At 67.3% G+C, this 111,464-nt stretch carries 100 protein-coding genes and 5 pseudogenes (2 of these 105 only partly in view); 46 read left to right on the forward strand and 59 right to left on the reverse strand.

What is annotated here, in order from left to right; genetic code table 11:
• Positions 1-372, reverse strand: the beginning of a protein-coding gene (locus AC07PA_RS24065) for a heavy metal sensor histidine kinase (RefSeq protein ID WP_494608997.1). 1,032 nt of this gene lie to the left of the window's left edge; the window shows 372 of its 1,404 coding nt (coding positions 1-372); its start codon is at positions 370-372; the stop codon falls past the left edge of the window.
• A complete protein-coding gene (locus AC07PA_RS24070) occupies positions 372-1,067 on the reverse strand; it encodes a heavy metal response regulator transcription factor (protein ID WP_494608996.1) in 696 nt (231 codons plus the stop codon). Before AC07PA_RS24070 ends, AC07PA_RS24065 begins: the two co-directional genes overlap by 1 nt.
• Before the next feature lie 133 nt (positions 1,068-1,200).
• On the opposite strand from AC07PA_RS24070, the gene AC07PA_RS24075 reads away from it, so the two are divergent.
• Positions 1,201-1,710, forward strand: coding sequence for a hypothetical protein (locus tag AC07PA_RS24075; RefSeq protein WP_494608995.1), 510 nt, complete (start codon positions 1,201-1,203; stop codon positions 1,708-1,710).
• A gap of 9 nt (positions 1,711-1,719) precedes the next feature.
• On the opposite strand, the gene AC07PA_RS24080 is transcribed toward AC07PA_RS24075, so the two are convergent.
• The 4 genes from AC07PA_RS24080 to AC07PA_RS24095 are packed head-to-tail and all read right to left on the reverse strand — an operon-like array spanning position 1,720 to position 6,185.
• Complete coding sequence (locus AC07PA_RS24080) at positions 1,720-2,004, reverse strand: DUF3325 domain-containing protein (RefSeq protein ID WP_494608994.1); 285 nt, start codon at positions 2,002-2,004, stop codon at positions 1,720-1,722.
• Positions 2,004-3,656, reverse strand: coding sequence for a PepSY-associated TM helix domain-containing protein (locus AC07PA_RS24085; RefSeq protein ID WP_494608993.1), 1,653 nt, complete (start codon positions 3,654-3,656; stop codon positions 2,004-2,006). The genes AC07PA_RS24080 and AC07PA_RS24085 overlap by 1 nt, the downstream gene beginning before the upstream one ends.
• Positions 3,653-3,955, reverse strand: a complete 303-nt coding sequence (locus tag AC07PA_RS24090) for a DUF3649 domain-containing protein (protein WP_494609027.1) — start codon at positions 3,953-3,955, stop codon at positions 3,653-3,655. The genes AC07PA_RS24085 and AC07PA_RS24090 overlap by 4 nt, the downstream gene beginning before the upstream one ends.
• A gap of 58 nt (positions 3,956-4,013) precedes the next feature.
• The gene (locus tag AC07PA_RS24095; RefSeq protein WP_494608992.1) at positions 4,014-6,185 is read right to left on the reverse strand and encodes a TonB-dependent receptor; all 2,172 of its coding nucleotides are present in this window, start codon (positions 6,183-6,185) and stop codon (positions 4,014-4,016) included.
• Positions 6,186-6,684: 499 nt separating this feature from the next.
• On the opposite strand from AC07PA_RS24095, the gene AC07PA_RS24100 reads away from it, so the two are divergent.
• Both AC07PA_RS24100 and AC07PA_RS24105 read left to right on the forward strand, forming a co-directional pair.
• A complete protein-coding gene (locus tag AC07PA_RS24100; RefSeq protein ID WP_494608991.1) occupies positions 6,685-7,212 on the forward strand; it encodes a DUF3016 domain-containing protein in 528 nt (175 codons plus the stop codon).
• 73 nt (positions 7,213-7,285) lie between these two features.
• The gene (locus AC07PA_RS24105) at positions 7,286-7,924 is read left to right on the forward strand and encodes an MBL fold metallo-hydrolase (RefSeq protein ID WP_007859808.1); all 639 of its coding nucleotides are present in this window, start codon (positions 7,286-7,288) and stop codon (positions 7,922-7,924) included.
• 9 nt (positions 7,925-7,933) lie between these two features.
• Here AC07PA_RS24105 and fes read toward each other — a convergent pair whose 3' ends face one another.
• The 3 genes from fes to AC07PA_RS24120 form a co-directional block, all read right to left on the reverse strand.
• Entirely contained in the window at positions 7,934-9,508 is a 1,575-nt protein-coding gene (gene fes, locus AC07PA_RS24110) for an enterochelin esterase (RefSeq protein WP_494608990.1), read from the reverse strand.
• A 63-nt stretch (positions 9,509-9,571) separates the two neighbouring features.
• Positions 9,572-11,746, reverse strand: a complete 2,175-nt coding sequence (locus AC07PA_RS24115; RefSeq protein ID WP_494608989.1) for a TonB-dependent receptor — start codon at positions 11,744-11,746, stop codon at positions 9,572-9,574.
• Positions 11,747-11,971: 225 nt separating this feature from the next.
• Complete coding sequence (locus AC07PA_RS24120; protein ID WP_494608988.1) at positions 11,972-12,982, reverse strand: helix-turn-helix transcriptional regulator; 1,011 nt, start codon at positions 12,980-12,982, stop codon at positions 11,972-11,974.
• Between the two features lie 202 nt (positions 12,983-13,184).
• Here AC07PA_RS24120 and AC07PA_RS24125 point away from each other — a divergent pair, with 202 nt between their 5' ends.
• From AC07PA_RS24125 to AC07PA_RS24150, 6 genes are all read left to right on the forward strand, one after another.
• Positions 13,185-14,354, forward strand: coding sequence for an ABC transporter substrate-binding protein (locus AC07PA_RS24125; RefSeq protein WP_494608987.1), 1,170 nt, complete (start codon positions 13,185-13,187; stop codon positions 14,352-14,354).
• Positions 14,354-15,301, forward strand: a complete 948-nt coding sequence (locus AC07PA_RS24130; RefSeq protein WP_494608986.1) for an alpha/beta hydrolase — start codon at positions 14,354-14,356, stop codon at positions 15,299-15,301. The genes AC07PA_RS24125 and AC07PA_RS24130 overlap by 1 nt, the downstream gene beginning before the upstream one ends.
• Before the next feature lie 42 nt (positions 15,302-15,343).
• Positions 15,344-16,396 carry a FecCD family ABC transporter permease gene (locus tag AC07PA_RS24135; protein WP_494608985.1) on the forward strand — a complete coding sequence of 351 codons (1,053 nt, stop codon included), beginning with the start codon at positions 15,344-15,346 and terminating at the stop codon, positions 16,394-16,396.
• Positions 16,393-17,214 carry an ABC transporter ATP-binding protein gene (locus tag AC07PA_RS24140; protein ID WP_494608984.1) on the forward strand — a complete coding sequence of 274 codons (822 nt, stop codon included), beginning with the start codon at positions 16,393-16,395 and terminating at the stop codon, positions 17,212-17,214. The genes AC07PA_RS24135 and AC07PA_RS24140 overlap by 4 nt, the downstream gene beginning before the upstream one ends.
• On the forward strand, positions 17,211-17,504 hold the full coding sequence (locus tag AC07PA_RS24145; protein WP_007859817.1) for a DUF2218 domain-containing protein: 294 nt from the start codon (positions 17,211-17,213) through the stop codon (positions 17,502-17,504). The genes AC07PA_RS24140 and AC07PA_RS24145 overlap by 4 nt, the downstream gene beginning before the upstream one ends.
• 167 nt (positions 17,505-17,671) lie before the next feature.
• A complete protein-coding gene (locus AC07PA_RS24150) occupies positions 17,672-18,757 on the forward strand; it encodes a GGDEF domain-containing protein (protein WP_494608983.1) in 1,086 nt (361 codons plus the stop codon).
• Positions 18,758-18,771: 14 nt separating this feature from the next.
• Here AC07PA_RS24150 and AC07PA_RS24155 read toward each other — a convergent pair whose 3' ends face one another.
• Positions 18,772-19,614: a M48 family metallopeptidase gene (locus tag AC07PA_RS24155; protein WP_494608982.1), complete on the reverse strand. Its 843-nt coding sequence runs from the start codon at positions 19,612-19,614 to the stop codon at positions 18,772-18,774.
• A gap of 37 nt (positions 19,615-19,651) precedes the next feature.
• On the opposite strand from AC07PA_RS24155, the gene AC07PA_RS24160 reads away from it, so the two are divergent.
• The 3 genes from AC07PA_RS24160 to AC07PA_RS24170 all read left to right on the forward strand — a co-directional run bounded on the left by AC07PA_RS24160 (position 19,652) and on the right by AC07PA_RS24170 (position 23,118).
• On the forward strand, positions 19,652-21,016 hold the full coding sequence (locus AC07PA_RS24160) for an AmpG family muropeptide MFS transporter (protein ID WP_494608981.1): 1,365 nt from the start codon (positions 19,652-19,654) through the stop codon (positions 21,014-21,016).
• A 134-nt stretch (positions 21,017-21,150) separates the two neighbouring features.
• Positions 21,151-21,867 (forward strand): response regulator, encoded by a 717-nt coding sequence (locus AC07PA_RS24165; RefSeq protein ID WP_494608980.1) that lies wholly within the window; start codon positions 21,151-21,153, stop codon positions 21,865-21,867.
• Between the two features lie 6 nt (positions 21,868-21,873).
• Positions 21,874-23,118 carry a HAMP domain-containing sensor histidine kinase gene (locus AC07PA_RS24170; RefSeq protein WP_494608979.1) on the forward strand — a complete coding sequence of 415 codons (1,245 nt, stop codon included), beginning with the start codon at positions 21,874-21,876 and terminating at the stop codon, positions 23,116-23,118.
• Here the strand turns inward: AC07PA_RS24170 and AC07PA_RS24175 are convergent.
• Positions 23,093-24,346, reverse strand: coding sequence for a YbfB/YjiJ family MFS transporter (locus AC07PA_RS24175; RefSeq protein WP_494608978.1), 1,254 nt, complete (start codon positions 24,344-24,346; stop codon positions 23,093-23,095). The two genes, AC07PA_RS24170 and AC07PA_RS24175, sit on opposite strands and share 26 nt — an antisense overlap.
• A 114-nt stretch (positions 24,347-24,460) precedes the next feature.
• Between AC07PA_RS24175 and AC07PA_RS24180 the strand changes: the two genes are divergently transcribed.
• Both AC07PA_RS24180 and AC07PA_RS24185 read left to right on the forward strand, forming a co-directional pair.
• Positions 24,461-25,312, forward strand: coding sequence for a LysR substrate-binding domain-containing protein (locus AC07PA_RS24180; RefSeq protein WP_035206128.1), 852 nt, complete (start codon positions 24,461-24,463; stop codon positions 25,310-25,312).
• Positions 25,313-25,346: 34 nt separating this feature from the next.
• Complete coding sequence (locus tag AC07PA_RS24185; RefSeq protein ID WP_494608977.1) at positions 25,347-26,426, forward strand: NAD(P)H-dependent flavin oxidoreductase; 1,080 nt, start codon at positions 25,347-25,349, stop codon at positions 26,424-26,426.
• Between the two features lie 10 nt (positions 26,427-26,436).
• On the opposite strand, the gene AC07PA_RS24190 is transcribed toward AC07PA_RS24185, so the two are convergent.
• The 6 genes from AC07PA_RS24190 to AC07PA_RS24215 are packed head-to-tail and all read right to left on the reverse strand — an operon-like array spanning position 26,437 to position 31,137.
• Positions 26,437-27,411 (reverse strand): glycosyltransferase, encoded by a 975-nt coding sequence (locus AC07PA_RS24190; RefSeq protein ID WP_494608975.1) that lies wholly within the window; start codon positions 27,409-27,411, stop codon positions 26,437-26,439.
• A gap of 13 nt (positions 27,412-27,424) precedes the next feature.
• The gene (locus AC07PA_RS24195; RefSeq protein ID WP_007859835.1) at positions 27,425-28,684 is read right to left on the reverse strand and encodes an O-antigen ligase family protein; all 1,260 of its coding nucleotides are present in this window, start codon (positions 28,682-28,684) and stop codon (positions 27,425-27,427) included.
• Positions 28,681-29,496, reverse strand: a complete 816-nt coding sequence (locus AC07PA_RS24200) for a glycosyltransferase family 2 protein (protein ID WP_007859837.1) — start codon at positions 29,494-29,496, stop codon at positions 28,681-28,683. The genes AC07PA_RS24195 and AC07PA_RS24200 overlap by 4 nt, the downstream gene beginning before the upstream one ends.
• A gap of 3 nt (positions 29,497-29,499) precedes the next feature.
• Positions 29,500-29,706, reverse strand: coding sequence for a zinc-finger domain-containing protein (locus AC07PA_RS24205; protein ID WP_007859839.1), 207 nt, complete (start codon positions 29,704-29,706; stop codon positions 29,500-29,502).
• Between the two features lie 5 nt (positions 29,707-29,711).
• The gene (locus tag AC07PA_RS24210) at positions 29,712-30,650 is read right to left on the reverse strand and encodes a branched-chain amino acid transaminase (protein ID WP_145694373.1); all 939 of its coding nucleotides are present in this window, start codon (positions 30,648-30,650) and stop codon (positions 29,712-29,714) included.
• A gap of 40 nt (positions 30,651-30,690) precedes the next feature.
• A complete protein-coding gene (locus tag AC07PA_RS24215) occupies positions 30,691-31,137 on the reverse strand; it encodes a hypothetical protein (protein WP_007859842.1) in 447 nt (148 codons plus the stop codon).
• A 249-nt stretch (positions 31,138-31,386) separates the two neighbouring features.
• Between AC07PA_RS24215 and AC07PA_RS24220 the strand changes: the two genes are divergently transcribed.
• Positions 31,387-33,159 carry a methyl-accepting chemotaxis protein gene (locus AC07PA_RS24220; protein WP_494608974.1) on the forward strand — a complete coding sequence of 591 codons (1,773 nt, stop codon included), beginning with the start codon at positions 31,387-31,389 and terminating at the stop codon, positions 33,157-33,159.
• Positions 33,160-33,211: 52 nt separating this feature from the next.
• Here AC07PA_RS24220 and AC07PA_RS24225 read toward each other — a convergent pair whose 3' ends face one another.
• From AC07PA_RS24225 to radA, 3 genes are all read right to left on the reverse strand, one after another.
• Positions 33,212-34,429, reverse strand: a complete 1,218-nt coding sequence (locus AC07PA_RS24225; RefSeq protein WP_494608973.1) for an EAL domain-containing response regulator — start codon at positions 34,427-34,429, stop codon at positions 33,212-33,214.
• On the reverse strand, positions 34,426-37,317 hold the full coding sequence (locus AC07PA_RS24230; protein ID WP_494608972.1) for an MASE4 domain-containing protein: 2,892 nt from the start codon (positions 37,315-37,317) through the stop codon (positions 34,426-34,428). Before AC07PA_RS24230 ends, AC07PA_RS24225 begins: the two co-directional genes overlap by 4 nt.
• 324 nt (positions 37,318-37,641) lie before the next feature.
• On the reverse strand, positions 37,642-39,021 hold the full coding sequence (gene radA / locus AC07PA_RS24235; protein WP_007862014.1) for a DNA repair protein RadA: 1,380 nt from the start codon (positions 39,019-39,021) through the stop codon (positions 37,642-37,644).
• A gap of 123 nt (positions 39,022-39,144) precedes the next feature.
• Here radA and AC07PA_RS24240 point away from each other — a divergent pair, with 123 nt between their 5' ends.
• Genes AC07PA_RS24240 through AC07PA_RS24250 form a run of 3 tightly spaced genes read left to right on the forward strand, consistent with a single transcriptional unit; the run spans position 39,145 to position 41,609 of the window.
• Positions 39,145-39,975 carry an aldolase/citrate lyase family protein gene (locus tag AC07PA_RS24240; protein WP_494608971.1) on the forward strand — a complete coding sequence of 277 codons (831 nt, stop codon included), beginning with the start codon at positions 39,145-39,147 and terminating at the stop codon, positions 39,973-39,975.
• Between the two features lie 25 nt (positions 39,976-40,000).
• The gene (locus tag AC07PA_RS24245; protein WP_494608970.1) at positions 40,001-40,978 is read left to right on the forward strand and encodes a 2-dehydropantoate 2-reductase; all 978 of its coding nucleotides are present in this window, start codon (positions 40,001-40,003) and stop codon (positions 40,976-40,978) included.
• 22 nt (positions 40,979-41,000) lie between these two features.
• Positions 41,001-41,609 carry a glutathione S-transferase family protein gene (locus tag AC07PA_RS24250; protein WP_494608969.1) on the forward strand — a complete coding sequence of 203 codons (609 nt, stop codon included), beginning with the start codon at positions 41,001-41,003 and terminating at the stop codon, positions 41,607-41,609.
• A 103-nt stretch (positions 41,610-41,712) separates the two neighbouring features.
• On the opposite strand, the gene AC07PA_RS24255 is transcribed toward AC07PA_RS24250, so the two are convergent.
• The gene (locus AC07PA_RS24255; protein ID WP_494608968.1) at positions 41,713-43,293 is read right to left on the reverse strand and encodes an ABC transporter substrate-binding protein; all 1,581 of its coding nucleotides are present in this window, start codon (positions 43,291-43,293) and stop codon (positions 41,713-41,715) included.
• Between the two features lie 121 nt (positions 43,294-43,414).
• Positions 43,415-44,029 carry a LysE/ArgO family amino acid transporter gene (locus AC07PA_RS24260; protein ID WP_494608967.1) on the reverse strand — a complete coding sequence of 205 codons (615 nt, stop codon included), beginning with the start codon at positions 44,027-44,029 and terminating at the stop codon, positions 43,415-43,417.
• Between the two features lie 69 nt (positions 44,030-44,098).
• Here AC07PA_RS24260 and AC07PA_RS24265 point away from each other — a divergent pair, with 69 nt between their 5' ends.
• Positions 44,099-45,007, forward strand: a complete 909-nt coding sequence (locus tag AC07PA_RS24265) for a LysR family transcriptional regulator ArgP (RefSeq protein ID WP_494608966.1) — start codon at positions 44,099-44,101, stop codon at positions 45,005-45,007.
• A 5-nt stretch (positions 45,008-45,012) separates the two neighbouring features.
• Here AC07PA_RS24265 and AC07PA_RS24270 read toward each other — a convergent pair whose 3' ends face one another.
• Complete coding sequence (locus AC07PA_RS24270; protein ID WP_494608965.1) at positions 45,013-45,819, reverse strand: siderophore-interacting protein; 807 nt, start codon at positions 45,817-45,819, stop codon at positions 45,013-45,015.
• A 75-nt stretch (positions 45,820-45,894) separates the two neighbouring features.
• On the opposite strand from AC07PA_RS24270, the gene AC07PA_RS24275 reads away from it, so the two are divergent.
• The 8 genes and pseudogenes from AC07PA_RS24275 to AC07PA_RS24310 all read left to right on the forward strand — a co-directional run.
• Entirely contained in the window at positions 45,895-46,356 is a 462-nt protein-coding gene (locus AC07PA_RS24275) for a MarR family winged helix-turn-helix transcriptional regulator (protein WP_494608964.1), read from the forward strand.
• 235 nt (positions 46,357-46,591) lie between these two features.
• Positions 46,592-47,113, forward strand: a complete 522-nt coding sequence (locus tag AC07PA_RS24280; RefSeq protein WP_494608963.1) for a GNAT family N-acetyltransferase — start codon at positions 46,592-46,594, stop codon at positions 47,111-47,113.
• 21 nt (positions 47,114-47,134) lie between these two features.
• Positions 47,135-48,421 (forward strand): ABC transporter substrate-binding protein, encoded by a 1,287-nt coding sequence (locus AC07PA_RS24285; protein ID WP_494608962.1) that lies wholly within the window; start codon positions 47,135-47,137, stop codon positions 48,419-48,421.
• A gap of 53 nt (positions 48,422-48,474) precedes the next feature.
• A pseudogene (locus AC07PA_RS24290) lies at positions 48,475-48,621 on the forward strand (phage tail protein); the annotation flags it as partial.
• Positions 48,622-48,720: 99 nt separating this feature from the next.
• Positions 48,721-48,963, forward strand: coding sequence for a phage tail protein (locus AC07PA_RS24295; RefSeq protein ID WP_494609029.1), 243 nt, complete (start codon positions 48,721-48,723; stop codon positions 48,961-48,963).
• A 14-nt stretch (positions 48,964-48,977) separates the two neighbouring features.
• A complete protein-coding gene (locus AC07PA_RS24300; protein WP_494608960.1) occupies positions 48,978-49,502 on the forward strand; it encodes a phage tail protein in 525 nt (174 codons plus the stop codon).
• A 33-nt stretch (positions 49,503-49,535) separates the two neighbouring features.
• Positions 49,536-50,051 carry a phage tail protein gene (locus tag AC07PA_RS24305; protein ID WP_494608959.1) on the forward strand — a complete coding sequence of 172 codons (516 nt, stop codon included), beginning with the start codon at positions 49,536-49,538 and terminating at the stop codon, positions 50,049-50,051.
• Positions 50,052-50,560: 509 nt separating this feature from the next.
• Positions 50,561-52,957 (forward strand): annotated as a pseudogene (locus AC07PA_RS24310) (beta strand repeat-containing protein); the annotation flags it as partial.
• A 1,624-nt stretch (positions 52,958-54,581) separates the two neighbouring features.
• Here AC07PA_RS24310 and AC07PA_RS24315 read toward each other — a convergent pair.
• Both AC07PA_RS24315 and alr read right to left on the reverse strand, forming a co-directional pair.
• Entirely contained in the window at positions 54,582-55,469 is an 888-nt protein-coding gene (locus AC07PA_RS24315; protein ID WP_494608958.1) for a hypothetical protein, read from the reverse strand.
• Positions 55,470-55,592: 123 nt separating this feature from the next.
• The gene (gene alr / locus AC07PA_RS24320) at positions 55,593-56,699 is read right to left on the reverse strand and encodes an alanine racemase (protein WP_494608957.1); all 1,107 of its coding nucleotides are present in this window, start codon (positions 56,697-56,699) and stop codon (positions 55,593-55,595) included.
• Positions 56,700-56,833: 134 nt separating this feature from the next.
• On the opposite strand from alr, the gene lplT reads away from it, so the two are divergent.
• A complete protein-coding gene (gene lplT / locus AC07PA_RS24325; RefSeq protein ID WP_007850546.1) occupies positions 56,834-58,138 on the forward strand; it encodes a lysophospholipid transporter LplT in 1,305 nt (434 codons plus the stop codon).
• 300 nt (positions 58,139-58,438) lie between these two features.
• Positions 58,439-58,924, forward strand: a complete 486-nt coding sequence (locus tag AC07PA_RS24330) for a glutathione peroxidase (RefSeq protein ID WP_494608956.1) — start codon at positions 58,439-58,441, stop codon at positions 58,922-58,924.
• Positions 58,925-58,933: 9 nt separating this feature from the next.
• Here AC07PA_RS24330 and AC07PA_RS24335 read toward each other — a convergent pair whose 3' ends face one another.
• Entirely contained in the window at positions 58,934-59,422 is a 489-nt protein-coding gene (locus tag AC07PA_RS24335) for a GNAT family N-acetyltransferase (RefSeq protein WP_494608955.1), read from the reverse strand.
• 35 nt (positions 59,423-59,457) lie between these two features.
• Positions 59,458-60,672 (reverse strand): acyltransferase family protein, encoded by a 1,215-nt coding sequence (locus tag AC07PA_RS24340; protein ID WP_494608954.1) that lies wholly within the window; start codon positions 60,670-60,672, stop codon positions 59,458-59,460.
• Between the two features lie 131 nt (positions 60,673-60,803).
• Here AC07PA_RS24340 and AC07PA_RS24345 point away from each other — a divergent pair, with 131 nt between their 5' ends.
• Positions 60,804-61,736 carry a LytTR family DNA-binding domain-containing protein gene (locus AC07PA_RS24345; RefSeq protein WP_494608953.1) on the forward strand — a complete coding sequence of 311 codons (933 nt, stop codon included), beginning with the start codon at positions 60,804-60,806 and terminating at the stop codon, positions 61,734-61,736.
• Here AC07PA_RS24345 and AC07PA_RS24350 read toward each other — a convergent pair whose 3' ends face one another.
• From AC07PA_RS24350 to AC07PA_RS24395, 10 genes are all read right to left on the reverse strand, one after another.
• Positions 61,737-62,297, reverse strand: a complete 561-nt coding sequence (locus tag AC07PA_RS24350) for a dihydrofolate reductase family protein (RefSeq protein ID WP_494608952.1) — start codon at positions 62,295-62,297, stop codon at positions 61,737-61,739.
• Complete coding sequence (locus AC07PA_RS24355; RefSeq protein ID WP_007850560.1) at positions 62,294-63,019, reverse strand: helix-turn-helix transcriptional regulator; 726 nt, start codon at positions 63,017-63,019, stop codon at positions 62,294-62,296. The genes AC07PA_RS24350 and AC07PA_RS24355 overlap by 4 nt, the downstream gene beginning before the upstream one ends.
• 50 nt (positions 63,020-63,069) lie before the next feature.
• Positions 63,070-63,591: an MGMT family protein gene (locus AC07PA_RS24360; RefSeq protein ID WP_494608951.1), complete on the reverse strand. Its 522-nt coding sequence runs from the start codon at positions 63,589-63,591 to the stop codon at positions 63,070-63,072.
• A gap of 20 nt (positions 63,592-63,611) precedes the next feature.
• A complete protein-coding gene (locus AC07PA_RS24365; protein ID WP_494608950.1) occupies positions 63,612-64,076 on the reverse strand; it encodes a GyrI-like domain-containing protein in 465 nt (154 codons plus the stop codon).
• 211 nt (positions 64,077-64,287) lie between these two features.
• Positions 64,288-65,214, reverse strand: coding sequence for a ProQ/FINO family protein (locus AC07PA_RS24370; protein WP_494608949.1), 927 nt, complete (start codon positions 65,212-65,214; stop codon positions 64,288-64,290).
• 111 nt (positions 65,215-65,325) lie between these two features.
• Complete coding sequence (glcF, locus tag AC07PA_RS24375; protein ID WP_494608948.1) at positions 65,326-66,585, reverse strand: glycolate oxidase subunit GlcF; 1,260 nt, start codon at positions 66,583-66,585, stop codon at positions 65,326-65,328.
• Between the two features lie 54 nt (positions 66,586-66,639).
• The gene (glcE, locus tag AC07PA_RS24380; RefSeq protein WP_494608946.1) at positions 66,640-67,752 is read right to left on the reverse strand and encodes a glycolate oxidase subunit GlcE; all 1,113 of its coding nucleotides are present in this window, start codon (positions 67,750-67,752) and stop codon (positions 66,640-66,642) included.
• Positions 67,753-68,026: 274 nt separating this feature from the next.
• Positions 68,027-69,457, reverse strand: coding sequence for an ammonium transporter (locus AC07PA_RS24385; protein ID WP_494608945.1), 1,431 nt, complete (start codon positions 69,455-69,457; stop codon positions 68,027-68,029).
• Positions 69,458-69,492: 35 nt separating this feature from the next.
• On the reverse strand, positions 69,493-69,831 hold the full coding sequence (glnK, locus tag AC07PA_RS24390; RefSeq protein ID WP_007851823.1) for a P-II family nitrogen regulator: 339 nt from the start codon (positions 69,829-69,831) through the stop codon (positions 69,493-69,495).
• 45 nt (positions 69,832-69,876) lie between these two features.
• Positions 69,877-70,587 (reverse strand): TorF family putative porin, encoded by a 711-nt coding sequence (locus tag AC07PA_RS24395; RefSeq protein WP_494608944.1) that lies wholly within the window; start codon positions 70,585-70,587, stop codon positions 69,877-69,879.
• A 214-nt stretch (positions 70,588-70,801) separates the two neighbouring features.
• Here AC07PA_RS24395 and AC07PA_RS24400 point away from each other — a divergent pair.
• Together AC07PA_RS24400 and AC07PA_RS24405 are read left to right on the forward strand one after the other, a co-directional pair.
• Positions 70,802-71,166: pseudogene (locus AC07PA_RS24400) on the forward strand (magnesium chelatase domain-containing protein); the annotation flags it as partial.
• Positions 71,167-71,247: 81 nt separating this feature from the next.
• Complete coding sequence (locus AC07PA_RS24405; RefSeq protein WP_494608943.1) at positions 71,248-72,132, forward strand: hypothetical protein; 885 nt, start codon at positions 71,248-71,250, stop codon at positions 72,130-72,132.
• 372 nt (positions 72,133-72,504) lie between these two features.
• Here AC07PA_RS24405 and AC07PA_RS24410 read toward each other — a convergent pair whose 3' ends face one another.
• The 4 genes from AC07PA_RS24410 to AC07PA_RS24425 form a co-directional block, all read right to left on the reverse strand.
• Positions 72,505-73,179, reverse strand: a complete 675-nt coding sequence (locus AC07PA_RS24410) for a hypothetical protein (RefSeq protein ID WP_494608942.1) — start codon at positions 73,177-73,179, stop codon at positions 72,505-72,507.
• Entirely contained in the window at positions 73,176-74,120 is a 945-nt protein-coding gene (locus tag AC07PA_RS24415; protein ID WP_494608941.1) for a DNA-processing protein DprA, read from the reverse strand. The genes AC07PA_RS24410 and AC07PA_RS24415 overlap by 4 nt, the downstream gene beginning before the upstream one ends.
• 495 nt (positions 74,121-74,615) lie before the next feature.
• Positions 74,616-75,188, reverse strand: a complete 573-nt coding sequence (locus tag AC07PA_RS24420; RefSeq protein ID WP_494608940.1) for a hypothetical protein — start codon at positions 75,186-75,188, stop codon at positions 74,616-74,618.
• Positions 75,181-75,738 (reverse strand): N-acetylmuramoyl-L-alanine amidase family protein, encoded by a 558-nt coding sequence (locus AC07PA_RS24425; protein ID WP_494608939.1) that lies wholly within the window; start codon positions 75,736-75,738, stop codon positions 75,181-75,183. The genes AC07PA_RS24420 and AC07PA_RS24425 overlap by 8 nt, the downstream gene beginning before the upstream one ends.
• Positions 75,739-75,920: 182 nt before the next feature.
• On the opposite strand from AC07PA_RS24425, the pseudogene AC07PA_RS24430 reads away from it, so the two are divergent.
• Positions 75,921-76,321, forward strand: a pseudogene (locus tag AC07PA_RS24430) (ATP-binding protein); the annotation flags it as partial.
• A gap of 438 nt (positions 76,322-76,759) precedes the next feature.
• On the opposite strand, the gene AC07PA_RS24435 reads toward AC07PA_RS24430, so the two are convergent.
• A complete protein-coding gene (locus AC07PA_RS24435; RefSeq protein ID WP_494608937.1) occupies positions 76,760-78,505 on the reverse strand; it encodes an ATP-dependent nuclease in 1,746 nt (581 codons plus the stop codon).
• A complete protein-coding gene (locus tag AC07PA_RS24440) occupies positions 78,506-79,054 on the reverse strand; it encodes an SHOCT domain-containing protein (RefSeq protein ID WP_494608936.1) in 549 nt (182 codons plus the stop codon).
• 433 nt (positions 79,055-79,487) lie between these two features.
• Here AC07PA_RS24440 and AC07PA_RS24445 point away from each other — a divergent pair.
• Both AC07PA_RS24445 and AC07PA_RS24450 read left to right on the forward strand, forming a co-directional pair.
• A pseudogene (locus AC07PA_RS24445) lies at positions 79,488-79,895 on the forward strand (magnesium chelatase subunit ChlI family protein); the annotation flags it as partial.
• A 36-nt stretch (positions 79,896-79,931) separates the two neighbouring features.
• On the forward strand, positions 79,932-80,399 hold the full coding sequence (locus AC07PA_RS24450; protein WP_007849356.1) for a MarR family winged helix-turn-helix transcriptional regulator: 468 nt from the start codon (positions 79,932-79,934) through the stop codon (positions 80,397-80,399).
• Between the two features lie 9 nt (positions 80,400-80,408).
• Here AC07PA_RS24450 and AC07PA_RS24455 read toward each other — a convergent pair whose 3' ends face one another.
• Entirely contained in the window at positions 80,409-81,299 is an 891-nt protein-coding gene (locus tag AC07PA_RS24455) for a 4-hydroxyphenyl-beta-ketoacyl-CoA hydrolase (RefSeq protein ID WP_007849358.1), read from the reverse strand.
• Between the two features lie 158 nt (positions 81,300-81,457).
• Between AC07PA_RS24455 and AC07PA_RS24460 the strand changes: the two genes are divergently transcribed.
• From AC07PA_RS24460 to AC07PA_RS24490, 7 genes are all read left to right on the forward strand, one after another.
• On the forward strand, positions 81,458-82,240 hold the full coding sequence (locus AC07PA_RS24460; protein WP_007849359.1) for a crotonase/enoyl-CoA hydratase family protein: 783 nt from the start codon (positions 81,458-81,460) through the stop codon (positions 82,238-82,240).
• A gap of 34 nt (positions 82,241-82,274) precedes the next feature.
• The gene (locus tag AC07PA_RS24465) at positions 82,275-84,152 is read left to right on the forward strand and encodes a feruloyl-CoA synthase (protein ID WP_494608935.1); all 1,878 of its coding nucleotides are present in this window, start codon (positions 82,275-82,277) and stop codon (positions 84,150-84,152) included.
• 24 nt (positions 84,153-84,176) lie between these two features.
• Positions 84,177-84,962 carry an SDR family NAD(P)-dependent oxidoreductase gene (locus AC07PA_RS24470; RefSeq protein ID WP_494608934.1) on the forward strand — a complete coding sequence of 262 codons (786 nt, stop codon included), beginning with the start codon at positions 84,177-84,179 and terminating at the stop codon, positions 84,960-84,962.
• Between the two features lie 49 nt (positions 84,963-85,011).
• A complete protein-coding gene (locus AC07PA_RS24475) occupies positions 85,012-86,004 on the forward strand; it encodes a Bug family tripartite tricarboxylate transporter substrate binding protein (RefSeq protein ID WP_145694337.1) in 993 nt (330 codons plus the stop codon).
• A gap of 104 nt (positions 86,005-86,108) precedes the next feature.
• A complete protein-coding gene (locus tag AC07PA_RS24480; RefSeq protein WP_494608933.1) occupies positions 86,109-87,848 on the forward strand; it encodes an acyl-CoA dehydrogenase family protein in 1,740 nt (579 codons plus the stop codon).
• A gap of 107 nt (positions 87,849-87,955) precedes the next feature.
• Positions 87,956-89,707, forward strand: coding sequence for a tannase/feruloyl esterase family alpha/beta hydrolase (locus tag AC07PA_RS24485; RefSeq protein WP_494608932.1), 1,752 nt, complete (start codon positions 87,956-87,958; stop codon positions 89,705-89,707).
• 136 nt (positions 89,708-89,843) lie between these two features.
• Positions 89,844-90,272 (forward strand): VOC family protein, encoded by a 429-nt coding sequence (locus AC07PA_RS24490; RefSeq protein WP_494608931.1) that lies wholly within the window; start codon positions 89,844-89,846, stop codon positions 90,270-90,272.
• Here the strand turns inward: AC07PA_RS24490 and AC07PA_RS24495 are convergent.
• From AC07PA_RS24495 to pcaB, 3 genes are read right to left on the reverse strand one after another with little or no spacing between them, the layout of a single operon-like run.
• On the reverse strand, positions 90,262-91,761 hold the full coding sequence (locus AC07PA_RS24495) for a fumarate hydratase (RefSeq protein WP_494608930.1): 1,500 nt from the start codon (positions 91,759-91,761) through the stop codon (positions 90,262-90,264). The genes AC07PA_RS24490 and AC07PA_RS24495 overlap by 11 nt on opposite strands.
• A 16-nt stretch (positions 91,762-91,777) precedes the next feature.
• Positions 91,778-92,761 (reverse strand): tripartite tricarboxylate transporter substrate-binding protein, encoded by a 984-nt coding sequence (locus tag AC07PA_RS24500; protein ID WP_007849375.1) that lies wholly within the window; start codon positions 92,759-92,761, stop codon positions 91,778-91,780.
• Positions 92,762-92,820: 59 nt separating this feature from the next.
• Positions 92,821-94,197, reverse strand: a complete 1,377-nt coding sequence (pcaB, locus tag AC07PA_RS24505; RefSeq protein ID WP_494608929.1) for a 3-carboxy-cis,cis-muconate cycloisomerase — start codon at positions 94,195-94,197, stop codon at positions 92,821-92,823.
• 116 nt (positions 94,198-94,313) lie between these two features.
• On the opposite strand from pcaB, the gene AC07PA_RS24510 reads away from it, so the two are divergent.
• The 3 genes from AC07PA_RS24510 (at position 94,314) to AC07PA_RS24520 (ending at position 96,016) form a co-directional block, all read left to right on the forward strand.
• On the forward strand, positions 94,314-95,048 hold the full coding sequence (locus AC07PA_RS24510) for a GntR family transcriptional regulator (RefSeq protein ID WP_494608928.1): 735 nt from the start codon (positions 94,314-94,316) through the stop codon (positions 95,046-95,048).
• Between the two features lie 85 nt (positions 95,049-95,133).
• Positions 95,134-95,514 (forward strand): VOC family protein, encoded by a 381-nt coding sequence (locus AC07PA_RS24515; protein WP_494608927.1) that lies wholly within the window; start codon positions 95,134-95,136, stop codon positions 95,512-95,514.
• The gene (locus tag AC07PA_RS24520; RefSeq protein WP_494608926.1) at positions 95,471-96,016 is read left to right on the forward strand and encodes an EVE domain-containing protein; all 546 of its coding nucleotides are present in this window, start codon (positions 95,471-95,473) and stop codon (positions 96,014-96,016) included. The genes AC07PA_RS24515 and AC07PA_RS24520 overlap by 44 nt, the downstream gene beginning before the upstream one ends.
• 2 nt (positions 96,017-96,018) lie before the next feature.
• On the opposite strand, the gene AC07PA_RS24525 is transcribed toward AC07PA_RS24520, so the two are convergent.
• The 12 genes from AC07PA_RS24525 to AC07PA_RS24580 all read right to left on the reverse strand — a co-directional run bounded on the left by AC07PA_RS24525 (position 96,019) and on the right by AC07PA_RS24580 (position 111,251).
• Positions 96,019-99,750, reverse strand: a complete 3,732-nt coding sequence (locus AC07PA_RS24525; RefSeq protein WP_494608925.1) for a molybdopterin cofactor-binding domain-containing protein — start codon at positions 99,748-99,750, stop codon at positions 96,019-96,021.
• Positions 99,747-100,265 carry a (2Fe-2S)-binding protein gene (locus AC07PA_RS24530; protein ID WP_494608924.1) on the reverse strand — a complete coding sequence of 173 codons (519 nt, stop codon included), beginning with the start codon at positions 100,263-100,265 and terminating at the stop codon, positions 99,747-99,749. Before AC07PA_RS24530 ends, AC07PA_RS24525 begins: the two co-directional genes overlap by 4 nt.
• An 18-nt stretch (positions 100,266-100,283) precedes the next feature.
• A complete protein-coding gene (locus AC07PA_RS24535) occupies positions 100,284-101,462 on the reverse strand; it encodes an ABC transporter substrate-binding protein (protein ID WP_494608922.1) in 1,179 nt (392 codons plus the stop codon).
• Positions 101,463-101,721: 259 nt separating this feature from the next.
• Positions 101,722-102,447 (reverse strand): bifunctional nicotinamidase/pyrazinamidase, encoded by a 726-nt coding sequence (pncA, locus tag AC07PA_RS24540; protein ID WP_494609026.1) that lies wholly within the window; start codon positions 102,445-102,447, stop codon positions 101,722-101,724.
• Positions 102,448-102,526: 79 nt separating this feature from the next.
• Positions 102,527-103,282 carry an ABC transporter ATP-binding protein gene (locus AC07PA_RS24545; protein ID WP_494608921.1) on the reverse strand — a complete coding sequence of 252 codons (756 nt, stop codon included), beginning with the start codon at positions 103,280-103,282 and terminating at the stop codon, positions 102,527-102,529.
• Positions 103,279-104,079 carry an ABC transporter ATP-binding protein gene (locus AC07PA_RS24550; protein WP_007849396.1) on the reverse strand — a complete coding sequence of 267 codons (801 nt, stop codon included), beginning with the start codon at positions 104,077-104,079 and terminating at the stop codon, positions 103,279-103,281. The genes AC07PA_RS24545 and AC07PA_RS24550 overlap by 4 nt, the downstream gene beginning before the upstream one ends.
• Positions 104,076-105,971, reverse strand: a complete 1,896-nt coding sequence (locus AC07PA_RS24555; protein WP_494608920.1) for an ABC transporter permease — start codon at positions 105,969-105,971, stop codon at positions 104,076-104,078. Before AC07PA_RS24555 ends, AC07PA_RS24550 begins: the two co-directional genes overlap by 4 nt.
• A gap of 135 nt (positions 105,972-106,106) precedes the next feature.
• Entirely contained in the window at positions 106,107-107,306 is a 1,200-nt protein-coding gene (locus AC07PA_RS24560; protein ID WP_085947265.1) for an ABC transporter substrate-binding protein, read from the reverse strand.
• Between the two features lie 94 nt (positions 107,307-107,400).
• Positions 107,401-107,985, reverse strand: coding sequence for an amino acid synthesis family protein (locus tag AC07PA_RS24565; protein WP_007849399.1), 585 nt, complete (start codon positions 107,983-107,985; stop codon positions 107,401-107,403).
• A 43-nt stretch (positions 107,986-108,028) separates the two neighbouring features.
• Positions 108,029-108,670 carry an amino acid synthesis family protein gene (locus AC07PA_RS24570; RefSeq protein WP_007849400.1) on the reverse strand — a complete coding sequence of 214 codons (642 nt, stop codon included), beginning with the start codon at positions 108,668-108,670 and terminating at the stop codon, positions 108,029-108,031.
• Positions 108,671-108,690: 20 nt separating this feature from the next.
• Entirely contained in the window at positions 108,691-109,614 is a 924-nt protein-coding gene (locus tag AC07PA_RS24575; RefSeq protein ID WP_494608919.1) for a UPF0280 family protein, read from the reverse strand.
• Between the two features lie 14 nt (positions 109,615-109,628).
• Positions 109,629-111,251, reverse strand: coding sequence for a 6-hydroxynicotinate reductase (locus AC07PA_RS24580; protein ID WP_494608917.1), 1,623 nt, complete (start codon positions 111,249-111,251; stop codon positions 109,629-109,631).
• 175 nt (positions 111,252-111,426) lie between these two features.
• On the opposite strand from AC07PA_RS24580, the gene fdxA reads away from it, so the two are divergent.
• Positions 111,427-111,464: the 5' end (the start) of a ferredoxin FdxA gene (gene fdxA, locus AC07PA_RS24585; RefSeq protein WP_145694322.1), read on the forward strand. 292 nt of this gene lie beyond the right edge of the window; the window shows 38 of its 330 coding nt (coding positions 1-38); the start codon lies at positions 111,427-111,429; its stop codon lies off the right edge, out of view.

Below are 111,464 nucleotides of genomic sequence, written 5' to 3' on the forward strand. Positions count from 1 at the left end.
ATCGGCCCGCGCCAGCGGCCTGTCGGCGGCGGCGGGTACGGCACAGGCCGGCGGCGCCACCTGGCCCGGGTTGACTTCGACCAGCGGCCCCTCGCCCGTGCGGCGCAGGACGAAGACATCGCCCGAACTGCCCGACAGGGCCTCGAGCAGCATCGCCTGGTCGCGCAGCTCCTGCACGCTGCGCGCATCGCCGAGCAGGCGGCGCAACCGCTCCACCCGCATGATCAGCTGCTCGTCGGCATGGGCGAGGATGGCGCTGCGTGCGGCAAAGAAGTAGTTGCCGCCCAGCATGCCGGTGACCGACACCGCGATCAAGCCGCACAGCAGGGTCACGCGCACGGCCAGCGAGCGGGGTAACCAGCGCGCCACCATCAATCACCACTCCCGGTCGGGTCCGAGGGCAGGTCGCCAAAGGCATAGCCGACATGGCGCACGGTGTGGATCAGCGGCGCGGCAAACGGCTTGTCGACCTTGGCACGCAGGCGCTTGACCGCAACGTCGACGACATTGGTGTCGCTGTCGAAATTCATGTTCCACACCTCGGAGGCGATCAGCGTGCGCGGCAGCGCCTCGCCCTGCCGCTTCACGAGCAGGTGCAGCAGCAGAAACTCCTTGTTCGAGAGGGCGATCTCCGCCCCTTCGCGGGTCACCTTGCGCCGCAGCACGTCCAGGCGCAGGCCCGCCACCTCGTACACATCGGCTTCGCGGGCCGGCCCCCGCCGCAGCAGGGTGCGGATGCGCAGCACCAGCTCGGTGAACGAGAACGGTTTCACGAGGTAGTCGTCGGCGCCGAGTTCCAGCCCGCGAATGCGGTCGCTCAGCTGGTCGCGCGCCGTGAGGAACAGCACACGCAGCTCACCCTTCTCGCGCAGCGCCGGCATGATCTGCCAGCCATCGATGCCCGGCAGGCTGACATCCAGCACCACCAGGTCGTAGGCATGGGCCAGCGCCATGCGCAGGCCGTCGGTACCCGTGCGCGCCAGGTCCACGCTGTAGCCGCTCTCGCGCAGGCCCTTCTTCAGGTAGCCCCCCGTCTTGGGGTCGTCCTCGATGACCAGGATCTTCATGCCATCGATTCTCGGGCAAAGCCACGCGGTGGGCGGCGCATGACAGCTTTGTCATGCACTTGTCACCCCTGCCCGGGGCGCGCAATCCTAGACTGCCCCATCACCAGAGAACCCCACCACGAGACCCTTTTCCATGCCCAATCCCCTCTCCCTCCTTGGCATCGCCCACACCGCCATCAGCCTCGTGCCGCTGGGCGCGGCGCTCTACAGCTTTGCCCGCTTCGGCGGCATCGATCCAGCGACCCGCCCCGGCCGCGTGTACCTGGTGGGCCTGGTGCTCTCGGTGCTCACGGCCTTCGGCCTGTCGAGCACCGGGGGGTTCAACGCCGGGCATGCGCTGGGCATCCTGGCGCTGCTCGCAGTCTTCGGCGCCTGGCTGGCACCGAAACTGTCGTTCCTCGGGCGGGCCAGCGCCTATCTGGCAACCTTGGGATGGTCGTTCAGCGTCTTTCTGCTGCTGGTGCCCGGCATCAACGAGACGCTGACGCGCCTGCCGCCCGCCCAGCCGCTGGCATCCGGACCGGACTCCCCCCTCGTGCGCGGCGCGCTGCTCGCATGGCTCGGGGTCTTTGCCATCGGCTACATAGCCCAGGCGCTTATGCTGCGCGCGCGCCGGCGTGCCGAAACGGCGGTGCGCCGCTGAACGGTCCCCTCAGCGCCGGCCGCGCCTGCGGCTGTGCACGATCAACGCACCCAGCACGATGCCGGCCGCCAGGCTGGTGTGGCCGCTGTAGCTCACCAGCCCCATGCCCCAGCCCTGGGCCTGCACGATGATGGCCAGCGCCAGGACCAGCGCGCCCCAGCCCAGCAGGCGCCACAGCCGGGTAGCGCGCACGGGCAGTGGCTGGCCGAACAGGTCGTCCTGCTGGCGTTCGGTGCCCAGCGCCAGCGCCGCGAACGCGACGAGGCAGACCAGGAAGGTGGCTGCGTGGGCCATCAGGCACCTTCCTTGGCCATGGCTGCGCTGGCGGGCACGTTGGACGCCGCGGGCGCGCGCGCCGCACGGCGCTTGGGCCCCTGGTGGCGCGCCGTGCGCACCGCCAGCCACACATGCAGGCCGGCCAGCACCCAGAGCATGAGCTCGAAGCCGGCGAACACCCAGTCCCCCTGGGCCAGGCTGCGCCACAGCGGCCGCTCGGTGGTCAGTGCGCTGACCACGGGCAGCAGCGCCAGCGCCGCTGCGCCGACCCAGAACTGCTCGATCCAGGCGCGGCGCGAAGGGCGCAGCATGGCGTGCGCCAGCGTCAGCGCCCAGACGATGAAGAACACGTGTACCTCCCAGGCGGTGCGCTCGGCCATGCCCTGCGGCAACAGGCGGTTGCCCCAGAGGAAGCCGGCCATCGCGATGGACAGGCCCGCGATGCTGGCGATGTTGAGCTTCTCCACCAGGCGGAAGCCGAAATGCGGCCGCTCCGGGTTGCCCAGCTTCTGGCGGCGCTTGACGGTCCACATCACCAGGCCCGTGCCCACCATGGCCGTTCCGGCCAGGCTCACGATGAAGTACAACCAGCGCATGTGCAGGTCGGAAAAGCGCCCCAGGTGCAGCGAGTACAGCACGCCGCGCGTTTCGGCCGCGGGGCCCACGCCCTCCTTGACCTCCAGCAGCTTGCCGCTCACGCCGTCGAACAGCATGTACTGCGGGCTCATGGAGACCCGGCCTTCCTCGCCACGCGTGACGCTCACGCGCGCGGCAGCGTCGCCCGCATTGGTGGCGGTGACGCGGCCCACGTTGCCCTCGCCCCAGCGGGCCTGGGCCTGGCGCACCATCTCGTCCACCGGCGCCAGCGCTGCCGGTTGGCCCGTGGCCTTGCCGGGCTGGATGAAAGCGCTGAGCTGGGAGGTCATTTCCTGCTTCTGCGCCGGTGTCTTGTACACCGCCTGCTCGCCGAACGGCATGTACAACGCCATCAGCGTGACCAGGCCGGTGTAGGTGATCATGAAGTGGAACGGCAGCCCGAACACCGACAGCGCGTTGTGCGCATCCAGCCACGAGCGCTGGCCCTTGCCCCAGCGGAAGGTGAAGAAGTCGGTGAAGATCTTCTTGTGCGTGATGACCCCGCTGACGATGGCCACCAGCATGAACATGGCGCAGAAGCCCGCGAGCCAGCGGCCCCAGAGGACGGGCATGTAGTGGAACTGGAAGTGGAAGCGGTAGAAGAACTCCCCACCCACGGTTTCGCGCGAAGCCACCTTCTCACCGGTCAGCGGGTCGAAATTGGCGCTGCCGAAGTTGCGCCCATTCGCCGCCGGGCCATGGCCGCGCGGCAGGCGCCAGAAGCTGTCCACCGTGGTGTAGCGCTCGTCGGGCAGGCGCATGCTCCACTGCGGCGCATTGGGCACCAGCGCGATGAGCTGGTTGGCGATGCGCTGGGCCGACTCGGCCGCATCGGGCACCACCGCACGGTGCGGCAGTTCGGGCCGCATCCACTGCGAGATCTCGTCCTTGAAGTAGCTCACAGTACCCGTGAGGAACATCGCATACAGGAACCAGCCGCACAGCAGGCCGGCCCAGGTATGCAGGTCCGACATGGTCTGGCGGATGCCCGGTGCCTTGGGCTCGTCATCCGGTACGTCGTTGTGGGTCGTCATCGGGAAGCTCCTGCAGAGGACCACACGGTCCATGCGGCCAGCAGCAGCGGCAATGCCACCACCACCAGCCCGGCCCAGGCGCGCCAGGCGCTGCGCACGGCAAACACCCAGATCACCGCGCATGTGTAGATCGCGAAGCTGGCCAGCATGCCCGTGATCACGGCCTGGGGCCGGGCCATGGGCAGGGCCAGCACGGCCACGCTGAACAGCGCCGCCAGCACATAGCCGCCGCCGATGGCCGCCACGATGCGCGACACCAGCGGCCCGGCGCGCCAGATACCGCGCAGCACGGCCATCATGGGGCGCACTGCAGCGCCCCGGACAGTGTGGACTTGCGTCATGTCAGGGTTCGGTGCCTCAGAAGTCCACAGCGGCCGACAGCATCAGCGTGCGGGGCGCGCCCACGGTCACGTAGTTGCTGATGACCCAGTAGTTCTTGTCGGACACGTTCTCCAGGTTGGCGCGCAGCACCAGGGGCTTGCCAGCCACGTTGGTGGCGTAGCGGGCACCGATGTCCAGGCGCGTCCAGGCGGGCACGCGCAGGCGGTTGGTGGCGTCGGCGTACATGCCGGAGGTGTTGATCACCCGGCCGTTCACGCTCAGGCCCTGCAGCGGCGTGTCCCAGTCCAGGCCCAGGTTGAAGGTGCGGTCGGGCACGCCGGCCGCATCGTTGCCCTGGTTCACGCCACCGGCAGTGCGCGTGAGCTTGGCATTGTTGAACGAGGCGCTGGCCATGGCACGCAGGCCGCGCTGCACTTCGCCGTAGGCTGTCAGTTCCAGGCCGCGGTTGCGCTGCTCGCCGCCAAAGCTGTAGCGGTTGGTGGCCGGGTCGGTCAGGGCGCTCGGGCGCTTGATCTGGTAGACGGCGGCCTGGGTGGTCAGCTGGCCCCAGTCGACCTTCACGCCGATTTCGTTCTGCTTGGACTTCTGCGGTGCGAAGGTCTCGCCCGCGTTGGCCGTGCCCGGGCCGGCCGTGCCGCCACGGGTCAGGCCAGCGGTGTAGTTGGTGTAGACCGAGATGTTCTTCGTCGGCTTGATCACCAGGCCCGCCAGCGGCGTCACGGCGCTGGCCTTGTAGTAGCTGGTGCCCGCGCCGGTGTTGACGTTGAAGCTGCCCTGCTCGATGGTCTGGTCACGCACGCCCAGCGTCAGCAGGTAGCGGCCGCTGTCGAAGGACATGGTGTCGGCCAGCGCCAGGCTGTGCTGCTTGAGCTCGCTGCTCTTGCTGGGGTTGCCACGCGGGAAGTTGATGGTCGGCAGCGGCGCGGGGTTGTAGATGTTGGACGGGGCGTAGGTGCTGGTCAGCTGGTAGAAGTAGCCGATCTCCTGGTCCAGGTAGTTCGTGGCCAGGGCCACGGTGTGGCCGATGCCGCCGGTCTGGAACTTGGTGCGCAGGCCCACGTCGGCCGAAGACGTCTTGTTGTAGGCGTCGTAGTAGCCGTTGGCCACCGTGAAGTTGCCCAGGCCGTCGACGCGCAGCCCGGCGGTCGGGAAATGCTGCTCGTTGGTGTTGTGGGTGTAGCCCACGCCACCGTACACGGTGGTGCTGTCGTTGAGGTCGTACTCCAGGCGCGACATCACGGTGCGCATGTCGTCCGTGAGGTCGGCGCCGGGGTAGATGCTGGTGCGGTTGTCCGGTGCCGCAGGCATTTGCGTGACACCGGCGCGGAAGGCCGTCTGGGGGCGGAACTGCCGGGTCCTGCCCTCGGTGGCGAAGGCGTCCAGCGACCAGCGCAGGCGGCCGCCGGCATAGTCCACGCCCAGCGCTGCCACGTCGGCGCGCTGGCGGCCTCCATCCACATTGCCTTCGCCATTGCGCACCAGCGCGTTGGCACGCACGCCCCACTGGTTGTCCTCGCCGAAGCGGCGGCCCACGTCCACGTGCGCGCCGAACTGGGCCTTGCCCATGTAGGTGGTGGTCAGGCGGGTCAGCGGCGTATCGGCCGCGCGCTTGGTCACCAGGTTGATGCTGCCGCCCACGCTGCCGCCGGGGCCCACGCCGTTGGTCAGGGCGCCAGGGCCCTTGAGCACTTCCACGCGCTCGATCATTTCCAGCGGAATGCGGGTGGATGGGCTCAGGCCGAACAGGCCGTTCAGGCTCACATCGGTGTTGGACACCGTGAGGCCGCGCACCTGGAAGTCATCGCCATAGCCGCCACGCGCCTGCAGCGAGCGCACCGATGCGTCGTTCATCACCACGTCGGCCACCGTCAGCGCCTGCTGGTTCTGGATCAGCTCGTTGGTGTAGTTGGTGGTGCTGAACGGCACGTTCATCTGGTCGGTCTTGCCCAGGATGCCCAGGTCGCCACCGCGCGCGAACTGGCCGCCGTGGTAGGTCTTCTGCAGGCCGCCGATGGCCTCGGCCTGCTCGCGCACCTTGACTTCGTCCAGCGTGGTGCCGGAGGTGCTGGTCTGCGCCGCCACGCCCACAGCGGCCACGGTCAGGCCGGCGCCCAGGCATTGGCGCACCAGCAGGGCCAGGGGATGGGGGGTGAAGCGCTGGGACGCTCGGGGGGTCGTGGATTGCATGGTGTGGGCCGAGATAGAGAAATACAGGAAAAGACGAGCGAAAGCCCGGCCGTGGCCGGGTCGGTTTCATGGGGGGAAGTCGTACAACCGGGGGCACCGCGAGGGCCAGCCGGTCGCATTCGCTGAAACAAATCAGAACGACAACTATTCGCATTTTAATTTAGCACCCTCCGGACGGCTAGGTTCGACTCTGTAAAGCCCATCAGCGGCCCCTCTTCACCGGGCCGGGAAAACCCGAATCGGCCGCAAGGCGCGAACGGTTGCTACAAAATTCGCAGCAAAGTAGTTATCAATCTGTTGCATCACTGCAACGAAAACGGGCCTTCCAGGGCACACGCCGCCCCGCAATTGCGCACCTTCCCATCCTCAGCCGGGTCCCCCATCCGCCGCTTTCCAGCCGGATGTCGGAGGACCGGCGCCCCCACCCCCTCCCCTATTCCCCCGCGGGGAACCCAGGTCTCCATCCGTCGTCATACTCACCACGATGGAGGAACCCACCATGCTGCTGCAGCACCGACAACGCCCTTCCCGCCTGCTGATGCTGGCCGCCTGCTGCATCGCCGCCGGCACGGCCACCGCCCCCGCGTTCGCGGGCACCGCCAGCGTCGCCTTCATCGCGCCGGAAAAGTACACCGATGCCAGCTACGCCCCCCCCGTGGCCAATGAATCCGACCGCGCCCAGGTGCTGCGTGACCTGGAGCAGCACCTGCAGCGACTGGCCACTCGGGGCCTGGCGCCCACCGACACCCTCAAGGTCGAGGTGCTGGACATCGACCTGGCCGGCCACTTCCCGCCCTTGGGCGTGGGCGGCTCCGACCTGCGCGTGGTCACCGACATCACGGGGCCGCGCATCAGGCTGCGCTACAGCCTGGTGCGCGATGGCAGCGCGCCTGTTTCCGGCGGCGAAGAGGTGCTCAGCGACCTGAACTTCATGGTGCCCAGCAACCGCTATTCGAGCGGGGACCGGTTGCGGTACGAGAAGGCGCTGCTGGACCGGTGGTTCGAGAAGCGGTTTGGCAAGCTGTAGCCGCCAAGGCGTGCGCGGCAGGCACTGGCCGGAGCGTGGTCGATGTCTAATACCGACCAAAGAAATCCCACCCATGCTCCACTACCTCACCGTTCCCGTCACCGCCTTCCAGCAGAACAGCTCCATCCTCTGGTGCGACGCCACGCACAAAGCCACCATCGTCGACCCCGGCGGTGACCTCGACCTGCTGCTGGCCGAGGTGGAGCGCCTGGGCCTCACGCTCGACCAGATCTGGCTGACCCACGCCCACATCGACCATGCGGGCGGCACGGGCGAGCTGGCCGAGCGGCTGTCGCTGCCCATCGTGGGGCCGCACCCCGGCGACCAGTTCTGGATCGATGCGCTGCCGCAGCAAAGCGCGATGTTCGGCTTTCCGCCGGCGCAGCATTTCACGCCCACGCGCTGGCTGGCCGATGGCGACACCGTGCAGATCGGCAACGAGACCCTGCACGTGCGCCACTGCCCGGGGCACACGCCCGGCCACGTGGTGTTCCATGCGCCGCAGATCGACCGCGCCTTCGTGGGCGACGTGCTGTTCGCGGGCAGCATCGGGCGCACGGATTTCCCGCAGGGCAACCACCAGGACCTGATCGACAGCATCACCGGGCGCCTGTGGCCCATGGGCGACCAGACGGTGTTCATTCCCGGCCACGGGCCCGAGAGCACCTTCGGCCGCGAACGCAAGAGCAACCCCTACGTGGGTGGAACCTGATCGAGACCGCTACTCGGCGGCCGCCTTGCCCAGCAGTGCGGTGAGCCCGGTGGCCAGGGTGCCGCGCCAGTGCAGGTAGTCGTGCCCGGCTGCGTATTCGCGGTGCTGCACGCGGTAGCCCTTGGCACGCAGCACGTCGCGCAGGTGGCGCGTGGATTCGAGGATGCCGACCTGGCCCGTGCGGCCGCCCTCGAACAGGCCGGCCTCCAGGTAGAAGCGAACGGGCTTCACGGGAGCCTGCACGTAGTCGCGCGTGAGCGATGAGGGTTCCTGCCCCGGCGCATTCCACCAGAACGAGCCGGACTGGCTGTACACGTTGCCGAACCACTCGGGGTGCTGCAGCCCCAGGTAGGCAGCCGCCAGCCCGCCGTAGCTGGCGCCTGCGACCACGGTGCGCGCGGGCCCGGCAGCCACGCCCTGGCTGCGGGCCCAGGGCATGAGCTCGGTGGCCAGGAAGCGGGCGAACGCCGGGTTGGGCGGCAGTTCGTCACCGCGCGCCTGGCGACTGGGGTTGCTGATGAGGATGGCGGCCATGGGCGGCAGCTCGCCGGCCGCGATCAGGTTGTCGAGGATGGTGGGGGTGGGCACCTCTTTCTGGTAGGTGTCGCCATCGAACAGCACCAGCAGCGCATTGCCGCTCGCACCCGGTTGCCAGCCCGCAGGGCGGTACAGCGCGACATCGCGGGTATTGCCCAGGGCCTGGCTGGTGATGCGGTGCGCCTGGACCGTGCCCTTGGGCACGCCGGGCCGCTCGGCCACCCAGGGCTGGGGTGGCGCGTCGGGCAATTCGAACACGGATTCGCCCGCGAAGGTGTCGATAGGCCGGTCCGGGAAGCTGCGCGCATTGAACGGGTCGCGCTGGGCCGTGGCCAGGATGGCGCGGCGGCGCACCATGGGCGAGGCATTGAGCTCGGGCACGTCGGGCGCGAGCTTGTAGCCCAGGCGCGTGCCGGCCGGCACGCGGTAGCTGCGGTACCAGACGTCCGATGTGCCCAGGCGCGAGAGCTGCTCGTGGTTGCCCGAGGGCGCGCCGAACAGCCAGGCATTGCGCTGCGCGCCACGCCATACGAAGGTGACGCGCACCGAGCCGTCCTTGGCGGGCTCGGCGTCGGCCTCCACCAGGGGCGCGCCGCGCCCCTGCACCTCGGCCCAGAAAGCATCGGTGCTGCCGCCTGCCGCCAGGGACTGCTGCAGCGCGCGGATGCGCGGGCTGTCGATGCCCTCGGGCGGGGGCACCTGCTGGGCGCGGGTGACAACCTCGGTCACGCGCAGGCCATAGCTGCCGGCCACGGGCGCGCGCACCTCCAGGGCATAGGGCGGTTTGGTTCCGGCGACGAAGACGAACTCCTGCAGCTCCCCCACGCCCGTGGCCAGCACACGCTCGCGCTTGCCCTCGGCGTTGGTGAGCACCAGGCGCATGCTGGCGCCGGTGAGGCTGCCACGCACCATGTCGCCGGGCTGGGCCGTGATGCCATGGGCGCGCGTGGTCATGGCGGCGAGCGAGCCCTGCACCTGCCCGCCGGGGCCGAGCGGCGCGTCCGCCGACGCGTACGCAGCGACTGGAACCGTCAGCAACGCGCCCACCAGGACACACGCCGCTGCCTCCCCCCTAGCCCAGAAAAATCGCCCCATGCAAAGACTCCTCTTTTAAAAATCGAACGCTGCCGACAGGCGCACCGCGCGCGGTGCACCCACGTTCACGCGGCCTGCGCCCCAGATGCTGTCGTAGTAGGCCTTGTTGGCCACATTGGTGACCGTGGCGCGCAGCACCACGGGCTGGGCGCCGACGCGCAGGGCATAGCGGGCGCCCACGTCCAGCGTGGTCCAGCCCGGCAGCTTGACGCTGTTGTCGCCCGTGAGCCATTGGGCACCCGTGTGGTTCACGCGGCCCGAGACAGCCAGGCCCTGCACGCCGGGGATGGCCCAGTCGGCGCCCAGGTTCAGCGTGAGCTTGGGCACGCCGAACTGGGCCAGGCCCTGGTTCACGCCCCGGGTGGTCTTGGTCTGCTTGGCTTCGGTGTAGGCCACGCCACCCAGCAGGCTCAGGCCCTGGGCCACCTGGCCGAAGATGTTCCACTCCACGCCGCGGTTGCGCTGTTCGCCGTCGAGCAGCTGGCGGTTGTTGGCTTCGAGCAGTGCGGGCTTGCTGATCTGGAACAGGCTCACGGTCTGCGTGATGCCGCCCGTGATCCACTTCACGCCCACCTCCATCTGTTGGGTCTTGTAGGGCTTGAAGGTCTCGCCCTCGTTGGCGTAGGGCGCCTTCACCGTGGTGCCGGCGCTCAGGCCTTCCACGTAGTTGCCGTACAGCGAGACGTTCTCGCCCCAGGGCTTGGCGACCACGCCCACCAGCGGGGTCACGGCGGTTTCGTTGTACCGGGCGAGCTTCTGGTTCACCTGCTGGGCGCGCAGGCCCAGGGTGAGCTGCAGCTTGTCCTCGGCGAACGACAGGGTGTCCACCAGGCTCAGGCCGGTGAGCACATCGTCGTTGTACTTGGTGAAGGTGGACGCGGCGGCCCCCGCAGGCATGGTGATGGGCGTGGGGTTGAAGATGTTGCTGGTGATGTTGGCCGTGCCGTTGCCGCGGCTGCCGCCCTCGTAGTCGAGCACATTGGCCGCCAGCGTGAGCTTGTGCGCCACGGCGCCGGTGTTGAATTGGCCGCGCAGGCCCAGCTCGGCCGTGGTGGTCTCGTACTCGCCCCAGGAGTTGTAGGCCGTGCCCGTGACATTGCCGGTAGCGGCGTTGGCCATGGTCCACACGGGGCGGGTGCCGAAGATGAAGCCGTCGTATGAATGGTTGGCCCGGCCGGCGGAGGCAAAGGCCGTCCACCCGACGTTGAGCTGTGCTTGGCCGCGCACGATCAGGCCCTGGGTCTCGGTGTTGCTGAACACGCCTTCGCCGTAGAAGAAGTTGGTGGAGCCATCGGGTGCGCGCGGCACCGTGGTCCAGCCGGTGATGATGGGCTGCATGGTCACGCCCTTGCGCACCTTGTTGGCCAGCGAGTAGGCGTCGGCCTCCACGCTCCAGCCAGGGCCCTGGTAGTCCAGCGCCAGGTGGCCGATCTCGCGTTTCTTGGTCTGGTGGTCGAGCCAGGTCTCGCCGCCCGAGAGCACGCCGTTGACGCGCACGCCCAGGCGCTGCTCGGGGCCGAAGCGGCGCGCCACGTCGGCATGCACGCCCACGTTGGATTGGGTGGAGTACGTGGTGGTCACGCGGGTCAGCGGGTCCTTGCCGGCGCGCTTGGGCACCAGGTTGATGGCGCCGCCCACATCGCCTGCGGGCGGCAGGCCCATCATCATGGCGCCGGGGCCCTTGAGCACTTCCACGCGCTCGAACATTTCGGTGGGGGTGTTCTGCTCGGGTGCCAGGCCGTACACGCCGTTGATGGCCAGGGAGTTGGCCGACACGCCGAAGCCGCGGATGATGAAGTTCTCCACCACGTGGCCTTCATTGGTCGTCATGCGCACGGAAGGGTCGTTCTTGAGCACCGCGCCAATGGTCTGGGCTTGCTGGTCGGCAATGCCTTCGGCCGTGTAGGCGGTGGTGTTGAACGGCGTGTCCATCACGCCCACATTGCCCAGGATCCCCAGGCGCGCACCCTTGGCGACCTGGCCGCCGGGCGCTGCGGCAGGCAGGCTCTCCGGGGATTCAGGGGCGGCGTTCACGGTCACCTCCTTGAGCGAGGGCGCCGTGGTGGCCTGCTGGGCCATGGCCGCACCGCTGCCCGCGAGCAGGGTCCACGCGCAGGCCTGGGCGATCTGGCGCAGGGCAAAGGGCTGGGCTTGGAAAGTGCCCCGGGTCGGGCGGCGTGTGGTGTGCATTGGTGGTCCTGGAAAGAAGCATGGAAGACGAAGAACCAGGCCCCACCGGAGGCCGAGAGAAAGCGGAATGATTGCGATTCACCCCCTGGGCCGCACCGGCGCACTGGGGGCGCGGCGGCCGTGGAATCCGGCAGGCAACCTGGTTGCAAGTTGTGCCGACGATGATTCCACGCGGCCTGCACGCCCGTGTTTGCGCGGGCAACAAAGATGTTTGCCGCAGCGCCCTCAAACCCGGCCACGCGCGAGCTTGGGCGGCATGCCGAAACGCTTGCGGTAGGCCGTGGCAAAGTTGGCTGCGCTGTTGTAGCCCGCCACCAGGGCCGCCTGCGCGACCGAGAATCCATCGCGCTCCAGCGCCTGGCGCGCGCGCTGCAGGCGCGATTCGCGCACGAAGTCGAACACCGTGGTGCCGTACACCGCCTTGAAGTGCCGCTGCAGGGTGTTGGCATTGGTGCCGGCCTGGCGCGCCAGCGCATCGAGCGACAGGTCCATGGCGCCTTCGGTCTGCAAAAAGGCGTGCAGGTCGCGCATGCGCCGGTGTTCGTGCGGCAGCAGGCGCAGGGCCGGGGGCATGGGCGCCGGGGCCGGCACGGGGGCCGGTGCCGGGCCGCTGGCATGCTGGTCCAGGCTGCCCAAGGCCTCGCCCACCAGCTCCAGCGCCCGGCTTTCCAGGTACAGGTGCAACAGCAGCGGGCTCAGGTCGGGCGCGCGGGTGATCTGCTCGGCCAGCGCGGTGATGCGCGCCGAGGGCTGCCAGTGGTGCATGGCCAGGTGCTGGCGGCGAAAGTCGTCGATGGCGTCGGACGCCGATGGCCCGGCCACCTGCTCCAGCCACTCGGCCCCCAGGCCTACGCTCACCCGCCGGGCATAGGAGCCACCGCGCGCACGGCGCTCGAAGCGCTCGGGCTGCGCCACCGACACCATCAGGGCGCGCGGCAGGCCGGGACCCGGCGCGCGTGCGCGCTGCGGCACGGCGTAGTCGGCCAGGCTGGACAAGGCCACCCGGCGCGGGCCATAGCTCACGTCGACCGAGCCTTCGAGCAGCACGACGATGCGCAGGCCGGCCTCCATGTCGCCGCTGGCGCGGAAGTCCTGCGCGTCGGCCACGTCATCGGCGTGCAGGTGCAGGCCCGGACGCAGCACGTGCAGGCGCTTCAGATGGCGCTGCAGCGATGCCTGCATGCCTGCGGACGCAGGCGCCGCAGACGTGACGTTCAACGGGCTGACAACGGACATGGGCGGTCGGGTGAAAAAGAAGGGGGGACAGGGGCGCGGACGCGGGCCGCTGGCGCAAAGGTTTTTCTTTGCGGGGCAAACACGGCGGGCCCGCGGGCATGGGATGCTAGCAAGCTGTCACAATAAATGCAAATGATTCTCAATAGTGAAGTTTCTCATCCTGGGACATTTCTGCCACGTTTGCACTGACTGACCGCCGACCATGCCCCTCCTCTTCCTGCGCGCCGCGGCGCTGTTCGCCTTTTCCGGCCTTTTCTCGCTGCTGGTGCTGTGGTGCCCGCCCCTGCACGCGCAGCCAGCCGCTGGCGCCACCCAGACCGTGACCGACCTGGCCGGCCGCAGCGTCAAGCTGCCGGCCAAGGTGGAGCGCATCCTGCTGGGTGAAGGCCGCTTGCTGCCCGCCCTGGCCGTGTTCGAGCGCGACGACCCGGCCCGCCGCCTGGTGGGAATGATGGGCGACTACGAGAGCCTGGACGAGGCCGGCTACGCACAGTGGCGCAGCCGCTTTCCGCAGATCGACAAGGTGCCGCGCGTGGGCCGCAACAGCAGCGGCAGCTTCAGCGACGAGCAGGCCATCGCGCTGCGCCCGCAGGTCGCCATCCTGGGCCTGGCGGGCGGCCACGGCCCGAGCAAGAACGACCGCGAGACCCTGGCACGGCTGGAAGCCGCCGGCGTGGCCGTGGTGTTCATCGACTTCCGCCACGACCCGCTCAAGAACACGGTGCGCAGCATGGAGCTCTTGGGCGCGGTGCTGGGCAAGCGCAAGGAGGCCGACGAGTTCGTGGCCTTCTGGCGCGCCCAGCTCGAGCGCGTGGAGTCGCGCCTGCGCAATGCGCCGGCCAGCACCCGCCACCCCACGGTGTTCCTGGAGAACCGCGTGGGCCTGTCCGACGAGTGCTGCGCCACCATGGTGGGCCTGGTCGGCCTGCTCATGGATGCGGGCGGCGCGAACAATGTGGCGCGCGGCCTGATCCCCGGCGAGCACGGCACGCTGAACCCCGAGTTCCTGATCGCCACGCAGCCGCAGCTGTACATCGGCACGGGCATCGGCAGCATGGCCACGGTGCAGAAGTCGCCGCTGCGCATCGTGCTCGGCGCCGACGCCACGCCCGAGGCCGCGCGCGCCTCGCTGGTGCGCGCCACGCAGCGCCGCGGCATCGCCCAGTTGCAGGCCGTGCAGCAGCCGGGCCGCGCCCACGCCATCTGGCACCACTACTACAACTCGCCCTTCAACGTGGTCGCAGTGCAGGTGTTCGCCAAGTGGCAGCACCCCGAGCTGTTCGCCGACCTGGACCCGCGCGAGACGCTGCAGGCGATGTTCCAGCGCTTCCAGCCCATCCCGCTGACCGGCGTGTACTGGACCAGCCTCTGATGGTGGGCGCCGATCCCCTGCACTGCAGCGCCCGCCGCGCGCTGCTGGCCACGGGCGCCAGCCTGTGGCTGGCCGGCTGCACCACCGCGCCACCGCAGCCCGGCCAGCTGCTGCAGGCGCCCGCCGTGCAATTGCCCGGCACGCACCAGATGGACCTGCGCGACCCCGTGAGCGGCCACACCTGGCGCATCTGGGTGCAGCGCCCTGCCGGGCCGGCCCCGGCCACGGGCCACCCGGTGTTGTACCTGCTGGACGGCAATGCCTCGTTCGCGCTGGCCGCGCAGCTGGCGCGCAATGGCGCGGGCCGGCCCGGCGAGCTGCGCACCGACGCGGCCATCGTGGTCGGCATTGGCCACCCGGGCGATGCGACCATCCACCCCGCCGAGCGCCAGCGCGACTACACGCCGCCCGCGCCCGGCGGCAGTGCCACGGCCCAGGCGGGCGGGGCCGAGGTACTGCTCGATTTCATCGCGCGCGAGCTGCAGCCGCGCGTGGCGGCCGCCCTGCCGGTGGACCCGCAGCGTCAGACGCTCAGCGGACACTCGTTCGGCGGCCTGCTGGTGCTGCATGCGCTGTTCACGCGGCCCACCCAGTTCACCCGCTATGCGGCGACGAGCCCCTCGGTGTGGTGGAACAACGGCCAGGTGATGGGCACGGCCGAGCGCTTCGTGCAGGCCCATGCCGGCGCGCCGCGCCCCTTCCGTGCGCAGTTGCAGTTGCGCATCGGCAGCCTGGAGACGGCCGAGGCCGCCGCCACCCCGGCCCGCGCCGCGGTGCAGCGCGAGCGGCGCATGCTGGAACGCACGCAGGCGCTGGCTGCGCAGCTCAGGGCGCTGCAGTGGCCCGAGCTCGCGGTGCAGATGGAAGTGCTGGCCGGCGAGGACCATGGCAGCGTGATGGCGCCCGCGTTGATCGACGCGCTGGCCCTGGCCCAGCAACCGCGCTGAGCCCCCTTGGCGTTCGACCCCCTCCAAACAGTGAATCCACCCGTGCCTTCCTCTCCCTCCGACACGCTGGCCCAGCGCTACCGGCAGTTCGTGCGCCTGCGGCTGGTGCTGCTAGGCGCGCTGCTCGCGGCGCTGTGCGCGAGCGTGGTAGCCGACATCGCCATCGGTCCCTCGACCTTCGCCTTTGCCGACGTGCTGCGCGGCCTGTTTGCGCCGGCCAGCCTGCCGCAGGCGCAGCAGGTCATTCTTTGGGAAGTGCGCCTGCCTTATGCAGTGATGGCGGTGCTGGTCGGCGCCAGCCTGGGCCTGGCCGGCGCCGAGATGCAGACGGCGCTCAACAACCCGCTGGCCAGCCCGTTCACGCTGGGCGTGTCGGCCGCGGCGGCGGTGGGCGCATCGGCCGCTGTGGTCAGCGGCTTCACGCTGCTGGCCTTTGGCGAAAACCTGGCCGTGCCGCTGTGCGCCTTTGCGGGCGCGGCCTGCGCCACCGCCTTGATCCAGCTGCTGGCCTGGCGCCAGGGCGCGACGGTGGACACGGTGGTGCTGTTCGGCATTGCGCTGCTGTTCAGCTTCGAGGCCCTGCTGTGGCTGCTGCAGTTCATCGCCGACAGCAATGCGCTGCAGCAGATCGTGTTCTGGACCATGGGCAGCCTGGTCCGCTCCACCTGGACCAAGATCGCCATCGTCGGCACCGTGCTCGGCGCCTGCATGCTCTGGTCGGCCAGCCAGGCCTGGGCGCTCACGGCCCTGCGCGCGGGCGAGGACCAGGCGCGCAGCGTCGGCATCCCCGTGGAGCGGCTGCGGCTGGTGACGCTGCTGCGCGTGAGCCTGATGGCCGCCACGGCCCTGTCGTTCACGGGCACCATCGGCTTCGTCGGCCTGGTGGGACCGCACATCGCGCGCATGCTGCTCGGCGAAGACCACCGCTACTACCTGCCGGGCAGCGCGCTCGCAGGGGCACTGATGCTCTCGCTCGCCTCCATCCTGAGCAAGGCGCTGATTCCCGGCGTGGTGCTGCCCATCGGCATCATCACGGCGCTGGTCGGCGTGCCGCTGTTCATGGCCTTGGTGCTGCGCCAACGGAGGCTGGCATGACGGCGGGCTTTGCGCTCGAAGGCCTGTCCGCCGGCTATCCGGGGCGGCCCGTTCTGCAAGGCGTGGCTGTGGACGGCATCCCCCCCGGCACGCTGGTGGCCGTGGTGGGCCCCAATGCCGTGGGCAAGTCCACCCTGCTCAAGGCGATTGCGGGCCTGCGCCCGGCGCAGGGGCGGGTGCTGCTGGAGGGCGCCGACCTTGCGGGCCTGGTCCCGCGCGAGCGCCTGCGCCGCGTGGGCTACCTGCCGCAGGCCCTGCCACAGAGCACCTCGCTCGTGGCCTACGAAACCTGGCAAAGCGCCTTGCGCGCCGGCCGCAGCGAGTGGAGCGCCGCACGGCGCGAGGCGGCCATCGAGTCGGTCGTGGCATCGCTGGGCCTGCAGGCGCTGGCGCTGCGCCGGCTCGACGAACTCTCGGGCGGGCAGCGGCAGATGGTGGGCCTGGCCCAGGTCATCGTGCGCGAGCCCCGGCTGTTGCTGCTGGACGAGCCCACCAGCGCGCTCGACCTGCGCTGGCAACTGCAGGTGCTGCAGGCGGTGCGCGCCCTGGTGCAGCAGCAGGGCGCCATCGGCCTCGTGGCGGTGCACGACCTGAACCTCGCGCTGCGCTTTTGCCAGCAGGTGCTGGTGTTGGGCGGCGGTGGCGTGCTGGCTGCGGGCGACCCCGCCCAGGTGCTCACGCCCGCGCTGCTGCAGCGCGCCTACGGCGTGCAGGCCCGGGTGGAGCGCTGCTCCCTGGGCAACCTGCTGGTGCTGGCCGATACCGCGCTGCCCCTCGACCACCCGCTTTCCATCCCAACGACGACCACGACCCCATGATGCGACGCCAGGGCCATGTGCCCACGCCCGAAGCCAGCCGCTACCTGCAGCGCCTGTGCTACCACTTCACGCGCAAGATCAGCGTCACCTACGACGAGCACCAGGGCCAGGCCCACTTCCCCTGGGGGCTGTGCGTGCTGCGGGCCGACGACGCGGCCCTGCATTTCGACTGCAGCGCCGAGGACGACGCCAGCCTGGCGCGCGTGCAGTTCGCCATCGACTCGCATGTGGAGCTGTTCTCGCGCAAGAGCCCCGTGGCGGTGGACTGGCAGCCCGTTCAGGCCGGGTAGCCGGGGCGCGCCGCCGGTGATGCGCCGTGGGGCCCTGCACCGTGTTGTGACAACTGGCATACTTTCCCCGGCCTGATCCGCCGATCCACGAACCGCCAGCTTCCTAGGATGTGACATTCTGTTAACAATCCCGGCGGTCGGAGGCGCGTGCCGGGCATCGTCCTGCCATGGCATCCCCCGCAAGCACCGTTTCCACCGCCCATCCCCCCCGCCCGTTCGCCATTCCACAGCGCGGCTCCAGTGTCGCCGGCAAGGCCTACTGGGCCATGGCGCAGCGGGTGGCCTTGACGGCCGCAGCCATCGATTGCGGCTACATCCTGCTCTTTCTCTGGCTGGGCTCGGTGCCGCTGGCGCTGGTCAACCTGGTCAGCATCGGCATGTACCTGGGCGCCTACCAGCTCATCCAGCGGCGCCGCAACACGGCCGGCATCCTGCTGATCTGGCTGGAGGTGATCGTCCACTCGGCGCTGGGCTCGCTGCTGGTGGGCTGGGACAGCGGCTTCCACTACTACCTGTGGCTGTTCATCCCGGCCATCGTGATCGCCAACTCGGGCCGCTACGCCATACCGATGGTGCTGGCACTGCTGGCCTATTACCTGGGCCTGCGCTTCGCGTGCGACCACTGGGGCGCCCTGGCGCCCCTGGCCGGCAAGGGCCAGCAGGTGGTCAACACCATCCATGTGTGCATCGTGTTCGGCATGTTCGCGGCCCTGGCGGCGTTCTACCGCCGCACCATCCTCATCGCCGAGAACCGGCTGCTCAAGCAGGCCACGCTCGATGCGCTGACCGGGTTGAACAACCGCGCCCATTTCCACACCCTCGCGGGGCACACGCTGACGCGTATCCAGCGCACCGGTGAACCGGTGGCGCTGCTGCTGTGCGACATCGACCATTTCAAGCAGGTCAACGACCGCCACGGCCACGCCATGGGGGACCGCGTACTGGTCACGGTGGCCAGCGTGCTCGCGCGCAACCTGCGCGAGAGCGACGTGATCGCGCGCTGGGGCGGCGAGGAGTTCCTGGCGCTGATGCCCGCCAGCCCCCTGTCGTCGGCCCTGGAGGTGGCCGAGCGCATCCGCGTGGCGATGGAGCAGATCGAGATGGACTGCCAGGGCCAGGCGGTGCCTTTGAGCATGTCCTTCGGGGTGGCGCAGGTGGCCCATGGCGACGACCTGCAGGCGGCCATCGCGCGGGCCGACCAGGCGCTCTACCAGAGCAAGAACAACGGCCGCAACCGCGTGACGGCCGGGTAGATCGATCCGGACCGTCAGCCCTTGCGCGCGGCCTCGTACAGCTTCTGCACCTTGGGAACGTTGGCCTGCAACTGCTCGATGCGCGCCGGGCCCGAGGGGTGGGTGGACAGGAAGGCCAGACCGCCCTGCTTGTTGCCCGTGGCATTGCCCATCTTCTTCCACAGGCTCACCGAAGCCTCGGGCTGGTAGCCGGCGCGCGCGGCCAGCTCCAGGCCCACCAGGTCGGCATCGCTCTCGTCCGAACGGCTGAACTGCAGCGTGAGCAACTGGCCGCCGAGGCTGGCCGCGGCATTGCCCAGGTCTCCAAGGCCCAGCAGCTGCGAGCCCAGGCGCAGGCCGATGTTGGTGGCCTGGGTCTTGGCCAGGCGCTCGCGCGCATGCTCGCGCAGCGCATGGGCCATTTCGTGGCCCATGATCATCGCCGCCTCGTCGTCGGTGAGCTTGAGCTGGTCGAGGATGCCGGTGTAGAAGGCGATCTTGCCGCCGGGCATGCAGAAGGCATTGATCTGCTTGCTGCCGATCAGGTTCACCTCCCAGCGCCACTGGCCTGCCCGCTCGTTCCAGGGCTTGGTGTGCGGGATCAGCCGCTGCGCGATGGCGCGCAGGCGCTGCAGCTGCGGAAAATCGTCGGGCGCCAGCGCGCGCTTGCTGCGGGCCTGTTCCATCATCTGCTGGTACTGCTGCGCGGCGGACCGCTCCAGCGTCTCGGCCGGTATCAGCTTGCGCAGGGTGGAGGAGGTGCCCACATCCACCTGGGCGATGGCCGGGGCCATGGCGCCCGCCCCCGCAGCCAGAAGAAACGCGCGGCGCGCCGACCACATCGATGACGGCGCGGCAATGGGAGAGGGGCAGAGCATGCACATGCAGGAATAATAGACAAAAACCCAGGCACCCATGTCAGACACCTCCCCCACCACCGGCATTCCCCCGGCCCCGCGCCCCTCCTGGCTGCAGACCCTGCGCATCTACCTGGAGCCCGCCAGCCTGCGCATGCTCACGCTGGGCTTCTCGGCCGGCCTGCCGCTGCTGCTGGTACTGGGCACGCTCTCGTTTCGCCTGCGCGAGGCGGGCATCGACCGCAGCACCATCGGCTACCTGAGCTGGGTGGGCCTGGCCTATGGCTTCAAATGGGTCTGGGCACCGCTGGTGGACCGCATGCCCCTGCCCCTGCTCACGCGCTGGCTGGGCCGGCGGCGCAGCTGGCTGCTGCTGTCGCAACTGGTGGTGGTGGCGGGCCTCGTGGGCATGGCCATGGCGGACCCGCGCGAAATGCTGGGGCCCATCGTATGGTGCGCGCTGGCCGTGGCCTTCGGCTCGGCCACGCAGGACATCGCGCTCGACGCCTTTCGCATCGAATCGGCCGATGCGCGCTACCAGGCAGCGCTGGCGGCCTCCTACCAGACGGGCTACCGCCTGGCCATGATCTGGGCCGGCGCGGGCGTGCTGTGGATCGCCGCACGCGCCGAGGTGGCGCCCGCCGTGGGTCAGGCCGTGGCCGGGTACCAGAACGGCGCCTGGCAGGCCGCCTACCTGGCCATGGCCGCGTCGATGGCCGTGGGCATCGTCACCGTGCTGTTCTCGCGCGAGCCCGCACAGCTCGCACTGCCCCCCGCCAGGAATGCCGCCGAGTGGATCAAGGGCGCGGTGATCGACCCGTTCGCCGACTTCCTCTCGCGCTATGGCTGGCACGCGGCGCTGATCCTGGCGCTGATCGCCGTCTACCGCATCAGCGACGTGGTGATGGGCATCATGGCCAACCCCTTCTATGTGGACATGGGCTACACCAAGGACGAGGTGGCGGCCGTGACCAAGATCTACGGCGTGGTGATGACGCTGGTCGGTGCCTTCGTGGGCGGCGTGCTGTCCATGCGCTTCGGCGTCATGCGCATCCTGATGCTGGGCGCCCTGCTCAGCGCGGGCAGCAACCTGCTGTTCGCCTGGCTGGCCGGGCACGGGCATGACGTGACGGCGCTGATCGCCGTGGTCTCGGCCGACAACCTGGCCAGCGGCATCGCCTCGGCGGCCTTCATCGCCTACCTGTCGAGCCTGACCAATATGAGCTATTCGGCCACGCAGTACGCGCTGTTCAGCTCGCTGATGCTGCTGCTGCCCAAGTTCCTCGCAGGCTTCTCGGGGCGCTATGTGGACCTGTTCGGCTATGCCCACTTCTTCACGGCCACCGCGCTGCTGGGCGTGCCCGTGCTGGCCATAGTGTGGCTGGCCTCCCGGGTCAAAATCGCCGATATCACGCGCGAATGAAGGATCCGATGCTATGCATTGCATAGCTGGCCAGCGGCCCGGGCAGGATCCAGGTTTACGGGAGCTTTACAGGGGCTTCAACACGGCGTGACGCCTTTGGACGAGCATCGGGGTGTACCCAATACACTGAACCCATGAGCTCCCAACTGCTGATGATCGAAGACGATGCCCGCCTCGCCGAGATGGTGGGCGAGTACCTGGGCCAGTCCGGCCTGGCGGTGACGCACCGCGCCGACGGCAAGAGCGGCCTGGCCGAGCTGCAGGGCCCCGACGCGGCCGCCCTGCCCGACCTGGTGATCCTGGACCTGATGCTGCCCGACATGGACGGCCTGGAGGTGTGCCGCCGCATCCGCTCGCTGCAGGGCCCGGCCGCGCAGGTGCCGGTGCTGATGCTCACGGCCAAGGGCGACCCCATGGACCGCATCATCGGCCTGGAACTCGGCGCCGACGACTACCTGCCCAAACCCTTCGAGCCGCGCGAGCTGCTGGCGCGCATCCGCGCCATCCTGCGCCGCCGCACCGATGGCGGTACGCCCGCGGCCCAGGCCCTGCGCTTCGGCACGCTGGAGATCGACCGCGATGCGCGCACCGTGACCGTGGGCGGCCAGCCGGCGGACCTGACCTCCTACCAGTTCGACCTGCTCGTGGCATTGGCAGAGCGCGCGGGCCGCGTGCTCACGCGCGACCAGATCATGGAGGCCGTGCGCGGCCGCGAGCTCGAAGCCTTCGACCGCTCCATCGACGTGCACATGGGCCGCATCCGCGCGGCCATCGAGGTGGACGCCAAGAACCCGCGCCGCATCCTGACCGTGCGCGGCGTGGGCTATGTGTTCGCCAAGCAGCAGGACTGACGCCCTGTGAGCCTTTCCAACCCCTTCGCCCGGCGCCTGTACCTGCGCATCTGGCTGGCCGTGGTCGGCGGCATCGCCGTGCTTACGCTGGTCGTGGGCTGGGCCTGGCGCATCGCCGAGGAGCAGAAGGCGAGCAACAACCAGCCCTTCGTGCCGCCCTCGCGCGAGATGGTGCTGCGCGATGCCAAGGGCGAGGTCGTGTTTCGCGGACCCGCGGCGCGGCAGCCGTCGGAACCCGGCGAGAACGTGGAATTCCACATCGAATCCGACACCGGGCAGACCTTCGTGCTGCAGATGGCGCCGCGCCCGCAGAACCGCGGCGGCCGCCCGGGCGGCGGTGATGCCGCGTTCTGGACCCGCCCCCCCTTCGGCTTCCTGTGGCTGCTGGGCATCGTGGGCCTGGCCGTGGCGGTGGGCGTATACCCCATCATCCGGCGCCTGACCCTGCGGCTGGAGGCGCTGCAGCGCAGCGTCAAGCATTTCGGCGAAGGCGACCTGTCGGTGCGCGTGCCCGAGCAGGGCCAGGACGAAGTGGCCGACCTGGCGCGCCAGTTCAATGCCGCTGCCGCACGGGTGGAGACCCTGGTCAAGTCGCACAAGTCGCTGCTGGCCAACGCCTCGCACGAACTGCGCTCGCCGCTCACGCGCATCCGCATGGGCATGGAGCTCATGGGCGGGCAACAGCCCTCGCCCGCCTTTCGCGCCGAGATCCTGCGCAACATCGCCGAGCTGGACCAGTTGGTCGACGAGATCCTGCTGGCCAGCCGGCTGGACGCACGCGAGGCCGATGTGGGCACGGTGGAGACGGTGGACCTGGTGGGCCTGGCCGCCGAGGAATGCGCGCGCGTGGATGCCGACCTGGACGTCGGCGCCAGCCCCGATGCGGTGGACGTGCGCGGCGTCTCCAAGCTGCTGCGCCGGGCCATCCGCAACCTGCTCGAGAACGCCCGGCGCTACAGCACGGGCGAGATCAGCGTGGTCGTGCACCGCAGCCAGGGCCATGCCGAGGTTCGCGTGTGCGACCAGGGTCCGGGCGTGCCCAGCAGCCAGCGCGAGCGCATCTTCGAGCCCTTCTACCGCCTGCCGGGTGCCAGCGAGCGCGCGGGCGGCGTCGGCCTGGGCCTGTCGCTCGTGCGATCGATCGCCGGGCGCCACAACGGCGTGGTGTTCTGCGAGGACCGGCCCGACGGCAGCAACGGTGCCTGTTTCGTGCTGCGGCTGCCGGTCACTTCGGCCAGCGCCGCGCCATGAAGGCGTAGAGCCCGGCGCCCAACACCAGCACCGAGCCCGCCACGGCGAGCGCCCAGTCGAAACCCTGCGCCCGTGAACCGGCCTGCGCGAGCAGCGCAGCCGCCATGGGCGGCCCGGCGATCTGGCCGATGCCATAGAGCGCGGTAAGCAGCCCGGTGAAGCCCGCGCCGGCCTGCGGCCACTGGTGCCGCGCCTCCTGCAGGGCAAAGAAGGTGATGGCCGTGAACGGCAGGCCCAGCAGCAGGCTGCCGAGCGCAAAACCTGCCGGCCCAGGCCACAACACGCCCAGTGCAATGCCGCCCGCCTGCAGCAGGTAGGCGCCGGCCAGCAACCAGCGGCGGTCGCGGTGCGGTGCGATGCGTGTCGACAGCCAGGCACCCAGTGCCACCCCGGCGCCGAACACGGGCCAGAACAGGTCGGGCCATGCCGAGCCGGCCGGCAAAGCGGCGCGCGCGATCACGGGCAGGAAGGTCGCCGTGACGATGTAGCCCAGGCCCGCCAGGCCATAGGCCAGCGCATGCAGGGCCCGCTGCGCCACGGGATGCGCGGCAGGCAGGGCCTGGACGGCGGCGGGCCCGCCGGCCGCTGCGCCGGGCGCCTCGCCAGCGCGCAAGACCTGCCAGACCACCGCGCACAGCACGGCCGCCAGCGCGGCAAACGTGGCCCAACCGGCCGCCGCGCTCCAGCCCGCCGCGACCATGGCCCCGGTCGGCAGGCCCGTGGCCACGATGCCCAGGCCCGGTCCGCAGAAGATCAGGCCGGCAAGCTGGGGCTGCCCCAGTCGGGTGAACTGGCCCATGCACCAGTTGGCCGTGCCCAGGAACACCAGGGCACTCGCAACGCCCGCGAGAAAGCGCAGCAACGGCCACGACGCGGGCCAGGGAAACGCCAGCACCCCGGTCAGCAGCACCGTGGCCACCAGCCCGCCGCGCGCCAATGCCGCGTTGCTCGGGACGGTGGTGCCCAGGCGGCGGCCGATCCAGGGCAGGGCCATGTACAGCAGCGCTCCGGCAAGGTAGCCGGCATAGTTGGCCGTGGCCAGCCAGCTGCCGTTGGCGATGTCGACCACGCCGTCGTGCAGCATCATGGGCAGCAGCGGGGTGAAGGCGAAGCGGCCGATGCCCATGGCCACCGCCAGGGCGACCATGCCGGCCAGGGCGACCTGCAAGGGCGCCACCCCGGCAGCTTGCACGCGGGCGGGGGAAGGGGACGAAGACACCTGGTCCATGCGGGGATACCAAAGAGGGTTGCCACGGCGGATGCCGCTGCGTATCATCTTATCAAGAGATTGAATTTTTGTAATTCATACTATTTCAAGATGGTTGAATCTTCTGCATCCTTGCTGGACCTTGCGGCCCTGGACATCTTTCGCACCGTGGCGGCCGAAGGCAGCGTCACGCGCGCGGCCGAGCGGCTGGGTCGCGTGCAGTCGAATGTGACCACCCGGGTGCGCCAGCTGGAGGCGGACCTGGGCACCCCGCTGTTCCTGCGCGAAGGCAAGCGCATGGCGCTCACGCCCGAGGGGCAGGTGCTGCTGGGCTATACCGACCGGCTGCTGGCGCTGGCCGAAGAGGCGCGCCAGGCGGTGCGCCCGGGCCAGCCAGGCGGCCGGTTGCGCCTGGGCTCGATGGAAAGCACGGCCGCGAGCCGCCTGCCGGTACCACTGGCGCGCCTGCACGGCCAATGGCCGGGCGTGGCGCTGGAGCTGTCGACCGCCCCCACCCGCGAACTGGTGGAACGGCTGCGCGCCCATGCGCTCGACGCGGTGCTGGTGGCCTGGCCCCCGGGCCAGGCCCCGGATGCGGCACTCGAGACCCGGCCCGTGTTCACCGAAGACCTGCTGCTGGTGCTGCCCGCCGGCCACCCTGCCGTGGCCGGGCCCGAGGACGTACAGCCCGGCACGCTCGCGGTCTTCGAGCCGGGCTGCACCTACCGCCGCATCGGTCAGGACTGGTTCGCTCCCCGGTCGCAGCCCATGCAGGTGCTGGAACTGGGCTCCTACCATGCCATCCTGGCCTGCGTGGCCGCCGGCAGTTGCGCGGGCATCGTGCCGCGCTCGGTGCTGGCCATGACGCCCCACGCCGGGATGTTGAGCCACCAGCCCATCACCCGCATCGACACCCTGCTCACCTGGCGCAAGGGCTACCGCTCCAGCGCGCTCGATGCCCTGCAGCAGGCACTGTCTGCCGCCTGACCGTTTTCTCTTTCCCCCGTTCCAGGAGTCCGCCATGACCGACCGCAGCCTTCGCACCGCCCTTTCGCTTCGCCTGCCCATCGTCCAGGGCCCGATGACCGGTTCCGACACGCCGGCCCTGGCCGCTGCCGTCTCCGCTGCAGGCGGGCTGGGCTCTCTGGGCTGCGGCATGCGCTCGCCCGCCGCCATGATCGAGGCGGCCGCCGAGGTACGCCGGCGCACCGACCAGCCGTTCTGCATGAACCTCTTCGTGCAGGACACGCCCGCGCCCGACGCCACCACCGTGGACGCCGCCGTGGCGCGGCTCGCCCCGCTGTATGCCGAGTTCGGCCAGCAGCCGGCCGTGCCCGCACGCTGGTGCGAGGACTTCGCGGCGCAGTTCGACGCGCTGATCGCCGCGCGCCCGGCGGTGGCCAGCTTCACCTTCGGCATCCTGTCTGCCGCACAGGTGGAGCGCCTGCATGCCGCGGGCTGCTATGTGATCGGCACGGCCACCACGGTGGCCGAGGCCGTGGCCTGGGCCGACGTGGGGGCCGACGGGGTCTGTGCCTCGGGCATGGAGTCGGGCGGGCACCGGGGCACCTTCCTCGGCGATTTCGCCTCCTCGATGATCGGCACCATGGCCCTGGTGCCGCGCTGCGTGGACGTGCTGCAGCCGCGCGGCGTGGCCGTGGTCGCGGCCGGCGGCATCATGGACGGGCGCGGCATCGCCGCGGCCCAGGCCCTGGGGGCCGAGGCGGTGCAGATGGGCACGGCCTTTTTGTCCTGCGACGAATCGGGCATCGGCGCCCCCTACCGCCAGGCGCTGGCGAGTGCCAAGGGCACCGACACGCGCACCACGCGGGCCCTCACCGGGCGCCACGCGCGCGGCATCGTCAACGCGCTGATGGACCGGCTGCAGGCCGATGAGGCCGCCGTGCCGCCCTACCCCGTGCAGAACGCCTTCACGGGCGCGCTGCGCAAGGCCTCGAACGAGGCCGGCCGGGCCGACTACCTGTCGCTCTGGGCTGGCCAGGGCGTAGAGGCCGTGCGGCCCATGTCCGCCAGTGCCCTGGTGGCGCTGCTGGAAGAGGAGTGGAAGCAGGCCAGCGCGCGCGTGGGCGCTGCGCGCTGAAGCACGCCGCTCAGCGCGTCCAGGGCAGGTCGCGCGCTGTACCCTGGATGACCGGGTGTTCGCGGTGCAGCACCTCGCCGGCCAGCACGCGCTCGTAGTAGCGCAGGTAGCCGCGTGCCATGGCCTCGGCGCTGAAATGTTGCTGCACATGGGCATGGCAGGCGCGCGGGTCGGCCTTGTGGGTGCGCACGGCCTCGGCCAGGGCGCTGGCGCTGGCCGACAGGCTGCCGCACTCGGCGGGCACCAGTTCGGGCAACGCACCGTAGGGCGTGCTGAACACCGGGCAGCCGAAGTACAGGCTCTCGATCACGGCCAGGCCGAAGGGCTCGTGCCAGCGCACGGGAAAGATCAGGCCGCGCGAGGCGTTGAGCAGCTCGTTCTTGCGCGTGCCGCCGACCATGCCGAAGAAGTGGATCTTGCGCGACAGCGTCCAGCGAAAGCCGCGCTTGAAGTTGATGCGGTCACCGCCCAGCACGTCGAGTTCCACGCCCGCCAGCTTGGCCACCTTGATGGCGCCGGCCACGTTCTTCACGCCCCAGGCCGCCTTGCCCAGGAAGTGGTAGTGGTCGCGCGGGCGCTCGAAGTCCACCGGGCCATAGGCCGACCAATCGAGGCCGTTGTAGACGAACTCGGTCGAGCCATAGCGCGCCGCATGGTTGCGCGAGAGGAACACGGTGTTCAGCGGCAGCGGCTTGGGCTTGCGCGCGTTGCCGTGCTCGGTGACCAGGTAGGGGCGCGAAGGCTCGCTGCGCGGGTTGAACTGGAAGTGGGTGATGTCCACGTCGGCCGGAATCTGGCCGTCCCAGGGCTCGTCGGGCTTGATCGGCAACACCTGGGCAAAGTCGCAGCTGCTGCCTTCGGGCACGAGGTAGCTCACGCGGTGGCCCAATTGCACCAGGGTCTTGCCCAGGTCCCAGATCACGCGCTCGGTACCGCCGTAGCCGTACACCGGGATGGGGGAGTTGTTGACCAGCAGGATATGCATCTGGGAAGCCTGTTCAGAAAGGACGGCCGCAGCCGATGCGCGCACGCCGCTCATGCAGGGCCGCCAGCACCAGCGGGCACATGAAGAGGTAGAACATGTTGCCGCTGTTGTGCGCCAGGAAGACCTGGGTCAGGCCGAAGCCGATGTAGGACAGCGGCAGCATCACGCCGACCAGGCACAGCGAGAGCGATTCGCGGTCCATCTTGCCCGCACCGTCGCGGATGCGCCGGGCCGTGGGCCAGAACATCACCAGCGGAATGCCGTAGAAGGCCAGCAGCAGGAACACACCGGGCAGGCCACGCTTGGCAAACAGGTCCAGTACCTCGTTGTGGGCATGGCCGAATTCGAGCACCACGGGGTGCGCCAGGCCGGCGGCCACGCGGCGCGCCTTTTCCTGCTCGTAGCCGGCCCGGCCCCAGCCGGTGAGCGGCCGGTCCCAGCCCATTTGCCAGGCCAGCTGCCAGTGGGCCAGGCGCTGGCCCACCGAGCTGCGGCCATCACCGCGCTGCTGGTAGATCTGCATTTCCTGGCGCGCCTCGTCCACGCGCTGCTCCACGGCTGGCACCTGGGACAGCGCCGCCGCCGCGATGGCCAGCACGCACAGGCCCCAGTACACGCGCCGTTGCCCGGTGGTGCGCACCAGCAGCCAGGCGCACACCGGCAGCAGCAGCACCAGGGCCAGCCAACCGCCGCGCGACTGCGACAGCACCGAGCCCACGGCGCCCAGCAGGATGGCGGCCACCAACAGCAACCGTTGCCAGGCCACCCAGCGCCGCCACTGCACAACCAGCAACAGGCCGCTGAGCACGGCCAGCAGCATGCTCAGGTTGCCGTACTGGATGGCATTGGTAAAACCGCTGGCACGCGGCAGTTGCTGCACGCCAATCTGGTAGATGCCCACCAGGCCGCTGCCCACCGCCCCCACCGCCACGCCCATCCATAGCCAGGAGGCCCGGGGCTCGAAGGTCATGAGGTAGAAGATGCAGGGCAGTGCCAGCAGGTACTTGACCGGGCGATCCATACTGCCCCAGCCCCAGGTGGCGCCCACGTCGAGCAGCCACAGCGCGGCCATGCACGAGAAGGCCGCCGTGAGCCACCAGGCGGCACGCGGCGCCGGGCGCCGCCACCACACCGGAGCACTGGCCAACGCAGCCAGCAATAGCAGAGCCGCACCATAGGAGTAGCCCGAGGGCAGCCACAGCGCCAGGCCGGGCACCATGAAGGCGCCCACACTGGCACAGCGCCCGAACCAGCGGTAGGTCCGGACCGTCACCGGATCACCCGGCCGGTCAGGCTGTCGCGGTCGTAATGCAGCGCGGCATAGCGGAAGAAGCCCTCCAGCGCCACGAACAGGCAGTACAGAAAACCGGCCCCCCCGCACAGGAAGCCCAGGCGAAACAGGTACAGGCGCAGGAACATCGAGCCGCCCGAGGCCAGGCCGCGCAGCACGCCGCCGCGCTTGCCCAGTTCGGCGCGCTTGGCAGCGCCCAGCATCACGTACTGGGTGAGTTTCTCGAGGCTGGTGCGCACGGAGTTGCGCGTGTAGTGCAGCAGGCGGGCGCGCACCAGGTGCCGCGGCACGGCAGCGCCACCGGGCTCGGGGTGCAGCTGCGCCTGCTCGTGCACCACGCCCGTGAACTCACGGACCATGGAGCGCACGAACAGCCGCTCGATGCGCGACTGCGACAGAAAGTAGCGCAGCTCCTGGCCAAAGGCCACCATGCGCCAGCGGATGGTCCACACGCCGCGCGCGCCGGAGCGCACGATGGCCTGCACTTCTTGCTGGAAGGCGGGCGTCATGACCTCGTCGGCGTCGAGGAAGAACACGTAGTCGCCGCGCGCATGGGCCAAGAGCCGGTTGCGCTGCACGGCAAAGCCCTGCCAGTCGGGGTAGGAATGGACCTCCGCACCCAGCCCCTGGGCCAGGGCGACGGTGCTGTCCGTGCTGCCGCTGTCGACGACCAAGACCTGGTCGGCGAAGGCGGCACTGCGCAGGCAGGCTTCGATACGGTGGGCTTCGTTGTGCGTGAGCACCGCCACCGTGAGCGTGGGCGACGGCTTTGCGTCGCCAGCGGCCGCCGACATCCGTCAGTGGCCGGCGTGTACGTGCTCGCCCGCCTTGAGGCGGTACACCGTGCCGCAGTAGGGGCACTTGGCCTCACCGCTGCGGGCCACGTCCAGATAGACCTTGGGATGGCTGTTCCACAGCTTCATGTCCGCCTTGGGGCTGGGGCAGAAGACCCCGCCCTGGGCGTTCAGGTCCTTGGCCAGCAGTTCGATCACAGCTTGGGACATGGTGTTCAGACCTTTGCGAGCCAGTGGGCGTATTTCGGGTTGCGGCCGTTGACGATGTCAAAGAACGCGCTCTGGATCTTTTCGGTGATCGGACCGCGACTGCCGCTGCCGAGCTCGATGCGGTCGAGCTCGCGGATCGGCGTCACTTCGGCCGCCGTGCCGGTGAAGAAGGCTTCGTCGGCGATGTAGACCTCGTCGCGCGTGATGCGCTTTTGCACGATCTCCAGGCCCAGGTCCTTGGCGATGTGGAACACGGTGTTGCGGGTGATGCCGTTCAGGGCACCGGCCGACAGGTCGGGCGTGTAGATCACGCCGTTCTTGATCACGAAGATGTTCTCGCCCGCGCCTTCGCTCACAAAACCGCTGCTGTCGAGCAGCAGGGCTTCGTCGTAGCCGTCATCCAGCGCTTCCATGTTGGCCAGGATGGAGTTGGTGTAGTTGCTCACCGCCTTGGCCTGCGTCATCGTGATGTTCACGTGGTGGCGCGTGTAGCTGCTGGTTTTGACGCGGATGCCGCGCTGCATGCCCTCTTCGCCCAGGTAGGCACCCCAGGCCCAGGCCGCCACCATCAGGTGGATCTGGTTGCCCTTGGGCGAAACGCCGAGCTTTTGCGAGCCGATCCAGGTCAATGGGCGCAGATAGCACGATTCGAGCTTGTTTTCGCGCACCACGGCCTTCTGTGCCTCGTTCACTTCTTCCTTGCTGAAGGGGATCTTCATGCGCAGGATCTTGGCGCTGTTGAACAGGCGGTCGGTGTGCTCTTCCAGGCGGAAGATGGCCGTGCCATCGGCGGTCTTGTACGCGCGCACGCCTTCGAACGCGCCGCAGCCGTAGTGCAGGGTGTGGGTCAGCACGTGGATCTTGGCGTCGCGCCAATCAACCATCTGGCCGTCCATCCAGATCTTGCCGTCACGGTCGGCCATTGAGGGAACTACGGGGCTCATGGGTGTCCTTTGGGTTGCTGTAGGTCGCAAAAGAGCGATTTTACGGGGCTGGCGGCAGCTCGGCCACCGGAGCCGGTGCCTGTGGCGCCTCGTCCTCCTGGGCAGGGCGCACCAGCTCCCACTTCACGAGCTTGCCGTTCTTGAACTCGCAGGTCACGAACGACTGCGATCCGTCCGTCCAGCGGTACAGCTCGGGCTGGGCGCCATCGTCGGACAGCAGCTGCCCCAGCGACCGCGTCATGGCCACCACATGCATGAGGTTCACCCCGGGACGCAGCTTGGCATTGAGCATGACGGCACTGCCCACGTGCCCAATGGGCCGGTCTGCTGCTTTTTTCAGCACTGTCATGAGGCGCGTGAAATGCAGCAGCGCCCACATCATGAGCCCCCCACCCACGGCCGCCACGCCCGGCCAACCATAGGACACATAGCCAAACACCAGGCCACCCACCGCCGCGAGCGGCACAACGATATTGCGAAAATTCATGGGCCGTATTGTCATATGGCCGGCGCGCGCGGCCATCCGTGGAGACCACAGACCTTCCAGACCCTCCTGGTCACCGCCCCCCAAACCCGCGCAGGCCGCACCAGGATGGCATGGACCGCCATTTCGTTGTGCAAACGCTACATCAAATGCAGGCGGGCGTCCCGCGTATGGCGCAACGCTGCGCCGCGGTTTACGCTCGCCAGTTGATACAACCTGATACGCCGGGTGATGCCTGCGGGAACACAAGCCATGAAACTGGACAACATACGCCTTTCCCCCAAGCTGTGGGGTTCCATCGTGGGTCTGCTGGGCGCCATGCTGCTGGTGTCCCTCTGGGCCCAGGCCCGGACCGACAGCGTCGTGGGCGACGCCATGGCCTCGCTGCAGTCCTACGACCAGCGCATCACCCTGGCCCTGCAGTGGAAGGGCGCCACCGAAACCACGGGCGAGCGCGTGCTGGCCAGCAACGCCACCCTCGACGCGGACCTGACCACCCTGTTCGATGGCCGCGTGAAGGCCGGCGTGACCGGCATCTCGGCCATCCAGGCCAAGGTGGTGGAGCTGGCCACCAGCCCGGCCGACAAGGCAGCGCTGGAGCGCGTGGCGTCGGAGCGCACCAAGATCCTGGCCCTGAACAAGCAGGCCCGCGAGATCAAGCAGGGTGGCGATACCGCGGCCTTCAAGACCTTCGTGGAGAGCCAGTACCTCGCGGCCATCGGCAGCTATGTGGACTCGCTCGAGGCCTTCGTGCAGCTGCAGCAGTCGCAGCGCGACGCCGCCAAGCAGGAGGCCGGCGCGGCCCTGGGCCGCGCGCGGGTGCTGGCCTGGGGTATCCAGGGCCTGGTGTTCATCCTCGGCCTGGTGCTGTCCTTCCTGCTGGTGCGCTCCATCAGCCGGCCACTGGACCGCGCGGTGGAGCTGGCCGACGCGATTGCCGGCGGCGACCTCACGGTGCAGGCCATGGACGACCGCCAGGACGAATTCGGCCACCTGCTGCGCACGGTGTCGCAGATGGCCGAGCGCCTGCGCGCGCTCGTGTCCGAAGTGCGCACCGGCGTGGATTCGATGTCCAACGCCTCGGTGGAGATCGCCACCGGCAACCACGACCTGTCGTCGCGCACGGAGCAGACCGCAGCCAACCTGGAGGAAACCGCCGCCAGCATGGAGGAGTTGACCGCCACTGTGACCCAGTCAGCCGACACCGCCCGCCAGGCCAACCAGCTGGCATCCACCGCGGCCCAGGCCGCCGGTCGAGGCGGCGAGGTGGTGGCCCAGGTGGTGACCAGCATGCAGACCATCACCCACAGCTCGCGCAAGATCGCCGACATCATCGGCACCATCGACGGCATTGCCTTCCAGACGAATATCCTGGCACTGAATGCCGCCGTGGAAGCCGCGCGTGCCGGTGAACAGGGCCGCGGCTTTGCCGTGGTGGCCAGCGAGGTGCGCGGCCTGGCGCAGCGCAGCGCCGAGGCCGCCAAGGAGATCAAGGGCCTGATCACGGCCTCGGTGGAATCGGTGGAGACCGGCTCCGAGCAGGTCACCCAGGCCGGCCAGGCCATGGACGAGATCGTCAGCAGCGTGCGCCGCGTGTCGGACCTGATCGGCGAGATCACCGCCTCCTCGTCCGAACAGCGCGACGGCATTGCCCAGGTGAACGTGGCCGTGACCCAGCTTGACCAGATGACGCAGCAGAACGCCGCGCTGGTGGAGGAATCCGCCGCGGCCGCCTCGTCGCTGCGCGACCAGGCCCAGCGCCTGGCCGAGGTGGTGTCGGTGTTCAATGTGGGCTACCAGCCGGCGGCCGCGCCAGCGCCGCGGCCGGCAGCGGCCCGAGCCCCGGCCTCGCGCCCGGCGGCGGCGCCTGCCGGCAAGGTCACGGCGTCCACCAGTGCACCCCGCAAGCTGCAGGCCCCCAAGCCGGCGCCAGCCGTCACCCGGGCACCGGCGCCGCCTGCCAAGGCCCCCGCAGCGGCTCCGACCAGGACCAAGGGCTCGGACGACGACTGGGAAGCCTTCTGACCGGAGAGGCTGCAGGCAGGCGAGGCATGCGCAACCTGGCCTGGCATGCACTTCATCCGGGGGAATGCTCCGCAGCCCAGCGCGCCCGCCAACCCGCGGCCCACTCCAGAACCTTGTCGGCGGGCATGGGCCGCGCAATGAAGTAGCCCTGGGCCAGGTCGCAGCCCGACTTCTGCAGGAAATCCCAGTCGTCGGCGTCTTCCACGCCTTCGGCCACCACCTCCATGCCCAGTTCCTTGGCCAGTCCCAGACTGGCAAAGAAAATGGCGCGCAAGGTTTCGTTGTGGTGGGCACCGTGCACGAAGCTCTGGTCGATCTTGAGCTCGTCGAACGGGACATCGCGCAGTTGCACCAGGGAGGAATGGCCGGTACCGAAATCGTCGATGGACAGCTTGAACCGGCGCAAGCGCAGGCGCGTGAGAATTTCCAGCGGCGCGCGCAGGTCCTTCATCAGCTGGCTCTCCGTCACCTCCAGGACGATGGACTGCGGCTTGACCCCGGCAGCGGCGGCTGCGGCCGTGATCCTTTCGGGGAATTCCAGCGCATGGAGGTTGTCCATGGACACGTTGACGGCCACCTTGAGCGCCAGGCCCTCCCGCGCCCATATGGCGCTGTCTTGAAGCGCCTGTGCCAGTACCACCTCGGTGAGCGCGTCGATCAGGCCATGGGCCTCGGCCATGCCGATGAACTGGTCCGGATACACCAGGCCGTCCTCCGGATGGCGCCACCGCACCAAGGTCTCCATGCCGACGACCTCTCCGCTCGAGACCGAGACCTTGGGCTGGTAGTGGTTGACCAGTTCTCCGGTCTGGATGGCCTGCGCCAGGCGTTCGACGACATAGCCCTTGCCCTGCAGGCTCTGGGCCAGTTGCGCCGAGGGCACCCACCGCTCCACCAGCTGGAACAGCGCCTGCGGCGGCACGGGCTTTTGCAGGCTGCCCAGCACTTCGATGTGGTGGGCCTGCACCAGCCTGCGCGCAGAGTGCAGAGTGCGTTCGTCCTCGCCGCTGACCAGTATCAGGCTGCCCGCATACCCGTGCTCCACCAGCTTGCGTACGAACTCCATGCCGTCCATGCCGGGCATGTTGAGGTCGCACAGGATGAGCTGCGGTGCCAGCACGGGATCGTCCACCCGTTCGAGTGCCGTCTGGCCGTTGTCGCAGGTATCGACCTGGGTGAAACCCAGGTTGGCCAGTTGCCGGGCCAGCAGCATGAGCATGAAAGGCTCGTCATCAAGCACCAGGATGCGGATGTCGGATCGTGCACTCATCGCGCGCCGTCCCGCTGGTCGCTGGCCAGTATCTCGGCCAGATGCCGGTCGACGGTGGCCATCTCCAGCTTGAAGTGCTCGAATGCCAGGGACAGCGCGTCGATCTGCCCTGCCGCACCCACCTGCTCCATGTCGGCACACAGGTCACCCAGCGCCATGGCGCCCACCGAGCGTGCGGCCGACTTGAGCTTGTGCACGGCGGCCACGGTCTTGGCGGCGCTACCGGCGCAGTAGGCCTGCTCCACTTCCTGCGCAATGCGCGCCGCGCTGGTGCGAAACGCCTGCAGGAACTCGCGGATGAGTTGGGGGTCGTCTCCCACCAGGCTGCGCAGCACTTGAACGTCCACCGGCCCTTCGGGCAAAGGGGACCCGTCGATGCCCTGCGCCCCCGGGGCCAGCGCTGCGGCGGCGGCCCTGGGCAACCAGCGCTCCAGCAGGTCCTGCAGGCCCGCCAGCGGAGCAGGCTTGCTCATGTAGTCGTCCATGCCGGCATCCTTGCAGCGCTGGGCCTCCGTCTTGAGGGCATTGGCGGTCAGCGCCAGGATGCGCACCGGCGGCTCGGCCGCCTCGCCGGCATGGATGCGTGCGTTGGCGCGCTCCTGTTCCTCGGCACGCACCACCGAGGCCAGCTGGTAGCCGTCCATGCCGGGCATGTGCAGGTCGGTCACGATCAGGGCATAGTCACCGCTGCGCCAGCGTATCAGCGCCTGCAGGCCGTCGCTGGTCAGGTCGGCGGTCAGGCCCAGCAGCGCCAGCTGCTGCATGATTACCTTCTGGTTGATCTCGTTGTCCTCCACCACCAGGATCAGCCGACGTTGCCGGCGCGCTTCCTCGCGCGACAGCGCCGCCGGCCCCGGTGCATGGCGCGCAGGCAGCAGCGCACCTTGCTCGTCCTCGTAGGGAACCCGCCCGGCGGCAACGGCCACCGCGCGCAGCAGGGCGCTGCGGGTCAGCACATTGCCGTCCACGGACACCCGGTCTGCGTCGAACTGCGGTGGATAACGGTGCGGGCCGTGGCCGATGACCACGAAGTGGTGCGTCAGCCCCGGATTGGTGCGTGCAACGGCACGCAGGCGGTCCAGCGAGACCGGGCTGTCGGCATCGGTGTTGACCACCCAGACCCAGGGGCCGGGCGCCAGGCTGGGCGCCAGTTGGCGGGCCGCCTCCAGGCTCACTACGTGCCGGGTGTGCGCCCCCGCATTGGCCAGGTAGGTCACCAGGTCGCCGGACAGCGTCTTCCCATTGCCAATGATGAGACAGGAGAGGCCCGCAACCAGCGAGGGCGACGGCAGTGCCTCGTCTTGGGCGGGTGCGGCACAGGCCAGCGGCAGCCGCAGTGTGAAGGTGGAACCGGCGCCCGGCGCACTGACCACGGAAATGCGGCCCCCCATGCGCTGCGCCAGGCTGCCGGAAATGGCCAGGCCCAGGCCGGTGCCGCCAAAGCGCCGGGTGGTGGACACATCGGCCTGGGCGAAGGCCGTGAACAGGGTGGCCAGTGTGGCCTCGCCCATGCCGATCCCGTTGTCGATGACCTGGAACTCCAGGGTGACGCTCTGCGCGCCTTTTTCCACCAGCACCGCGCGCACGGCCACCCGTCCGGCGACCGGTCCGCCCGCAGAAAACTTGATGGCGTTGTTGACCAGGTTGATCAGCACCTGGCGCAGGCGCAGGGCGTCGCCCAGCACGACGGGGGGAATCTCGGGGTCGGTGAACAATGTCAGTTCAACGCCTTGCTTCTCTGCCAGGCGGTTAAGCATCACGCAGACCTTCTCGACCACCTCCCCCACGGCCATGGGCTCGGTTTCCACGTCAAGGTGGCCGGCCTCGATCTTGGAGAAGTCCAGGATGTCCTCGATGATGCTCAGGAGCGAGAACGCGGACTCCCGGATCAGGTCCACCATCGCCACCTGGGGGTTTTTCAGGCTGGAGCGCGCCAGCACGTCGATCATGCCGATGACGCCGTTCATGGGGGTGCGGATTTCATGGCTCATCGCCGCCAGAAAGTTGGACTTGGCCTGGGCCGCTGCGTTGGCGGCATTGCGCGCCACCTCGAGTTCTGCGCTGCGCTGGCGTTCGCGCGCATGGGCGGTTGCCAGGTCGCCGTACAGGCGGCTGTTTTCCAGCAGCAGGACGACCAGCACGAACGACGATGCCAGCAACCCATAGACGCGCCCGCCATAGAAGCCCAGGTCAAAGCGCGCCCCGTTCAGCACCGACGCCAGCGCAATGTCCAGCAGCCAGGCCACCAGCGTCACCATCAGCCACAGGTCCAGCACGCTGCGCGCCTTGCGCCACAGCGCCAGCAGCGCCACCAGCGACAGGGTCCAGGTGCACACCGCCACCAGGAGCTTGCCCGAGTCGTCCTGGTTGCCGCGCATCAGCACCGGCAGTGCATCGTGGCCCAGGGTGCTCAGCAGCAGCAGCGCCAGTGCAAGCGCCATGGCGCACAGGATGGCCCAGGCAATGCCACGGCGCGCCGAACCGCCCACCGATGCCTGCACGCCCGGCCCGGCGGCCACGGGGTCCTTCAGGTGGACATAGGCCAGCACGAACAGCGGAAAGCCGCCATGCCACAGGAAGTACAGCCAGGCCGTGGTTTGCGAGCCCGATCCAAGCAGTCCGGTGGGGGCGAAAAGGCCGGGGAAGCTCAGGCCATGCGCCATGGCCATGAAGGCGCAGAACAGGTAGCCCGCACCCAGCACCAGCAAGGCACGCGAACGCAAAAAGCTGTACTGGCCGAGCAGCAGCACGGCGGTGATCAGGTCATTGGTGACCAGGGCCGTCTGGTAGATCGGAATGAAGGCGCCCACCGGCGGCAAGGCCACGCGCGCGAAGGGCGCGATCGCCAGAAAGATCAGGAAGGACGCAAAAATCGCCGCGACGGCCATGCGCCATTGGCGTGTGTCCGCAGCCAGCGTGGACAGAAATGCCGAGCTGTTGCCAGACGGCGCCTCCAAAGAATGCTCGATGGCCACAACACAGCCTCCCTCCGCAATCGTTATCGACGCCGCAGGTGCCTCTGAAGCGGGCCTTGGCGCGCGCCGTTTAGGTTCCGGTTGTCCGGGCCAGCTTAGTGCAAGTGCCCGGTGGGAGCAAGAAAAAATGGCGCCGGGGTCCGCTGTCGGCAGCCCGGCCGCCCACCCTCCCGAGAGAGCGCCCTGCATGCGGAACACGCGCTTTGCCTAGGCCAGGGCCCGCGCCAGGGGGCAGGTTCAGCCCATCTCGCGCACGACGTTCATCGCCTCTTCCACGCGCTCCACCGCGTGGATGGTCAGGCCCTCGATGGGTTTCTTGGGTGCATTCGCCTTGGGCACCACGGCCACGCTGAAGCCGAGCTTGGCGGCCTCCTTGAGCCGCTCCTGGCCGCGCGGCGCGGGCCGCACCTCACCCGCCAGGCCGACTTCGCCGAAGGCCAGGAAGCCGCGCGGCAGGGCTTTGCCGCGCAGGCTGGAGGTGATGGCCAGCATGACGGCCAGGTCGGCCGCCGGCTCGCTGATGCGCACGCCGCCCACCGCGTTCACGAACACGTCCTGGTCCATGCAGGCCACGCCCGCGTGGCGGTGCAGCACGGCCAGCAACATGGCCAGGCGGTCCTTGTCCAGGCCCACCGAGAGGCGCCGAGGACTGGGGCCGCCGCTGTCCACCAGGGCCTGGATCTCCACCAGCAGCGGGCGCGTGCCTTCCAGGGTGACCATCACGCAGCTGCCCGGCACGGGCTCGCTGTGCTGGCTCAGGAAGATGGCGCTGGGGTTGCTCACGCCCTTGAGGCCCTTCTCCGTCATGGCGAACACGCCGATCTCGTTGACGGCGCCGAAGCGGTTCTTGATGGCCCGCACCAGGCGGAACTGGCTGTGCGTGTCGCCCTCGAAGTAGAGCACCGTGTCCACCATGTGCTCCAGCACGCGCGGGCCGGCAAGCGCTCCTTCTTTCGTGACGTGGCCCACGAGCACGATGGCCACGCCCGAAGCCTTGGCCGCGCGCGTGAGGTGGGCCGCGCATTCACGCACCTGGGCCACGGAGCCCGGCGCCGAGGTGAGCTGGTCGGAATACACGGTCTGGATGGAGTCGATCACGGCCACGGCGGGCTGCATGGAGTCGATGGTGGCGAGGATCTTCTCGAGCTGGATCTCGGCCAGCACGTTGACCTGGCTGTGGTCCAGCCCCAGGCGGCGCGAGCGCAGCGCCACCTGGGCGCCGCTTTCCTCGCCAGTCACATACAGCGTGGGCAGGCCCACGCGCTGCAGCGCGTCGAGCGCCTGCAGCAGCAGGGTGGACTTGCCGATGCCCGGGTCGCCGCCGATCAGCACCACCCCGCCTTCGACAATGCCGCCGCCCAGCACGCGGTCGAGCTCGTCGATGCCACTGGGCGTGCGCTCCACGTCGCTGGCCTCGATGGCCGACAGCGGCATCACCGCCTGGGCCTGCGCCAGGCCCGCGAACTGCGGCGTGCTGTAGCGGTTCTTGCCCGGCCCGGCGTCGGCCACCTGCTCGATCAGCGTGTTCCAGGCACCGCAGGCCGGGCACTTGCCCAGCCAGCGCGGGCTGGTACCACCGCATTCGGTGCAGCTGAAAAGGGTCTTGTCTTTGGCCATGGCGTGGGGTGGTGGAGCAGGAAGGGGGCGGGCTGGTGACTATAGCGGTCGCAACAGGGGCCTGCAGCCCCGGCGCACAAGCCGTACGATGGCGGCCTTGCACCTCGACGAATATGCACACCCATGCAGCAGACCCCCATCAACCCCTTCAAGCAGGCCATGGCCCAGGGCCGCGCCCAGATCGGTCTGTGGCTCGCCCTGGCCGATGCCTACAGCACGGAGATCCTGGCCGGCACGGGCTACGACTGGCTGCTGCTCGACGGCGAGCACGCGCCCAATGACCTGCGCTCGCAGCTGCACCTGCTGCAGGCCGTGGCCAGCGCCACGAGCGCCCTGCCGGCCGGTGCACAGCCGCCCCACGCGATTGCACGCGTGCCCGTGGGCGACACCGCGCTGATCAAGCAGTACCTGGACATCGGCGCCACCACCCTGCTGGTGCCCATGGTGGACACGGCTGGGCAGGCACGCGACCTGGTGCGCGCCACGCGCTACGCCCCCGAGGGCGTGCGCGGAATGGGCAGCGCCCTGGCGCGCTCCTCGCGCTGGCAGGCCTACCCGAACTACGTGCACGAAGCCAATGCCCAGGTCTGCCTGCTGGTGCAGGCCGAGACCGTGCAGGCCATGGAGAATCTGGACGCGATCGCCGCCGTGCCCGGCGTGGACGGTGTCTTCATCGGCCCGGCGGACCTGTCCGCATCGATGGGCCACCCGGGGAACCCCGGCCACCCCGACGTGCAGGCCGCCATCACCGAAGGCATCGCGCGCATCCTGCGCGCGGGCAAGGCGCCCGGCATCCTGGCCACCAACGAAGCCCAGGCCCGCTACTGGCTGGCGGCAGGCGCGCTGTTCGTGGCCGTGGGGGTCGATACCATGCTGCTGGCCGCTGCGGCCAGGCAACTGGTAGCGCGCTTTCGCACGGGCGAAGCCGCCCCGGCCAGCCCGAATGGCTACTGACAACGACAGAGAAAGCAACGCGACGATGAAAGCATGTATCTACGGTGCCGGCGCCATTGGCGGCTGGATCGGCCTGGCCCTGGCGCAGGCGGGCAACGAGGTCAGCCTGGTGGCGCGCGGCGCCACGCTGGCGGCCCTGCAGGAGCACGGGCTGCGCCTGCGCCGACCTGACGGCAGTGTCATCAGTTCCCCTGTGCGCGCCAGCGATAGCCCGGCAGCCCTGGGCGTGCAGGACCTGGTGGTCATTGCGGTGAAGGCGCCCGGCCTGCCCGAGGTGGCACGCGCCCTGGCGCCGCTGATCGGCCCCCACACGGTGGTGCTGACCGCCATGAACGGCGTGCCCTGGTGGTTCCTCGATGGTTGCGGCGGAGCCGCCCGGGGCCGTACGCTGGAGTCGGTGGACCCTGGCGGCGCAATCGCCCGCGCCATACCCGCCGGCCAGGTGCTGGGCAGCGTGGTGCACACCAGTTGCTCGCTGGAGGCGCCGGGCTTCGTCAAGCAGCACTTCGGCAACCGGCTGATCGTGGGCGAGCCCGATGGCAGCGCCAGCCCGCGGCTGCAGGCGCTGGCCGATGCGCTGCAGCGTGGCGGCATCGACGTGGAGGTCTCCACGAACATCCAGAAGGACATCTGGTTCAAGCTCTGGGGCAACCTCACGGTGAACCCGATCAGCGCCCTCACGGGCGCCACCACCGACCGCATCCTCGACGACGACCTGGTGCGCGGCTTTGTCTCGGCCGTGATGCTCGAAGCCAAGGCCATCGGCGAAAAACTGGGCCTGCCGATCGACCAGCAGCCCGAGGACCGCCACGCCGTGACGCGCAAGCTCGGCGCCTTCAAGACCTCGATGCTGCAGGACGTGGAGGCCGGCAAGCCCGTGGAGATCGACGCCCTGGTAGGCGCCGTGCACGAACTCGGGCAGATCACCGGCATACCCACGCCCCACACGGCCGCCTTGCTCGGCCTGTCCCGCCTGATGGCCCGCACCCGCGGTTTGTACTGATTTTTCACATCACCACGCAACCATGCTCAAGCTCTATTCCGCCCCCGGTACCTGCTCCCTGGCCGCAAACATCGCACTGCACGAGGCCGGCGCTGACCACGAACTCGTGACCCTGGACTTTGCCAACCAGCAGCAGCGCAGCCCCGAGTACCTGGCCATCAACCCCAAGGGCCGCGTGCCCACGCTGGTGACGGAGCATGGCGTGCTCTCCGAAACCGTGGCCCTCTTGCTCTACATCGCGCAGCGCTTTCCCGCCGCGAAGCTCGCTCCGCTGGACGACCCCTTCGCGCTGGCGCGCATGCAGGAAGTCAATAGCTACCTGGCCTCCACCGTGCACGTGGCGCACGCGCACAAGCGGCGCGGCGCGCGCTGGGCCGATGAGGCCAGCTCCATCGCCGACATGCAGCGCAAGGTGCCGCAGACCATGACCGAGGCCTTCAACGTCATCGAGAACCACTACCTGCAAGGCCCCTGGGTGCTGGGCGAGTCGTATTCGGTGGCCGATGGCTACCTGTTCACCATCGCGTCGTGGCTCAAGACCGACGACGTGGACATCGCGCTGTTCCCCAAGGTGGCGGAGCACACGGCGCGCATGCTTGAGCGCCCGGCAGTGCAACGCGCGCTGGCCTGATTTCTCCGGCCCTCAAGAAAAAGCCCTCGCAGCCTGAACGGCTGCGAGGGCTTTCTTTTTGCGAGTACGCCTCAACGAGGTTAGCCAGTTGAAGGCAAAGCCGTCAGTTGACCTTCAGGATGCGCCAGTCGACACGGTTGTCGGCGCGGTGCACGATGTCCACCTTCTGCGTGGTCGCCCAGGGGATGATCTGGTTGTACAGCGGGATGTGCGAGATCAGTTCGTGGTCGGCGATCAGGGCCTTCTCGATCAGGCCGTTGCGCGTGGCGGTGTCGGTTTCCTTCTTGATACGCTCGATCAGCGCATCCTGCTGCGGGTTGGAGAAACGGCCCAGGTTGAAGTTGCCGTCGCCGCCAGCGCCGCTGGAGCGGATCAGCGACTGCAGCGAGTAGAAGGCATCAAACGTCGGCACGCCCCAGCCCAGGAGGTAGATGCTGGCCTCGTTGCGCTGGATCATCGGGAAGTAGGTGGCAAACGGCAGCGAGCGCAGCTTGGCCTTGATGCCGATCTTGGCCCACTGGGCGGTGATGGCCTGGCACAGTTGCTCGTCGTTGATGTAGCGGCCTGCGCTGCAGGCAAAATCCACCTCGAAGCCTTGCGGGTAGCCGGCTTCGGCCAGCAGCTTCTGCGCGGCGGCGGGGTCGAAGGGCCAGCGCGCGTCGGCCTTGGGCGTCCAGCCGTTGACCTGGCGCGCGATGATGGCGCCCGTGGGCTGGGCCAGGCCGCGCAACACCACGCGCTGGATGGCGCTGATGTCGATGGCCTGGTAGAGCGCCTTGCGCACGCGCACGTCCTTGAGCGGGTTCTTGCCCTTGACGTCGGAGCCCGGCAGCTCTTCGCGGAACTGGTCCAGGCCCAGGAAGATCGTGCGGTTCTCGGCGCCGTCGAGGACCTTGAGGTTCGGCGTCTGGCGCACGCGCGGCAGATCCTGCAGGCCGGGGTCGAGCACGAAGTCGAGCTCGCCCGAGAGCAGCGCGGCGGTGCGCGTGGCGTCGGATTTGATCGGGGTGTAGACGATCTGCGTCACGTTGCCGCCGTACTTGCCCTTGCCCCACCAGGTGGGGTTGGCCTTGAGCACCAGGCGCTGGTCGGGCGTCCACGACTCGAGCACGAAGGGGCCGGTGCCCAGCGCATTGCGGTGCGAGAACGGCTCGTCCTTGGTCTTGATGTCCTTGGGTGACACGGCATTGTTCTTCTCGGCCCAGGCCTTGCTCAGGATGCGCAGCTCGGTGAGCTGGTTCACGAGCACGGGGTTGGGCACCTCGGAGAAGATGTCGATGGTGTACGCGTCGACCTTTTCCACGCGGTCGATGCCCTGGGTGTAGACCGCGAAATTGGAGGTCTTGGCCTTGGCGCGTTCGAGCGAGAACTTGGCGTCGTCGGCCGTGAACTCGCTGCCGTCGCTGAACTTGACGCCCTTGCGCAGGGTCAGGCGCAGCTGCGTGGGGCTCACGCGCTTCCACTCGGTCGCCAGCGAAGGTTCTGGCTTGAAGGTCTTGCTGTTGTATTCGACCAGGGTGTCGTACACCGCGGCATGCAGCGTGTTGTTCACACCCACGTTCTGGGCATGGATGTCCCACGAGGACAGGTCGGTAGAGCGCGACCAGCGGAAGGTGTTGGCGTGGCTGACCAGGGGCAGCGCACCGGCCAGGGCGGCGGCCAGCAGGAGGGATTGGAATCGCATGAGGGAGAAGTGCTTGTGCAGAAAGTCTTTGTGCGCTGCACTATGGACTGCACCGCCCCCGGGGCGAACGAATTTCTCGTTGTAACCTTATGCGCCGCGCCCCCAGGGCGCCTGCCGGGTTTCAATGCAGCAGCAACCCCACGGCCAGTGCGACCATCATGGCCGCGACCACGGCATCGAGCACGCGCCAGGCGTGCGGCGATGCGAACAGCGGTGCCAGCCAGCGCGCGCCCCAGCCCAGCGAGGCAAACCATACCAGGCTGGCCAGGCTGGCCCCGGCCGCGAAGCCCATGCGCAGCGAGGGCGGGTAGGGGCTGGCGATGGCGCCGAGCAGCAGCACCGTGTCCAGGTACACATGGGGGTTGAGCCAGGTGAAGGCCATGGCGGTGAGCACCACCGGCTGCCAGCCTGCCGATGCCGCGCCATCGGCGCCGACCTGCATCGCGGCAGGCCGCCAGGCCCGCAGCAAGGCGCGCGCCGCATAGGCCAGCAGAAAGGCCGCGCCGAGCCAGCGCGCGGCCACCAGCAGCATGGGGTGTGCCTGCACGGCCGACCCGAGCCCCCACACGCCGGCCTGCACCAGGATGGCGTCCGACAGCGCGCACACGACCACCACGGGCAGCACATGCTCGCGCCGCAGGCCCTGGCGCAGTACGAAGGCGTTCTGCGCACCGATGGCGATGATGAGGATGGCGGTCGAAGAGAAGCCGTTGGCAAAGGCCGAGGAAAGATTCATGGACCGATGGTGCCCAGGCCCTCATGGAAAGAAAAGCTATACTTTTTTGCCACCCGTAAGCAAAGCTGAATGCACCTCGACACCGCCCAACTGGCCGCCCTGGCCGCCGTGCTGGAAGAAGGCAGCTTCGAGCGTGCCGCCCTGGTCTTGCACGTTACGCGCTCGGCCGTGTCCCAGCGTGTCAAGTTGCTCGAAGAGCGTGTGGGCCAGGTCCTGGTCCGCCGCGCCGCGCCCTGCACACCCACCGAGGCCGGCCAGGCCCTGCTGCGCCACGCCCAGCAAATGGCACTGAGCGAGGCCGATGCCCTGCGCAGCATTGCGGGCACCAGCGCTGGCCTGGCACCGGTGCGGCTGGCGCTGGGGGTGAACGCCGATTCGCTGGCCTCGTGGTTCGTGGACGCCATGGCCCAGGCCGCTGAGCCAGGCGAAGGGTTGGCCCTGCCCATCACCTTCGACATCCATGTCGAGGACCAGGACCATTCGTCCGAACTAATGCGCCAGGGCCGCGTGATGGCCGCCGTGACCGCCGACCCTCAGCCCGTGCAGGGCTGCCAGGTGCTGCGCCTGGGCACCATGCGCTACCGCGCGCTGGCCAGCCCCGCGTTCATGGACCGCCACTTCGCGCACGGCGTGACGGCGGCGGCACTGGCCCAGGCGCCTGTGCTGGTCTTCAACCGCAAGGATGCGCTGCAGGAGCGCTTCATGCGCCGCATCGCGCGGCGCGCACTGGCGCCGCCCGTGCACTGGCTGCCCTCGTCCCAGGGCTTTGTCGCAGCCACCCTGGCCGGACTGGGCTGGGGCATGAGCCCCGACCAGCTGGCACGTGAGGCCATCGATGCCGGCCGCCTGGTCGAACTGGTGCCCAGCAAGCCGGTGGACGTGGCGCTGTACTGGCAGTTCTGGCGCCTGAACGTGCAGGCGCTGCAGCGCATGACGCAGGCGGTGCAGCAAGCGGCGTCGACGGCCTTGCTGCCGTAGGAGGATCAGGCCGGCAGATCCTCATGGTGGTCGGCCACGCCCTTCTTCCAGTACGCGGCGATGCGCATGCGCTTGGGGTTCACACCCGGCTTGGCCAGCACCACCTTGCGCAGGGCCGCCATGTCGGCGTGCTCGCCAGCCGCCCAGATATAGCCATCGCCCTCGGGAATCGCCAGCGCCTCGGCGGCATCAGGCAGCGAAGCCACCCATTGCAGATCCAGCCGGGCCGCCGTGGCCAGGGCACGCTGGTCGGCCGGGTTGCGCACCTGGATCCGCACGGTGGCACTTGCTTCGGCCGGCAGCTCGGCCAGGCGCCGCACGATGGCGGGCACCGCCGTCTCGTCGCCCAGCAGCCAGTGCCAAGCAAAGGCGGTGGGCACCACCATGCTGCCGCGCGGGCCGGCCACGCCCACCCAGTGGCCCGGCTGGGCGGCCGCCGCCCAGTCGGAGGCGGGGCCTGCATCGTGCAGCGCCACCTCGACGTCCAGCTCGCCCTTGACCGCGTCGTAGTGCGCCGGCGTGTAGTCGCGCAGCACGGGCCGCGGCTCGGGCATCACCGGGCGGCCATCCTGCATGGAGGGAAGGCTCGCGCGCTCCTGGCCAAGGTGCGGCAGGATGAGCTTGAAGTGGTCGTCGAAGCCCGCGCTCACGAAGTCGGCCATGTCCGGCCCGCCGAGGGTCAGGCGCACAAAGCCGGGGCTGACTTCGGTGCGGCGCAGCACCTGCGCATGGCGTGCCTTCAGGGTATGGCGCACGCGGGTGATGGCCAGGACATCGGCCGGCGCGACGGAGGAAAGGTTTTCAGTGCTCATGATCTAAAATGTTGTTGATTCAATCAACCAAATCATCCACCAACAAGTTGACCTTGTCAACCGGTTGGTTTTGCCATGCACCGCAACCGCCCCCCTGCCGATGTCTTTGAAGCGATGCACGACCTGATGCACGTGTACCGCGCGCACATGGTGCGGGCCATGGCGGCCATCCACCCCGACCTGACCATGAACGAGGTGCGCGCGCTGGGCTTCATCGGCCGGCACCCGGGCGCTACGCAAAAGGACCTGGTGCGCCACAGCGGTGCCGACAAGGCCCAGGTGGCGCGCATGGTGGCGCAACTGGCCGAACGCGGCTGGATCACCAGCCACCCCAACCCCGAGGACGGCCGCAGCCGCATCCTGGCGCTGAGCCCCGAGGGCCAGGCCTTGCAGGAGACGGTGCGCGGTCTGCGCCAGACCCTGTCGACCCGACTCCTGGCCGGCTGCGACGCCGACACCCAGGCCCAACTGCTGTCGCTGCTGGACAGGCTGCGCAGCGAGCTGGACGCCTTGCCGGCGTGCGGCCAGCGGGGCTGACGCCGGCCCCGCGCCAGCGATCTTTGTTGGCGCAGGCGATTTGCCTGGTGACGCTGCGGCTTCGGGGCCACAATCGCACCAGCCGGTAAAACTTTACGTGCAATCGTTAAAATTTGCGTGTAACTTCGAGTTTTTGCGGCCCCGCGCCGCCAGGTAGCGCCTGCCCGGGTGGGCGGCGGCAAGAAAGGTGAGGCAAGTGGGAGCGTCAACGGCGAAGCAGCAGCAGGCCCTCGCGTTGCGTCCTGCAACAGAGCAGGACGCCGCGTTCCTGTGCGCCGTGTACCGCTCGGTGCGCGAGCCGGAGTTGCTCACCATCGGCTGGCCGGACGCGCAGATCCAGGCCTTCTGCGAAATGCAGCACCGCTTTCGCACGGCGGGGTATGGACAGTACCTGCCTCCCGTGGAAACGACCCTGGTGCTGTGGGAAGGCAACCCTGCGGGAATGCTTGCGGTGTGCCGCAGCGCGGAGCGCTGGGTGCTGGTGAACATCGAGCTGCTTCCCGCTGCTCGCGGCAAGGGCATTGGATCCGAACTGATTGCACGGCTCCAGCAGGATGCCAAGGACGCTGGCGTGGGTCTGCGGCTGCAGGCCGCCAGCACCAGCCCCGTGGTGCGCCTATATGAGCGCTGCGGTTTTGAGAGCGTGACCGATGACGGCATGGTGCGGCAGATGGAATGGCCGCATGGCAAGCCACGGCGGGCTTCCCCGAGGAAGCCTGGCAACCGTGGCACGAATGAACGACAGACAGTGGACTGATTGAACCAGGAACAACGACCCATGGAATTCGAAGACACCGCGCCTTTGGCCCCACAGGCCCCGGAATCCGAAAGCCGCCGCCGGTTTGTGGCTGGCGCCGGGGCGATGGCGGTTGCCGCCGCCCTGGGGGCTCCAAGCCTTGTCGGTGCGTCCCCCTCCCCACCCCTGGCCACGATTACCGCCACGGGTACGGGCCGCGGCACGCTGCGGGTCGGCATGCTGCTGCCCGAAGGGCGCGCCTACCCCCTGCTCGGCGCACAGTTGATGGCCGGGGCCCAGGCCTTTGCGCAGCAGCAGACCGCTGGCCCGCAACTGCGCTTCAGTCCCGTAACCTATGGAAACCGCGCAAGACAGGCGCAACATGCCGCAAAGGAGTTGCTGGCGACTGGGCAGGTGGATGTGCTGGCCGGTTTCGTCGACACCGGCACGCAGGGCGCCCCGTGGGAGCCCCTGCTGGAACGCTACCAGGTACCCCTGCTGGTGGGTGACACCGGCGCCAATGCACTCGATCCCCAGGCGCTTTCGCCCTGGGTAGTGCACAACAGCCTGGGCTACTGGCAGGCGGCCTGGGCCGCCGGCCGCTGGGCCGCCAAGGCGCTCGGCCCGCGCGCCATCGTGGCCGTGGGCCCAGCAGACAGCGGGTTTGACCACCTGCCCGCCTTCGAGCGCGGCTTTGCATCGGCCGGCGGCCGGGTGCAGAACACGGTGTTCACGCGCGCAGCCGATGGGACCAGCCAATTGGATGCGCTAGCGCTGCTGGTGCGCCAGACACGGCCCGATTTCGTCTTTGCGCTGGACTCGGGGCACCGGGCCGCAGCCTTTGGGCAGTTCTGGGCCCTGTCGGGTATTGCCAGCCAGGTGGCCCTGGTGACAGGTGGCATGCTCGCGGAAACCATGGCGGCCGCCCACCACCCCGCCTCGAGCCAGCTGATCTGGACCACACGCGCCTGGCAACCACAGGCCGGGGACGCCCGCAGCGTGGCGGCCATGCAGGGCACGCACCTGCCCACGCCGTTCCACCTGCTGGGCTACGAAATGGCCCAGCGCATGTCCGCAGCGGCCACGCTGTCGACCGCTCGCGGCCTGCCCCTGGCCCAAGCCATGGCGACAGCCGTGCTGCAGACGCCGCGCGGCGAAGTGCGCCTCAATGCAGACTCCGGAGAGACCGTGGCCCCAGTCTATTTGCAGGGCCTGCACCTGCCACCAGCCCTTTCCGTGGCGACGCTGCCTCCGGTATCCGCGGCATCCTGCAAAGGGCTGTGCACAGTCCTGTCCAGCCGCGTCACGGGCACCTACCTGGCGGCCTGAAAAGTTCAAGAAAGCGACCAACAATGTCAGACCCATTCATTGGCGATATTTCCATGTTTGCAGGCAACTTTGCCCCGCGGGGCTGGGCGTTCTGCAATGGCCAATTGATTTCCATCGCCCAAAACACGGCTTTGTTCTCTCTGCTGGGCACGACCTACGGCGGCAATGGACAGACCACCTTCGCGTTGCCCGACCTGCGCGGGCGTGCGCCAGTGCATGTGGGCACGCTCCCGGGGGGAGACACGTATGCCTGGGGGCAGGCCGGAGGTGCGGAGTCCGTGACTTTGCTCTCTGCCCACATGCCACCCCACACCCACAGCCTGGCGGCAGGCGCGGTGGGTACCCAGGCTTCGCCAGCCGGGGGCCTGCCTGGCACCACGCCAGCGCGTGATTTTCGCTATTCCAGCGCGAGCGCCGACGCCACGCTGCACCCGGCCACCCTGCAAGCTGCCGGAGGCTCGCAGCCCCACAACAACCTCTCGCCCTATCTTGGCATTAGTTTCATCATCGCGCTGGAAGGTGTCTTCCCGTCGCGCAATTGATCTTCGAGGCCTCCATGTCTGAACCCCTTCTCGGCGAAATCCGGATCCTTCCTTATAGTTTTGCCCCCCGAGGCTGGCTGCGTTGCGAAGGCCAACTCCTGGCCATTTCGCAGAACACCGCCCTGTTTTCGATACTCGGCACCACCTACGGTGGCAACGGTCAAACCACATTCGGGCTGCCCGACCTCCGAGGACGCAGCCCTGTCCATTGGGGTCAGCGGCCAGGCTTTCAGACCTATGTTCTGGGCGAGGTAGCTGGGGAAACCACAGTCAGCCTCGCCGCGACCGAAATGCCATCGCATACCCACGCGGTCTCAGCCGTGGCCAGTGTAGGCACCAGCGAAGTCCCCAATTCGAGGACGCTGGCGCAGTCCAGCATCCGCAGCGATCTGTATGCCGACATCCCCAGCAACATGACCACGATGTCACCTACCACCGTGAGCGCTGCTGGCGGCTCCCAGGCCCACAACAACATGCCGCCGTACTTCGCACTGGCATTCTGTATCGCGACCGAGGGCATCTATCCCTCCCGCAACTGATCCTATCGCTCAGCCATCTCACCGGAAAATCCCATGTCTGAACCCTATATCGGCGAAATCCGCTTGGTCGGCTACAACTTCCCCCCGCGCGGCTGGGCGCTGTGCAATGGCCAGTTGCTCTCGATTGCACAGAACCAGGCACTGTTTGCCCTGCTGGGTACATCGTTCGGGGGCGATGGAGTCACGACATTTGGCTTGCCCAATCTGCAAGGCAGAAGACCCATCGGCACTGGGCCACAAAGCGGTGGTGGCCCTACCTATACCCTAGGTCAAGCGGGCGGAGAAGAGTTCACCACGTTGACCCTGCAGCAACTGCCGATGCACAGCCACGGTTTTGCTGCATCCACCAGCGTCGGCAACCAGGCATCGCCCTCGGGGGGCACCCTGGCCGCCTCTGCCGTGGATGAACCCTATGCCACCACCGCCAACGGTACGCAGAGTACGCCGGTCGCCATCGCCGGGAGCGCACAGCCCCACGAAAACCGTCCACCGTATTTGGCTATGAATTTTGCCATCGCGCTGACCGGCATCTTTCCATCGCGCAACTGAGCTGCACAAGAACCAACAAGGCGCGCAGGCGCTGCAAGGCCCATTTGGCCGACCAAGGAGCTGATTTCATGCAACGATGGATCCAAACCCTCAAGCCGACCTGGTGGTCCGGCCTGGGCATGCTGGTTCTGGCCCTGGGGGCCAGCGGCCATGCCATGGCGGCCACCATCACGGTCAATATGCTGGGGGATGGCAACACGGGATGCACCCTGCGCAGGGCCCTTTCCAATGCCAACGCCGCCAACCAAGGGGCAGCAGAATGCACCCGAGGAGACGCTGCCGGCAACGAAATCCGTTTCGATCCTTCGGCCCAGGCGATCGTGCTGACCGCGGGCAATGGTCCCTTGACCATCACGCGCACGCTCACCATCACAGGCAACGGTGCGGCCGCCACGAGCATCTCGGGAGGCGGCCTGGTCCGCGTGCTGGACATCCCCGTGGGCAACAGCGTGACCCTGGCCCTGAGCGGGCTCACCGTGCAAAACGGCAAGGCACTGGCCAGCAGCACCATGAGCAATGCGGGCGGGCTGTTCATCCCCGTGGGTTCCACCGCCAACCTGAGCAATTGTGCCTTCCGCAACAACGACGCCCAGTCCAGCGGCGGCGCCATCGAAAACCGCGGCGCGCTGACCATCAATTCCTGCACCTTCACCGGCAACACCGCTGCCGGTGAAGGCGGCGCCATCCGCAACATCGGCACGATGACGGTGGACGGGTCCATCTTCAACAGCAACACGGCCGACCGCGGCGGCGCGGTCTGGGTCAACCGCACGGCGGTGACCAATATCGACCTGCTCAATTCCAAGTTCGGTGCCAACACCGGTGGCAGCATCGGCGGCACGGTGGTTCTGGGCACGGCCGTGATGAATGCCACGGGCAGCAGCGCCAGCTTGACCACCACGGGCAGCGTGTCGCAAGGACAAGCTTATCCAGAGGGTCCTCCAACCATCACGGTCCAGCCCACTACCCCTGTCACCGTGGGCAGTGCTGCCACACTGACTGTCGCATTGACTGGCAGCAGTGGCACGCCCACGGGCACGGTGAACCTGCTGTCCGGCGTGGATGCCATTGCCGCTTGCGCCAACCTGGCCCTGAACAATGGCACGGCCAGTTGCAGCCCGACCAATCTGGTCGTGGGTGTGCACACCATCACGGCCCAGTACCCCGGCGACAGCACCTACCAGGCAGGCACCTCTGCGGGCATGGCCCAGGTGATCAACGGCTCCACGAATGCCGACACCAAGCAGGTCACGGTGAGCGGCCCGCAGAATGCCGAGGTCTGGGTGGACAGCGCCAACAAGGGCACCATCACGGCCACCGGCAAGCTGACCGTTGTGCTGGACACGCCAGCGCCGGATGGCGCCAAGCCTTTCCTGGTCGAGACCAAGATCGCAGGCGGGGGCAGCACGCTGGTCAGCGGCACGCTCACGATCACGCGTGATAGCACGCCACCGGCTTTCTCCAGCATCGTGCCAGCCGACAATGGCTTCCTGGGCAGCACCAGCACCATCGACTACGTGCTGAGCGAAGAGGTGGTGGCCGGCGCCACCATCGTGTTCACACGCACCGGCGGCGCTGCAGACCCGACACCGCGCACCTGCACGTTGCAGGGCACGGCCCTGAATTTGGGCGCCCACCAGATCGCCTATGCCGCCAACGCCAATGGCTGCACCACGACACTGACCCTGGTCAGCGACGCCATTTACACCATCGCTTTCAGCGGCACGGACAAGGCGGGCAACGCATCGGTCGCCACCCAGGTCACTAGCGTCACCTATGACACGACGGCCCCCACGGCCACCTTGACCCTGGCCCCCACCTCCACCAGCCGCACGATCACCGTGGCAGCCGGCGCCTTCACCGGCAGTGATGCCGGATCGGGCATCGCCGCAGCAGGCTACTGCCTGCAGGAGACCAACGTGTCGACCAACTGCGTCTGGGGTGCGGTGCCGACGAGCTACCCGTTCGCCTCGGATGGCAGCAAGACCCTGTACGGCTTTGTCAAGGACAATGCGGGCAACGTCTCTGCAGCCGCCTCCGCCAACATGCTGGTGGACTCTGGTGTGCCAGCGGCCCCGACCCTGAACACGACGCCCACCTATGCCATCGGCAATTCCACCGCGCTGACCGTTCAGAGCGTCGAGAATGGTCTCCAGGTCTGGGTTGGCAACACCAACACGAACCAGGTCATCGCGAACGGCACGGCCACCATCACTATCGACACCAGCGGCATCGCCAACGGCCAGCAGACCACCTTCCGGATCACCTTGCGCGATGCGGCGGGCAATGTGAGCGCCGAGCTGGTTCTGCCCCTGACGCGCGACACCACCGCTCCGGTATTCAGCGCAACGACCCCGGCCAACAATACTGCCATCAAGGCCAATGCCACGCTGGGCTTCACGCTCAGCAAAGCCGTGGCCAGCGCCAGCATCACGGCAACCCGTACCGGCGGCACCGTCGATGGCGCGCTCCACACTTGCACGCTGCAGGGTACGGCCCTCAGCGCTGGCGCCCATGTGGTGGCCCTGACCGCCGATGCCAATGGCTGCACAACCCCCCTGGGCTTGGTCGATGGTGCGATCTACACCTTCGCGTTCGACGCCACCGATGCGGCGACCAACGCCGCCGTGACGGCTTCCATCACCGGCGTGACCTACGACACCAGCGCTCCATCGGCCCCGGTGGTGACCAGCCCTGCCAACAACGCATCGGCCGAAGGCAACTCGGTGGTCATCACCGGCACGGCAGAAACCGGTAGCCGGGTGGAGGTGTACGAAGGCGCCACCCTGCTGGGCAGCGCCACGGCCACGGGGGGCAACTTCTCGGTCACCATGGCGGGCCTGAGCTTCACAGTGCACAACTTCACGCTCAAGGCGATCGATGCCGCGGGCAACGAGAGCGGCACCACGGCCCTGGCCTATACGGCCCAGGTGCCCAGCAGCGGTGGTGGATCGCCCCCGCCTGCGGTGATCACCCAAGGCAGCGCAACCGTGACGCCAGGCGCGCCAGTCACCATCGGCGGCAACGTGCAGGTCACGGCATCCCCGGGCAGCACGATCACGCTCAACCCGCAATCGGGCGGCTCCACCATCACCCTGCCCCCCACAGGCAGCGGCGGCACCCCGGCGCCCGTGACCCTGGTGATCGGCGGCCAGACCTTCAGCATCCAGCCGCAGCCCAACACCTCCACGGTACTCAGCGTGGTCACCTTGACGGGGGCCAACGGGCAGCCGCAAGTGGCCCTGGTGCTCAACCCATCGACCTCGGGCGACTCGCAGGTGACGCTCAGCGGCACGGTGAGCCAGGGCACGGTGGTGGCCCTGCTGTCCACCAGCACGGGCAACCTGCCGCTGACCGCTCAGGGCGATGGCGTGGTGTCGGTCACGCTCATCACCACCCCGCGCGCTGCCGCAGGCACGCCGCAATCGTGGAGCGTGTTCGTGCGCACGGGCCGGGTGGCACTGCCACCAGCCGCCAATGGGGCCGCCGCCGTGACGGTGTACAGCGGTGAAGTGGCGCGCCTCGACGGCACTGGCAAGGTGCAGAGCGTGCGCCTGGGCACCGTGGCCGGCAACGGCCTGGGCGACCCGGTGCAGCGTGCGGACCTGCCGGCCGGCATCAACACCAGCGTGGGCTTCGTGCGACTGGCAGGCGTGCCGACGCGCACTGGCGGCAGCACGCCGCTGGAAACCCTGGTCAACGCGGGCCTGCGCACCGTCGGCATCACCAGCGGCGCACAGGCTGCGGACGGCAGCGTCACCTGGACCCTGGGCGGCGTGAGCTTCCCCGTGGTGGCGCTGGAAGTGCGCGTGGTGCCCACCCGCGCCGATGGCGTGACCGTGGCGGACGATGGCAGCATCGAGGTGGCTACGGCAGGCTTGGTGACCCGCTTCGGCCCGGCACTGCAGTCCCTGCCCGCCATGGGCCAGGCCCTCACGGCCCTGGGCGCGACGACGGTGATGCAGCCCAATGGAGCCCTGCGCGTCTCTCTGGGCAGCACCGTCTTCCACCTGCGCGCGCAATGGCTGCCGATGGGCCGCACGGGCAATGCCCCGGGCTTCGTCTTCCACAGCACGACCGGCCTGGTCTTCACGGATGTCAATGGCGTGAGCCAGGCGCTGCAGGGCGACGTGGCCGACTACGAAGGCCTGACCAGCCTGCTGCAGTCGCTCCTGGGTACCAGCACCGTCCTGCGCACCGGCCTGGACCTGCAGACCGAGCTGGCGCTTGGCAGCCAGCGCTTCCTGCTGGTTCCCGATCTGGCGCTGCTGCCTGCGGGCACCGGCCCCGCCAACAGCAACTGGTGGTTCGAGGGCGCCAAGCTCTTCGTGCGCTACCCCGGCGGGCTGGTGCAGGGATTTGCCGTGACGGCGCGCTGAGCACGCCGGCAAGAACCCGGTCCAGCCGCGCAAAGCGGGGGGCGCCCAAGGCGCCTCCCGCTTTTTTTTGGGATGGACGAAACACCGGCAGGTGGGCCGCCCGAGCCGATACGGGTGTGGTGAATGAACATGCGCCCGACAGGCGCGGCGCTCAGCGCGCCTTCATGCCGGACTGCATGGCCCGCACCGCTTCAGGCAGCGAATTCACATGCGGCAGGAAGTGGTCGATGGCGAACCCCAGGGCCACTGCGCACACCACGGCACCGAGCATGGGCTTCCAGGTCAGGCGCACCGCGGCGCTGAGCCAGCCCTCGCGCTCCACGCCCATGGCGGCGCGCGCCGTCACCACCGAGAAGGCCAGCTCCACCGCCACGGTGAGCAGCACGTCCCAACCGAAGAACAGCATGGCCAGCGCCCCCGCGCCGAAGACGATGGCCGAGCCGATGAGGAAGATGGCGACGATGGGGATGACCACCACCGCGCCCTCGTCGGCGCCCGACACAGCGTCCGCCGCGCCACTGGCCAGGTCGCCCAGGCCGGAGCCCGCATCCGACAGGGCGGAGCCGAAGTCGCCCGATCCGCTGCCGGTGTGGACCGAGCCGCCCGAACGCGGCATGGGCATGCCCTGCCCACCGCCGCCACGCCAGGAGACGGCATCGAGCGCGATGTCCGCCACATCCCCGGCGGCCTCGACCGCGTCCCCGGCACCGCCGTCGGAACCGTCGTCCTCCCGCTGCACCAGGCGCGCCGCCCACATGCGCAGCACCAGCAGGTAGCCGATGTAGCCCACCGACAGGGTGATGAAGTAGCGCAGCGCCAGGGTCTCCATGCCCAGCAGCATCTGCACATGCGAGGTGCACCACATGATGAGCAGCGTGAAGCCGCCGATCAGGAAACCATGCAGGCGCAGGCTGTAGCGCTGTTGCAGGCTGTCCGCCAGGTGGTGCCGGGGCTGCATGCGCACGGAGCGCCAGTTCGACGCCTTCTTCTTGCGGGACGGGTTGCTGCTGCTACTACTGCTGCTGCGCTTGTCGGCCATGGCGTGGCTCCTGTCGGCTGGATGGAGAGGGGAATCCGCCGCGCAGCGTACCCCATCCGCACCGGTTCATCCCCCGGTCCGCAGGCCCGACCGTGAACAGATGCTCAATTGGTGTGAACAGCCCTAATCGACACTGACCGGTACGCGCTGGGCCAGCGCGCACATCAGCTCCCAGGACACGGTCCCCGCCGGCTGGGCCACTTCATCAATGGTCAGCACGGCGCCGTTGCTGGCGCGGCCCCAGAGCGTGACCTCGCTGCCAAAACCCGCCTCCATGCCCGACTGCAGCAACGGCGTCAGGTCCACGGTGACCATGTCCATGCTCACCCGGCCCACAATGCGCGTGCGCACGCCGTTGACCAGCACCGGCGTGCCCGTGGGGCAATGGCGCGGGTATCCATCGCCATAGCCGCAGGCAGCCACACCGATGGTCAGCGGCCCCTCGGCGGTGAAACTGGAGCCGTAGCCCACGGTGTCGCCCGCCTGCAGCTGCTGCACGGCCAGCAGTTTCGTGGACAAGGTCATGGTGGGCGCCAGCCCCCAGTGACCGGCCGTATTTTCCGGGTGATCGGGCGCATTGCCGTACAGCACGATGCCCGCGCGCACCCAGTCGGCGCGCACCCCCGCGTCGCTGCTGTGGCGCAGCGTGGCGGCGCTGTTGGAGAGTGTGCGCTCACCCGGCAGGTCTGCGGTGGCCGTATTGAACGCGGCCATCTGGTGGGCGATGCCGCGCGGGCCGTCTGCGTCGCTGAAGTGGGTCATGAACGAGATCTCGTCCACCTGGGGCAGCGCGTTGAGCCGTGCCCAGGCAGCGCGGTAGCGCTGTGGCGTGAAGCCCAGGCGGTTCATGCCCGAGTTCATCTTCAGGAACACGCGGTGCGGTACCTGGGTCTTGTGGGTGGCGAGCATGTCGATCTGCTCGTCGCAATGCACGGCATGCCAGAGCCCCAGGCGCGAGCACAGCTCCAGGTCGCGCAGCTCGAACACGCCTTCAAGCAGCAGGATGGGCCCCCGCCATCCCAGCTGGCGCACGCGCTCGGCCTCGGCCAGGTCCAGCAGGGCAAAGCCATCGGCCCCGCGCAAGCCCTCGTACGCCCGCTCGATGCCATGGCCATAGGCATTGGACTTGACCACGGCCCAGACCTTGGCGTCGGGCACGCTCTTGCGCACGCGCTCCAGGTTGTGGTGCAGGGCGGCTGTGTGGATGGTGGCTTGTATAGGGCGGGGCATGGGGTTTGACCGGGTGGGATGTCCTGGATTCTGGCACCGGGGCCGTTTACCCACGTGATATAACCATCTGTCGGCCAACAGGCTCCCCATATTTAACAGGGCATCAGTCCAGCTGATGCAGCACCAGCCATTCGATGAAGCGCGGTTTCTACACCATCATGTCGGCGCAGTTTTTCAGCTCGCTGGCCGACAATGCGCTGTTCGTGGCCGCTGTCGAACTCCTCCGTTCGGAAGGTGCTCCCGAGTGGCAGCGCGCCGCATTGGTGCCCATGTTCGCACTGTTCTACGTGGTACTGGCGCCCTTCGTGGGCGCTTTTGCCGACGCCCTGCCCAAGGGCAAGGTGATGTTCGTGAGCAATGCCATCAAGGTCGTGGGCTGCCTGATGATGCTGTTCGGCTCGCACCCGCTGATCGCCTACGCGGTGGTCGGGCTCGGCGCTGCAGCCTACTCCCCGGCCAAGTACGGCATCCTGACCGAACTGCTGCCCGCCTCCCAGCTGGTCAAGGCCAACGGCTGGATCGAAGGGCTCACCATCGCCTCGATCATCCTCGGGGTGCTGCTGGGCGGCCAGCTCGTGGGGCAGAACCTCTCGGGCATGATGCTCAACATCGACATCCCGATGATCGACACGGGCGTGGACACGCCCGCCGAATCGGCCATCGCCGGGCTGATCCTGATCTATGCGCTGGCGGCCTGGTTCAACACCCGCATCCCGCACACCGGCGTCGAAATGCGCCCCATGCGCGCCGACCCTTCGCGCAGCATCCTGGCCAACACCATGGCACTGCTGCCCGACTTCTGGGCCTGCAACAACCGCCTGTGGCGCGACAAGCTGGGCCAGATCTCGCTGGCCACCACCACCCTGTTCTGGGGCGCGGGCGGCAACCTCAAGTTCATCGTGCTGGCCTGGGCCGGTGTGGCCCTGGGCTACAACACCACGCAGGCCTCGGCCCTCACGGGCGTGGTCGCCATCGGCACGGCCGTGGGTGCCGTGGTCGCCTCCATGCGCATGCGGCTCGACATGGCCACCCGCGTCATCCCGCTGGGCATTGCCATGGGCCTGCTGCTGATACTGATGGTCTTCATCAAGAACATCTGGCTGGCCATTCCCTTCCTGATCCTGCTGGGCGGCCTGGGCGGCTACCTGGTCGTGCCCATGAATGCGCTGCTGCAGCACCGCGGCCACAACCTGATGGGCGCCGGCCGCTCCATCGCCGTGCAGAACTTCAACGAGCAGGCCTGCATCCTGGCGCTGGGCGCCTTCTACAGCCTGTCGCTCAAGTTCGGCCTGTCGGTGTTCGGCGCGATCACCATCTTCGGCCTGGTGGTCGCGGGCATCATGTGGATCATCCGCCGCTGGCACCAGCGCAACTGCGTGAACCACCGCGAAGAGGTCGAGCACCTGCTGCACATCGCCCGCCAGGACGCGCATCACTAGGCTCCCCCTGAGGCGCTGCGCGCCACGGTGCGTCCGCCAGAGGCGGCCGCTCTTCGCTACCGTCCAAGCCTGCGCAGGCAGGCTTGGAGCCGCGGCACTCAGCCCCCTCTCCCGTATCGCTGCGCGATGCGGGAGGGGACGCCACCCGTGCGGCGGGGCGGCCCTTGCACGGTGGCACTGGCTTGGGCTGCGCATCTGCATAGATTGCGCCCTCAGTGATCCCGCGTGAGAGCGATGCAGACAGGCGAACAAGCCGCGCAGCGGCTACCATGGACTTCTTCAGCCACCAAGGAGCCCTGCATGCCCGACAGCATCTACGATTTCGAAGCCCAGCAGATGAATGGCCAGAGCGTGCCGCTCGCGCAGTACCAGGGCCAGGTGATGCTCATCGTCAACACGGCCAGTGCCTGCGGGTTCACGCCGCAGTTCGGCGGGCTTGAAGAGCTGCACAAGGCGTATGGCGACAAGGGACTGGTGGTGCTGGGCTTTCCCTGCAACCAGTTCGGCAGCCAGGACCCGGGCAGCAACGACGAGATCGCCAGCTTCTGCCAGCTCAACTACGGCGTGAGCTTTCCGATGATGGCCAAGATCGACGTCAACGGGGCCAATGCATCACCCCTGTACCAATGGCTCACGGCCGAGGCGCCAGGGCTCTTGGGAAGCAAGGCCATCAAGTGGAATTTCACGAAGTTCCTGGTGGGCAAGGATGGCAAGGTCATCCGCCGCTATGCCCCGCAGGACGCGCCCAAGAAGCTGGCGGGCGACATCGAGGCGGCGTTGGCCTGACAGCAGGTTCTAAGGTTCAGCCCTGGGCTGCCAGCGGCAGAGCACGCGTTCGCGGCCCGTGGTCGGGTGGCGGTCGTGCCCGTGCTCCTGCAAGCCGCAGCGTGTGTAGAAGCGGCGCGCCCGCAGGTTGCTGCTGGCCACATGCAGCGACCAGCCCTGCGGGCAGAGCGCGCACACCCGGGCCACCAGGGCAGCGCCGATGCCACCCCCTTGCACGCCGGGGTCGACGAACAGCTGGTGCAGGTGCGACGCCTGCATCTCCAGCACCAGGAAGGCCACGGTGGTTCCGCCCTGCTCCCCCACCAGCGTGAGGCACGGCGGACCGAACTCGGCCTGCACCCGCGTGAGCCAATGCGCCAGGGGCGCGACCCCAGCCACGGACGGATTGGCCGAAGCCCAGGCCCGCCGCCACAGGGCGGCCAGCGCCGGAGCGTCCGCCGCGGTGGCAGGGCGCACCCGTGACAGCGCGGCAAGATCGGGTGGGATGGGGGAATCCATGCCACCAGTATCGCGCCATCCCGGCATCCATCGCCTCACGGCATCTGCGGCAAGCCCGGGGAGGGCCCCTCCGCCGGCGTGCGGGCACCCGCCCCTTTCTTCGGCAGCCCGAACAGTGGCCGCAGCCATCCCACACGCTGCACCACGGCGGTGACAGCCCAACACGCCAGCACCGTGCCGGCCAGCAGGACCAGCGGCTCCAGCACCGGGCCGAGCTGCCACCGCGCCAGGGCCACCACCAGCACGATGATCGCGGTCTGGTGCAGCACATACCAGGGGTAGATCGCCTCCTGGGCCCAGCGCAGCCAGGGCCAGGGCCGGTTGAGCCGGTGGTGGGCCCAGCCCAGGATGGCCAGCAGCATGCTCCACAGGTACAGGTCGGCCAGCACGCGCACGGCGGTCCGCGCCAGCCAGCCGCCCTGCTGCACGGCCACGCCACGCAGCGCGGTGAACAGCACCAGCACAAGCAGCGCCCCGGCCAGGGTGCGCCAGCGCAGGCGCACCAGCTCGGCCCACAGGCCGGCATCGAGCCCGATCCAGTAGCCGTACAGGAACAGCGTGAAGTACACCGCATGCAGCCAGGCATCGTGGATGAGGTCGTGCGTGGGCGGGAAATGCCGCCACAGCAGTACCGAGTACAGCGCCAGCGGCAGCACGGGCACGGCCAACAGCGCCGAGCCCCGCAGGCCCGTGAAGGCCTGGCGCAGCCGCTGGCCGGCAGCCGACTCCAGCCAGGGCAGCAACAGGGCCAGCACCAGGGTGTACGCCCACAGGTAGGCCAGGTACCACAGGTGGTTCCAGGTGACCCCGGCCTCCCAGCCATCGAAAGCCCCGGCCGGCCAGGTGCTGCCGCCGTAGTAGCGCAGCAGGAAGGCACCGAAGCCCGGGGCGATGAGCCCGTTGGCCACGCCCTGTGCATAGGGCTGGTAGGGAACCACCACGGCCATGCCGAACGCCAGCGGCAGCAGCAGGCGCCAGCTGCGCACCCGGACGATCCCGGCAACGGTCTGGCCTCGGCGCACCAGGCCGAACGCCAGGCCCGAGACCAGGAACACCAGGTCCATGCGCCACAGGTTCAGCGCCCGCATGGGCGCCTGCAGCCATTCGGCCGCATGCGGGCTCTTGAGGTGCCAGTGCCAGTCGGCCACGTAGTACATGGCAACGTGGTAGACGATGACCAGGGCAAAGGCCAGGGCGCGCAGGGCATCGATGTCGTGGCGCCGGGAGGTGGGGTGGGATGGAGCAGTCATGGGCCCATGCTCGGCCGCCTCGGGGCCACGGTGCGCCGCCGCGGGACCGGAACCACCCCTTTTGGGACGAACGGTGGCCGGCAGGGATGGGCCCGGGCACCGGCTTTGCGCGTCCTGCCTACACTTGCGCCATGTCGCCGCCCACCCTGCCTTGGCCCGAACGCTACCGCCCCCTGCGCCGCAGCGCCGAGGTGGCGTTCTGGACGGTCCTGCTGCTGGTGCAGGCGGCGTTCAACAGCGTGGTGACGCTGATCGACCTGCGTTCGGCCGGGCGGCCGGTTGCCGCCTGGGAGCCAGCGCTGTGGGAGCTGTCGAGCGTGCTGGTGGTGGGGCTGCTGATCCCCGCCATCGTGGCCTTCGAGCGACGCTTTCCACTGCACTGGGACACGCTGCGCCGCCACCTGCCCTGGCACCTGGTGGGCAGCGTGGCCTACTGCAGCATCCACCTGGCCGGAATGATGGCCCTGCGGCACCTGGCCTATGCCAGCATGGGCGCAGAATACCGGCTGAGTGGCCCGTGGTGGGCGCAGTGGGGCTACGAGTACCTCAAGGACGTGCGCACCTATGCGCTTATCGTCAGCAGCCTGGTGGGCTATCGCTTTCTGCTGCTGCGGCTGCAGGGCGAGGCCCGGGTGCTGGACCGGCCCGAAGAATCCCCCGCCACCCCGGTGGGGCCGCCGTGCGCCACCGGACCGGCGGCGCACGAACCGCCACCGCCCCCGCCGACCTCACGCCCCGAACGCTTCCTGGTGCGCAAGCTGCGCCGCGAATTCCTGATCGCCGCCAGCGACATCGCCTGGCTGCAGGCCGAGGCCAACTATGTAGGCCTGCACGTCAACGGGCACGACTACCTGGTGCGTTCCACCCTGGCGGACTTCCTCACGCAGCTGGACCCGGCGCGCTTCGTGCGCGTGCACCGCAGCTATGCCGTCAACCTGGACGCGGTGGCCGAGATCGAGCCACTGGACAGCGGCGACGCCCGCCTGCGCATGAAAGATGGCAGCACCGTGCCGTGCAGCCGGCGCTACCGCAGTGCGCTGGCCCAGCCAGGCGCAGCAGGCTGATCAGCCGGACGCAGCAGCGCTGCGCACCCGTTTGAAGTGCTGGGTCAGAACGCCGTTCGGATAGGCCTGGTGCGCCCGCAGCGCCCAATGCTGCCGCGCCATGGCCTGCGGCACGCCCCACAGCGGCAGGCCCGCCCCCAGCGTCACGGGAATGGTGGCCAGCATCAGGTGGTCCACCAGCCCTGCGCGCAGGAACTGCCCTGCCAACTGGCCGCCGCCCACCAGCCAGACCTGCCGCAGCCCTTGTTCCACCCACTGCGCCACCAACTGCTGCGGCTGCGCGGCACCCCAGCGCACGCTGGGCGGCAGCGTCCCCTCCGCAGGCGCTTGCTGGTGGCTGAGCACCCAGGCCGGCCGCTCGCCATAGGGCCATTCGCCGAAAGAGCGGGCCACGGCATAGGTGCTGCGCCCCATGGCGAGGCCATCCACCCCGGCCATGAACCCCGCCAGACCGTAGTCGGTGCCAGCCTGTTCGAAGGGATGCAGCCAGTCGAGCTCGCCGCCCGGTCCGGCAATGAAGCCGTCCAGCGTTGCGGCCACGTAGTAAGTGACTTCCGTCATGCGCAGGGCGCCTCATCGTTCAAGGAAGGGGGGCGGGAGGCCATCTCCGCCTCCACCTGGCGCAGCATGTCGGCCAGGGTCTTGCCTGGCTCCTGGCGGAAGCGCTCGGGCAGCACGGTGAGCTCGGCGATGCGGTCGATGCGGAAACCCCGGAAGTCTTCGCGCAATTCGCACCAGGCCGACAGCGTCCAGACCTTGCCCCAGTAGAAGCAGCCCAGGGGCCGCAGGCGGCGCACGCTGGGCCGCCCCTGCACGTCGGCATAGTCGATCTGCACCACATGGCAGCTGTGCACCGCCTCGCGCAGCGTCTGCAGGGTGGCCTGGGCCCGCGGCCCCAGGCCCACTGAAGGCGCATAGAGCGCCTGCGACTCCGCGGCCACCCGCGCCTCGGGTGGCAGCACCGAGAGGATCTTGCCCAAAGCCCCTTCCACCTCGCGCGCCAACCCGGCATCGAGCCAGGCCTGGGCCAGCCGCGCGGCGGCCACCAGGGCGTTCGCCTCGCCCTGGCTGAACATCAGCGGCGGCAGGTCGAAACCCGCTCCCAGGCGGTAACCCACGCCCGCCTCGCCCTCGATGGGCACGCCCTGGTGCTGCAGGTCGGCCACGTCGCGGTAGATGGTGCGCTGCGACACCTCCAGCCGCTCGGCCAGAAAGGCCGCAGTGGACAGGCGCCGACCGCGGATGAGCTGGACGATCTGGAACAGGCGGTCGGCACGGCGCATGAAAAAGGTCCGGAATAAAAGACGCAAAAGGAATGAAGACGGACAGGCCTTTAGCCTGCAGACGCGCCACGGCGGCGTGGGCGCGGGACGGGGGCTGGGACCGCCGGGTCCTGCACGCGCAGCAAGCGGCCCTGCTGCTCGATCACATGGCCTTCGGCCTCGAGCCGCTGCATCTGGCGCTCCACGCCGCCCGGGTACTTGGGGTTCAGGCTGCCGTCGGCCTTGAGCGTGCGCCAATACGGCGTGCCGTCCGGCTGCTCGGCGCCAGCGCCCTGGGCCTCTGCCAGCTGCTCGGCCTCGTCGGCAGCGCGCGCCACCAGTGTGGCGAAGATGCCGGTGGTGACCACGCAGCCCACATCGGCGCCCTGCGCCTGGGCCATGTCCGCCGCCAGGGCCCGCACCGTGGTCCAGCGCCCTGCGGGAACACGGCGCATGGCGGCATCCACGTCGAGCGGCGAGGGCACCAGCATGCGCCCCTCGCCCAGGCGTGCGCGCTGGGGCTCGGGGATGGGCTTGACCTGCGGCAGGTGCCGATAGCCGGCAAGCTTCTCGCGCCAGGAGGTAGTGGCCATGGCAGCAGCGGTGCAGCGGCCTAGACGCCGATGTGGATGGCCACGCGGTCGGGGCCGGCGTAGGCCTCGAAGTCGGTGGTGAAGCGGCGCCTGATCTGCGGGTTCTCGCCGAAGTAGCGCCAGACCTCGCGCCAGGCATCGATCACCATCTGCGGCATGGTGCCCTGGCCGTGGAACACCAGGTAGTCGCCCGCCTCGATCTCCACCGTCGTGGCCCCGCCCGCGATGTCCGCGCCCTCGGGGGCATCCACGCCCGCCGTGACGTCGAAGGCGCCATGCTCGTTGGATTCATAGGCGCTGTAGACGCCGAAGATGCGGCCGTCCGCCCCCGGGCGCGGCAGCTTGTGCTCCCAGCTCTCGCTGAAGAAGCGGTCCCACAGACCGCCAATGCGGGAGGTCTCGGGGTTCATCTCGTCGCTGTTGCGGGTGCGCACGGCAATGCCGGCAACGCGGAAGGCACGAATCTTTTCAGAAACGGGTGGCATGCGGATTTCTCTCTCTCATTGGTTGTAATGAGCCCCGATGGTGCCGGCCTGCTGCTGACAACCTGGTGTCAGCAGGATGGCGCCACCGGGGACAAATTGCAACCAAGTGCGAGGGGAAAGAGTGCCGTTCGAGGCCCTGCAATGGCTGCTGCCACTGCAGTGTCAGCAGCAGCCCCCAGGGAAGCCGCAGGCGCCTTCGCGGCGCCCCGGCTCAATCGGCCGCGGGGGCCGTGGCAGCAGCCGCTGCGGCGACCACCACCACGGCGCGGTAGCGGCGGGCGCGCTCCAGCGTCTGGCCCACGGCCCGGGCCGCCATGCCGTACATGTCGGCAAAGGCTTCCAGGGTCTGGCCGCTGGCCTCGAAGGCGCGCAGCAGGGCTTCGTCGCGGGCATTGCGTGCCGACCACTCGGCAAAGGCCTCTTCGAGCAGGGCATTGGCCTCATCGTCGCGGCCGGACACCAGCTCGGTATAGGCCTCGCGCGTCAGGCCCGAGGCTTCGAAGGCCTGGACCATGCGGTTGCGCAGCTTGGGCAACAGGTCTTCGGTGGCGCGGGCCTTGTTGTTCTTTCGGCGGCGGTAGACCTCCAGCAGCGCATGGTGCACATGCTCCGGGGCCATGGCCTCCACCGGCTGGCCCGCCAGGTCATGGCGCTTGTCGCCTGCGGCCACGCTCTGCAGGTAGCGGGTGGAACGGGTGTGGATGCCCAGTGCCACCTTGAGCGCTTCGCGCTCGAACAGCTCGGGGTGGGCCGCCTGCAGGTCCTGGAAGATGCCGCGCTTGAGCGGGCGGAACACCGCGCCAAAGAGCTGCGGGTACAGGCCGGCCAGCTGCTCCAGCACAGGGTGGGTGCGCGGCGGCGTGCGCTGGCCCGACGGGCCCGCTGGTGCGCCGTCTGCGGCCTGGGCAGCCGCCTCCGGGGCACGCTGGCGTGCGCCGCGCTGGCCATTGCCGTTGTTGTTGCTGCTGCGACCACCCCGGCCGCCGCGGTTGCGCCGGGCCTTGTCGGCAGGCGCAGTGGTGGCGCCCTCCCCGGCATCGGCCACGGCGGGCGCGGCCGATGCGGCCTGGCCTGCCGTGGGGGCAGCGGCGGCGGGCGCGGCGATCTTCTGTTCTTGTTCTGGCACGTTGTCGGTCATGGCGTAGCGGAAAAGGGAAGGAGGCAAGAAAACCCTCAATCATGCCAGCCTTGGCGCCTGGCGCCTAATGCGGGCCCTGGCCGACCATCCGGCCGGCGCGCCATCGCCGCTTCAACGCCCTGCGGCGATGGCTTCGTCCAGCACCTCGATCCAGTGGCGCACGGGGGTCGCCGTGCCGCTTTGCAGGTGCGTGATGCAGCCGATGTTGGCCGAGAGGATGGCCGCGGGCGGCTGCCCGCCAAAGGCCTCGCCCAGGGCCCCGAGCTTGCGGTCGCGCAACTGGTACGACAGGCCGGGGTTGAGCACCGAGTAGGTGCCGGCCGAGCCGCAGCACAGGTGCGACTCGTTGCGCGCCACGCGCAGCGTGAAGCCCAGCTTGGCGAGCTGCGTCTCCACACCGCCGCGCAGTTTTTGCCCGTGCTGCAGCGTGCAGGGGGGGTGGTAGGCGTACTGCACGCCGTCCGGCAGCCTGACGCGCCCCGCCAGGCGTTCGGCCAGCTCGGGCAGCAGGTCCGGCAGCAACTCGGACAGGTCGCGTGTGAGCGCGCTGATGCGCGCCGCCTTGGCCGCGTACTGCGTGTCGTCCTGGAGGATGTGGCCGTACTCCTTGACGGTGACGCCGCAGCCCGAGGCGTTCATGACGATGCACTCCACCCCGCCCGCCTCGACCAGCGGCCACCAGGCATCGATGTTGGCGCGCATCTGAACCTTGCCGCCCTCCTGGTCGTTGAGGTGGAACTTGACGGCACCGCAGCAGCCCGCCTCGGGCGCCACCAGGGTCTGTATGCCCGCGGCATCGAGCACGCGCGCCGTGGCGGTGTTGATGCCGGGCATCATCGCGGGCTGCACGCAGCCGGCCAGCATGAGCACCTTGCGCGCATGCTGCCCCGTGGGCCAGGCGCCCGGGTTCTGCGGCGCCGGCACCTTGGCCTTGAGGGCCGCGGGCAACAGGCCGCGCAGCATCTGCCCGGCCTTCATCGCCGGGGCGAACAGGGGCGAGGGCAGGCCTTCCTTGAGTGCCCAGCGCAGGGCCTTCTCGCCCAGGGGGCGTGGCACCTTCTCGTCCACGATCTTGCGGCCGATGTCCACCAGGTGGCCATACTGCACACCGCTCGGGCAGGTGCTTTCGCAGTTGCGGCAGGTCAGGCAGCGGTCCAGGTGCATCTGGGTGGCACGCGTGGGCGCCTGCCCCTCGAGCACCTGCTTGATCAAGTAGATGCGGCCGCGCGGGCCGTCGAGTTCGTCGCCCAGCAGCTGGTAGGTGGGACAGGTGGCGGTGCAGAAGCCGCAGTGCACGCACTTGCGCAGGATGGCCTCGGCCTGCTGGCCATCGGCGCGGGCGCGGTATTCAGGGGACAGTTGGGTTTGCATGGTGCATGCCTGACAGTTGAAGGGTTCGGCCGCGGCCGACGGATCGGCTCGGCCCTACCAGCCCGCCGCCATGCGCCCGGGATTGAAGATGCCGGCCGGATCGAAGCTGTGCTTGAGGCGCCCATGGATCTGCTCCAGGGCCCGCGATGGCAGGGGTGCATGCCCCGCGCCGCCGGGCTCGCGCGCCGCGGGCGCGCGGAACATCGCCGCGCTGCCACCCACGGACCGCGCCGCTTCGCGCAGCGCATCGCCTGCGGATTCGGGCGCCTGCACCCAGCGCAGCGCCCCATGCCATTCGACCAGGGGTTGCCCACCACCGGGCAGGGCCATCGCGGGCGCGGTGGCCGGCAGCGACAGGCGCCACAGCGCCTGCCCGGGCGCACGCGCGGCAAACCAGGGCAGGGACTGGTCGCGGCAGGCGCTCCAGTCGGCGGCCACGGCGGCACCCTCCAGGCGCTCGCCGCCCATGCTGCGGCAGGCGGCCTCCACGGCGGCCACGGCGCCGCGCAGGCGCAGGTGCAGCGCATCATCCTGCCAGCGACTGGCATTGAGGGGCAGGGGCTGACCGCCCCAGGCATGCAGGCGGCGCAGCGCCTCGTCCTGCCCGCATGCGAAGCGCAGCGTGGCCTCGGCAGGCGCCACCGGCAGCACCTTGAGGCTGACCTCGGTCAGCAGGCCCAGCGTGCCCCAGGAGCCGGCCACGAGGCGCGGTACGTCGTAGCCTGCCACGTTCTTCATGACCTGGCCGCCAAAGGTCAGCAACTCGGCCCGGCCGTTGAGCAGCACCACGCCCAGCAGGTAGTCGCGCACGGCGCCCACGCTGGCCCGCGCCGGACCCGAGAGGCCGGCCGCCACCATGCCGCCGACCGTGGCGGCCTGCGGCTGCGCACCGAAATGCGGGGGCTCGAACGGCAGGCATTGGCCCTGGGCGGCCAGGGCCGCTTCCAGCTCGGCCAGCGGCGTGCCGCTGCGCACGGTGACCACCAGTTCGCTCGGCTCGTAGTCGACGATGCCCCTGAGCACCCGGGTGTCCAGCACCTCGCCATGCAGCGCCAGGCCGTGGAAGTCCTTGCTGCCGCCGCCGCGGATGCGCAAAGGGGTCTGGTCGGCAGCAGCGGCGCGCACGCGTTCGGTGATCTGGGAAAGGGCGAAATCCATGCCGTGCATCGTAGCGGCTGCACCCTGCCAGGGCACCTGGCGTGGCCGTGAATTTTTTGAACGGCCAGCGTGAGGCCCGCGATGGGCGCTGGGCCCCGCGCAACCCGCCAATGAAAAACCCGCCGAAAGGCGGGTTGCTCAAAAAGAAGCCCGCCGGGTGGCGGGCCAAGGGATCCCAGGAGGATTCCGAGGAGACTCTCGCAGAAAAACCAGACTCAAAATTCGGGAGAGACCCGGCTGCGGCGCCACCAGACACCGCAGCCCTGGGCCTATCCCATCACCATCAACGGTTGTAGGCCGTTTCGCCGTGGGACGTGATGTCCAGACCTTCGCGCTCGGATTCTTCCGAGACACGCAGGCCCACCAGCAGGTCAGCGATCTTGTAGGAGATGAAGGCCACGACGCCGGACCACACGATGGTGAACAGCACGCTCTTGACCTGGATCCACACTTGGGCGCCCATGGCGAAGGTGTCAGGCGTCAGGCCGCCCGTGCCACCCAGGCTCTGCGAAGCGAACACACCGGTCAGGATGGCACCCAGGATGCCGCCCACGCCGTGCACGCCGAACACGTCGAATGCGTCGTCCACGTTGAGCAGGCGCTTCAGGCCACCCACACCCCACAGGCAGACGATACCGGCGATCAGGCCCAGCACGATGGAACCCATGGGGCCCACGAAACCGGCAGCAGGCGTCACCGCCACCAGACCGGCCACGGCACCCGAGGCAGCACCCAGCGACGAGGCCTTGCCCTTGTGCAGCGCTTCGCCGGCGATCCAGCTCAGCGTGGCAGCGGCAGTGGCCAGCACGGTGTTCACGAAGGCCAGGCCGGCACCGGCGTTGGCGGCACCGGCGGAACCGGCGTTGAAGCCGAACCAGCCCACCCACAGCAGCGAGGCACCCACCATGGTCAGCGTCAGGCTGTGGGGCGTCAGGGCTTCCTTGCCGAAGCCGATGCGCTTGCCCACCATGTAGGCACCCACCAGGCCAGCGATACCGGCGTTGATGTGCACCACCGTACCACCGGCGAAGTCCAGCGCGCCGTCGGCACCCAGCAGGCCGCCGCCCCACACGATGTGGGCCATGGGCACGTAGCTGAAGGTGAACCACAGCACCGAGAAGATCAGCACGGCGGAGAACTTGATGCGCTCGGCGAAGGACCCGACGATCAGGGCCACGGTGATGGCCGCGAACGTGCCCTGGAAGGCGATGAACACGTACTCGGGGATGGTGATCAGGGCACCGAAGGTTTCCTGGGTCACGCCCTTGAGGAAGATCTTGTCCAGGCCGCCGAAGAACTTGCCTTCACCCGAGAACGCCAGGCTGTAGCCATAGATGGCCCACAGCAGCGAAATCAGCGAGAAGACCACGAAGACCTGCATCAACACGGACAGCATGTTCTTGGAACGGCCCAGGCCGCCGTAGAACAGGGCCAGGCCGGGGATGGTCATCAGGATGACCAGCAGCGTGGAGGTCAGCATCCAGGCGGTATCGCCGGAGTCGACCTTGGGTACGGGGGCTGCAGCGGCAGCGGGAGCAGCCTCGGAGGCGGCGGCTGCAGGAGCAGGTGCCGCCGCAGCGGGGGCGGCAGCAACGGGCGCGGCGGCAGCCGGCGCGGACGCCGCAGCGTCGGCGGCAGGCGCCTGGGCCAGCGACAGTCCACCGATGGACAGCAGGCTCAGCCCCAGAATGCAGGAAGCAAGCAGTTTTTTCATGGCTCTTTTCTCTTGTGTGTGATGCGGCGTACCCTTTAGAGGGCTTCCTTGCCGGTTTCGCCGGTGCGGATGCGCACCACCTGCTCGAGGTGCGTCACGAAAATCTTGCCGTCGCCGATCTTGCCGGTGCGGGCAGCGGCCTCGATGGCCTCGATCACGCGATCCACCAGCTCGTCCGCCACGGCGGCTTCGATCTTGACCTTGGGCAGGAAGTCGACCACGTACTCTGCGCCGCGGTACAACTCCGTGTGGCCCTTCTGGCGTCCGAAACCCTTGACTTCGGTCACCGTAATCCCCTGGACCCCGATGTCCGACAGGGCTTCACGCACCTCGTCGAGCTTGAAGGGTTTGATGATGGCTGTCACCATTTTCATTTTTGGTTCCTCCGGGAAGGGGCGCACCATGCGCCCCTCAAAGATTTACAGGGTTTTGGTCAGCGTGACGATCACGCGCGACTTGTTGACGGGACCGAAGTAGTCCTTCTTGTTGGCACCGACCACGGCAGCACCCAGCGACAGGCCCGAACCGAAGTCGTAGGCACCGCCGACGCTGTAGTCCAGGTAGTTGGGGGCAGCGATGTCGCCACCGAAGCGCGTGTAGCCCACCGAGGCCTTGGCAGTGATCTTGGGCGCCACTTCCTGGGAGAACGCCAGGTTCAGGTAGCCGGTGTTGCGGCCCTTGAAGCCGGGACCGGCGTAGGCGAAGTAATCCTTGGACAGGGTGTGCGAGTACTTGGCCGTCACGGGGCCGAAGGTGGCCGCGCCATAGACTTCGGTGGTGTTGCCGTTGCTGTTGCCGGGGTAGATGTAGGTCAGGAGGCCCACGTCCAGGTCGACGGAGCCGGCCTTGAACTTGTAGCCGCCGTAGATGTCGGACTCGATGGAGTTGCCCGAGAGCCAGTCGACGCTGGAGTTCCAGTTGCCGACATAGAAACCGGATTCGCCGAAGGCGTAGTCGAAGCCGCCCTGGATGGCGGGCTTGACCGCCTTGACCTTGGAGGCATCCTGGTCCTGGCCACGGAACTTGTAGTTGGTGGTCAGGCTGACGTTGCCCGTCAGCTGGGCGCTGGCCAGCAGAGGCAGGGTTGCGACAAGGGCAGCGCCCAGGAACTTGATGGATGCGCGGGTCATGTTTCCTCCGGTTGGACAAAGTAGGGACAAGCGCTTTAAGCATGGACCGTGCCATGCGCCATCGCCACGCAATTCGCCCGGGGCCGGGACAGATGGGGATTCCCTATTAAAGTGAGGGTTGAGGGGATTGCAGGCGCGCACCACCATGGTGCGATCGTGAAACATTTCACGCCAGTGCACCATAAAACGCACCCATCTGGGGAGAAAGTCGTCCATGAGTCTTGCTTTGGTGCAAAGCCGCGCCCTTCTGGGGCTGCAGGCGCCCGCCGTCACCGTTGAAGTGCACCTGGCCAACGGCCTGCCCAGCTTCACCCTGGTGGGACTGGCCGAGGTGGAGGTCAAGGAGGCCCGCGAGCGCGTGCGCTCGGCGCTGCAGAACGCCGGCTGGAGTTTCCCCACAACAAGCGCATCACGGTGAACCTGGCGCCGGCCGACCTTCCCAAGGATTCGGGCCGCTTCGACTTGCCCATCGCCCTGGGCATCCTCGCCGCCAGCGGGCAGATCGACGGCAGCCGCCTAGCGGACCATGAATTCGCGGGCGAACTCTCGCTGTCGGGCGAGCTGCGCCCTGGACGTGGTGAGTGCAGTTAGATCATGCAGGAATTGTCTTGGATGCCACCAGCGCCCATCCCGCAAGTGGGGAGGTGTACTGACCTACATATGCGTCACCCCACAATTTTGCTGTCATGGTCTGCGATTGCCAAAAAAAACTTGCAGGTCCATGCATTTTCAAATACCTTCAAAGTTACACCAAATTACAAATGGAGGCTGGTAGTGCAACGATTTCTTCTTTTGCTCATGATTTTTGCCCTCGGTGGCTGTGCTACCCAATTCACTGTGCCAGACACGCTCGGGGAACCTAAAAAGGCTAGCAGCTACGGGTATCACCCGCTCGATCCTCTACCCGTAGTGGTTGGTGTAGATAGGGCAAAAGCATTTGAATTGATGTCAGATGAGACAATCCGAATAGCGGTGGGATCTGTGTCTGGAGACGGAGGAATAAATTTTGGTCCTGCGAAAATTGGTGTAGAAGGGAACAACTATGTTGTGGTTCTCGACTATATCAAGTTTGGAACTGAATCATTTTCCGTTGCACTCTCTGAAAAGGATACTAAAGGCAATCGAATTGCCACTCTTGTAGATAAAGGCAAAGGTAACGCAATTGTCCCCGTGTACATTGGTGTAGGCTTGCGCCTTACCGCTAGCATCTATGTTAAGAAGGGGACAGTGGATTTAGGTAACTTGTTTGCAATAGGCGCTGCCGCAAAAGCCCAACAGGTTTCTGGAACGCTAGTTGTTCAAACATTAGGGGTAAGTGGCTCGGAGATTTCAGGTTTGATTCCAATGCCTGGCGAAGTCAGTGAATCCACAATTCAAAATTCAATACTCGCCCTGGCTTCAATTAAAGCGAAAATTTACGATGCCAAGACATCTATAGCCCCTCGAGTTGTTGGCGTTTATAATAATTTGGGCGGCGGAGAGACAACGATTAACGGTTTCATTTCATCCCTACTGGAAAAACCGATCGATTTTCCACGCAAGTGAGCAATGACATCGGACTTAGTCTCAGCCATAAGATGCATGCGTCAAAGGCGCGCAAATTCGTCATTTTGTAGCGCTACGGCGCCCGGTACGATTGGCTGAGCATCACGAGGCTAACTCGGTTCAAACGACGAGTCCCTGCCCGCTCGCACTAGTCTTCGGACTTTCCGCCTGCTGCAGACGATTTGCTCAGCTTGGCAAGCTACAGGCGTCTGCACTCGACGTCTGAATTGCAGCAAGAGGCGCCGGTCAAAAGAGGAATATTTAGAGCTCTGATTGCGGACAGGCTGAAGGATCTGCTCCTAAGCTGGGAGGACTGGAAGGATTGGAAGCTGATTTTCTATGAGCAAATTATCGCTAGTCACTCAATGGAAGTCACTCGACAAAATCGAAAGACACGCTTGGTCGCACCGTACGAGCAAAGAAGAATCCATATATCGGAACGCCGGGGAACCTAGCGCCAACGAGATTTGATGCTGCGATAAAATGCGCACCCGTTGTTAGCACATCGTCAAAAATATAAAATGCGCTTGGCATAGGGGGATGTCCAGCCACGGCATTATCTATCGAAAGGGACCGCTGAATTGTAATAGGGGATGGCCTATCAATATTTTCATGACTCGCGCGCAAGCTGCCGTCAGAAATAAGTAGCTCCCTTACATCAAGACCAAATGTAAGCCTATTGCTCAATTTTCTCAGTATTTGAAGCATTCGATCATCATGAAGGGGGTCTCCTTTCACTTTTGAAGGCGGCATAGGAACAAATGTTGCTGTTTGCATTCCTGGCGCATCCCATTTAAAGGCTCTATATAGCCTCAGCGAAGCTGTATCAATGGCAGCAAGCTTATATCTCCAGTCGGGAAAATCTTTTCGCGCCACGGACTTCTTCAAATTCCCAATAAACTGATTTGTTTCAGAAAATCTAGCTCGCTCACCATTTGTATATTCATGCGGCGTATAGTCGCCAAAGAAATAGCAAGTATTCCCTTGATTCAAATGAAAATGCTGCTGACGCTCGATGGGCCCAACAAGCTTAAATCGATCATTCATTGCAAGTTTATCAAAATATCATCAAACTCACGAACGCGGATTGCCCCTTGGCGCTCAAATTTGGCAGGCCACGTTATGCTTTCATTGTGAAAATTGCTCTCAAGAATGAACAATTTTCTATTTTGATTCAACGCAGCTGTAGCTTGAATCAATGTACCGGAAGTCTCACTCGCTTCTACAATGATAGTTGCATTTGTAAGTGCCGACATTGTCTTATTTCTTTCCGGAAAGAAGAATCTATTCATTCTATAATCTTGCTTCCTATATCGGAGAAGCGGCACCTGACTGATCAGAAGATAATCCGAAGCAATTCGCCTCTGCAAACTTTCATTTTCTTTCGGATAAAATTCCCCAATGGGCGTTCCAATAACCGCGATAGTTCGTCCACCTGCCTCTATCGCGGTAGTATGCGCAATAGTATCAACACCTTTGGCCAGACCAGAAACGACGGTGAAGTCATGCTCAACCAAAGCTCGTACTAACCTCCGAGTACGTGCAGCACCCTCTTTTGAAACGCTCCTTGTTCCCACAACGGCGACACGTTTTGGAGATTCCACTAAATCCCAATCACCCTGGAAGTAGAGAACCTCAATGGGTTCCAACGCATCACGCAGACTATCTGGGTATTCGTCGGCCCCATGTACCCTGACACCAAAATCTGAGATTCCTTTGGTAGCGAGGTAGCTCATCACCTCTTGGGCAGTGTCGAGCGCGGTGCTGAAATCAACGAGATCTGAGGGAAGCGCTTGAGGATTGGCACTGAACAATTCTGCCATCCTCTTCACAGTGCTCTTGTCCTGCAACCACAAGTGCTCGTATGCACCTAGTTCTGCGTGCACGTCAACGGGTTTGAGGTTGAACATCAAACGCCAGTCATGGTGTCCATCATCGGGGACGTCCGATGACGGCCTATCATGAGGATGGGAGTCAAGCATGGGCATGGCCTCACTGTATAAAACAACAGTATTTTACACCAGTCCATATCATGCCAGACCTTCGACAGAAAAGCGCATTGACCTGTGAAGACGGTGGCACGCGGAGGGATGTCGCACGCGAGCGCCGCGATGTTGTGGCCCCTCACCGAAGCTCCCGTACGTTCCAAGCCTCATTGGGGGCCCAATAAATCTCATATCTCTTTCGAGGGGTCAAATTGGCCAAGACTGGAATAGGCCCCTTGCCATTTTCGGTAACTATTTTCAGGTAGAACGTCGTTGCTCTTTCGCAAGTATAAGATCCCGAGTGTCCTGGCTTCAATGTTTCATCGCTGGGACGCCGGCATGTATTTGCCCACAGCAGAAAACTAAGAGTATTTCCGGTGCTAGAGTTCAATATGTAGACTTCTTCCGGCGCAAGCACAGGAAAGTCAGCCGAGCCTGCTTGGCAATAGGCTGAAGATGAAGACGCCAGGAGAATTAACAACGCAATATTTTTCCGCCTCATACTTCAGCACCTTTTTCACCACGAGCTACGATATTCTTCGCATTCTTCTCCTTAGGAGCTTTCTGAGCGGTCGTAGCTTTACCCAACAAATATCCGGCCAGCGTACCAAATAAACCCATCGCCGGCGCAATTTGCTGGTCGCTACGCCCAGTTGAGATCAAAAACAAAGTTCCGACAACAATAAGAGTAATGCCAAAAACTTTTAGTAGATCATTAGCATCAAAATCTTTCTTTTTGAGCAAAAAAAACTGCGCCGCTATGACTACCGCTCCAAACAGAAACACCATCAGGCAGGTCCAAAATTCAAAACGTGTCAATATCCGCTTTATCGCAAACGGATCCTCTCCCGAGTCTCCGCCAGTAGGTGTGAGCCTTTGTATTGAATTAGTCTGTGCCGTTGGAGCTTCATTCACCCGTGCAGTCGCAGGCTCCCCAACGGCCTGAGCAGTAGCAGTTCCGCATATGGCAAAAAAACACAAGCATGCCATTGCCCTAGCAAAAAAATGCCGCGAATAACAAAACAAATTTGTATTAAAACGCGACGTGATAATAATTTTGAGGCTAAGCATTCAAGAACCCAACTATTACAGCAGCAATTACTCGATTTATCTCATCTCTCTTCTGAGTATTCAGCAGCACGTCACGATCAATGTCGTTCGCAATGAAGCCTAGTTCTATAAGAACGGCAGGGCCATTGAACTTCAAAACGGCTAGATCCTCTCGCAAAACTATTCCACGTGGACGCAATTGGGTCACCTTAACAAGTGCGTCGTGGACCTCCTTTGCGAGAGTCCCATTCTCACCTTTATAAAGAACCTCTAGGCCATTCGCCTTATCATCGTCATAGTCGTTGAGATGGATAGAAATCAACGCATCACAGCCAGCGTCCATCGCCATTTGTGCTCGTCTACCAACAGGAGCATGATCACCATCATCATCACGAGTCATGAACACCGACACGCCCATCTCCCTAAAGACGTCCTTTAAGGAAAGCCCATATCGGAGCGCAATGTCCGCCTCCCTAAACAAGAAGCCATCCTCCAAGTGCGTGGCTCCAGGGTCGAAGACACCCTTTTGGCGGTTGCTCATCCCATGACCCGGATCGACACAAACTTTCATGCGCTCACCTCAAGTAGTACCTTTGAAAGTAACTTATATGAAGAAATGTAAGGAGGCAAGAAATTTAAGACACGCGCAGAAGCCATGTAGGCGGCCCTCACCCCCATGCTGCTCCAGGGAGCAGATGTAGCGCCGCGATCAAAGCAACCTCTAAAAAAATCCGCAAACGCACGGGAATAAAAGGCCATGACTTGTTGATAGCCGGCCCCCCGGCTCGGGCAAGTCCATGCTCGCACAGCGCTGTGCCGGCCTGCGGCCACCCATGACTGTGCAGGAGGCACTGGAGAGCGCTGCCATCTCCAGCCTGGCCGGCCGCTTCAGCCCCGAACGCTGGGGCCTGCGACCCACGGGGCAACCCCATCACACGGCCAGTGCCGTGGCGCTGGTGGGGGGAGGTTCGCCGCCACGGCCTGGCGAGATCTCGCTGGCGCACCATGGCGTGCTTTTTCTCGACGAATTTCCCGAGTTCACCAGGGCTGCGTTCGAGGCGCTGCGCGAACCCCTGGAAACCGGCCACATCACCATTTCGCGCGCGGCGCAGCGCGCCGATTTTCTGGCTCGCTTCCAGAAGTCCGCGCGCTTAGTATGAACCACTATTTGTTGTGTGGATTCATGTCTAGGCGAACTTTCCCGAGGGGAATACGAAAAGCATCCGTTGTTTTATCTTGCAGAGACCTTGTCAGAGACTACCAATAGGCGGTCCAGCACAAAGGCTGTAATTTTTAGTTTAAGCGAAATCCAGAGGAATTTTTTCTGATTGAAATTCTAGACCTTTTACATCCAGCGTGAAATGCCGAAGGCTTTAATTCCGCAGCAATTTATAGGCTCTTTGAGATTCCCACCCGATATAAGATTCGTGCTAATCAAAATGATCTGACGTCGCCGGTCAATTTATTTTGCTTGCAGAATCGACTATTTGCAGCCCCCCCGATGCAAGGCTCTCAGACATCCACACCCTGCCCGAGGGTTCGAAACTCGCAGAAGGAATAGGGTCAAATATCGAGCCATCCCATCCCGAAGCTTACAGCAGTGAGCCCGCATTAGATTTCTCTATGAACGCCACTAGCTCGGTCATTCTTTTCTGCAGATCGTAAATGTTCAGGTTTGCAGGGTACTTTTCTACAATATACCGTGCGACCTCCACTTTGTCGGCTTGGGAAATGTTAGTACGGCCCTTTATTGTCATTGTGTTTGAGTACCTATCATACCCTCCCACCTGTACTGACTTTGGATGAATTTTGCCAATTGCTTTTTCTAGATGTGCTGGTTCAATGTAGTTCTCGACCTCACGACCAGCCGTCAGCCAAGCATATCCGGAAACATTTGAAAACTCTTCAATCAGCCGTTTCTTAGTGGCACCTATATCTGCGCCCGCCCTTGGCCTATCGCTATCCATTACGATAACACCACGTTGATTTAAGTACTGTAGCTCCACAAACTCTTTCAGTGGATCACCATAACTCTTATTGGATAGGTGTGCGGATAATGCACCACCATAAAACATCACACTGTAATGTATTCCCTCGATGAGCCCAGGCCTGACGGATTCCATCCAGTGATTTATATATATTCTGTCTGAAGGGCCTTCAACCCATATTATGGAATTGCATTGAAGCAAGTCTGAAGGATGGTACCCCAGGTCATCACATATCGCACGCCTATCATGATTTGAAGTCACGCGATGCACTTTGGACGCTCCGTCCTTCAGAGTAACATGATATATTTCAGTGTCTTCCACATCCATTAATGCCGCAGAGTGGGTCGTAATGAAATATTGGTTGTTAGTTTCCTTCTTCAGATAACGAATGAGTTTTTTCTGAAGAATGGGATTTAGATGCAGCTCGGGCTCTTCGACACAGACGATTTTCTTATCTAGAACTGTCGCGGCTGCAGCCAATATTACCACCTCATGAATTCCTGATCCTAGAGATTCTATGGGCAGCACCTTGCCGCCCATATGTATCATGATTGTGTCTCGCTTATACGGTATCTCTATGGTCGCGCTAGGACTCTCAAGAACTGACCTCACGAATTCGGTTATTTTTTTGAATAAAACTCTGCTTTGCTGGTTAATTCCATCCGGATTTTGCAGCTTTGCGAGACGTTCAATTATACCATCCCCATTAAATTCCTCGGAGACACTCCCACCCTTTCCAATTTGACGAATAGCTGGAATTAGGACTACTTCCTTTTTAGGGATGGGGTTTATGAGATGCTTGGTTAGCAGTTGATCAACCAAACTCAAGTTTTGACTAGTATGACCCACTATGCGCGCATAGAAATCTTGTTTTAGATTGGCATTCAACTTCGTCATTGCCAACGCCCAAGATTCCGGGTACGAATCCGGCGCTAACACATTGATGGTGTTATATGGGGCAGAGGTTTCGTCAATCTCGGCTTTATTCTCAAACATTCGCCCCATCGTTGTTCGATAATTCGTTGACGGACCATACCCCCAAGACCTAGTTTGAAGCCTGTGTTCCTCCGGCAAGAGTGCATGACCATCATCGCCCTTGATCAGCTTTTCGATTGCCCCGTATAGCATTGCAGGGCTATTTGGCAGATGTCGCGCATAGCCATCCAATTTCAGATTATTAAATCCCGTTCTATCCCCTACAACCTCATAGATGAACCTGAGAATATTTGATTTACCGGAGTTGTTCTGCCCTATAAATAGATTAATCTTTGAGAAGCTATCAAAAGATTGAAGCTTTTCACCAAAGCTCCTGTATCCAGCGATTGCCAAGTTTTCGAGTAGCTGATTCATTTAGTCGCTCAATAATCTCTTTTTTGCTGCCGCGAATTCTTCCTGACTTATTACCCCATCCAATTTTAATTGATTGAGTTTTCCTATTTCGTCCCCAATCGAACCACTGCGAGCACTGTCAAGCAAGGCTTGTCTTCTATGGTTTTCTATAGCAACTACTGCTGGGGACAGTATCATTTTTAGTTCAGATGGCTCAATGGCGGCGCTATGAAAATATGCCTCAGCATCAGAAGACAATACTCTCAGGAAGGTGTTAGTTGTACTTCTCTTTGTAAGGGCATTTATTGTCGCTGCTACTACCGCTCCTTTTACCAAACCTTCCAAACCGAAGCCCCCGCCTGATACCCCCGCGTCCGTCGTTTCTGTACCGGGACCAGTGATTTCCACAGCGGAAAGCCTGTTGTAAGGCAGAGAATGCTTCTCCGCTTTACCGCTAACCGTAAAAACAAGACTATCTGACAGCCGTACTAACAGAACTTCAGTGTTTTTGCTGATACTTAGCCCACTTCCGCCGAGGTATGTGCAAGTTATCGGCTTGTGTCCACTCATTGTCTGCAACTCACTAAGAAGCTCGCTTTCTTCACTTGCAAGGAACAATGGTTGTGTGCCGACTGTTGGCAATCGTCCTTCGACCGTATGTATCCTACGGGCTCGTGGCTTACTCAGTAGAAGAGTAATAAAGCACGCAATGCACGTCACCGCTAGAGCTGCGACCAACACCCCAGTCAAGATGCTTTCTTGCCCATTGCTAATAGCATTTAGCAGATCGGGAATTGAAAAAGCTATCAGTATTGGCCCCATACCAAAGGCAATAAGTCCAAGGGCTCTCAAGTTTCGGGGTACCAACAAGCTTCACCTCCGGATGAAACGAACAATTCGTTGCATGCTAAGGCTTGATGAGCTACTGCGCTAGTTAGCCCAAAAGTTGTAGGTTTAGAGCTATGCCCGTTCTACCCATTCGAATTGGCTCAAAACATACTTGCTTGCGCGCTACCAGGGCAAGCTCAGCGGGCCGCTGCTGGACCGCATCGACCTGCATGTGGAGGTGCCAGCCGTGCCCTCGGACCAGTTGCTCAAGGCGCCGCCGGGCGAATCCAGTGCCGCCATCCGCGAGCGCGTGGTGCAGGCACGGGCCCGGGCCCTGGCGCGCCAGGGCCGGACCAACCAGGCGCAGCAGGGCCAGGAGATCGACGAACACCTGCACCTGGACGATGCCGCCGCCAAGTTCCTCAACACGGCGGCCGCGCGCCTGGGCTGGTCGGCGCGCAGCACGCACCGCGCGCTCAAGGTGGCGCGCACCATTGCCGACCTGGCGGGTGCCGAGGCCACCGCCGTCGGCCATGTCGCCGAAGCAGTTCAATACCGCCGCGTGCTGCGCAACCCGGCTTGAACGCTATAGTCTCCCCACATCCTGCAGCATCACCCCATGGCCAGCGCTTCCTCCCCCACCCTCGCACCCACCGCCACCGACGTGGTCGACAACAGCTACCTGCGCACCCTGGTGGGCTACAACGCGCGCCGGGCGTCGCTGTCCATCATCGAGGTGTTCATGGAGCGCATGGCGGTCTATGGGCTCAAGGTGGTGGATTTCTCGGTGCTCTCGCTGGTGGCGCACAACCCTGGCATCACCTCGCGCCAGCTGTGCTCCACGCTGGGCGTGCTGCCACCCAACCTGGTGGGCCTGATCGCCGCGCTGGACCGGCGCGGCCTGATCGAGCGCCGCCCGCACCCGAGCGACGGGCGCGCGATGGGCCTGCACCTGACGCCTGCGGGCGAGGACCTGTGCGATCAGGCCGAGCAGACCGCGGCCCAGCTGGAAATCGACGCCACGGCGCGCCTCACGGCCACCGAGCGCAAGACGCTGATCCGCCTGCTGCAGAAAGTCTACGACTGAGGCACCGGGTCAGGCCGCAGCGGGCTTCTCGGCGGCCTTGTCCAGCCCCAGCAGACGCACCGCATTGCCCTTGAGGATGCCGGGCATCACCTCGGGCTTGAAGCCGGCTTCCTGGAAGTCCTTCATCCAGCGCTCGGGCGTGATCAGCGGGTAGTCGCTGCCGAACAGGATGCGGTCCTTGAGCAGGGTGTTGGCGTACTGCACCAGCTGCTTGGGAAAGTACTTGGGGCTCCAGCCCGACAGATCGATCCAGACGTTGGGCTTGTGCGTGGCGACCGAGAGCGCCTCGTCCTGCCACGGAAAGCTCGGGTGGGCCATGACGATCTGCATGTCGGGGAAGTCGATGGCCACGTCATCCAGGTGCATGGGGTTGCTGTATTCCAGGCGCAGGCCGCCGCCGCAGCGCATGCCGCTGCCGATGCCGCTGTGGCCGGTGTGGAAGATGGCGGGCATGCCGTACTCGGCGATCACCTCGTAGATCGGCCAGGCCATCTGGTCGTAGGGGTGGTAGCCCTGCACCGTGGGGTGGAACTTGAAGCCCTTGACGCCGTGCTCCTCGATCAGGCGGCGCGCCTCGCGCGCCCCCATCTTGCCCTTGTGCGGGTCGATGCTGGCGAAGGCCATCATCATGTCGCTGTTGGCCTTGGCGGCCTCGGCGATCTCCTCGTTGGGGATGCGCCGGCGGCCCATCTTGGACTCGGCATCCACGGTGAACATCACCAGGCCGATCTTCTGCTCGCGGTAGTAGGCCACCGTCTCGGCGATGGTCGGGCGCCGGCCGTTCTTGAAGTACTTGTCGGCGGCGCGGTCGTACTCCTCGCCATAGTTGTCGAAGGGGTTCCAGCAGCTCACCTCGGCGTGGGTGTGGATGTCGATGGCGATCAGGTTCTCGTGGTCCATATGTGTCTCCTATGGGAGCCGGGCTTGCATGGCGCCGCCCTTCAGCATGCACCACCGCAGGGGGCGCAGATCAAGGGTAACTACCAATAAAAAACCGGGCTGGCTTGCTTGAATTGGTTATTAACTATAACCACAATCCATCCATTACGAAAGCCACCATGACCCATCCAGACATCCATTTCGAGCTCTCCGGCGATGAGCAGGAAGTTGCCGTCATCCGCCTGACCCGCAGCGCCAAGCGCAACGCCTTGAACGACGGCCTGATCCTGGCCCTGCGCGACCTGTTCGAGACCATGCCCGCTGGCGTGCGTGCCGCGGTGATCGACGGCGAAGGACCGCATTTCTGCGCCGGGCTCGACCTGTCCGAGCTCAAGGAGCGCGACGCGGGCCAGGGCCTGTACCACTCGCGCATGTGGCATGCCGCGCTCGAGCGCGTGCAGTACGGCCCCGTGCCCGTGATCGCGGCACTGCATGGCGCGGTGGTGGGCGGCGGTCTGGAGCTGGCCAGCGCCTGCCACATCCGCGTGGCCGACGAGTCCACCTTCTATGCGCTGCCCGAGGGCTCGCGCGGCATCTTCGTGGGCGGTGGCGGCGCGGTGCGCATCCCCAAGCTGATCGGTGCGGCGCGCATGACGGACATGATGCTCACCGGCCGCGTCTACAACGCGCAGGACGGCGAGAAGGTCGGCTTCGCCCAGTACCTGGTGCCCGAGGGCCAGGCCTTCGCCAAGGCGCTGGAGCTGGCCAGGCGCGTGGCGCAGAACGCGCCGCTGACCAACTACGCGCTGATGCATGCGCTGCCGCGCATCGCCGAGCAGCCGGCCGACCAGGGTTTCTTCACCGAAGCCATGATGGCCGCGATCGCCCAGAGCGCGCCCGAGGCCAAGTCACGCCTGGCGGACTTCCTGGAAGGCCGGGCCGCCAAGGTGCGCAAAGACTGAGCCCCCCATCCCCCTACCGCCGGACCTCCATCCCATGAGCGATCTCTCCACTCCCCTCGCGCCGCCGCGCTACCGCCCGGTCCCGTTCGGCGTCACCCGCGTCAATCTGCGCGAAGGCGCACCCGGCGTGCGCTACCTGCAGGCCGACCTGCCCCTGGGCGCCCATGCGCGCCGGGTCACGGACTACCTGGTGCACTGGGCCGAGGCGGAGCCCGAGCGCAGCTTCCTGGCACGCCGCACGCAGCAGGCCGACGGCACCACCGGCGATTGGCAACACATCAGCTACGCCCAGGCGCTGGACGCCGCGCGCAGCATCGGCCAGGCGCTGCTGGACCGGGGGCTCTCCGCCGAGCGCCCGGTGGTGGTGCTCAGCGAGAACAGCCTGGAGCATGCGCTGATGGCGCTGGGCTGCATCTATGCCGGCGTGCCCTACTGCCCCGTGTCGCCGGCCTACGCCACGGTGAGCCAGGACTACGACAAGCTGCGCCACGTGCTGGACACGCTGACGCCCGGCCTGGTGTTCGCAGCCGATGGTGCGCGCTTTGGCCGCGCCATCGAGGCCACCGTGGCGGCGGACGTGGAGATCGTGCTCGCCCAGGGCGCCATCGACGGCCGCAAGGCCACCACCTTCCAGAGCCTGCGCAACACCCTGGCCACGCCGGCCGTGGATGCGGCCATGCACGCCACGGGCCCGGGCACCATCGTGAAGTTTCTGTTCACCAGCGGCTCCACCAAGATGCCCAAGCCGGTGATCAACACCCAGCGCATGTGGTGCGCCAACCTGCAGCAGATCACCCTGTCCCTGCCCGTGCTGGCCGAAGCCCCGCCGGTGCTGGTGGACTGGCTGCCCTGGAACCACACCTTCGGCAGCAACCACAACTTCGGCCTCACGCTGCAGCACGGCGGCACGCTCTACATCGACGACGGCAAGCCCACGGCGGCGCTGATCGGAGAAACGCTGCGCAACCTGCGCGAGATCGCCCCCACCGTGTACTTCAACGTGCCCACCGGCTTCGAGATGATCGCCGAGGCGATGAAGACCGACGCCGTGCTGCGCCGCACGCTGCTGTCGCGGGTGCGCATGTTCTTCTACTCGGGCGCCGGCCTGGCCCAGCCCATCTGGGACAGCCTGCATGCCACGCAGGAGGCCGAACTCGGCGAGCGCATCGTCATGTCCACAGGCCTGGGGATGACCGAGTCGGCTCCGTCGGCGATGTTCTGCAACAGCCCCGACGTGCGCTCGGGCCACATCGGTGCGCCCGTGCCGGGCATGACGCTCAAGCTGGTGGACGTGGACGGCAAGACCGAGGTGCGCTACCGCGGCCCCAACGTGACGCCGGGCTACTGGCGCTCGGACGCCGCCACGCGCGAGGCCTTCGACGACGAGGGCTACCTGTGCACCGGCGACGCGGTGCTGTGGATCGACGACAACGACATCCACCGCGGCCTGCGCTTCGATGGCCGCATCGCCGAGGATTTCAAGCTCTCCACCGGCACCTTCGTGAGCGTGGGCCCGATGCGCGCGAAGATCGTCGTGGCCGGCGCCCCGTACATCCAGGACGCGGTGCTCACCGGCCTGAACAGGAAGGAAGTGGGCGCGCTGCTGTTCCTCTCGCCCGCCTGCCGCGAGGTGAGCGGCCTGGCTGCCGACGCCCCCTGGGCCGAGGTGATCGCCAGCACCGGCGTGCGCCAGCGCATCCAGGCCGTCATCGACCACCTGGCACGCGAATCCACAGGCAGCGCCAGCCGCGTGGCGCGCGCACTGCTGATGGCCGAGCCGCCCTCGCTCGACAAGGGCGAGATCACCGACAAGGGCTCCATCAACCAGCGTGCCGTGCTCAAACACCGCGACGCCCTGGTGCAGGCCCTGCACGACGGCGCCGCCCCCGGCACCATCGTGCCCAACGCCTGACGCCCAACCCCCAAGGAACCATCCATGCAGATCCAAGGACAGACCGCCCTCGTCACCGGCGCCGCATCGGGCCTGGGCGAGGCCACCGCCCGCGAGCTGGCCCGCCTGGGCGCCAAGGTCGCGGTGCTCGACGTGAACACCGCCCTCGCCACCCAGGTGGCCGAGAGCATCAACCGCCAGCATGGCGCCGGCACGGCCGTGGCCTGCACCTGCGACATCACCCAGACCGAGAGCGTGGCCGCCGCCCTGGCCCAGGCCGAAGCGGCCCTGGGCCCGGCGCGCATCCTCATGAACGTGGCCGGCATTGGCAGCGCCAAGCGTGTGGTGCAGCGCGACGGCAGCGCTGCGCCGCTCGAGGACTTCGCCCGCGTGGTGGGCATCAACCTGATCGGCAGCTACAACATCAGCCGGCTGTTCGCAGCGGCGTGCGCCAGGCTGGCCCCCCTTTCCAACGGCGAGCGCGGCGTGATGATGTTCACGGCCTCGGTGGCGGCCTTCGACGGCCAGGTGGGCCAGCAGGCCTACAGCGCCTCCAAGGGCGGGCTGGTGGGCATGACCCTGCCCATGGCGCGCGACCTGGCGCAGCACGGCATCCGCGTGTGCACCGTGGCCCCGGGCCTGTTCGCCACGCCGCTCATGAAGGAGCTGCCCGAGGCCGTGCAGCAGTCGCTGGCCGCGAGCATCCCCTTCCCGCCACGCCTGGGCAAGCCCGAGGAGTTTGCCGAGCTGGCGGCCCACATCGTGACCAACGGACACCTCAACGGGGAGGTGATCCGGCTCGATGGCGCCCTGCGCATGGCGCCCCGTTAGCCCCCGTTCCCCGCCCCGTCAACACACCATACCTATACCGGAGACAACCATGACGACGACACGACGCCACTTTGTTCACACCCTGGGCAGCGCCGCCGCCCTCGCGGCGCTTTATCCCCTGTCCTCCTTCGCGCAGGCGCTGGACCAGGTCAAGATCATGTACGGTTTTCCGGCCGGCAGCGCGGGCGACAGCGTGGCCCGCCGCGTGGCCGAGAAGCTGGGCGGCACGGCCTACAGCAAGAACCCGGGCTTCGTCGAGAACAAGCCGGGCGCCGGTGGCCGCATTGCGGTGGAAACGCTGAAGAACTCCCCCGCCGATGGTTCGGTGCTCACCCTGGCACCGGTGTCGGCCCTGTCGGTGTACCCGCACATCTACCCCAAGCTCAGCTACAAGCCCGAGGACGTGGTGCCCGTCTCCATCGGCGCGATCATGCACCACGGCCTGGCCGTGGGCCCGGCCGTGCCGGCCGAGGTGAAGACGCTCAAGGACTTCCTGGCCTGGGCCAAGGCGAATCCGGACAAGGCCAGCTACGGCTCGCCCGGCGCGGGCTCCATGCCCCACCTGCTGGGCGCGCTGCTGGGCATCCGTGCGGCAGTGGATCTCAAGCACGTGCCCTACCGTGGCACCGTGCCCAGCATCACCGACCTGGTGGGCGGCCAGATCGCTGCAGCCATGAACCCCAGCGGCGACTACCTGCAGTACATGAAGACCGGCCGCGTGCGCGTGCTGGCCACCTCGGGCAAGAAGCGCTCGCCCTACCTGCCCGATGTGCCCACCTTCATCGAGCTGGGCTACCCCGACGTGACCTCCGAGGAATGGTTCGGCTTCTACGCCCCGGCCAAGACGCCCGCCGCCACGCTGGCCAGTGCCAATGCCGCCATCACCGGCGCGCTCAAGGACAAGACCGTGATCGACGCGCTGGGCATCGTTGGCCTGGTGGCCCACGGCAGCACGCAGCAGGAGATGCTGGCCGACCAGAAGGCCGAGTTCGAGCGCTGGGGCCCGCTGGTCAAGCAGATCGGGTTCACTTCGGAATCCTGAGTCTGGATTGGCGTCCCCTGGAGGGACGCCCCGGTGGCGCTGGTCTTTGGCCGCGCCAGTTGCCAAGCCGCAGGTACACGACGGATATTGGAAGCACGACCCGCATGCAAGCACACCAGACCCTGGCCGATATCCAGCACCTGCTGTCCGAGGTGCTCCAGGCCCCTGCGCAGTGGCAGGCGCTGGCACCGTTTGCCGACACCGATGGCGACCTCGCGGCGCAGGTGCTGGACGAGGCCGCGAAGTTCGTCGACAGCGCCATCGCTCCGCTGCAGCGCATCGGCGATGAAGAAGGCTGCCGCTTCGAAGCCGGCACCGTCACCACGCCCGCCGGCTTTCGCGCGGCCTACCAGGCCTTCTGGCAGGCCGGCTGGCCCTCGCTGGCCTGCGCACCCGAGGACGGTGGCCAGGGCCTGCCCGCAGTGCTCGAATGCGTGCTGTTCGAATGGCTGGCCGGTGCCAACCACGGCTGGACCATGGCCCCCGGGCTGTTGCATGGTGCCTACGAATGCCTACGCCACCATGGCAACGACGCCCTGAAGACTGCGTACCTGCCGAAGATCGCCAGCGGCGAGTGGCTGGCCACCATGTGCCTGACCGAGGCCCGTGCGGGCAGCGACCTGGGCCTGGTGCGCACGCGCGGCGTGCCGCAGGCCGACGGCAGCGTGCGCGTGAACGGCAGCAAGATCTTCATCTCCGGCGGCGAGCACGACCTCACCGACAACATCGTGCACCTGGTGCTGGCGCGCCTGCCCGGCGCACCGGCCGGCCCCAAAGGCCTTTCGCTGTTCCTCGTGCCCAAGCGGCTGCCGGGCGGCGAGCGCAATGCCGTGGTGTGCGAACGCATCGAGGAAAAGATGGGCCTGCACGGCAGCCCCACCTGCGTGATGCGCTTCGACGATGCCACGGGCTGGCTGGTGGGCGAGCCGCACAAGGGCCTGGCCGCCATGTTCGTGATGATGAACGCTGCGCGCCTGCATGTGGGCCTGCAGGGCCTGGGCCTGCTCGAGGCGGCCTGGCAGAAAGCCAGCGCCTATGCGCAGGAGCGCCGGCAGATGCGTGCGCCCAGGGCCGCCGGCAGCAACGCCCCCACCGGCCCCGACCCGATTGCCGAGCACCCCGCCATGCGCCGCATCCTGCAGACGCAGCGCGCCTGGATCGACGGCGGGCGCGTGCTGGCCTACCACACCGCCCTGCAGCTCGATGGGGCGCGGCACCACCCCGATGCCACCGAGCGCGCCGTGGCCCAGCGCTGGTGCGCGCTGGTCACGCCCGTGCTCAAGGCCGCGCTGACCGACCAGGCCTTCCACGGCGCAAGCGCCTGCCTGCAGGTCTTTGGCGGCCACGGCTATGTGCGCGAGTGGGGCATCGAGCAGGTCGTGCGCGACGCCCGCGTGGCCATGATCTACGAGGGCACCAACGAGATCCAGGCCCTCGACCTGCTGGTGCGCAAGGTGCTGGCCGATGGCGGCCAGGGCCTGTGCGCCCTGCTCGCATCGCTGCGCCATGGCCTGCCGCAGGATGAAGCGGCCAACACCCGGCGCAATGCGCTGGCCGACACCACGCGCGCCCTGGCGGCCACGGCAGCCACCGATCCGCAGCTCCCGTACTGGGTGGCCGACGACTACCTGCGCGCCGTGGCCCTGGTGCTGCTGGAATGGGCCTGGGCCCGCATTGCGGCCACCCCCGCCAGCCAGGGCCCGCGCTGGGCCGAGCCGGCCCGTGCCTTCGCCACCTGGGTGCTGCCCGAATTCGACATGCGCCTGGCCATCATCCGCCAGCGCCTGTCCACCGCCGCTGCCGACGTCCATCGACGTCAGGCGCCCGCCATGGCTGCCGCCTGACGGTCCACGCCTTTTCTGTCTTCGCTTTCCCCATCCCACAGCGCTTCGAGGCCGCGCTGCGGGTCTGCCTGCCTGCGCCTTGCGACAACACACGAGGAGACAACACCATGAAGAGGAACGAGGGTATCTGGAACCTGCACGGCCTGGGCCGCCCCCTGGCACTGGCGGCATTGCCCGCGGCGGCACTGCTGGTCGCCGGCTGCGGCGGATCGGACGGTGGGCTGCGGCAACTGTCTGCGGCCTCGCCGGGCACGCTGCAGTCCTGCGCCAACCTGGCCACCACGCTGGCGCTGCCCAACACGCGCATCGCCTCCGCCGTGCCCGTGGCCGAGGGCGAGCTCAAGGCGACCGGCGTGAACACCCCCATCCCGGCGCACTGCCTGGTCAAGGGCGCGATGAACCAGCGCACCAGCGCCGTCGATGGCGCGAGCTATGCCATCGGCTTCGAGATGCGCATGCCCGCGGCCTGGAACGGCCGCTTCCTCTACCAGGCCAATGGCGGACTCGATGGCAGCGTGGTCACCGCGCTGGGCGCGACCAGCGGCGCGGCACCCGTCGCGCCGGCGCTGAGCCAGGGCTTCGCGGTGCTCAGCTCCGACGCGGGGCACAGCGCACCCACTCCGTTCTTCGGCGTGGACCCGCAGGCCCGGCTGGACTATGGTTATACAGCCGTGGGCAGCCTCACGCCGATGGCCAAGGACCTGATCAAGAGCGCCTACGGCAAGGCGCCCGACCGCTCCTACTTCGCGGGCTGCTCCAACGGCGGGCGCCATGCCATGGTGGCCGCCTCGCGCTATGCGGACCAGTACGACGGCATCCTCGCCGGCAACCCGGGCTTTCACCTGCCCAAGGCGGCCACAGCCCAACTGTGGAAGGCCCAGCAGTACGCCAAGGTCTCCACTCCCGACGCCAGCGGCCAGCCCGACCTGAACACTTCGGTGACGGCCGCCGAGTACAAATTGCTGGGCAGCCGCATCCTGGCCAAGTGCGACGCGCTGGACGGCGTGACCGACGGCCAGGTCAACGACGTGGCGGCCTGCCAGGGCGCCTTCAACCTGCAGACCGATGTGCCGAGCTGCGCGCCCGGTGCCGCGCGCGATGGCAGCTGCCTGACCCCGGCGCAAAAAACCGTACTGGCCGACATCTTCGCCGGCCCCAAGAACAGCAAGGGCGAAGTGCTGTACACCGGCACCTGGTTCGACCCGGGCGTGGGCGGCGCCAACTTCGCACAATGGCACCTGGGCTCGCCCGCCACGCGCGACGCCGGCGCCGTGGCCTTCATCTTCACCTCGCCGCCGTCCACGGTAGCGGCCTTCAGCGCCACCACGGGCCTGCAGTACGCCCTGGCCTTCAGCATGGAGACCGACTACCCGAAGATGTTCGCCACCAGCGCGCTCTACCCCGAGTCGCCCTGGTCCTTCATGACGCCACCCAACGAAGCCGATCTCGGCACCCTCAAGGAACGCGGTGCCAAGATGATGATCTACCACGGCGTGGCCGATGGCGTGTTCTCCCCCGTGGACACCGCCAACTGGATGGACCGGTTGCAGGCCCACCACAAGGGCGATGCCGCGGGCTTTGCGCGCCTGTACATGGTGCCCGGCATGAACCACTGCTCGGGTGGCCCGGCCACCGACCAGTTCGACATGCTGGCCCCGCTGGTGCAATGGGTGGAACAGGGCAAGGCGCCCGACACCGTGCTGGCCCAGGCACGCGGTGCCGGTGCCAACGTGGTCAACACCGAGCTGCCCGCCAGCTGGTCGGCCAACCGCACGCGCCCGCTGTGCGTCTACCCCAAGGTGGCGCGCTACAACGGCACGGGCGATGTGGAGAACGCCAGCAGCTTCAGCTGCCGGTGAGCGGCTGATTGCGGGGCGACAGGCTCCCGGGAGTAGCCGCCAGGTCACAGCGGTAACAGGGGGTGAGTGCGATGGCGCCCGCCCCCTGGCCGCTGGCACACTGCGCCCATGTTGTGAACCCACGAAGGACCACGCCATGGAAACCCAGGAACTGCACCGCGGCCGCCTGATCGACCACATCCAGCTGGTGGTGCGCGATCTGCCGGCCAGCCAGGCCTTCTACACCGCCATCTTCGAGGTGCTCAAGGTGCCGATGGGCGGCACCTCCGAAGACTATTTCTGGGCCGACGAGCTGTTCGTCTCCACGTCCAAAAGTGCTGCGGCACAGGGCCACCTCACGGGCCGGCACCACCTGGCCTTCCAGGCACAGGACGAGGCCATGGTGCAGGCCTTCTACAAGGCGGCCCTGGCCCATGGCGGCAAGGACAATGGCGCCCCGGGCGAGCGCCCCTACCACCCCGGCTACTACGCGGCCTTCGTGCTCGACCCCGATGGCAACAACATCGAGGCCGTGTTCCACGGCAAGGCCCAGCGCAGCGCGCCGTCGGTCAAGATCACGTTCTAGCTTCCACGAAGCGGTGGATCGTGTGCCCGTGCGAGTCCACGGCCACCGTGACCGGAAAGTCCACCACCTCGAACTCATGGATGGCCTCCATGCCCAGGTCGGCAAAGGCCAGCACCCGTGCCTTGCGGATGGAGCGCGACAGCAGGTAGGCCGCGCCCCCGGTCGCCGCGAGGTAGGCCGCGCCATGGCGGCGGATGGAGGCGATCGCATCCGGCCCGCGCTCGGCCTTGCCCACCATGGCCAGCAGCCCGGTCTGCGCCAGCAGCGGCTCCACGAAGCGGTCCATGCGCGTGGCGGTGGTCGGGCCGGCCGGGCCCACGGCCTCGCCGGCCACGGCGTCCACCGGGCCCACGTAGTAGATGGTGCGGCCGCGCAGGTCCACCGGCAGCGGCTCGCCGCGCTGCAGCAGGTCCACCAGGCGCTTGTGCGCTGCATCGCGCGCGGTGAGCAGGGTGCCCGTGAGCAGCAGGGTCTGGCCGACCTTCCAGCGGCCGACCTCGGCACGATCCAGCGTGTCCAGGTCCACGCGCACCGCATCGTCCACCGTGAAGTGGTCGGGAATGCCGTCCCAGGCGTCGAGCGACAGGTCCGGCAAGGGCGCCGGCCCCGTGCCGTCCAGCGTGAGGCGCAGGTAGCGTGTGGCCGCACAGTTGGGGATCAGCGCCACCGGAATCGTGGCCGCATGGCAGGGTGCGCTGCGCACCTTGACGTCGAGCACGGCCGAGAGGCCGCCCAGCCCCTGCGCGCCGATGCCCAGCGCATTGCTGCGCGCGTGCAGGTCCAGGCGCAGCGCCTCCTCGGGCGTGGCCGCGCCGCGCGCCTGCAGTTGGTCGATGTCGATGGCATCGAACAGCGACAGCTTGGCCTGCAGCATGGCCTGCTCGGGGCTGCCGCCGATGCCGATACCCAGCACGCCGGGCGGGCACCAGCCCGCGCCCATGCCGGGCAACTGGGCCAGCACCCAGTCGGCCACGCTGTCGCTGGGGTTGAGCGTGGCAAAGCGCGCCTTGACGTCGCCGCCGCCGCCCTTGGCCACCACCAGCAGCTCCAGCACATCGCCCTCCACCAGTTCGCAGTGCACGATGGAGGGGGTGTTGTCGCGCGTGTTGGTGCGCGCGCCCAGCGGGTCGGCCACCATGGTGGCGCGCAGCGGGTTGGCCGGGTCGCCATAGGCCGTGCGCACCGCGTCGTCGGCCACCGCCTGCAGGCTGCGCAGCGCGGCGCCGTCGTGGCGCACGAAAGCCACGCCCAGGCCGATGCGCAGGAACACCTGGGCCACGCCCGTGTCCTGGCACAGCGGGCGCCGGCCCAGCGCCGCCATGCGGCTGTTCACCAGCAACTGGCCCATGGCGGCGCGCGCCGGGGCATGGGTCTCGGCCGCATGCGCGCGGCGCAGCGCGCGCACGAAGTCGGGCGGGTGCCGGTGGCTGATGAACTGCAGCGCCTGGGCGATGCTGGTGGCCAGGTCTTCCTGCGCGATGCGGGTCATGGGCTGTGTTTCTTGCTCAGTCGATCTGGATCTTGGCGTCGGTCGCCACCTTGCGCCACTTGTCCACCTCGGCCGCGGTGTGCTTGGCGAATGCCTCGGGCGCGTACTGGGCTTCGGGCAGCAGGTGGATGCCCTGGGCCACCATGCGCGCCGTCCAGGGCTTGTCGGCCAGGGCCTTGAGGTAGGCCTGGTGGAGCTTTTGCACCACGTCCTTGGGCACCCCCTTGGGCGCATACAGGCCATACCAGGTGGCGGCCTCGAAGCCGGGCAGGGTCTTGTCGGCCAGCGGGGCCACGTTCGGGTACTGCTGCGGCATGGGCGTGAGCGAGGTCAGCGCAATCGCATTGAGCCGCCCGCCCGTGACCTGGGGCAGCGCGGTGTTGCTCTGGTCGAACATGGCCTCCACCTGGCCGCCCACCAGGTCGTTCATGGCCGGGGCCGCGCCCTTGTACGAGATGGACGTGACCTCGATGCCGGCGCGCGACTCGAACAGCGCAGCGATCAGGTGCGAGGTGGAGCCCACGCCCGCATTGCCGAAGTTGATCTTGCGCGGGTTGGCCTTGGCCGCCGCGATCAGCTCGGCCGCCGTCTTGTAGGGCGAGCTCTTGGGCACCAGCAGCACCAGCGGTGTGTCGGGGAAGCGGAACACCGCCTCGAAGTCCTTCACCGGATCGTAGGCCAGCTTCTTGTACAGCGAAGGCGCCGCGCCCATGTAGCCCATGTGGCCGACCAGGAAGGTGTAGCCGTCGGGCGCCGACTTGGCGGCCTTGGCCGCGCCGATGGTGCCACCCGCGCCGGCCGCGTTCTCGATCACGATGGACTGGCCGATCTGGCGTCCCACCTTGTCGGCGATGTCGCGCGCCATGGCGTCGGTGGGCCCGCCCGCTGCGAACGGCACGACCCAGGTGAGCGGCTTGGCAGGCCAGGCCTGCTGGGCGTGGGCGAAGGTGGCGGCGCACAGCAATGCGGCGGCGGCACCGAGGACTTTGGCGGTGTTCATGGACTTGTCTCCTGCAATGGTTGTGGGAAGGAACGGAAAGCGCAAGCGGATGCGGTGCGTCAGTGGCCGAGCGCGGCCGATGCGGCCAGGGCGCGGTCCACCATGGCGGGCGCCAGGCCCAGGTAATTGGCGGGGTCGGTGAGGCGGTCGATCGCCGCGCGGTCGAAGTGGCGCACCACCTCGGGCAGCGCGGCCAGCGCCTCGGCCAGGGTGCCGCCCTCTTCGTTGACAGTGCGGCAGGCGCCATAGACCACGTCGTGCGCCTGCTGGCGGCCCATGGCCGGCGCCAGGCCCATCATCACGGCCTCGGCCACGATCAGGCCGCGGCTTAACCGCAGGTTGCTGCGCATGCGCGCCGCGTCCACGATCAGGCCGCCGAGCGCGAACTTCGCCTGGTGCAGCGCGCCTGCGGTGAGGATGAAGCTCTCGGGCAGCGCCAGCCATTCGGCATGCCAGGGGCCGGTGGCGCGCTCGAAGTCCTGCACCATGGCATCGACCATCAGCCCCGCGTGCTGGCGCACGGCCTTGGAGGCGGCCAGCATCAGCTCGCTGGAGATCGGGTTGCGCTTTTGCGGCATGGTGCTGCTCGCGCCGCGGCCCTTCACGAAGGGCTCGTAGACCTCGCCGAACTCGGTGGAGGCCATGATCATGATGTCCAGCGCGATCTTGCCCAGCGAGCCGGTGACCAGGGCCAGCAGGTTCACCGCCTCGGCGAAGCCGTCGCGCGCCACGTGCCAGGTGGTCACGGGCACGGCCAGGTTGAGCTCGTCGGCCAGCGCGGCCTGCACTTCGAAGCCCTTGTCGCCCAGCGAGGCCAGCGTGCCGGCAGCCCCGGCAAACTGCACCACCAGCACGCGCTTGCGCAGCTCGGCCAGGCGCTCCTGGTGGCGGTCGAACATGGCCAGCCAGATCGCCACCTTGTAGCCGAAGGTGACGGGCAAGGCCTGCTGCAGGTGGGTGCGGCCGGCCATGGGGGTATCGCGGTGCTTGGCGGCCAGCCCGGCCAGGATGCCGCGCAGTTCGCGGATGTCGGCCTCCACCAGCGCCAGGCCGTCGCGCAGCTGCAGCACGTTGGCCGTGTCCATGATGTCCTGCGTGGTGGCACCCCAGTGCACGTAGCGCCCGGCCTCGCCGCACATCTCCACCAGCTGGTGCACCAGCGGCAGGATGGGGTAGCCCACGATGTCGGTCTCGTGGCGCATGTGGTCGAAGTCCACGCGGTCCAGGCGCGATTCGTGCGCGATGGCTTCGGCCGCGTCGGCCGGGATCACGCCGCAGCGCGCCTCGGCCCGGGCCAGCGCCACCTCCACCTCGATGTAGCGGGCGATCAGGGTGTGGTCGGAGAACACCTCGCGCATGCGCGGCGTGCCGAAGGCGTCGCGGAACAGCACCGAATCGAGCACCGTGCTGGCAGGGGTAAACAGGGAAGAAGACATGGCAGGCCGGATATGTTGATAAAATACGAACATATATAAATGTTCGAACAAATGAACTGTAAATATGTTCGAACAAAACTCAATCTGGGGTTTTCCCTGAGCAGGAGCCTGCCCGCATGACCGCCGCCAAGAACCCCCATCTCGCCCGCGAACTGTCCGAGGGGATTGCCTCCGGGCGCTTTGCCGTGGGTAGCCTGCTGCCCACCGAGTTCGAGCTGTGCGACCAGTACGGCCTGAGCCGCTATGCCGTGCGCAAGGCGCTGGACGAACTGCAGGAGCTGGGACTGATCTCGCGGCGCAAGAACGTGGGCACGCGCGTGGAGGCCATGCGGCCGCGCGCCGGCTTCACGCAGTCCATCGCCACGGTGCAGGAGCTGGCGCGCTTCGGCGCCGAGCATGTGCGCACGGTGCAGTCGGTCAGCGAGGTGGTCGCGGACCTGGCGCTCGCCAAGGACCTGGGCTGCCCCGGAGGCACGCGCTGGCTGCACATCGCCTGCCTGCGCATGGAAGGCGGCAGCGCCAAGGCGCGCCCGATCTGCTGGCTGGACCTGTACATCGACCCGGCGTATGCCGACATCGGCCCCATCGTGCGCGACGCGCCCGAGACGCTGGCCAGCTCCATCATCGAGGAGCGCTACGGCCGGCGGATCGCGCGCATCCGCCAGGACATCGAGGCCGTGCTGGTGCCGCGCGAGCACGCCGAGGCACTGCGCGCCGAGGCCGGCGCACCGGCCCTGAAGATCACGCGCCACTACCTCGATTCGGCCGACCAGGTGTTCGAGATCTCGGTCTCGCTGCACCCCGCGGACCGGTTCAAGTTCTCGCTGGAACTGAGCCGTTCGCGAGAATGAGGGCGCTGCTGCAAGCCTGCTGACAAAGCGGTGTCAGCAGGCGGTCCGCACCATGCGGGCTCCATTCAACGCAAGGAGCCCTTCCATGAAAAACGCCATCACCTGGTTCGAAATCCCCACCACCCAGCTGGACCGCGCCCAGGCCTTCTACGAAGCCGTGCTGGGCCAGACCATGCGCCGCGAGGCCATGGGCCCGAGCGAAGGCGCCGTGTTCGCCTACGACCCCGAGGCCGACGGCACGGGCGGCGCACTGCTGATGGGGCCGACGGCGCCGCAAGCGGCACCCGGCGCCGGCACGCTGGTCTACCTGGATGCATCGCCCTCGCTCGACGCAGCGCTCGCCCGCGTGGTGGACCAGGGCGGCCAGGTGGCCCTGCCGCGCCAGGCGCTGCCGCCGGGCCTGGGCTTCTTCGCGCACATCCATGACCTGGATGGCAACCGTGTCGGCCTGCACGCACTGGCCTGATCCGGTGCAGTCGCACCTGTGGGCCGAAACGGCCCCACCCACGGCCACCAACGCCCTCCGAGGCAACTGGATTGCGGTGGCCAGCGCAACCCATGCGCGGCGTGGCTGCGCCGAGCCGGGCGCGGGCTACATGCAGGTCTGCCATGGCAAGGTCGCACCCCTGCGGCGCATAAAGCCCGGTGACCGCGTGGCGTACTACGCGCCCACGGTCACCATGGGCGCAAGCGACCGGCTGCAGGCCTTCGTCTCGCTGGGATTGGTGAAGCCCGGCGAGCCCTATGCCTTCGACATGGGTGGCGGGTTCGTGCCGTTTCGCAAGGACGTGGACTATGTGCCCGCCCGCGAAGCGCCGATCGCGCCGCTGCTCGACCACTTCGACTTCGTGCAGGACCGCGCGCGCTGGGGCTATGCGTTCCGCTTCGGGCTCTTCGCCGTCAGCGACCACGACATGCGGCTGATTGCCGATGCCATGGGTGCCAGCGCGGATTCACTGCATCTCTAACGCTATGGATGCGCCGGCCCTGCGCGCACGCGCGCCAGGGCGGCGGGCACATCGGTCCAGGCCGGGCGGCCCGGCGCATAGCGCTGGCGCATGTAGCCCGCGAGTTCGGCGATCTGCGCATCGCTGAGCGCATCACCAAAGCCGGGCATGAAGCCCAGTTCGCGCGAAGCCGGCTCGCGGATGCCGTGCACGATGACCTGCAGCAGGTTGTCTGGCCGGTCGCTGTGCAGGTTGCTATTGAGCGCCAGCGGCACGTTGGCACCCAGCAGTTTCGGTCCGTCGCCATCGTGGTGGCAGGCGGCGCAGGCGCCATTGAACAGGCGCTGCGCCTGGCCTGGCCGGGGCGCCAGGGCAGCTGCCTGCGCGACGGCGGCCTGGGCCTTTGCCTGCACGGCGTCGGCGGCAGGTTCAGTGGCCGCGCTGAACGAGGCCAGGTACGTAGCCATGGCGCGGATGTCCTCGTCGGGCAGCTTCGCCAGCTCCTGCACCACGGGCGCCATGGGGCCGGAGGCACTGCCGTGCTCCGGGCTGTAGCCCTTGCGCAGGTAGCTGTACAGCGCGTCGGCGCTCCACGGCACGGGCGCCTTCGACAGGCCGGTGAGCGCGGGCGCTTCCCAGCCATCGACCAGCGCCCCCGAGAGGAAGGCCGCACCACCCATCTCCGCCCCGAGGGCATTGCGCGGCGTGTGGCAGGCGCCGCAGTGGCCGGCGCCCTGCACCAGGTAGGCACCGCGGTTCCATTCGGGCGGGCGCGCGGGGTCGGGCTTCCAGGGCGCGGCATCGTGGAACAGCGCGTTCCAGCCCGCCATGAGCGGGCGCACGCTGAACGGAAAGGCCAGCTGCGTGGCCGGCACCTCGGAGCGCACCGGCGGCTGGGCCATGAGCCAGGCGTACAGCGCGGTCAGGTCGTCGTCGTCCATCTTCGCGAAGGACGTGTAGGGAAAGGCCGGGTACAGGTGCTTGCCGTCGCGCGAGATGCCCTCGCGCATGGCGCGCTGGAAGGCGCTGAAGGACCACAGGCCGATACCGGTCTCGGCATCGGGCGTGAGGTTGGTGGTGGTGACGGTGCCGAAGGGCGTGTCCATGGCCCGCCCGCCGGCATTCGGCACGCCGCCCGGGGCCGTGTGGCAGACCACGCAGTCGCCGGCAGCCGCCACCAGGCGCCCACGTTCTATGGTGGCGGCGTTGTAGACCGAAGCACCTGCAGTCTGTGCGACCGGTGCGATGGCCGGGCGCCAGCCCAGCAACGCAGCACCCATCGCCAGGCCGCCCGCGGCCAGGGCCAGAGCCCGCGCCCAGGGGCTGCGCGGGCGTGGCCAGGTGGCCGTGGCGGGCACCACCGGGGCGGGCAGCTCCAGCGTGGGCAGCACATCGGCCGGCGACGCTTCAGGGGCGGCACTGCCCTGCCCCGCGGCTGCGCCCAGCGGGTTGAGTCCCGCGCGCACCACCTCGGGCGTGAACGGCGGCGCGCGGAAGCGCACGCCCGTGGCGTCGAAGATGGCGTTGGCGATGGCCGCCGTGCCAGGCACCGACGAGGACTCGCCCGAGCCCAGCGCTGCCTCGTCCTGCCGGGGCATGTGCATGACCTCGATGACCGGCACCTCGCGAAAGCTCAGGATGGGGTAGCTGCCCCACTCGCGTGTGTCCACGGCCTGCGTGACCGGGTCGAAGCGCACCTGCTCCTTGAGGGCCCGGCTGGTGGTCTGCACCACGTTGCCATGCACCTGGTGCTGCACCCCCGCAGGGTTGACCATCATGCCCGCATCGTGCCCCACGACCACGCGGCGCACATGCACCTCGCCGGTCTTCCGGTTCACGTCCACATCGGCCACCCAGGCGGCCCAGGCGGCGCCGAAGCCGGGCCACTTGCTGTGGATGTAGCGCGCATAGGCAAAGCCCTGGCCCTGGACCCAGTCGCCATCGACACCCTGCAGTTCGCCGGGGCCGGGCACGCGCGGCCCGATGTGGGGTAGCCAGCCGGCCTTCTCGGCCGTGGCCTTGACGAGTTCGGCCGCGCGCGGGTCGCTGAGCAGCTGCAGGCGGAACTCGACCGGGTCCACCCCGGCTGCGGTGGCCAGTTCGTCCACATAGGACTCGTGCGCGAACGAGTTGGGCAGGGCCGAGACGCCACGCAGCCACGAGGCACGCACGATGGGCGCCATGTCGTTCACAGCCACGCGCAGGTTGTCGTAATCGTAGGGCGGGCGCGCGGTGCGGTCGCCCATCTCGTAGGCCTGGGCCACGGGCTCGATGGTGCGGGTGAGCAGCAGGGCCAGCGTGGGCGCGCCGTTGGACGGGTAAGAGGTCTCGAAATCGTAGGCTGCCACCGAGCCATCGGCATTGAGCCCGCCGCGCACCTGCATGAGCTGGGCCGTGCCCTTGGGCTCCCACAGGTGCTCCTGCTCGCGCGTGAGCTGCACGCGCACCGGCGCGCCCACTGCACGCGAGAGCAGCGCGGCATCGGCCGCCACGTCGTCGGCGCCGTTGCGGCCGTAGCAACCCGCAGCCTCCATGCGCACCAGATCGATGTCCACGTCGGCCAGGCCCATGAGGCGCGCCAGGTCGGCGCGCAGCACATGGGGGTTCTGCGTGCCGGCCCAGACGGCCATGCGCGCGCGGCCGCAGGCATCGTCGTGGCGCCACTCCGCCACTGCGCACGAGGGGCCGATGGAGCCGTGCAGCTGGTAGGGCCAGACATAGGTGCGCGGCAGGGACTGCGCGGCACCGGCCAGCGCGGCGTCCACATCGCCTTCGTCCACCAGGCGGCGCTGGGTGGAGGGGTTGGCACGGATGGCCTGGGCCAGGGCTTCGGGGCTGTCCTGCCGGGGAAAGCCCGGCCAGGACTTCCACTGCACGCGCAGCGCGCGCATTGCTTCTTCTGCCTGCTCCTCGCGCTCGGCGACGATGCCCACGAAGTCGCGCACCACCACCACCGCGCGGATGCCCGGGATGTGGGCGATGGACGACTGGTCCACCGATTCGAGCGTGTTGCCGATGAACTCGCCATGGTCGGCCCCCGCATACGGCGGGCGCACCACGCGGCCGTGCAGCATGCCGGGCACGCGCATGTCGTGCACGAAGACCAGTTCGCCGCTGACCTTGGCCGGTATGTCCACGCGCGGCACCGACTGGCCGACCACGGTGTAGTCGGCCGTGGGCTTGGTGGGCGTGGCCTCGGCCAGCTCCAGCGCGGTGTGCGCACCGGCCAGCAGTTCGCCGTAGGCCACCTGGCGGGCCGGGTCGGCCGCCACCTGCACCACGCCGGCCTGCACCTGCAGCGCATCGGCCGCGGCACCCAGGCGCTCGGCGGCCCGGGCCACCAGCCAGTGGCGCGCCTGGGCCGCGGCGATGCGCAGCGGCTTCGCATGGATCTGGATCGAGGCGCTGGCGATGGTCGCGCCCTGGTTGGGCGCACGCGTGGTATCGCCCAGCACCATGTTCACGCAGGCCAGCGGCATGTCGAGCTCTTCGGCCACGATCTGGCCCAATGCCGTGCGGATGCCGGTGCCCAGGTCCACATGGCCGTTGAGTGCGGTCACGCTGCCGTCGTCCCACACGGCCAGCAGGATCTCCACGCCCTCGGCGGGGTTGCCGGCCACCAGCGCGGGCTGGCCCTTGACGGGCGGCGGGGCGGGCGGCGGGTTGCGCACGACCAGCAGCACGCCCTGTGCGGCATGGAAGTCGGCGCGTGTGCGCGGGCCGTGGGCGCGCAGCGCTGCAGGGGATGCGCTCATGCCGCCACCCCGCGCACCAGCACCGCCGCGCGCTGCACCGCGCGGATGATCTCCACATGCGTGCCGCAGCGGCACAGGTTGCCCGAGAGCTCGCGGCGGATGGCGGCCTCGTCGGGGTCGGGATTGCGTTCGAGCAGCGCCACGGCCATCATCACCATGCCGTTGAGGCAGTAGCCGCACTGGGCGGCCTGCTCTTCGACGAAGGCCTGTTGCACCGGGTGCAGCAGCCCTTCGCATGCCGCACCGTGGCAGCGTGCGGGCAGACCCTCCAGCGTCGTCACCGCGCGGCCCGCCACCCCGTGCGCAGGGATCACGCAGGCACGCGCCGCCACCCCGTCCACCAGCACCGTGCAGGCGCCGCACTGGCCCAGGCCGCAGCCGTACTTGGGGCCATTGAGCGCGAGGTCGTTGCGCAGCACATGCAGCAGCGTGGCACCCGCGCCCGGGGTGCCGGCTGGCAGTTCACAGGGCTGGCCGTTGACGGAAAGGGAGAGAACGGTGGCTGGGGTCTGCATGGGTCCTTGGATGAATCGTCAGCGGCGCAGGCTGCCGGTGCGGGTGTACATCTCCAGGTCCACGAAGTTGGACCCATTGTGGTTGTTCGGACCGTACTGCACCGGGAAATCGCCGAACTTGGTGGTACCCATGTCTTCCATGGCCTTGATGAAGGCCTCGCGCGTGAGGTTGCGCCCCGCGCGCTTGAGCCCTTCGACGAACACGCGCGCGGCGATATAGCCTTCGAGCATGGTGTAGCTGTCGATCTTGGCGCCGGCGTCGGTGCGGTCCTTGCGGTAGTCCACGACGATGGGCAGGCGGCTGGCCTGCGGCGAGGGCACGATGCTGGCCGTGACCAGGCCCTCGATGCCGCCGTTCAGGCGCTGGGCCGAACCCGGCGCATCGGTGATGCCCACCGAGATGGTGTACAGCGGCGCCGCCCCTCCGCCCGCGCGGTAGTCGCGCAGGAACACCTCGACCATCTTGCCGGCCACGATCATCACCACCGCACCGGGCTGGGCCTTGGTGAGCTGGGCCACCTGGGCTTTTGCATCGGTGGCGGCGATCTCCATGGGAACCGACTCGACCACCTTGACCTTCAGGCCCTGGGCGATCTGCAGGCAGGTCTCGAGGTTGGACTTGCCGAAGGCGCTGTTCTGGTAGATGACGGCGATGTTGCTGATGCCCAGCGTGGCCAGGTGGCCGACGATCTTGCGCAGCTCGGTCTCGTAGCTGGCGCGCACGTGGAACAGGTAGCGGTTGTGCGTGGTGCGAAACGAGGTGGTGCCCACCAGCGGTGCGAACATGGGAACGCCGGCCTTCTCGGCCAGCGGCATGGCGGCGATCAGGTTGCCCGTGGCCACGTAGCCGATCAGGGCGAAGACCTTTTCCTCATCGATCAGGCGCGCCGTGTTCTCGGCGGTCTTCTTGGGTTCGTAGGCGTCGTCGAGCGAGACCAGGTCGAGCTTGCGCTCGAACACGCCGCCAGCCTTGTTGATGCGGTCGAAGTACAGGGAGATGCCGGCCTTGTAATCCACGCCGAAATCCTTGGCAGGCCCGGTGAAGACGGCCGACTGCCCCACTTTGATGCTTTTGTCCGTCACCCCGGTCTCGGCCGCCATGGCCGTCGTCGCCGAACTGCCCAGGGCCGTCGCCGCCATGGCCATCAGCACGGCCCTGCGGTCGGTGCGCCCATCCCTCATCCCACGGTACTTCATGAAACGCTCCTTACATCAAAGGTGGCAGTTTCCCCGCAACACGAGGGACTGTGCAACCATTTACAGGGGGTGTTGCGAAACCGTCAAAAACGGCTTCCGGCGCTGCCGGCCAGGCGGCAGCCCCCGATGGTTTGCAAGTCCCGTGCCCATGGCTCAGGCGGATTTGGATTCAATCGGATAACTAGGCGGGGAGCCGCAGACAGTGCTTTAGCACGGCAAGGCGACCTAACGACGCTATACGTTTGAAGGCAAATCCGCATCAGGCGATGTCCAGGTCGCTCGACTGGATGCGCTTAATCCCCTTGGCCTTCATCTGCTTCCAGGCCGCCTCCAGCGAGCCATTGAGGTCGATGCCGCGGCAGGCGTCTTCCACCACGTAGGTTTCGAAGCCCAGCCGCTTGGCGTCCAGGGCCGTCCAGGCCACGCAGAAGTCGGTGGCCAGGCCGGTCACGAACACGGTCTTGATGCCGCGCTGCTTGAGGTAGCCCGCCAGGCCCGTGGAAGTCTTGCGGTCGGCCTCCTCGAAGGCCGAGTAGCTGTCCACATGCTCGTGGAAACCCTTGCGCAGGATCACCTGGGCCTGGGGCAGTTTCAGGTCCTTGTGCAGTGCGGCATCGTCGGTGCCGCGCACGCAGTGGTCGGGCCACAGCACCTGCTGGCCGTAGCTCAGTTTCGTGGTCTCGAAGGGCTTCTTGCCGGCATGCGTGCTGGCGAACGAGGCATGGCCCGGCGTGTGCCAGTCCTGCGTGACGACCACGTTCTCGAACGCGGTGGCAATGCGGTTGATGACCGGCACCACCTCGTCGCCCTTGGCCACCGGAAGCGTGCCGCCGGGCACGAAGCAATTCTGCACATCCACCACGATCAACGCCGCTCGCTCGCCGGGTTTGATCTTGCCGGCTGCGAAGGCCAGGGGCAGGCCGGCACCCGCGAGGGTGAAGGCGGCGGCGGATTGGAGGAAGGAACGGCGCTGGGCAGGGATCATCATGGTGGACACTCCGGTTGGGAACGCACTGGCAGATCGGTACGGACCCACCGGGCCCGCGCCGGGGAAATCCTTGGTTTCAAACGCTCAGGTAGGACCTGCGCACCTCGTCGTTGGCGGCCAGCTCGGCCATGGACGCCTGGTAGCGGATCTGGCCCTTTTCGAGCACATAGGCCCGGTCGGACACGAGCTCGGCGAAATGCATGTTCTGTTCGGACAGCAGGATGCTCACCCCCTGGGCCTTGAGCTCCAGGATCATCTGCGCCATCTGCTCGACGATGACCGGGGCCACGCCTTCGGACGGTTCGTCCAGCAGCACCAGGTAGGGGTTGCCCATCAGGGTGCGCGCCACGGTCAGCATCTGCTGCTCGCCGCCGCTCATGCGGCCGCCGGGGCGCTGGGGCATCTCGCCCAGGTTGGGGAACAGCTTGAACAGGGCCTCGGGCGTCCACAGCGGCGCGGCCGTGCCGTCGGGCCAGTGGCGCGCCGGCTGGCGGCCCACCTCCAGGTTCTCCATCACCGTGAGGTCGGTGAACACGCGCCGGTCCTCGGGCACGAAGCCCAGGCCCAGGCGCGCCGCATCGTGCGGGTCGCTTTTCGACAGGTCCTTGCCCATGAAGCGGATCTGGCCCTTGCGCTTGGCCAGCATGCCCATCAGCGTCTTGAGCGTGGTGGACTTGCCCGCGCCGTTGCGCCCCATCAGGGCCACGACCTCGCCGCGGCGCACGTCAAGGTCCACGTCGTACAGGATCTGCGCCGCGCCGTACCAGGCCTGCAGGGCCTTGGCCTCGAGCAGCACTTCCTTGGCTTCATTCGTCGTTGTCATCGTCATCATGCGGTCTCCGCAGGCGTGGCCACGGGGGCGGCACCGGCTGTCTTTTTCTCGAAGGTCTTGCCGGTGCCGAAGTACACCTCCTGCACCTTGGGGTGGTCGCGCAACTCCAGGGGCTTGCCCTCGGCGATCAGGCGCCCGCGCGCCAGCACGATCATGCGGTCGGCATAGGCGAACACCACGTCCATGCTGTGCTCGGTGAACAGCACGGCCATGCCGCGGTCGATCACCAGCTGCTTGGTCAGCGCCATGAGCTCATTGCGCTCCTTGGGCGCCATGCCGGCCGTGGGCTCGTCCATGAGCAGCAGCTTGGGCGCATTGGCCATGGCGATGGCCAGTTCCACGCGCTTCACGTCGCCGTAGGCCAGCACGCTGCAGGGGCGGTCGGCCTGGGCCTTCATGCCCACCTGTTCGAGCAGGGCCAGGGCCTCGTCGCGCTTGTGGTCGGAGGCCTTGCGGAACATCGAGAACAGGCGGCTGTCGTTGGAGATCAGCGCCATCTGCACGTTCTCCACCACGGTCAGCGAGGAGAAGGTCTCGGCAATCTGGAAGGTGCGGCCCACGCCCATGCGCCAGATGTCGCGTGGCTTGCGGCCCACGAGCTCCTGGCCGTTGAGCTGGATCGAGCCCACATCCGCCGCCAGCTGGCCGTTGACCATGTTGAAGGTGGTGGACTTGCCGGCGCCGTTGGGGCCGATCAGAGCCAGCAGCTCGCCGGCTGCCAGCTCGAAGTGGATGCCGTCGACGGCCTTGACTCCGCCGAAGGACTTGCCCAGGCCGGTGACTTTGAGCAGGCTCATGCTGCCTCCTTGGCTTCGCGCTTGTTGTCGAAGAGTTGCTTGATCGCACCGGCAATGCCCTGCGGGAACAGCAGCACCAGGATCAGGATGATGGCGCCCAGCATCGCGCGCCAGTAGTCGGTATTGCGCGCCACGGTGTCGTGCAGCCAGGTGAAGGTGACAGCCCCCACCACCGGACCGGCCAGCGTCTGGATGCCGCCCAGCAGCACCATCACCAGGCCGTCGACCGACTTGCCCACGTGCAGCGCCTCGGGCGAGATGCTGCCCTTGGAGAAGGCGAACAGCGCACCGCCCAGGCCCGCGAACAGGCCGGCGATGACGAAGGCCGTCCACTGCATGCGCTTGACGTCGATGCCGATGGCATCGGCGCGCAGCACCGAGTCGCGCCCGGCGCGCAGCGCATAGCCAAACGGCGAGAACAGCACCCGGCGCAGCGCCAACACACCGCCCACCACCAGGGCCAGCGTGAGGAAGTAGTAGTTGCGCTTGTCCGACAGCCATTGCGCCGGCCACACGCCCGTGAGGCCGTTGCTGCCGCCGGTGAAGCCATCCCACTGGTAGCAGATGGCCCAGGTGATCTGCGCGAAGGCCAGGGTCAGCATGGCCAGGTACACGCCCGACAGGCGCACGCAGAACCAGCCGTAGAGCAACGCACCCGCGGCGGCAGCCAGCGGTGCCAGCACCAGGGCCGCTTCCATGGGGATGCCGGCCGAGCGCACCAGCAGCGCCGCCGCATAGGCGCCGAGGCCGAAATAGGCGGCGTGGCCGAAGGAGTGCATGCCCGCCGGTCCCATGATGAAGTGCAGGCTGGCGGCGAACAGCGCCGCGATCAGGAGGTCGATCATCAGCACCGTGAGGTAGGGCGAGCCGGTGGTCACGAAGGGCAGCAGCACCAGCGCGGCCACCAGCACGGCCGCACCGATCTTGTACCAGGGCGGCGAAGCGCGCAGCGGTGCCTCGGGCATGCCGGTGTTGCGGCTGGCGGCCTGGGGCCTGCCCATCAGGCCCCAGGGGCGCGCCACCAGCACGGCGGCCATCACCAGGAACTCGACCACCAGCGTGAGCTTGGAGAACGAGACGCTGTAGCCGAAGATCTCGACCACACCGAGCCAGATGCAGATGGCCTTGATCTCGGCGATCAGCAGCGCGGCCACGTAGGCGCCCGGGATGGAGCCCATGCCGCCCACCACCACCACCACGAAGGCAGCGCCGATGGTGTTCAAGTCCATCTCCAGCGTGGCCGGTTCGCGCGGCAGCTGCAGCGCACCGCCCAGCCCGGCCAGCAGGGCGCCTAAGGCGAACACAGCCGTGAACAGCCAGGCCTGGTTCACGCCCAGGGCGCTGACCATCTCGCGGTCCTGCGTGGCGGCGCGCACCAGCGTGCCCCAGCGGGTGCGGGTCAGCAGCAGCCACAGCAGGCCCAGCACCACCGGTCCGACGACGATCAGGAACAGGTCGTACGAAGGGAATTGCCGCCCCAGGATGTCCACCGAGCCCGACAGGCCCGGCGCACGCGGGCCGAGCAGCTCCTCGGGGCCCCAGATCCAGAGCGCGGCGTCCTTGATCACCAGCACCAGCGCAAAGGTGGCCAGCAGCTGGAACAGCTCGGGCGCCTTGTAGATGCGGCGCAACAGCACCACCTCCACCAGGGCGCCGAGCGCGCCGACGACCACGGCCGACAGCAGCAGCGCGGGCCAGAAGCCCAGGCCGGTGCCCAGCTTGGCCACCAGCGAGTAGGCGACGTAGATGCCCACCATGAAGAACGAGCCATGCGCGAAATTCACGATGCGCGTGACGCCGAAGATCAGCGACAGCCCGGCGCCCACGAGGAACAGCGAGGAAGCCCCCGCCAGCCCATTGAGCAGCTGAACGATAAAACTCGATAAACTCATTCCAGATCCTTCGGCAACACTTGTCCCTCGGGCATGGTCATCTGCCCGTTCGCGTGCATGTGGGGTAGCAATATGGCCGCAGCGGCCAGCGGGCGCAAGGGCCCGCAAAAACCGCAGTCAGCCGGGGGCCGGCGCTCAGTCGGCCGGGCGCATCTTCTTGACTTCGTCGTTCGAGGGCTGCACCTTGGCGCCGTCCACGTAGCGGTAGTCGACCATCACGCCCTTGCCACCCTCGTTCTTGGTGCGGCCCACGTAGCCGCCCATGGTGGACTGGTTGTCCTCGGGGCGGTAGGTGATGCGGCCGAACGGCGTGGGCACCTGCAGGCCCTTGAAGGCCACGACGAGCTTCTCGGTGTCGGTGGAGCCGGCCTTCTTGATGCCCTCGCCCAGCGACTTGATGGCGCTGTAGCCCACGACCGAGCCCAGGCGCGGGTAGTCGTTGAACTTGGCCTGGTAGGCCGTGTGGAAGGCCTTGTGCTCGGGCGTCTGCAGGCCGTACCAGGGGTAGCCGGTGACGATCCAGCCGGTGGGGGCCTCGTCCTTGAGCGGGTCCATGTACTCGGGCTCGCCGGTCAACAGGCTGACCACTTCCCGGTCCTTGAACAGGCCGCGGGTGTTGCCTTCGCGCACGAACTTGGAGAGGTCAGCACCGAACAGCACGTTGAAGATCGCGTCGGGCTTGGCGTCGGCCAGGGCCTGCACCACACTGCCCGAGTCGACCTTGCCCAGCGGGGGCGCCTGCTCGACGACGAATTCCACGTCCGGCTGGGCCGCCTTGAGCAGCTGCTTGAAGGTGGCCACGGCCGACTGGCCGTATTCGTAGTTGGGGTAGACAAGCGCCCAGCGCTTTTTCTTCAAGGCCACGGCCTCGGGCACCATCATCGACACCTGCATGTAGGTGGAGGGGCGCAGGCGGTAGGTGTAGCGGTTGCCGTTCTGCCAGACGATCTTGTCGGTCAGCGGCTCGCCGGCCAGGAAGAAGAACTTCTTTTGCTTGGCGAAGTCGGTCAGCGCCAGGCCCACGTGCGAGAGGAAGGAGCCGGTCAGCACGTCGACCTTCTCGCGCGAGACCAGTTCCTCGGCGGCGCGCACGGCATCGCCGGGGTTGCCGTTGTCGTCGCGGATCACGAGCTGGACCTTCTTGCCCAGCAGGCCGCCCGCGGCGTTGATTTCGTCCACCGCGAGTTCCATGCCCTTCTTGTAGGGCTCGAGGAAGGCGGGCTGGGCCTTGTAGCTGTTGATCTCACCGATCTTGATGACATCCTGGGCCATCGCAGGAGCGATTGTGGCGGCCAGCGCGGCAGCGGCCGTAGCACGCATGAGGGTCTTTAGCATCGTCATGGAAACACTCCTGATGGATTGGATTGGAGAGAAACAGCGGTGGCAAACAGTATGGGGGAGACGGCGGGTCACGGGTATGGCAATGCGCTCAGCGCAGGCCGTCCTGGCCCTGGATTTCTGCGGTGGTGAGCCCGCCGATGCGCGGCAGCGGGCGCCCGCCGGCCGTGACCACCACGGCCACCACGATTTCATGGGCGCGTGGCGCATCGGCCACACGGGCCTCCATGGCGTCGAAATGGCTGCGCACGTAGGCGGCATCCTTGTGGCCCAGGGGCACATCGATGGCGGCGCCCAGTCCGCCGATCTTCTTGCTCGACGGCACCAGCGCGGCACCTTTTTCCACGGCAACGCGCAGCGGTGCGCCCAGCTTGGGGTGCAGGATGGCGGCGGCATGCTCGAGCTCACCGCCTTCGCCCACGATGGCGGCCTTGCCATAGCTTTCGGCCTGGCCGGGCGCAATGCCCAGAGCGCGCACGCAGCGCTCGCCCAGCAGGGCGCCGAGCTCCTCGCCGATGGCGATCAGTTCGTCGAGGTTCTCCGCATAGCGGCCGGCATAGGGGTTCTCGATGACCGCCATGGCCAGGGCCTTGCGCACCGGCGGGTTCACCTCGCGGCCCATTTCCACGCGCACTTCGTCGGTCTGGACGATGATTTTCCGGATCTTGGCTGGCATGTGTGTGCTCCTTGGTCTCTCGTATCGTTATGGATGCCGGGGTTCAGCGCAGGCCGTTCCACTGGCTGATGTCGGCGGCCTTGAGCCCGCCCACGCGTGCATGGATGCGCGCACCGGTGGTCATGGCCAGGATGAAGACGATCTCGTCGGCCCGCGGCGCGCCGGGCACGCGCACCTCGATGGCATCGAAGTGGCTGCGCACGTAGCTGGCGTTGATGTGCGTGAGCGGCACATCGAGTGCAGCGCCCGGCCCGCCCACCTTCTTGGTGGAAGGCACGATGGACAGCGCGTTGCCGGGCTGGCCGGTCTTTTCCTCGGCCTGGCCCTTGGCGTAGGCGTTGCGGTCGCCCTTCCAGCCAAGCAGTTCGCGCATGGCGTAGCCGCCGGGTACGTGCCACAGCGCGCCATGCTCGAGCTCGCCGGCGGCGCCGACGATGGCGCCCTTGCCATAGGTCGCGATGCGCTCGGCCGGCACGTCCATGGCCGCCAGCAGGCGCTGCGCCATGTCCAGGCCCACGTCCTGCAGCGCGTCCATCATGGGCAGGATGTCGGCCTCGTAGCGCCCGGCATAGGGGTTGGTGAGCACCGCGCCGATGGCACCGCGCAGCAGCGGTGCACCAGTCTCGGGCCCGAATTCGTGCCGGATTTCTTCAACATGGGTGAAAACGCGTCGGATCTGGATCATGGGATGGCCTGTGCAATTCATTAAGCAAATACTGAACCAACTTCAACAGCGGCGCTGGATTTCCCCGGTGCGGCCTGCTCCAGCAGGCCGGTGGCCGATGGCGTCGCCATCCATTGCCCCTGGCACGAGAGCAGCGCGCACCACAGGCGCCCGCGAGACTGCAATTCTTGCGCTTTTTCGAGACCGGCCTGCAAGGCCTCGCGCACCAGGGCCTCGGGCAGGTCCGGAACCTCAATCGTCACGGGGATGGTGCCCAGGTCACTGTCGTCCTGGACCTCGCAAGCCGGCCTGCGCACGATGCGGGCATCGTGCACGTTGACGGCATTCGCCACCACCGTGGCTGCGGCGTCGGCCTGGGCGGCCGTGGCCGCCAGGATGGTGACACTGTCGGCAATGCCCAGCGAGTGGCTGCGCCCGCGCCAGCCACTGGTCGCCACGCCACGCACCGGCATGGTGCCCGTGACGCGAAAGGCACCGTCGAGCAGCAGACCGCCCTGCAGTTGCGCCGCGTCGAGCCCGGCGATGTCGGCATACACCCCGATGCGGGCCGACGCGCCCGGTGCCAGGTGCAGCGCGATGTCTCCGCCATTGTTCACCCAGGCGCGCTGCACACCATCCACGGCATAGCAGGCCAGCAGCTCCTGCGCCACCGAGCCCGCCACGGCCGCCATGGGCGTGATGAAGTCCTGGCGGAACGGCTGGCAGGCGCTCCACATGCGGCGCGCCACGGGGCCCTGCAGCGGGCAGTCGCCCGCGCCCACCGGCGCGCGCAGCGTGGGCAGCTCGCGCACCAGTTCCTGCAGCAGCCCCTCGAAGCGCACCCAGGCGCGCGCGTGCGCCGCGGCCACGGCGAGCGCATCGCCCTCGGCCTGCACGATCACGTCCATGGGGCCGTGCTGCAGGTGCCAGCGGCCGGCGGACAGCAGTTGTCGGGTGGCTTGCATGGTGGGGTGTGCCTTCAGCCCAGCAGCGGGGGACGGCCGAGGGGCCAGGGGTTGGCCGATGGCAGCGCAAGCCAGGACACCGACTGTGGCGCACCATCGTTGTGCCAGGCACCGCGCTCGAGCACCTCGCGCAGGCTGCGCACCTGGTCCATGTGGCCGCCCAGCAGCTCGTAGTCGCTGCGGCGCATGCTGAATTCGATGGGCGCCACGATGGCCGGCGTGGGCACGGTGCCGAAGCTGTTGTCGGGCATGCGCAGCACATCGGCCATCACGGTGATGCCGCCGCCGGGCCAGACATAGGCCGGGGCGCCACCGCAGGTCACGTTGACCAGCGCATTCTTGATGGAGCGCGTGAGCAGCACCGGGTTTTCGGTGACCCCGGCACGCAGGCTGCCGCCGGCCCCGCCGAGGAACAGCACCGAAGTCAGCGAAGGCTCGCAGTTCTCGCCGATGCGGTCGACGATGCGGCGCACCGCGTCGGGCATCTCGGCCTCCACCGGCACCAGCGATTCGTCGAGCACATACCAGCTGGCGTGCTCCCCGGTGGTCGAAGTCATCAGCAGGCGCAAGCCGGGCCAGGCGACCGCCTCGTCCCAGCCTTCGATGATGGACAAGGGGTCGGCGATATCGGTGCCGCCCCAGCCCGTGCCCGGGTTGGCCACCTGGAAGTAGCGGCCCGGCGTGGACTTGCGCCCGCGCATCTTGATGCCCGAGGACTGCATGTCCAGGCAACGCCCGGCCTGGTGCTCGGTGAGCACGCCGGTGATGTGGTCGTCCACCACCACCACCTCGTCGGCCTGGCCGAAGAACTGGCGCGCAAAGATGCCGATGGCGGCCGAGCCGCAGCCAACGCGCATGCGCTGCTCGGCCACGCCGTTGACGATGGGCGCCTGGCCGGCCTGGATCACGAGTTGCGAGCCGCCGTCGATGGTGAGCTCCACCGCCTGCTTGTTGCCCAGGAGCTGCATCATCTCGTTGGCGATGCGCCCTTCCTTCTTGCTGCCGCCCGTGAGGTGGTGCACGCCACCCAGCGACAGCATCTGCGAGCCGTATTCGGCGGTGGTGACATGGCCCACCACTTCGCCCTTGCAGCGCACGTTGGCCTGCTCGGGGCCGAGAAAGCGGTCGGTGTCGATCTTCACCTTGAAGCTGCAGTAGCTGAAAATGCCTTCGGTGACCACGGTGACCATGTCCACGCCATCGACCTGGGAGCCGACGATGAAGGGCGCGGGCTTGTAGTCGGGGTAGGTGGTGGAAGAGCCCACGCCGGTGACGAAGACCTCTTCGGTCAGCAGCAGGTCACCACTCCAGGCGGGCTGCGCTGCGGGTGCCTCCTGGCCCTCGGCACCGGCGTCGGCGGCGCGGCCCGCAAACGGCACCAGCACGGCCTCGCCGTCCTCCATGGTCTTGCGCAGCAGCACCACGGGATCGACCCGCACCAGCACGCCGGCCTGGTTGGCATAGCGGTCGCAAGCGCCGCTGCGGCCTTCGGAGATCTGGCACAGCACGGGGCAGGCGTTGCACTCCACCTTGGCCACGTTCATGCGCTCGTTGCGCGGCCGGGCGCGCTCGAGCACCTGCGGCAGCTCGGGTGCATCCATGCCGGGAAGGCCGTCGGTCTTGGTGTGTTCAGTCATCGTGGCAACCCATTCCTCGCACCGTTTTCTGTGCTTGTACGTTCATGGCGTTTTGTGTAGCATTCACTTAACTTAAATGTTGTGATCACTACATTTGAGGCGAATGTAGCGCAATCATTCGCAGTCCGCAATAGTGTTTGCGCGCCCCCGGAAATGGTGCACAAGGAGCCCCAAAATGACGCACGTAGTCACAGACGCATGCATTCGGTGCAA

This window comes from Acidovorax sp. GW821-FHT09B03, from assembly GCF_059418305.1.

Excerpts from the sequence above, each read along its gene's own strand:
- AC07PA_RS24175 (WP_494608978.1), bottom strand. The coding sequence starts at position 24,346 with ATGGACCAGGTGTCTTCGTCCCCTTCCCCCGCCCGCGTGCAAGCTGCC.
- AC07PA_RS24140 (WP_494608984.1), top strand. The coding sequence starts at position 16,393 with ATGACGGCGGGCTTTGCGCTCGAAGGCCTGTCCGCCGGCTATCCGGGG.
- AC07PA_RS24200 (WP_007859837.1), bottom strand. The coding sequence starts at position 29,496 with ATGTCGGCGGCCGCTGGCGACGCAAAGCCGTCGCCCACGCTCACGGTG.
- AC07PA_RS24155 (WP_494608982.1), bottom strand. The coding sequence starts at position 19,614 with ATGCTCTGCCCCTCTCCCATTGCCGCGCCGTCATCGATGTGGTCGGCG.
- glnK (WP_007851823.1), bottom strand. The coding sequence starts at position 69,831 with ATGAAAATGGTGACAGCCATCATCAAACCCTTCAAGCTCGACGAGGTG.
- AC07PA_RS24070 (WP_494608996.1), bottom strand. The coding sequence starts at position 1,067 with ATGAAGATCCTGGTCATCGAGGACGACCCCAAGACGGGGGGCTACCTG.
- AC07PA_RS24245 (WP_494608970.1), top strand. The coding sequence starts at position 40,001 with ATGAAAGCATGTATCTACGGTGCCGGCGCCATTGGCGGCTGGATCGGC.
- AC07PA_RS24165 (WP_494608980.1), top strand. The coding sequence starts at position 21,151 with ATGAGCTCCCAACTGCTGATGATCGAAGACGATGCCCGCCTCGCCGAG.
- AC07PA_RS24440 (WP_494608936.1), bottom strand. The coding sequence starts at position 79,054 with ATGAGTGGACACAAGCCGATAACTTGCACATACCTCGGCGGAAGTGGG.
- AC07PA_RS24455 (WP_007849358.1), bottom strand. The coding sequence starts at position 81,299 with ATGGACCACGAGAACCTGATCGCCATCGACATCCACACCCACGCCGAG.
- AC07PA_RS24095 (WP_494608992.1), bottom strand. The coding sequence starts at position 6,185 with ATGCAATCCACGACCCCCCGAGCGTCCCAGCGCTTCACCCCCCATCCC.
- AC07PA_RS24130 (WP_494608986.1), top strand. The coding sequence starts at position 14,354 with ATGGTGGGCGCCGATCCCCTGCACTGCAGCGCCCGCCGCGCGCTGCTG.
- AC07PA_RS24075 (WP_494608995.1), top strand. The coding sequence starts at position 1,201 with ATGCCCAATCCCCTCTCCCTCCTTGGCATCGCCCACACCGCCATCAGC.
- AC07PA_RS24360 (WP_494608951.1), bottom strand. The coding sequence starts at position 63,591 with ATGGCCACTACCTCCTGGCGCGAGAAGCTTGCCGGCTATCGGCACCTG.
- AC07PA_RS24275 (WP_494608964.1), top strand. The coding sequence starts at position 45,895 with ATGCACCGCAACCGCCCCCCTGCCGATGTCTTTGAAGCGATGCACGAC.
- AC07PA_RS24300 (WP_494608960.1), top strand. The coding sequence starts at position 48,978 with ATGTCTGAACCCCTTCTCGGCGAAATCCGGATCCTTCCTTATAGTTTT.
- AC07PA_RS24355 (WP_007850560.1), bottom strand. The coding sequence starts at position 63,019 with ATGCGCCGTGCCGACCGCCTGTTCCAGATCGTCCAGCTCATCCGCGGT.
- AC07PA_RS24550 (WP_007849396.1), bottom strand. The coding sequence starts at position 104,079 with ATGAGCCTGCTCAAAGTCACCGGCCTGGGCAAGTCCTTCGGCGGAGTC.
- AC07PA_RS24415 (WP_494608941.1), bottom strand. The coding sequence starts at position 74,120 with ATGCCCATGCTTGACTCCCATCCTCATGATAGGCCGTCATCGGACGTC.
- AC07PA_RS24240 (WP_494608971.1), top strand. The coding sequence starts at position 39,145 with ATGCAGCAGACCCCCATCAACCCCTTCAAGCAGGCCATGGCCCAGGGC.
- AC07PA_RS24405 (WP_494608943.1), top strand. The coding sequence starts at position 71,248 with ATGCGTCACCCCACAATTTTGCTGTCATGGTCTGCGATTGCCAAAAAA.
- pcaB (WP_494608929.1), bottom strand. The coding sequence starts at position 94,197 with ATGTCTTCTTCCCTGTTTACCCCTGCCAGCACGGTGCTCGATTCGGTG.
- pncA (WP_494609026.1), bottom strand. The coding sequence starts at position 102,447 with ATGATCCCTGCCCAGCGCCGTTCCTTCCTCCAATCCGCCGCCGCCTTC.
- AC07PA_RS24575 (WP_494608919.1), bottom strand. The coding sequence starts at position 109,614 with ATGCAAGCCACCCGACAACTGCTGTCCGCCGGCCGCTGGCACCTGCAG.
- AC07PA_RS24085 (WP_494608993.1), bottom strand. The coding sequence starts at position 3,656 with ATGACGACCCACAACGACGTACCGGATGACGAGCCCAAGGCACCGGGC.
- AC07PA_RS24145 (WP_007859817.1), top strand. The coding sequence starts at position 17,211 with ATGATGCGACGCCAGGGCCATGTGCCCACGCCCGAAGCCAGCCGCTAC.
- AC07PA_RS24105 (WP_007859808.1), top strand. The coding sequence starts at position 7,286 with ATGCTCCACTACCTCACCGTTCCCGTCACCGCCTTCCAGCAGAACAGC.
- AC07PA_RS24500 (WP_007849375.1), bottom strand. The coding sequence starts at position 92,761 with ATGAACACCGCCAAAGTCCTCGGTGCCGCCGCCGCATTGCTGTGCGCC.
- AC07PA_RS24220 (WP_494608974.1), top strand. The coding sequence starts at position 31,387 with ATGAAACTGGACAACATACGCCTTTCCCCCAAGCTGTGGGGTTCCATC.
- AC07PA_RS24305 (WP_494608959.1), top strand. The coding sequence starts at position 49,536 with ATGTCTGAACCCTATATCGGCGAAATCCGCTTGGTCGGCTACAACTTC.
- AC07PA_RS24285 (WP_494608962.1), top strand. The coding sequence starts at position 47,135 with ATGGAATTCGAAGACACCGCGCCTTTGGCCCCACAGGCCCCGGAATCC.
- AC07PA_RS24185 (WP_494608977.1), top strand. The coding sequence starts at position 25,347 with ATGACCGACCGCAGCCTTCGCACCGCCCTTTCGCTTCGCCTGCCCATC.
- AC07PA_RS24210 (WP_145694373.1), bottom strand. The coding sequence starts at position 30,650 with ATGAGCCCCGTAGTTCCCTCAATGGCCGACCGTGACGGCAAGATCTGG.
- AC07PA_RS24385 (WP_494608945.1), bottom strand. The coding sequence starts at position 69,457 with ATGAAAAAACTGCTTGCTTCCTGCATTCTGGGGCTGAGCCTGCTGTCC.
- AC07PA_RS24425 (WP_494608939.1), bottom strand. The coding sequence starts at position 75,738 with ATGAAAGTTTGTGTCGATCCGGGTCATGGGATGAGCAACCGCCAAAAG.
- AC07PA_RS24480 (WP_494608933.1), top strand. The coding sequence starts at position 86,109 with ATGCAAGCACACCAGACCCTGGCCGATATCCAGCACCTGCTGTCCGAG.
- AC07PA_RS24100 (WP_494608991.1), top strand. The coding sequence starts at position 6,685 with ATGCTGCTGCAGCACCGACAACGCCCTTCCCGCCTGCTGATGCTGGCC.
- AC07PA_RS24515 (WP_494608927.1), top strand. The coding sequence starts at position 95,134 with ATGAAAAACGCCATCACCTGGTTCGAAATCCCCACCACCCAGCTGGAC.
- AC07PA_RS24450 (WP_007849356.1), top strand. The coding sequence starts at position 79,932 with ATGGCCAGCGCTTCCTCCCCCACCCTCGCACCCACCGCCACCGACGTG.
- AC07PA_RS24460 (WP_007849359.1), top strand. The coding sequence starts at position 81,458 with ATGACCCATCCAGACATCCATTTCGAGCTCTCCGGCGATGAGCAGGAA.
- AC07PA_RS24250 (WP_494608969.1), top strand. The coding sequence starts at position 41,001 with ATGCTCAAGCTCTATTCCGCCCCCGGTACCTGCTCCCTGGCCGCAAAC.
- AC07PA_RS24120 (WP_494608988.1), bottom strand. The coding sequence starts at position 12,982 with ATGTCCGTTGTCAGCCCGTTGAACGTCACGTCTGCGGCGCCTGCGTCC.
- AC07PA_RS24260 (WP_494608967.1), bottom strand. The coding sequence starts at position 44,029 with ATGAATCTTTCCTCGGCCTTTGCCAACGGCTTCTCTTCGACCGCCATC.
- AC07PA_RS24255 (WP_494608968.1), bottom strand. The coding sequence starts at position 43,293 with ATGCGATTCCAATCCCTCCTGCTGGCCGCCGCCCTGGCCGGTGCGCTG.
- AC07PA_RS24580 (WP_494608917.1), bottom strand. The coding sequence starts at position 111,251 with ATGACTGAACACACCAAGACCGACGGCCTTCCCGGCATGGATGCACCC.
- AC07PA_RS24225 (WP_494608973.1), bottom strand. The coding sequence starts at position 34,429 with ATGAGTGCACGATCCGACATCCGCATCCTGGTGCTTGATGACGAGCCT.
- AC07PA_RS24470 (WP_494608934.1), top strand. The coding sequence starts at position 84,177 with ATGCAGATCCAAGGACAGACCGCCCTCGTCACCGGCGCCGCATCGGGC.
- AC07PA_RS24335 (WP_494608955.1), bottom strand. The coding sequence starts at position 59,422 with ATGGATTCCCCCATCCCACCCGATCTTGCCGCGCTGTCACGGGTGCGC.
- radA (WP_007862014.1), bottom strand. The coding sequence starts at position 39,021 with ATGGCCAAAGACAAGACCCTTTTCAGCTGCACCGAATGCGGTGGTACC.
- AC07PA_RS24565 (WP_007849399.1), bottom strand. The coding sequence starts at position 107,985 with ATGCCAGCCAAGATCCGGAAAATCATCGTCCAGACCGACGAAGTGCGC.
- AC07PA_RS24295 (WP_494609029.1), top strand. The coding sequence starts at position 48,721 with ATGCCACCCCACACCCACAGCCTGGCGGCAGGCGCGGTGGGTACCCAG.
- glcF (WP_494608948.1), bottom strand. The coding sequence starts at position 66,585 with ATGCAAACCCAACTGTCCCCTGAATACCGCGCCCGCGCCGATGGCCAG.
- AC07PA_RS24365 (WP_494608950.1), bottom strand. The coding sequence starts at position 64,076 with ATGCCACCCGTTTCTGAAAAGATTCGTGCCTTCCGCGTTGCCGGCATT.
- AC07PA_RS24535 (WP_494608922.1), bottom strand. The coding sequence starts at position 101,462 with ATGAAGTACCGTGGGATGAGGGATGGGCGCACCGACCGCAGGGCCGTG.
- AC07PA_RS24125 (WP_494608987.1), top strand. The coding sequence starts at position 13,185 with ATGCCCCTCCTCTTCCTGCGCGCCGCGGCGCTGTTCGCCTTTTCCGGC.
- AC07PA_RS24465 (WP_494608935.1), top strand. The coding sequence starts at position 82,275 with ATGAGCGATCTCTCCACTCCCCTCGCGCCGCCGCGCTACCGCCCGGTC.
- AC07PA_RS24435 (WP_494608937.1), bottom strand. The coding sequence starts at position 78,505 with ATGAATCAGCTACTCGAAAACTTGGCAATCGCTGGATACAGGAGCTTT.
- alr (WP_494608957.1), bottom strand. The coding sequence starts at position 56,699 with ATGCCCCGCCCTATACAAGCCACCATCCACACAGCCGCCCTGCACCAC.
- AC07PA_RS24090 (WP_494609027.1), bottom strand. The coding sequence starts at position 3,955 with ATGATGGCCGTGCTGCGCGGTATCTGGCGCGCCGGGCCGCTGGTGTCG.
- AC07PA_RS24570 (WP_007849400.1), bottom strand. The coding sequence starts at position 108,670 with ATGATCCAGATCCGACGCGTTTTCACCCATGTTGAAGAAATCCGGCAC.
- AC07PA_RS24555 (WP_494608920.1), bottom strand. The coding sequence starts at position 105,971 with ATGAGTTTATCGAGTTTTATCGTTCAGCTGCTCAATGGGCTGGCGGGG.
- AC07PA_RS24530 (WP_494608924.1), bottom strand. The coding sequence starts at position 100,265 with ATGCAGACCCCAGCCACCGTTCTCTCCCTTTCCGTCAACGGCCAGCCC.
- AC07PA_RS24080 (WP_494608994.1), bottom strand. The coding sequence starts at position 2,004 with ATGGCCCACGCAGCCACCTTCCTGGTCTGCCTCGTCGCGTTCGCGGCG.
- AC07PA_RS24395 (WP_494608944.1), bottom strand. The coding sequence starts at position 70,587 with ATGACCCGCGCATCCATCAAGTTCCTGGGCGCTGCCCTTGTCGCAACC.
- AC07PA_RS24420 (WP_494608940.1), bottom strand. The coding sequence starts at position 75,188 with ATGCTTAGCCTCAAAATTATTATCACGTCGCGTTTTAATACAAATTTG.
- AC07PA_RS24330 (WP_494608956.1), top strand. The coding sequence starts at position 58,439 with ATGCCCGACAGCATCTACGATTTCGAAGCCCAGCAGATGAATGGCCAG.
- AC07PA_RS24485 (WP_494608932.1), top strand. The coding sequence starts at position 87,956 with ATGAAGAGGAACGAGGGTATCTGGAACCTGCACGGCCTGGGCCGCCCC.
- AC07PA_RS24150 (WP_494608983.1), top strand. The coding sequence starts at position 17,672 with ATGGCATCCCCCGCAAGCACCGTTTCCACCGCCCATCCCCCCCGCCCG.
- AC07PA_RS24545 (WP_494608921.1), bottom strand. The coding sequence starts at position 103,282 with ATGATGACGATGACAACGACGAATGAAGCCAAGGAAGTGCTGCTCGAG.
- AC07PA_RS24345 (WP_494608953.1), top strand. The coding sequence starts at position 60,804 with ATGTCGCCGCCCACCCTGCCTTGGCCCGAACGCTACCGCCCCCTGCGC.
- AC07PA_RS24510 (WP_494608928.1), top strand. The coding sequence starts at position 94,314 with ATGACCGCCGCCAAGAACCCCCATCTCGCCCGCGAACTGTCCGAGGGG.
- AC07PA_RS24410 (WP_494608942.1), bottom strand. The coding sequence starts at position 73,179 with ATGAATGATCGATTTAAGCTTGTTGGGCCCATCGAGCGTCAGCAGCAT.
- AC07PA_RS24230 (WP_494608972.1), bottom strand. The coding sequence starts at position 37,317 with ATGGCCGTCGCGGCGATTTTTGCGTCCTTCCTGATCTTTCTGGCGATC.
- AC07PA_RS24160 (WP_494608981.1), top strand. The coding sequence starts at position 19,652 with ATGTCAGACACCTCCCCCACCACCGGCATTCCCCCGGCCCCGCGCCCC.
- AC07PA_RS24370 (WP_494608949.1), bottom strand. The coding sequence starts at position 65,214 with ATGACCGACAACGTGCCAGAACAAGAACAGAAGATCGCCGCGCCCGCC.
- AC07PA_RS24315 (WP_494608958.1), bottom strand. The coding sequence starts at position 55,469 with ATGGCCGACAAGCGCAGCAGCAGTAGTAGCAGCAGCAACCCGTCCCGC.
- AC07PA_RS24350 (WP_494608952.1), bottom strand. The coding sequence starts at position 62,297 with ATGACGGAAGTCACTTACTACGTGGCCGCAACGCTGGACGGCTTCATT.
- AC07PA_RS24115 (WP_494608989.1), bottom strand. The coding sequence starts at position 11,746 with ATGCACACCACACGCCGCCCGACCCGGGGCACTTTCCAAGCCCAGCCC.
- AC07PA_RS24215 (WP_007859842.1), bottom strand. The coding sequence starts at position 31,137 with ATGAATTTTCGCAATATCGTTGTGCCGCTCGCGGCGGTGGGTGGCCTG.
- AC07PA_RS24495 (WP_494608930.1), bottom strand. The coding sequence starts at position 91,761 with ATGACCCGCATCGCGCAGGAAGACCTGGCCACCAGCATCGCCCAGGCG.
- AC07PA_RS24490 (WP_494608931.1), top strand. The coding sequence starts at position 89,844 with ATGGAAACCCAGGAACTGCACCGCGGCCGCCTGATCGACCACATCCAG.
- AC07PA_RS24270 (WP_494608965.1), bottom strand. The coding sequence starts at position 45,819 with ATGAGCACTGAAAACCTTTCCTCCGTCGCGCCGGCCGATGTCCTGGCC.
- AC07PA_RS24475 (WP_145694337.1), top strand. The coding sequence starts at position 85,012 with ATGACGACGACACGACGCCACTTTGTTCACACCCTGGGCAGCGCCGCC.
- AC07PA_RS24190 (WP_494608975.1), bottom strand. The coding sequence starts at position 27,411 with ATGCATATCCTGCTGGTCAACAACTCCCCCATCCCGGTGTACGGCTAC.
- AC07PA_RS24520 (WP_494608926.1), top strand. The coding sequence starts at position 95,471 with ATGACCTGGATGGCAACCGTGTCGGCCTGCACGCACTGGCCTGATCCG.
- AC07PA_RS24340 (WP_494608954.1), bottom strand. The coding sequence starts at position 60,672 with ATGACTGCTCCATCCCACCCCACCTCCCGGCGCCACGACATCGATGCC.
- AC07PA_RS24525 (WP_494608925.1), bottom strand. The coding sequence starts at position 99,750 with ATGAGCGCATCCCCTGCAGCGCTGCGCGCCCACGGCCCGCGCACACGC.
- AC07PA_RS24560 (WP_085947265.1), bottom strand. The coding sequence starts at position 107,306 with ATGCTAAAGACCCTCATGCGTGCTACGGCCGCTGCCGCGCTGGCCGCC.
- glcE (WP_494608946.1), bottom strand. The coding sequence starts at position 67,752 with ATGCACGGCATGGATTTCGCCCTTTCCCAGATCACCGAACGCGTGCGC.
- AC07PA_RS24265 (WP_494608966.1), top strand. The coding sequence starts at position 44,099 with ATGCACCTCGACACCGCCCAACTGGCCGCCCTGGCCGCCGTGCTGGAA.
- AC07PA_RS24205 (WP_007859839.1), bottom strand. The coding sequence starts at position 29,706 with ATGTCCCAAGCTGTGATCGAACTGCTGGCCAAGGACCTGAACGCCCAG.
- lplT (WP_007850546.1), top strand. The coding sequence starts at position 56,834 with ATGAAGCGCGGTTTCTACACCATCATGTCGGCGCAGTTTTTCAGCTCG.